The sequence below is a fragment of the Serratia sp. CY44782 genome, assembly GCF_052168715.1.
Lineage (GTDB): Bacteria > Pseudomonadota > Gammaproteobacteria > Enterobacterales > Enterobacteriaceae > Serratia > Serratia nevei.
The window spans coordinates 53,419-168,761 of record NZ_JBJNME010000003.1; the positions used below are offsets into that span (position 1 = coordinate 53,419).

Genomic DNA, 115,343 nt, shown 5'->3' on the forward strand with positions numbered 1-115,343 from the left:
TGCAGTTTCCGCTGTGGTGGTTCTCGATGCCGGCGATTCTGAAAGGCTGGTTCGAGCGTGTCTATGCTTACGGTTTTGCCTACGGCGTAGGTGAGCATTCCGACACCCATTGGGGCGACCGTTACGGCGAGGGGACGCTGGCGGGCAAACGGGCGATGCTGATCGTCACCGCCGGCGGCTGGGAGTCTCATTACGCCCCGCGCGGCATCAACGGGCCGATCGACGATATCCTGTTCCCGATCCAGCACGGCATGCTGCACTACCCAGGGTTCGAGGTGCTGCCGCCGTTCGTCACCTACCGCGCCGGCAAAACCGATGAGGCACGCTTTGCCGCCCTGTGCGAGCAGCTCGGGCAGCGGCTGGATAATCTGTGGAACGCCGAGCCAATCCGCTTTCGGCGGCAGAACGCCGGTGACTATCTGATCCCGCAGCTGACGCTGAAAGCGCATCTCGCGCCGGGGCAAGACGGTTTCGGCGTTCACATCGAGTAGCCGGATGCGCACGCCCTGGCGCATCCGGGGCGCGGCGTTAATTCAGGGCGGCGAGAAATGCCTGGTAGCCTTGCGCGCTGCGATCCAACTCTTGGGATTGCAGCGGCTCCACCGTGCCGTCCGAAGCGGCCTCCTTGCCGTAAAAGGCGAAGAACGAGGCATAGTCGGCCCGCACGTAACCGGCGGTGACTTCAAACGGCCGGAAGATTTCCTCCAGCGAGTAGCGATAGCGCCCGTCGCGCGCATAATCCTCTGCACGCACCCCCGCTGTGACCGCCAACGCCAGCTTTTTGTTTTGCATCTTGTAGCCGCTGCGGGAACCGTAAGCCCAGCCGTAGGTGAGCACGTCGTCCAGCCATTTTTTCAGCAACGGCGGGCTGCTGAACCAGAAAATCGGGAACTGCAGCACGATGTTGTCATGGGCTTCAATCAGCCGCTGCTCTTGGGCGACGTCGATCTGCCAATCCGGATAGACCTGATGCAGTTCGTGCACGGTATACCGCTCCGGGTAACGCCGCAGTTCCTCCAGCCAACGTTTATTGACCACCGAGTTCGCCATATCGGGATGGGTCACCACCACCAAGGTTTTCATATCGATTTCTCCAGTCAGGTGTCTATCGGCGCATCATAGGTTATGCTGGAACAATGTAAAATACGCACACTCACGACACATACTTACTCTGGAGAAAGTACCCAATGACCGCCGAATCCCACTGCAGCCCAACGGGCATCAGCCTCGAAGACACCGGCTATGGCTATACGCTGTCGGTGATCAACGGCAAATATAAAATGATTATTCTCTACTGGCTGGCGTTGTATAAGCCGGTATTGCGGTTCAACGAGCTGCAGCGCTGCATCGGCACCATTTCGTACAAAACGCTGAGTTCGACGCTCAAAGAGCTGGAAAAAGATCGTCTGGTGGTGAGAAAGGAGTATCCGCAGATCCCGCCCAAGGTGGAGTACAGCCTGTCCGAGCGCGGGCGTTCGCTGATCCCGGTGATCGACATGATGTGCAACTGGGGGGAGCAGCACCGGCCGGAACAGCCGGTGCCGTGAGGGGTTAGTTGTCTGCCGCCGCTGAGGTTGCCGCAGCGGGCTCATCGTGCTCGACCAACGCGTCCGCCGGCCGGCACTGGCGCAGCGTGCGCACGCTGAAGGCCACCAGCACGCCGAGCACGGCGGCGAATGCGCCAAACGACAGCACGCTCATCAACGGAGTAAACACCCTGCCCAGTACGCCGAGTCCCAGCGCGCCGATCGAATCGCCGGTTACGTCCTGCGCGGTGCCGAGGCTGTTCACCCGCCCCAGCAGATGATCCGGCGTGTTGCTCTGGATCAGCATGAATTGCAGGAGCGAGGCGATGGCGTTGGCGTAGCCGTAGCACACCAGCGCCAGCAGCGCCGGCGCCAGGTGGCTGAACAGCCCCAGCGAAGCGATAGCGGTAAACGCGACGATGGCGGCGACCAGGATCAGCACGCCGGGACGAGCGTATCGCCCCACCCAGCCGCTGGTCAGCGCGCCCAGCATCGCGCCGAGCGGCACCGCGGAATACATCAGTCCGATAGAGGAAGCCCCGACGTGGTAAGCGTCCTGCGCCAACGCCGGGAACAGCACCCTGACGGCGCCGACGATGCTCATCAGCATTCCCAGCAGCACCACCGACCCCACCACCTTATTGCGCCAGACAAACTGGAAGCCGCTGGCGAGCGCGCGCAACGGGTGTTCCGGCTCCTGCTGCTGCGGCAACAGCGTCGGCAGACGCACCAGCGGGATAAGGGTGCCCAGCGTCCCGGCGGCGGCCACGGCGAACGCCAGCCCCACACCGCCGAACACGATGATGATCCCGCCCAGCGCCGGCGCCAGGATCGCGCCGATGCGCACCGTCACCATACTCAAGGCCCCCGCCGCCGCCAGGTTTTCGCGCCCGACCAGCAGCGGGATCACCGCCATCAGCGCCGTCATGCCCAGCGCGCCGAAGAACCCGTCCCAGGCCGCCAGTAGGTAGAGCGCCCACAGCGACGGCGCCGGGGCGAAGGCGTTCAGACTCAGGGCGACAAAGCCCAGTCCGCAGGTGCCGCGCGCAAACAGGATCAGCTTGCGGCGATCGTAGCGATCGGCAAGCACGCCGCCCAGCATCAGGCCGATAAACATGCCCACCCCGTCCAGCGCCACCGCCACGCCCACCTGCAACGTGGAGCCGGTCATCGCCTGGATCTGGATCGGCACCCCCACCGCCAACATGCCGAGGGAAAACACCGACAGCATGCGGGCGCAGAAAATCGCGCGGAAATGCGCATTGCTTCTCAGCAAGCTGAAATCAAGAAAAAAAGAAGGTCTGGCCATAGTGTCCTGCATATCATGTTTTAGTACGGGCCGGGACGCACGCCCCCGGCCCGGTTGCGTTATACCAACCCGTATTGCCGCGTCAGCAGCTCGTGCAATAGCGGGCCGAGCGTCTCCAGCGAAGCCGGCGACAGAATGTCCGCGTGTTCGCAGCGCTGGTGATGGCAGATCAGCCCATCCAGATACGGCGCCCACACGGCGTCGATATCCATCTCCGGCGGCAGCGTCTGGTCGGCGACAAACAGCGTTGCCGTGCCGTGGAAACGCCGGCTGCGCGCCTGGGACAGAATGCGCACCGCGTCGCGATAGTTGGCGACGATGCTGTCGAACATCGCCGCCTTCTCCGCCATCAGCGCCGGATCGCCATGATCTTCCGCCATAAACTCGGCCTGCTCCTGCGCCACCTCTTTCTGCGCCTCCTCTTCGCTGGGGCCGGTCCAATCCTGGCCTTCCGGCGGATAGGTATCCAGCATCCCAAGGAACGCCACCTCTTCGCCCTGCTGCTGCAGGCGCGCGGCCATCGAATGCGCCAGCGTGCCGCCGAGCGAATAGCCCAGCAGGTAGTAAGGCCCCTGTGGCTGCAGGCGGCGCAGATTAGCGAGATGACGATCGACCATCTGCTCGATATCCTCGCAGGTGGCGATGGCGCCATCCGGTCTTGGCGACTGCAGCCCGATGATGGGGTAGCTCCCCGGCAGATAACGGCTCAGCCCCGAGTACTGCCAGGCGAAACCGGAAGCCGGATGCAGGCAGAACAGCGCCGGGCCTTGGCCGGCCCGCAGCTGCAGGCATTCGCCGACGCCGCGGCTCTCGGCCGAGTTGGCCGCCTGCGCGTCATCGAGCAGGTGCGCCATCTTCTCCAGGCTGCGGGCGAACATGATCTGCCCGACGCTCAATGGCCGCGGGACGCGCCGACGCAACTCAGCCGCCAGACGCATCGCCAGCAGCGAATGGCCGCCCAGCGCGAAGAAGTCGTCGTCGGCATACACCGTCTCGCGCCCCAGCAGTTCCCCGAACAGCGCCGCCAGCAGGCGTTCGCTGTCGCCCTGCGGCGCACGCCCGGCTTGCAGGGCCAGCTGCGGCCGTGGCAACGCCTTGCGATCCAGCTTGCCGCTGGCGCTGAGCGGGAAGCGGTCGGTCATGACATAGCTGACCGGCATCATGTGCGCCGGCAAACGCTGCTCCAGCGCCTGATGCAGCACGGCGGTGTCCAGCGTCACGCCCGGTTGGGCGATCAGCCAGGCGACCAGCTGGCGCATATCGGCGCCGCCCAGCCCCGTCGCGCCCTCGCCTAGCTCGATGGCGTGCACCGCCGCTTGTGCTACCCCCGGCTGCGCCAGCAGCGCCTGCTCGATTTCGCCCAGCTCGATGCGCTGGCCGCGGATCTTCAGCTGATCGTCGCTGCGCCCCAAATACTCGACGCTGCCGTCTTCCAGCCAGCGGGCGATATCGCCGGTGCGATACATGCGCGCGCCGTTGCCGGCGGGATCGGCGACAAACCGCTGCGCCGTCAGCCCCGGCCGATGCAGATAGCCATCGGCCAGCTGAATGCCGCGCAGGTAGAGATCGCCGGCGCAGCCGACGGGCACCGGCCGCAGCATGGCGTCGAGAATGCTCAGTTGGGTGTTCCAGACCGGTTTGCCGATCGGCACGCCGGCGCCGTTCACCGCCGCCAATGCCGCGCCGGACGCCGGTTGGTAGGTGACATCGACCGCCGCTTCCGTCGGGCCGTACAGGTTGTGCAGCGGCGCGGTAACCAACGCCTGGTAGCGGGAAGCCAGTTCACACGACAGCGCTTCGCCGCTGCAGAACACGCGTTTCAGGCTGGCGGCGGCGCGCTGTGGCGCCCGTTCGTTCAGCGCCTCCACCCAGATAGCCAACATGGACGGAACGAAATGCAGCGTGGTCACGCCATAGTCGTCGATCAACGTCGTCAGCGCCTGCGGATCGCGGTGCGCCTCCGGCGGCGCCATCACCAGGCGCGCGCCGACCATCAGCGGCCAGAAAAATTCCCAGACGGAAACGTCGAAGCTGCACGGCGTTTTCTGCAATACCACGTCCTGCGCATCGAGCGCATACTCGTGCTGCATCCAGAACAGGCGGTTGACGATCGCCCGGTGGTTCACCACCACGCCTTTCGGCCGCCCGGTAGAGCCGGAGGTATACAGCACGTAGGCGGGATAATCGCCGTTCCCCGCCGGTTGGCGCGGCGCCGGTTCGCGCACGCTCTCGTCCAGCGCATCGAACAGCAGCGTCGGCGCCAGCGCGGCGAAGCGGGTATCCAACGCGCTTTCGGTGATAATCAGCCGCGGCTTGGCGTCCTCCACCATGTAGGCCAGCCGCTCGTCCGGGTAGCCGGTGTCCAGCGGCAACCAGGCGGCGCCGGTCTGCACAATCGCCGTCAGCGCCAGGCTGAGGCGCACGGAGCGCGGCAACGCCACCGCGACGATATCCCCCGGCTGAATGCCGGCCGCCGTCAGCCGCTCGGCCAGCAGCGCGGCCTGGCGCTGCATGTCACGGTAGCTGAGGCTGTGCCCGGCATCCTGCAGCGCGATGCGTTCCGGCGTGCGCTGCGCTTGATCGGCGATCGCCTGATGCAAGGTGGTGTCCGCCACCGCCTGCCCGGTGCGGTTGACCGCCGCGATCAGCGTCTGCTCCTGTGGGGTTTGCAACTGCCAGCGCGGCAGCGGCAGATCCGGCTGGGCGATCCACTGTTGCAGCAGCGCCATCAGCCGCGCGGCGAAGCGCTCAGGCTGCGGCACCGAGGCGCGGTACTCCATCAGCAGGCGCAGACGTTCGCCCGGCAGCACCAGCAGCGTCAGCGGATAGTGGGTATAGCCTTTGTTGCGGATGGCGTCGCAGCGCAGCGATCCTGTGCCGCCCAGCAGAGCGTCGTTGTCCGGGTAGTTCTCCACCACCAACAGCGTATCGAACAGCGTGCCCGCCCCGGCCAGGTGCTGAATTTCCCCCAACCCCAAATCATCGTGCTCCAGCAGTTCAATCTGCCGGTGCTGCAGGTCGGTCAACTGCTCCGTCAACGAACGATCGTGCTGCAGACGAACCCGCACCGGCAGCGTGTTGCTGAACAGGCCGACGTGTTCCTCGATCCCTTCTATCTGGCCAAAACGGCCGGAAACCGGCGAGCCGAACACCACGTCCTGCTGGCCGCAACAGCTGGCCAGCTGCAATGCCCAAATGCCCTGCATCAGGGTATTGAGCGTCAACCCGCGTTCGCGGCACAGGGTCAGCAAGCGCCTTTCCTCGGCCGGCGGCAGCGTCATTTCCAGCTCATGCACGCGTTCGTCCTGCGTTTCACCGAACAGCAACGTCGGGCGCACGTCCTGCAGCGTCTCGCGCCACAGGCGGCGCGAGGCTTCGGCATCCCGCGCGGTCAGGCGGCGCACGATATCGGCATAGTTCGAACGCAGCGGCGGCAACGCCTGCTCGCCTTCACGCAGGGCCAGCATCAGATCGTTGAGCACCACCGGCGTCGACCAGCCGTCGACGATCAGGTGGTGCGCGTTAAGGAACAGCGTGTAGCGTTCGCTATCACCGTGTTTGACCCACAGCGCGTGCAGCATCGCGCCGGGCTGGTTGAACAGATCGCGCTGCAGTTCCTGCTGCTCCAGCCGGTGCAGTGCCTGCGCTTCTTGTTCTTCCGTCAGCGGCGGCAGCGCGTGGCTGTCCAGCGGCCAATGGCTTTCCTGTGGTATCAGCTGCAGCGGCTCGCCCTCGCGGTTGAATCGGGCGGCCAATTGCGGATGGCGGCGGATCACCGCATCCAGCGCCTGCTGAAGTTGATGCGCGTCCAGTTCGCCGCAGAGGCTCAGGCGCGTCAGCGAGTTATAGCTGCCGCCCTGCTGCGCCGTCTGCGCATGGAACAGCAGGCCGTGTTGCAGCGGCAACAGCGGCAGCGCCGCGGCTAACGGCCCGCACTCCCGCTCCCAGGCGCGCACCGCCTCATCATCGGCGCCCGGCTGGGCGATCTCGGCCGCCACCAACGTCGCCGCCGCGCGTTCGGGATGCCGTTCGGCAAATTCGCACAGTGAACGCACCGCTTGCTCGATGCCGCTGTGCAGCTGCGCAATGTCGCTCTCGCTGAAAATTCCCTCCAGCCAGCTCCAGTTGATCGCCAGGCAGGCGCCGTCGCGCCGTTCCTCGACAAAGATGTTCACTTCCAGCCCGTAAGACGGCGCCTGCTGCGCATCCTGCGCCACGGCGAAGGCGTCGCGGAAGCGGGTTTGGCTGCGCTGCGGCGTCCAGTGCCCCTCATCCTGGCTGAAACGCCCGAGGTAGTTGAATAAAATCTCCGGGGCGTTGCGCTGCGCCAGCGCCGCCAGATCGTCACGCTGCGGATGCAGATAACGCAGCTGGCCGTAACCGACGCCGCGATCGGCCACCGATCGCGTCGCCCGTTTTACCGCGCGCACGGCCTCATTGTGCTCGGCGTCATGCAGTTCGATGCGCAGCGGATACTCCGCCGTCAGCCAGCCGACGGTGCGAGCCAGATCGAGGCCGTCGTCCAGTTCGGCGCGGCCGTGCGACTCCAGAGAGAAACGCAGCGAAGCGGCCTGGAAACGGCGGCGGCAGGCCTGAGCCAACGCGCACAGCATGATCTCTTCAACCTGGGCGCGATAATCCTGCGGCAATGTGCCGAGCAGCGCGGCGGTCAACCGGCTGTCGAGCAGCGTGCGCCGCTCGCTCACCGAGGCGATGCGATCGGTCTGCGGTTCCAGCGCGCGCCGGCCCAAACGCGGCACGCCGTCCGCCAGCATTTGCCGCCAGAACGGCAGCTCGGCTTCCCGGCGTTCCACGTCGGCGCGTAAACGCGCGGACCACTCATAGAGCGAGGTTTCTTCCGGCGGCAGCGTGATCGGCCGCCCCTGCATGGCGCAGTCGGCCACTTGCCGCAGCTCCTCGAGCAGGATGCGCCAGGAAACGCCGTCGACCACCAGGTGGTGGATCGCCAGCACCAGCCCCAGGCTCTGCCCGTCGCGCTGCAACAGGATCGCCTGCATCATGGCGCCGGCCGCCGGATCGAGATGCTCGAGTGCGGCGTCGAAAGCCTGTTCCGCCGCCGGCTCCAGTTCGCCGGATACGGTCTGAACCTGCATGAACTCAGCGGTAGCGGCTTCTTCAACCACCAACTGGCCATCGCGGATCCTGGCGCCCAGCGCCGGGTGCGCCGCGCGCAGCTGGTCCAACGCATCACGCAGCTGTTCCGGTTGCAGCTCGGCAGGCACGCGCAGGAAAACGCCGTGCGCGAAGCGGCGATGCATATCGCCCGTCTCGGCGAACCAGTGCAGGATCGGCAGCCCGTCGATCGGGCCTTGCTGCACGCTGCGTGCGGCCTGAGAGTCTACGACCAGCGGCTGCATCGCCTGCGCCATGCGCGCGGGGGTGTGCAGCGCGAAGATCTCGCGCGGCCGCAGCAGATAACCGTTGCGCCGCAGGGCGGTGCCCAACCCCATCGCCGAGATGCTGTCGCCGCCGAGCGCAAAGAAATCGTCGTCGGCGCCGACGCGCTCCATCCCCAATAAGTTGGCCATCGCGCGGCAAATCAGCCTTTCCTGCTCGGTGGCCGGTTCGCGAATGCTTTGCGCCAGCGTCTCCTGCGGTTTGGGCAGCGCCTGGCGGTCAATCTTGCCGTTGACGTTGAGCGGCAGCTCCGGCATCACCACCAGGATCGCCGGCACCATATAATCCGGCAGACGCTGCGCCAATTGCCCCAGCAGCTCGCTTTGCAGCGTTGGCGAGGCGCGGCGCGCGTCATCCTGCACCGAGCAGTAACCGATCAGGCGATAGGTGGCGCCGATCGGCTCGGCGATCACCACCGCCCGCCCCACGTCCGGCAAGGCGGCCAAGGCGCTTTCCACCTCACCCAGCTCGACGCGGAAGCCGCGCACCTTGATTTGGTGATCGGTCCGGCCAATGAACACCAGCTGGCCCTCCGCGCTCCAGCGCATCAGATCGCCGCTGCGGTACATCACCTCGCCTTCGGCGAACGGGTTGGCGACAAAGCGCGCCGCCGTCAGATCCGGGCGCCGCAGGTAACCGCGTGCAATGCCTTTGCCGGAAATGTACAGCTCGCCCGCCGCGCCGATCGGCACCGGCTGCAGGCGGCTGTCGAGCAGCCAAACTGAGGTATTGGCGAGGGGACGGCCGATCACCGGCTGGTCTGCGGCCGTCACCGGCGCGCCGAGGGTATCGACGGTGTATTCGGATGGGCCGTAATAGTTGTGGATCTCCACCTCCGGATGCTGCTGCATCAGGTTCCACAGCGTCGGCGTCGCCGCCTCGCCGCCGATCATCACGAACGACGGCAGCGGAAACTGCCCCTTCAGCAGGCCGCAGTCCACCAGTTGCGAGAAGAACGACGGCGTGATGTCCAGCAGATCGATCGGCGTCTGTTGGGTTTGTTCCAGCAGCGCCCAGGGGTCGCGGCGCAGCTCCTCATCGAAGATAACCAGTTCGCTGCCCATCATCATGCAGAACAGCGGTTCCCAGGAGGAGTCGAAAGAAAACGAGGCGGTATGGCCGGCGCGCAAGCGGCGCGCGTGGCGAGCCTGGAATTTTTCGATCGCCGGGCCGAACAGAGAGGCCTGATGCGACAGGAACAGGTTCAGCAGCCCGCGGTGGGTGGACATGACGCCCTTGGGTTTGCCGGTCGAGCCGGAGGTGTAAATCATATAGGCGAGATGCGCCTCGCTCAGCGGCACGCGCCGCTCTGCATCCGTTATCGGCGTGTTCTCGGCGGCCGCGCAGCGCGCCAGGCACGGGGCGTCGTCCAGGCACAATACCTGCGGCAGATCCGGCATGTTGGCCCGCGTGGCGCGGTGGGTCAGCAACATCACCGGCCGCGCGTCGTCGCACATCAGCGCCAAACGTTCACGCGGATAGTCCAGATCGAGCGGCATATAGGCTGCGCCGCTGGCCAACACGCCGAACAGCGCGACCAGCGTGTCCACCGAGCGCGGAATGCCGATGGCAACCACGTCTTCGGCGCCGATGCCGCTTTCGATCAGCACTCGCCCCAGCTGCATCACCCGTTCGGAGAGCTGCCGGTAGCTGAGGCGCACGTCGCCGCAGGCCACCGCCAACGCCTCGGGCTGGCGCTCAACCTGGCGTTGGAACGCATCCATGATCGAGACCATGCCCGCCGGCGGCGCCAGCTCTGCGCCGCGCCCCCAGGCCGCGAGTTGTCTGAGTTCCCCTTCGCCGATCAACGCCAGTTGACCGTGCGGCTGATGCGGCTGCCGCGCCAGCTGCTGCAGCCAATGGCCGATGCGCTCCGCGTGATGATGCAAGGTGCGCGGCGAGTATTTGGCCGGGTTGGCGACCAAAGACAGCGTCAGCACGCCGCTTCGAAAACCGATCTCAAACTCCAGATCGTCGACCGGCCCCATCGCCAGCGTATGGGTGACGGCCGCCTGACCGTCGAACGACAAGGCGCCGTGGTAAACCTTGACGTTGACCACCGGGCCATACAGTTCCTGATGGCCGCCGACCAGGCCGAGATCGCGTTTGATCTGCTCCGCCTCATAGCGTTGATGGCGACGCGCCTGCTTGATCTCCGCCACGGTGGCCTGGCAGACGTCCGCCAGCGACAGATCCGGCGTCACGTTCAGCAGCAGCGGCAGCACGTTGACCACCGGGCCGACCGCCGCCAGCGCCTGCGACCCCATCCGGCGCATGAAAGGAAAACCGATTGAGAAGCGGGTTTCGCCGCTCATGCGCGCCAGATACATCGCCAGCGCCGCCGTGACGATATCGGCCGGTTGCAGCGACTGCAGCGCATCATCGCGCCGCGCTTCGTCAAACAGCGATTCAGGCAGCACCAGCGCCTGTTTGAGCGGCCGGGCGCCCGGTTCAACCTCCCGGTTTTCCGTCGATAACGACAGCGGCGACGGCAAATCGCGCAGATGCTGGCGCCAGAATTCGGCCGCCCGCTCACGTGCGGGCGACGTTTGCCATTGCTGAAACTCTTCCACCACCTTGCCGAACGGGGTAAACGGCGAGGCCGCCGGCGCCAGCCCGTGGCGCAGCGCGCGGTAGAGATCGGCGATCCGGCGGGTGATGGCTTCGAAGCTGAAGCCGTCCAGGGTCAGATGATGAAAGCGCTGGTACCAGAACCAGCGATCGGCGCTGACGCGGATCACCACATGGCGATAAAGCGGCCGCTCGCCGTCTGCCGGCAGATCCTGCGCCAGATCGTCGTTCATCAGCGCCAGCGCCGCCTGTTCGGCGTCCGGCCGTGCGCTGAAATCGAGCCACTCCGGCGCCTGCACGCGTGCGGGGTCGGCTATCAGCGGCAAACGCTGCACCGGCTGGCCGTCCTGCGCCTCAAAGAATCGCGCCTGAACCGTATCCGCTTCGGCCAGCCCTTGACGGATGGCGCGCTCCAGCGCCGAACGATCGATAGCGCCGTGCAGTTCGGTGTAGTGCGCCACGGCGAAGCCGTTGCGGCGCAGCGCGATTTGGTCGGCGATCCAGATCCCCGGTTGCGCTGCAACCAGCGGATACTCCCGATACTCGACCTGAGTATCCGGCAAAGAAAGCGTTTCTGACATGGTGTCTGTCCTTTTCCTCAAACGGAATGTATCGATGTGGCTGCCTGGCGCTTAACGCGCCGCATCCGCCGCTTTCAGCGCCGCCGGCCGCATGTCCTGCCAGTGCGTTTCGATGTAGTCGATGCATTCGCCGCGCGACGCCGGCCCCATCAGCACGCGCCACCCCTGCGGCGTCTCGGCAAACTGCGGCCACAGCGAATACTGCTGCTGCGCGTTGACCAAAACGGTGAAACGGAGGCTTTCGTCATCGAACGGGTTTTGTTGTTCCTGAGTCATTTGCATTACCTGTCTGTCAAAATGTGTGGGTTATTCCATCGCGGAAAGCAGCTGGCGCACGCCGTCCACCAGGCCGCCGCGCCAGCAGAGCGCATCGTGCCCGCCGGAAAATACGCGGTATTCGGCGCGGTGCCCCGCCGCCGTCAGCGCCTGATGCATCTGGCGATTAACGAATTCGATGTCCGCCTCCCGATCGCCGGCTTGCTGAATCACGGTGAGCGTGGGCGCCGCCGCGTTGCGTTGCCGAACCTGGCGTATCAGCCAGCCTTCCTCCAGCTCGTGGCGTTTTTCGAACTGGGTAACGAATTGCACCGTGGGCCACCAGAAGGAGCCGGACTGGCTCAGCACGTGGCCGAAACGTTCCGGCCAGTGCACACCGGCATATAACGCCGCCAGCCCGCCGTAGCTTTGGCCGGCGACGACGGTGCGCGCCCCTTCCTCGCTGAACGCTTCGCGCTTCTGCGCCTGCGGCAGCAGCTCTTCGATGATTGCCTGCCAGAAGGCGGCGTTGCAGGGCAGCTCGTTTTCCCGGTGTTCACCGTCGATCGCATCGATCAGCAGCCAGCACGCAGGCGGCAGCCGCCCTTTTGCGGTTTCATGCTCGATCACCGGCAACAGCGCGTGCCTTTCGATCCAGTTTTGGCCATCGAGCAATAGCACCAACGGGCGGTTCGCTTTCACCGCCGCGTCGCCGCTGGCATACAGCCAAACGCGCCGCTGGTTATCCAGACGTTCGCTGCGCCACTGAAAAAGCTGTAGCCGCGCCTCGTCCAATGGCCGATCGGCGGCCTGCCAAGCGCTTTGGTCGTCGGCATCCGGCCCTTGCGCCAGGGAAACCGGGCGCGGGCGATGCGAAGGCCCCAGCGAGAGGCGATTCAGCGGATCGGCGATCGCCAGCGGGAACAGCGATACCCACCAGGCGCGCTGCTGGCGATCGCGCAACGTTTCGTCGCCGCTGAAGACGGGGGGAAGATCTCGCTCTGTGATGGGGATCAGGCTGTAGCTGCCGCGCCAGCGGCGATCGATAACGGCCGCGCCGTACCAAACGTCGGTGCCGGGGAGCCTGGTCAGGCTGCTGGGGGACGTGCTGTGGTGATCGGTAATGCCGTTGATATCGGCGTAAACGCGGCATATCGGCGAGTGCCGTTCATCGCCGGCGGGATCGCGCCACAGCCAGGTCATTTTGACGTGGCGGTCATCGTGCGGCTCGACGATGGGCGTGCCGTGTGAGGCGACCTTCTGCCACCACGCGGGCTGCCCTGCCGCCTCTTCACGCAGCCACTGCGCCGCCAATCCCGCATGACCGTTTTCTGGCCTCTTTTCCGGCAAAAAATCCATAGCGCCCCTTACATAACATGAGTGATTTTTACAAAACCTGACAATCGTATTGATACTCATTATCGTTTTCAATACTATTTGTCGGATTTTTACCGTCGTGCACACACGGCGTTTCCGCGTCGACGGGTGAAGAGCGCTTGTCGGCATTTCGGGGTTTATCAGGGTGGCATGACACACAACGCAGGTATGCAGGAGAGATAATGAAGATTAAAAACAAAGGGATAGAAAACGCGAACGCAGAGGCGATGTCCGCCAAGCGTCTATTGCTGGGATCGGCGCTGGCCTTACTGCCCTTCGCGCCACACGCGTCCGCCGCCGCGGACGAGACGATTCTGGTGACCGCCGACGCGCAAAACAGCGTGACCGCCCCGGTCAAGGGGATCGTCGCCAAAGAGAGCGCCGCCGGCACCAAGACCGCCGCCTCTCTGCGTAAAACGCCGCAGTCCATCTCAGTGGTGACGCGCGAGCAAATGAACGACCAGGAGCCGGCGTCGGTCGCCGACGCGCTGAACTACACCAGCGGGGTAATCACCACCTACCGCGGCAACTCCAACCGCAATGACGAAGTGATCAGCCGCGGCTTCCGCTATGCGCCCAAGCTGCTCGACGGCCTGCACTTTGGCCTTTCGAGCCAAAACGGCGGCGCCGGGCAGATCGATCCCTGGCTGCTGGAGCGCGTGGAGATGGTGCACGGCCCGGCCGGCGTGCTGTACGGCCAGGTCAGCCCCGGCGGCGTAGTGGTGATGACCAGCAAGCGCCCTACCGCCCAGAGCATTCACGAAGTCAAATTCAGCACCGGCAACCGCCATCTGGCGGAAACGGCGTTCGATTTCGGCGGCAAGCTCAACGACGACAATACCCTGTTCTACCGCCTGAACGGCATCGCCAGAACCGAGCATGAGTTTGTCAAAGACAGCAAGCAGCAACGGGTGGCCATCGCGCCGGCCTTCACCTGGCTGCCGAATGAAGACACCAGCTTTACGCTGCTGACCAGCTACCAGAACGATCCGAAAGCCGGGTCGCGCAACTTCCTGCCGCGCGCCGGCACGCTGTTCCCGACCAGCGCGGGCTACGTGCCTTACGATTTCAACGTCAGCGAGCCCAGCTTCAACAAATCGCGGCGCGAGCAGGCGTCGATCGGTTACAGCCTCGAACATAATTTCAGCGATGCGCTGTCGTTTACCCAGAACCTGCGCTTCACCCACCGTGATGAAGACTATAAATATCTGGTCTATAACGTAAATTCTGACGTTAACGACCACACCGTGACGCGCAGGGCGCAGCATGAAACGCAGATGACCAACGAGTTTGGCGTGGATAACCAGCTGAAGGGCCTGTTCGATACCGGCGAGGTGAAGCACACGGTGCTGGGCGGGCTGGATTACCGCTACAGCCATAGCGATTATAAAATGTACCGCGATCGCGGCAACGACTACCCGATCGACTGGGCCAATCCGGTTCGCCCCAGCATTGATGGCAGTGCGCTGACGCTGGTTTCCAGCGACTTGAAGACGCTGAATCAGGTCGGGGTGTATCTGCAGGACCAGCTGGAGTGGAATAACTGGAATCTGCTGCTGTCCGGCCGTCAGGACTGGTCGCAGGTCAACACCCGCGATCGCACCAGCGGCGGTAAAGAGCAGACCTACAACGATGCCCAGTTCACCGGCCGCGCGGGCCTGCTTTACGCCTTTGACAACGGCATTTCACCGTATGTCAGCTACAGCACCTCGTTCGATCCTAACCTGTACCCGAGCGCGCCGGGCGCCGATCCGCTCAAGCCGACCACCGGCAAACAAACCGAGGTGGGCGTGAAGTACCAGATCCCGGGCGGCAACACCCTGCTGACCCTCTCCTGGTTCGACATTACCCAGCGCAATGTGGCGTCCTATAACCGCCTCACCTCCGCCTACGAGCAGATTGGTGAGGTGAAATCCAAAGGGATTGAGGCGGAAGTGCACGCTCAGCCGACGCCGGAGATCAAGCTGACCGCCGCCTATACCTACACCGACGTAGTGACCAAAGACTCCAACTCGGCGGACGAAATCGGCCACAGCCCGGCGGGCATCCCGCGCCACGCGGCGTCCGCTTGGGGCAGCTACAGCTTCCTGAGCGGCGCGCTGAACGGCCTGACCGTCGGCAGCGGCGTGCGTTACATCGGCGATGCGCCGGCCGACGCCATCGGCCAGTACGATGTGCCGCACTACACGCTGTACGACGCCATGGTGAAATATGACCTCGGCCAGGCTTCGTCGGCGCTGCGCGGTGCGGCGCTTCAGCTCAACGTACAGAACCTGACGGACAAGAAATACGTTTCATCCTGCAGCGGCGAGTACGCCTGCTTCTACGGCAGCGGCCGCAGCATCATCGCTTCGGTCAACTACCGCTGGTAACAAAAATGGGCGGCCAGCGCCGCCCATTTCTTTCGACTTCCGCCGCCTTTACTCCTGTTTCAGCTCTCGCAAATGCTTGTACACCGTGGCGCGCCCCATCGAGAGCACGTTGGCGATGTAGTCCGCGGCGCTTTTGGCCTTGAACGCCCCCTGATGATAGAGATCGCTGACCAGCCGCCGTTTCTGTTCGCGGCTCAATGCACCGAGCGCGGCGTTTTCGCGCCGCAGCCAATCGTGCAGGAAGGTATTGATCTTCTCCTGCCAGTCATCTTTGAACAGCGCTTGCGGCTGTGGCTGCAGCCGGGTGACCGACAGGAACATGTCCAGCGCGTTGCGGGCGTCCTCGAACATCGCGGTGCTCAGGTTGATGCACAGCAGATAGCTGGGCTTGCCCTGCTCGTCGCGCGCGGCGATGCTCACCGAGCGCATCTTTTTGCCGTCCCAGTTCAGCTTCTCATAGGGGCCGGTCACGCCGGCGCCGCCGGCGAGCTCGAAGTCGTCCAGCCCGGCGTCGTCACCCGGTTTGCGCTTCGACAGGTTGTTCGCCAGATAGGCAATCTTGTTGGTGGCCAGATCGTGGATCACCACTTCCGCATTCGGGAAAAACAGCGCCGCGACGCCGTCGGCGACCGAGCGCAAAAGTTCGAGTTGAGAAGAAGAGTTCGGCACGCTGGGGGGTCTCCGTATAGCCCGGTTTGGTTTGCTGTTCAGCCGCTTAGCATACCGCAGTTGCCGCCGCTTGCCGAGCGGAGCGGCGGCAAGCGGCGCAGGATGCACCGGTTATTCCGCCTCGGCGCCACGCTGATAAAACACGTAGCTCTCGCGCTTCACGCTGTCGCGGACCCGATAGCGCCAGATCAGGCCGAGCGTGGTAAACCACAGCGGCATGCTGCACAGCGCGATCAGCGTATCGCGATCGAACACCATCAGCACCAGCGTAAAGGCGAAGAATGCCAACGTCAGCCAGGCCATCGCGATCCCGCCCGGCATTTTGAAGTTGGAATCGGCGTGCAAATCCGGCCGCTTCTGGCGATACACCAGGTAGGCGACCAAAATCATGCCCCAGCTGTAAACCACCAGGATCGCCGCCACGGTAGAGACGATGGTGAACAGCGTCATCACGTTCGGCACCAGCACCAGCAGCAAGGTGCCGGCCACCATGCAGAAGCAGGAAAACAGCAGGCTGCGGATCGGAATGGCCGTGGTGCGGGACAGAATGCGGAACTGGCCGTGGGCGTGCTTTTCCATCGACAGACTGTACAGCATGCGGGTGCTGGAATAGACGCCGCTGTTGGCCGAAGACATCGCCGAGGTCAGCACCACGAAGTTGATCACCGCGGCGGCGGCCGGCAGCCCCGCCCGATCGAACAGCATCACGAACGGGCTGCTGTCCGGCGAGATGTGGCTCCACGAGGTGACGGCGATAATGGTCAGCATCGAACACACGTAGAAGACGATGATGCGCGCCGGGATCGCGTTGATCGCCTTCGGCAGCACCTTCTCGGGGTTTTTAGTCTCCGCCGACATCGTGCCCAGCAGTTCGATGCCGGTACAGGAGAAAATGGCGATCTGGAAACCGGCGAAGAAGCCGAAGATACCGTGCGGCATGAAAATGGCGGGATCGGTGACGTTATGCAGCGAAGCAGTCACGCCGTCCGGCGAAGTCCAGCCGCTGAACACCATCCAGGCGCCGGTGGCGATCAGCGCGACAATCGCCACCACCTTGATCATCGCGAACCAGAACTCGGCTTCGCCGAACATCTTGACCGACAGCATGTTGAACAGGCACAGAAAGCCCAACGTCAGCAGCGCCGGCAGCCAGGGCGAGACGTTCGGCAGCCAATACTGCACGTAGCCGCCGCACACCACCACGTCCGCAATGCAGGTAACGATCCAGCTCAGCCAATAGGACCAGCCAAGAAAAAAGCTGGCGCGTGGCCCCAGGTATTCGGAGACGAAATCGGCGAACGAGCGGTAATCGAGCCGCGTGAGCAGCAGTTCCCCCATCGCCCTCATGACCATGAACATGAAAAAGCCGACGATGGCGTAAGTCAGTACGATGGAGGTGCCCGACAGCGCAATGGTCTTGCCGGAGCCCATAAACAGCCCGGTGCCAATGGCGCCGCCGATCGAAATCAGTTGAATATGGCGCGCGCTCAGCCCACGTTGCAGGGTTTGGGCACAGTTTGGCCCCTCGGCTGAACCTGGGTTCAGCCGATCGCAGTGATTTTTTGTCATGGTGTTACCTGTCCGTCATTAAGGCGATTAAGCAACCGTTGTGCGGCTGCAGCAGGAGTGAAACGCCCGTGGGCGCTCTAACCGGCAAAAAAATTGAGACCAAAAGCTGCCCGCCCCGTTGTGACAGGGAGGTAATAATAATGGGTACCGAGAAAATGCTCTCGTGAGCCGTCGTATCGCCCACGTTTGGCGTACAAAGCCTGAGCGTGGTGGGTAAATGCTACAATATCAAATGGTTATACTTTCCCTTGTGCTACAAAAAAACGACGCCGGAGCCGTTTTAACATTAATTTAACTCTGGCGAGGGGAAATGCCATTGTCAACATGGCAGTTAAATAAAATGAAACTTTTTGATCACATTCAAGCTTCTGAAAAATAGATAAAAAGGGTTTTTATGCGATTTATATGCATAAATTATGCATGTACCCACTCGCCACCGACGAAAAGTAATTAACTATTCATTTACCGGCCAGCGGGCGGCGAAAAAGCGTCCGCTGGCCCGATGAGAGGGGGGCTAACAACCGGCATAATTAGTGGTAAATTTAGCGTCGCAAAGTGTTATGCGCTTGCTAATCCACGGTTAAACGAAATAAATACCTCTAATATATAAAGGTTGGTTATGGAAAAGCTATCCTACGCTTCAGACAGCAGCACCACCGCTTGGGCTACATATCTGCAACAAATCGATCGCGTCGCCCCTTACCTCGGCGAGCTGTCACGCTGGGTTGATACGCTGCGTCACCCTAAGCGCGCTTTGATTGTTGATATCCCGCTGCAGATGGACGATGGCACCATCCGTCACTTCGAAGGTTTCCGCGTACAGCACAACCTGTCGCGTGGGCCGGGCAAAGGCGGTATCCGCTTCCACCCTGACGTCGATCTGAACGAAGTGATGGCCCTGTCCGCCTGGATGACCATCAAGTGTGCCGCGGTCAACCTGCCGTACGGCGGCGCCAAGGGCGGCATCCGCGTCGACCCGTTCAAACTGTCTGAAGGTGAACTGGAGCGACTGACCCGCCGCTACACCAGCGAAATCGGCTTCATCATCGGGCCACAGAAAGACATTCCTGCGCCGGACGTCGGCACCAACGCCAAAGTAATGGCCTGGATGATGGACACCTACTCCATGAACCACGGCACCACCATCACCGGCGTGGTCACCGGCAAGCCAATCCACCTCGGCGGCTCCCTGGGCCGTGAGAAAGCGACCGGCCGCGGCGTGTTCGTCACCGGCAGCGAAGTGGCCAAGCGTCTGGGCGTGCAGATCGAAGGCGCCAAAGTGGCGGTACAAGGCTTCGGTAACGTGGGCAGCGAAGCGGCTCGCCTGTTCGTTGGCGTCGGCGCGCGCGTCGTCACCATCCAGGACCACTCCGCCACCCTGTTCAACGCCAACGGCATCGACCTGACCGCGCTGACCGAATACCAGGCCAAGCACAAGCAGATCGCCGGCTTCCCTGGCGCCAGCGAGATCGAAAGCGAAGCGTTCTGGTCGGTCGACATGGACATCCTGATCCCAGCGGCGCTGGAAGGCCAAATCACCCGTCAGCGCGCCGAAATCCTCAGCGCCAAGCTGGTGCTGGAAGGCGCTAACGGCCCTACCTTCCCAGAAGCGGACGACATTCTGCGTTCCCGTAACATCACCGTGGTACCGGACGTTATCTGTAACGCCGGCGGCGTAACGGTCAGTTACTTCGAGTGGGTGCAGGACATGGCGAGCTACTTCTGGAGCGAGTCCGAGATCAACGAGCGTATGGACAAGATCATGACCGACGCCATGGTCCACGTCTGGAACAAGGCGGCCGAGAAAGAGTGCAGCCTGCGCACCGCGGCTTACATCGTGGCCTGTGAGCGCATCCTGACCGCACGTAAAGAGCGCGGCATCTACCCAGGTTGATGCCCGTATCCCGGCCTGCCCCGGCAGGCCGGATTTTCCTCAGCGCAAACAGCGCTTCAACACCTTACCGGTACTGGTCATCGGCAAACGCTCGACGAACTCGACGATGCGCGGATACTTGTACGCCGCCAGCCGCTCCCGGCTCCAGGCAATCAGCGTTTCTTCCTCGATCGGCTCTTCCGTCTCTTTCAATACCACCACCGCTTTGATCTCTTCGCCCAGTGACGGATGCTCGACGCCGATCACCGCCACCAACGACACCGCCGGATGGCGAATCAGCGCCTCTTCAATCTCGCGCGGATAGACGTTGAACCCGCCGCGGATGATCATGTCCTTGGCCCGATCGACGATGAAATAGAAGCCGTCGGCGTCGCGACGCGCCAGGTCACCGGTGCGGAACCAGCCGTTTTCCAGCACCTCTGCCGTCGCCTCAGGGCGGTTCAGATAGCCTTTCATGATGTTGTAACCGCGCACCGCGATCTCCCCGACCCGATCGATGCCGTCGATCGGCTGCCCGGTGGCATCGACCAGGCGCACCTCCACGCCCCAGATCGGTTGGCCGATGGAGCCGGGTTTGGTCACCCGATGGGGATGGTTAAAGGTGGCGACCGGGCTGGTCTCAGACAGCCCGTATCCTTCGAGAATGTTGACGCCGAAGCGGCGCGAAAAATCCTCCAGGATCTGCACCGGCAGGCTGGCGCCGCCGGACACCGCCATACGCAGCGTGCTGCGCAAGCGTTCGATATCCGTGTGCTCATCCAGCGCATTCAACAGCGCCCAATACATGGTCGGCACCCCGGCGAAGAAGGTGATGCCGTGCCGTTGCATCAGCGCGATGGCCTGCGCGGCGTCGAAGCGTTCGACCAGCACCAGAGTGGCGGCGGAAGCGAACCCGGCGTTCATCTGCACCGTCGAACCAAAAGTGTGGAATAGCGGCAAGGTCACCAGGTGACGATCGGGGGCCGTTTCCGAACCGTCGAACAGCCGCACCGATCCCAAGGCGTTGAGCACCAGATTGGCGTGAGTCAACTCCGCCCCTTTGGCGCGGCCGGTGGTGCCGCTGGTATACAGCACCACCGCGGTGTCGCTTTCTAGCGTCGTCGCCGAAGCGAATTCGGTAGCCTGTTCGGCTATCGCCGCGCTGAAACGCTCTCCCTCGAGCGGCAACCGATCGCCGATGATAAACACCTCACGGCACAGCTCCGCCTTCGCCGCCGCCCGCAGCGCTTCCTCCCCCAGCGGCAGGCCGCTGCTGCCCTCGAAACAAAACAGCGCCACCGCCGCCGAATCCGCCAGGTAATAGTCGAACTCTGCGCTTTTAAGCAGAATATTCAGCGGCACCACCACCGCGCCGCTTTTGAGAATGCCGTAATAGATAGCCGGAAACTCCGGCCGGTTCGGGCTGGCCAGCGCCACCCGTTCACCGGGCCGCACGCCGCGCGCGGCCAACAAATTCGCCACCCGATTGGCCATTTCGTTAAGCGCCCGATAGCTGAGCGGGTTGTCGTCCTGTATCACCGCCGGCCGCTCCGGCCAGGTGCGCGCACTCTCTTCAAGCAAGGTAGCCAGATTCAGCATCGGGGATCCTCCCTGGGGTTGAGCGGCGAGAAAAGCGCCGCAGTATCACGAGTATAGATAGGCGCTTTGCGGTTCGCATTCCCAGGGGCGCTGGGCTATACCTTAGGCAATCCCCATCCCGCAGGAGTTGTGATCATGAGCAAGAAAAAGATCCTGATGCTGGTCGGCGACTACGCCGAAGATTACGAAACCATGGTGCCGTTTCAGGCATTGCAGATGATCGGCCATTGGGTGGACGCCGTGTGCCCCGGCAAAGCCGTCGGCGATTATATCCAGACCGCAATCCACGACTTTGACGGGGCGCAGACCTACAGCGAGAAACCCGGCCACCGTTTTACCTTAAATGCCGACTTCGCCGCCGCCAAGGAAGAGCACTACGATGCGCTCTTGATCCCCGGCGGCCGGGCGCCGGAATACCTGCGTCTGAACCCCGACGTGATCGCGCTGGTGCAGGCGTTTGACGCCGCGAAAAAACCGATCGCCGCCGTTTGCCACGGCCCGCAACTGCTGGCGGCGGCCGGGGTGTTGAAAGGCCGCACCTGCAGCGCCTACCCGGCCTGCGCGCCGGAAGTGCGGCTGGGCGGCGGCCATTATGCGGAGATCGGCATCGATCAGGCGCACGTCGACGGCAATCTGGTCACCGCCCCGGCCTGGCCGGCGCATCCGCAGTGGCTGGCGAAGTTCGCCGAGGTGTTGGAGCAGTAACGCAGCGCTAGCGGAGCTGTTCGATCAGGAAGTGGATGTCGTACAGCCAGCGCTTGGCGCGCGCGGAACGCACCAGCATCGACACGCACAGCGGCCGGGGATGCTCTTTGCACGCGGAGGGGGAAAACCAGCGCCCGGTGTTGGTCGGCGGCTGAAAATACAGTTCGTGGTTGTAGTTGCCGCTGTCGACGCCGAAGGTATCGAAGTAACGACGCATCAGCGTATTGGAATCGCTGAACGACAGGTTGAGCGCGGTGTTGATCTCGGTTTCCGGGGCGATGGCCACGCCCTTCTTCAGCCGCCCTGATGCGTTGAAGGCGGCGATAAGCGCGATGACCTGTTGCTGAATGTCTTCTGCCATGACAACCTCGAGCCGGTATGAATAAAAGATGAATGCGGTTCTCTGTCTGACTCTGCTCAACGCGGCGAGTTCTGGCCGCCCGCCGGGTTTTCTGTTTCTTTACACTTTCCATAAAAAAACCGCGCGCAGCCAAATGCCTGGCACGCGCGGTCGACGGTTAGCGGCGGAGCGTCGTCGGGTCGGCGATGACACCATCCCCCTGCCGCTCGGCGGTAACGCCGCCGCCCAACACTTTATACAGGGTGGCCTGATTGTCGTACGCGGTCTGCTGTGCGGCGATCAGCGCCTGTTGCGCCGTGTACAGCGTGCGCTGCGCGTCCAGCAGCGTCAGGTAGCTGTCCACGCCCTGGCGGTAACGCAGCTCGGCCAGGCGATAATATTGCTGCGCCGCCGCCACATAGCCGGTTTGCGCCGCCAGCTGTTCCTGCAGCGTGGCTTTGCGCGCCAGCGCGTCGGCGGTTTCCTGAAATGCCGTCTGCACCGCTTTCTCATAGGTGGCGACATACAGGTCTTTCTGCGCCTGGGTGTAGTTGAGCTGAGCCGTGTTATAGCCGCCGCTGAAGATCGGCAGGCTGATGCTCGGTGCGAACGACCAGACGCCGGCTCCGTGGCTGAACAACGAGGAGAGTTCACCGCTGCCCACGCCGCCGCTGGCGGTCAGGCTGATCGACGGGAAGAACGCCGCCCGCGCCGAGCCGATATTGGCGTTGGCGGATTTCAGGTTATGCTCGGCCTGCAGCACGTCCGGCCGCTTCAGCAACACTTGTGAGGAGACGCCGGCCGGCAGATCGCGCATGATCCCGCCCAGCGCCTCGATACCGCTCGGCAGCAGGTTTTCCGGCACGCTTTGCCCTACCGCCAAATCCAGCGCGTTTTTCGCCTGCGCGGCGCTGGTGGCGTAGCTGGCGGCGTCCGATCGCGCCTGCTGATAGACGGTTTCCGCCGACGCCACGTCAACCAGCGATGCAATCCCGTGCTGTTGATTGTTGCGCGTGACGTCCAGCGACCGTTTGGCGCTCGCCATCGTCTGCTGTGCCACCGCCAGATTACTGCGCTCGGCCGCCACCGCCACCCAGTCGGTGACGATATCGGCGATCAGCGTCAGACGGGTGCTTTTCGCCGCCTCCGAGTTCGCCAGATAGGTTTCGAACGCCGCGCGCGACAGGCTGGCGTTCTTGCCGAACAGATCCAACTCGAATGCGCTGACGCCGGCCGCGGCTTCGTAGCTTTGGCTCAGCGCGGTGGCGTTGCCGCTGCCGGTCAACGCCCGCCCGCGGCTGCCGTCGGCGGTGGCATTGATTGTCGGGAACAGCGCCGAGCGCTGCTCGCCGTACAGGGCGCGCGCCGACGCGATATTGGCGATCGCCTCGCGCAGATCGCGGCTGCTGTTCAGCCCCAGCGCCACCACCTGGCGCAGCCGGGCGTCCTGGACATAGTCGCGCCAGGCGACGTCCGGGTAGCTCAGCGCCTGGTTGCCGCCGGCCTCGCCCTGCGGCAGGTTGGCGGGCACCGGCGCCGCCGGGCGCTGGTAGTGCGGATCCAGCGACAGACAGCCGGTCAGCAGCAGCGGTAAAGTTAACATCATGACTCGTTGCAACACGTTATTCTCCTGCCTGTGACGGCGGGTTGGCGGGCCGACGGGTAAACATGCGGCGCACCAACACATAAAACAGCGGGACGAAAAAGATGGCCAATGCGGTGGCGGTGATGGTGCCACCGATGATGCCGGTACCGATGGCGATGCGGCTGTTGGCGCCGGCGCCGCTGGATACCGCCAGCGGCAGCACCCCGGCGGTAAATGCCAGCGAGGTCATCAGGATCGGCCGCAGGCGCATGCGCGCCGCGTGGACCGCCGCGCCAATCAGCGTTTCACCGCGCTGATGCATCTCCTCGGCGAACTCGACGATCAAAATGGCGTTCTTCGCCGACAGGCCGATGATGGTGAGCAGCGCCACCTGGAAGTAGATGTCGTTTTCCAGCCCACGCAGGGTGATCGCCAGCAGCGATCCCACCACGCCCATCGGCACCACCAACATCACCGCGAACGGAATCGACCAGCTCTCATACAGCGCCGCCAGGCACAGGAACACCACGATGAGCGAAATGGCGTACAGCGACGACGCCTGGCCGCTGGTCAGCCGCTCCTGATAGGACAGCCCGCTCCAGGAATAGCTGCTGCCGGCGGAGAATGTTGCCGCCAGTTTCTCCATCTCGCTCATCGCCGTACCGGAGCTGACGCCGGCGGCGCCCTGCCCGGTGATCTCGAACGACGACAGCCCGTTATAGCGCGACAGGTTTTCCGGCCCGTAGATCCAGTGCGAAGACGCAAAGGCGGAGAACGGCGTCATGCTGCTGGCGCCCGACGCGTTAGTACCGCGCACAAACCAGCGGTCGAGATCTTCCGGCTTGGCGCGGTACTGTACATCGCCCTGCATATAGACTTTTTTCACCCGGTTGCGATCGATAAAGTCGTTGATGTAGGTGCTGCCGAACGCGCTGCTGAGGGTGCTGTTGACGTCGGCGGCGCTCAGGCCGAGCGCCTGCAGCTTGCCGTTGTCGATCTCCACCTGCAGCTGCGGGGTGTCCGGCAAGGTGTTGGCGCGCACCGCCAGCAGCGCCGGGTTGTTGCCGGCGGCGGCAACGATCTGATCGCGCATCGCCTGCAGTTCGGCGCGGGTGGTCGCCCCTTTGGCCTGCAGCTCGAAGGTGAAGCCGTCGGACTGGCCGAAACCGTCGATCGCCGGTGGGCTCATGGAGAAGACCTGGGCGTCGCGCAGCGAGGCGAAGTGCGCCATGGCGCGTTTGGCGATGGCGTCGGCGGTGTTCGCGCTGCCGCTGCGCTGGCTCCAGTCTTTGAGGCTGACGAACGCCATGCCGGCGTTTTGCCCGCTGCCGCTGAAGCCGAATCCGTTGATGGTGAAAATGGTGCTGACGTTGGCCTTTTCCTGGTCGAGGAAATAGGCGGTCACCGCCTCGCTCACCGCCGAGGTGCGCGCGTTGGTGGCGCCTGCCGGCAAGGTGTATTGTACCATCACCGTGCCCTGATCCTCGTTGGGCAGAAAGCCGGTCGGCAAGCGCAGGTACATCACGGCCGCGGCGATCAACAGCAGGCCGTACAGCAGCAGATAGCGCGTCGGCCGGTGGATTACCCCACCGACCTTGTCGGCGTACTTCTCCTGCAGCCGGTCATAGCCGCGGTTGAATTTGCCCAGCAAGCCCTTGTCGGTCTGCGCGTAGTGCGCGGGCTTCAGCAACGTGGCGCACAATGCCGGCGCCAGCGTCAACGCCAGCACCACCGACAGCACCATCGAGGAGACGACGGTGATCGAAAATTGGCGATAGATCACCCCGGTGGAGCCGCCGAAGAACGCCATCGGCAGAAACACCGCCGACAGCACCAGCGCGATGCCGACCAATGCGCCGGTGATTTCGCGCATCGATTTCTCCGTCGCCTCGCGCGGCGGCAGCTTATCCTCCCGCATCACGCGTTCGACGTTTTCCACCACCACGATGGCGTCGTCCACCAACAGCCCGATCGCCAACACCATGCCGAACAGCGTCAGGGTATTGATTGAATAGCCGAACGCCGCCAGCACGCCGAAGGTGCCCAGCAATACCACCGGCACGGTGATGGTCGGGATCAGCGTGGTGCGCAGGTTTTGCAGGAACACGAACATCACCACTACCACTAACGCCACCGCTTCGAACAGCGTTTTCACCACCTCCTCGATCGAGATGTTGATAAAGTCGGTGCTGTCTTTCGGGTAGGCCACCTTGTAGCCCTGCGGCATCGCACTTTGGTATTCCGCCACCTTGGCCTTCACCAGCTTGGCGGTGTTGAGGGCGTTGGCACCCGCCGCCAGCTTGACCGCGATCCCCGCCGCCGGGTGGCCGTTGAGGTGTGCGCTGGCGGAGTAGTCCTCGTTGCCCAGCTCAATTCGCGCCACGTCGCCCAACCGCACCAGCGCGCCGCTGCTGTCGCTTTTCAGGATGATATTGCGAAACTGTTCCGGCGTTTGCAGCCGCGACTGCGCCTTTACCGTGGCGGTCAGCTGCTGATCGGCGGCGGCCGGCAAATCGCCGATCTTGCCGGCGGACACCTGGGTGTTTTGCGCTTCGATCGCCGTCTGCACGTCGGAAGGCATCAGCGCATAGCTCGCCAGCTTGGTCGGATCCAGCCAGATACGCATCGCGTATTCCGAGCCGAACACCTGCACGTCCCCCACGCCCTCGATGCGCGACAGCGGATCCTGCAGGTTGCTGACCAGATAGTCGGAGATATCGGCCATCGTCGCCTTATCGCTTTCGTCATACAGCCCGACGATCAGCAGGAAGCTGCTCTGGGATTTCTTGACCGTCACGCCCTGCGCGGTAACCGCGCTCGGCAAACGGCTTTCCGCCTGCTGCACCTTGTTTTGCACCTGCACCTGAGCGATATCCGGATCGGTGCCCTGATCAAAGGTGACGTTGATGCTGACCGAGCCGCTGGAGCTGCTGGTCGAAGAAAAATACAGCAGGCCGTCCAGGCCGGTGAGCTGTTGCTCAATCACCTGCGTGACGCTGTTTTCCAGCGTTTCCGCGTCTGCGCCCGGGTAGGTGGCGGAGATGGAAATCTGCGGCGGCGAGACGTCCGGGTACTGCGAAACGGGCAACGAATTGATCGACATCAGGCCGCACAGCATGATGATGATGGCGATCACCCAGGCGAATACCGGCCGCCGGATAAAGAACTGCGCCATATCACTGCTCCCCGCGTTGGGTTTTGTCGACCGAGACTTCAACCGGCTTCACCGCGGCGCCGATCGTGACCTTGCTGGTGCCTTCGACGATCAGGCGATCGCCTTCGTTCAGCCCGCTGCCGATCAGCCAATTGCTGCCCACCACCCGTTCGGCGCTGACGGTGCGCTGCGCCACTTTGTTCTGTTCGTCCACCACCAACGCGGTGGCTTCCCCTTTGGCGTTGCGGGTTATGCCCTGCTGCGGCGCCAGAATCGCTTTGGGATCGACGCCGTTATCCACCGTGGCGTGGACATACATGCCGGGCAGCAGCTCATGTTCGGGGTTGGGGAACACCGCGCGCAGCGTGACCGAACCGGTGGCTTCGTCCACCGCGACTTCGGTCAGCTCGAGCTTGCCGGCATGGGCATAAGGCGTACCGTCCTCCAGCTTGATGGCGACCGGCGTGACCGCGCCGCGCTGTAACGCCGCCTGCTGGCGCCGCAGTTTAAGCAGCTGGGCGCTGGACTGGGTCAGATCGACATAGATAGGGTCGAGCGCGCGGATGGTGGCCAACGCATCGGTTTGGCTGGCGGTGACCAGCGCGCCCGGCGTCACCGATGAGATACCGATACGCCCGCCGATCGGCGCCCGCACCTGGGTATAAGCGAGGTTGATGCGCGCCGTCTCCAGCGCCGCCTGATACTGGGCCACCGACGCCACGGCCGCCAGATAGGCGGCTTTGGCATCGTCCGCATCCTGCTGAGAAACGCCGTTCTCTTTCACCAGCGCCGCATAGCGCTGCGATTTGAGCCGGGTGGATTGCACCGTGGCCTGGGCGTTTTTCAGCTGGGCGGCGGCCTGATCGTAGCTGGCCTGATAGCTGGCGGGGTCAATTTGGTACAATACCTGCCCGGCTTTCACCTCGGCGCCTTCGGTAAATAACCGCTGCTTGATGATGCCGTCGACCTGTGGCCGCACGTCGGAGGTCATGGTGGCGTTGACCCGGCCGGTCAGCTCGCTGCTCAGGGTCACTGACTGGCCGCGCAGCGTGACCACGCCGACCTCCTGTTCTGCGCCCGCGCCGGCTGGCGCACCGGCGTTTTGCCCATCGCAGGCGGCCAGCAACAGCGACAGCCCAAGCACCAAAAGCGTTTTCCTCTGCATTGCAATACGATCCTGTTGAGAATGACTATTCTCAATATATCGAATGCCGGAATGCGCTTCTGAAAGGGTTGCGTAAGGATTCGGTAAAAGTTCGTCGGGCAGCGCCGGCCGGAGCGGCCGGCGTCGGGATTATTTGTGCCGCAGCGGCACGTCTTTCAAGAGCCAGGTCAGCGCAAAAGCCAACGCCATCACCCCGGCGGCAATTTGATACACCGAATGGATCGCCCCGCCGAAGGCCTGCAGGTAATCCTGCTGCAGCGCCGCCGGCAAATGGTGCACCGCTTCTGCACCGCGCGCGCGCGGCAGCTGCGCGCCTTCCGGCAACAGCGCCGCCAAACGGGTGTGCAGCACCTGCGTGAAAATCGCCCCGAACACCGCTACGCCTATCGAACCGCCGATAGAGCGGAACAGCGTGGCGCTCGAGGTCGCGACCCCCATATGTCGGGGCTCCACGCTGTTCTGCGCCGCCAGGATCATCACTTGCATCACCATGCCCAGGCCCAACCCCAGCAGGCAAATGTACAGGTACAGTTGCTGCACCGGCGTGTTATTGGTCAGGGTGCCGAGCAACGTCATCGCCCCCAATGCGCACAGGGTGCCGACGATCGGAAACAGCCGGTATTTACCGCGTTTGCTGATGAGCCGGCCGCTGATGATCGAGCTGACCATAATGCCGCCCATCAACGGCAGCAGCTGCATCCCGGCCTGCGATGGCGTCGAGCCTTTCACCACCTGCAGATACAGCGGCAGGAAAGTCACGGAGCCGAACAGCGACATGCCGACGATAAAGCCGATCAGGCCGCACAGCACGAAGGTACGGTTGCGAAACAGCCCGAGGGGAATGATCGGTTCACCGGCCAGCCGCTCCTCATAGATAAAGCCGCCCAGCGACACCAGGCCAAAGGCCAGAATGCACCACAGCTGGCCGTCCGACCAGGCCATGACCGTGCCGCCCTGGCTGGTGAACAGGATGATGCAGGTGAGCGCCATCGCCAGGTAACCGGCGCCGAGGAAGTCGATTTCATGCCGCACTCGATTGACCTGCGACTGAAACACCGCGCCAATCACCAGCAGGGCGAACAGACCCAGCGGCAGATTGATGTAGAAAATCCAGCGCCAGGAAAAATGCTGCACCAGCAGGCCGCCGATCAGCGGCCCCACCACCGTGGCCAAGCCGAATACCCCACCGAACAGCCCCTGATAGCGGCCGCGTTCCGCCGGCGGGATCACGTCGCCGACCACCGCCAGGGTGACCACCAACAGCCCGCCGCCGCCCAACCCTTGCAGCGCGCGCATCAGAATCAGCTGCGTCATGTTTTGCGCCAGCCCACACAGTACCGACCCAAGCAAAAACAGCACAATAGCGATTTGCAGCACAATCTTGCGGCCGAAAAGATCGCCGAATTTGCCGTACAGCGGCACTACGATGGTGGAAGACAGCAGATAGGCCGTCACCACCCACGACAGTTTCTCAAGCCCACCAAACTCGCCGACGATGGTCGGCAGCGCGGTGGAGACAATGGTTTGATCCAGCGCCGCCAGCAGCATCACCAGCAGCAACGCGGAAAACAGCAACGTGAGCGAAGGCGCCTTGGCTGGCACCCCGCCGCGATCGGGCCGGGTTGTCGGGTTTTCAATCTCCATCGGAGTCAGTTCACTTGTAATTAATTAATCGCATAATTAATATATGAGTCATCCTTTTCTCCGGTCAATGGATCTCACCGCGATGACAGCACGAAACGTTCAAACTCCCGCCAAGCCTCGCCGCCCCGGCCGGCCGAGCGGCGGCGCCAAAGGGGCGGACAAACGCGAGCATTTGCTTGATACCGCACTGAACCTGTTTGCCCGCCAGGGGATCGTAGACACCTCGTTGAACGCCATTGCGCGCGAGGCAAACGTCACCCCGGCCATGCTGCACTACTACTTTCATAACCGCGATCAGCTGCTGGACGTACTGATCGAGGAGCGCTTTCTGCCGGTGCGCAAAATGGCCGGCGAAGTGTTTGACGCCAACGCGGACGATCCCGTCACCGCCTTCACCCTGCTGGCGCAACGTTTTATCGACATCGCGTTGGAACACCCCTGGTTCGCCCCGCTGTGGCTGCGGGAGGTCATGAGTGAAAGCGGCGTGCTGAAACAGCGCATGGATGAACGGTTCGGCGATGAGCGCCGCCAAATCGCGCTGCAATCCATCGCGCGCTGGCAGGCGCAGGGTAAACTCAACCCCGATCTCGAGCCTTCCCTGCTGTTCTTCACGCTGTTCGGCATCACGCTGCTGCCGCTGGCCACCGCGCCGAAATGGCGGCGCGAACGGGATAAAGGCCAGCTGAACGCCGAAGATATCGCCCGCCACGCCGTCGCCCTGCTGCGTTACGGCATCGGCCCGGCGCGTTAACGCGTCGGCACTGAAGGTTTGACCAACCTGAATACCGTTTTGGTGTGCCAATAGTAATCGATCGACGCCGCGATATCCGGCATCCAGCCGTTTGGCTCATAGGGCACGAAGCCGGAAAAGCCCAGCCTGCGGGCAGAGACCTGGAACCCCGCGGCGGAGAAAATGCGCGCATAGTCGGCCAGCGAGCGATCCTGCACCACGGTATGCGTCTGCTCAGCTACCCTTTCACGCCACTGCGGCCACAGCGGGTTGCCGGTGTGGCAACCGGTCACCGCATAGTAAACGCCGCCCGGCTTCAGCGCCCGCAGCATATCGGCGGCATGTTGCGCAATGTCTTCGATCAGGTAGATGACTTCATGGCTGAAGGCGATATCAAAGTGGCTATCCCACCCGTGCAGCCGCGTGTCGGTTTGATAAACCACCGGCAGATTCCCTTTTAGCCGGTTGGCTTCATCGACGGATTGTCGCGCGATATCGACGCCAACCGCCTGCTGGAATGGGCGAATTTGATGCAGCAAACGCAGAAAGCCGCCCTGATTACAGCCAAAGTCCAGCACGCTGATACCGGAGAGTTCATTTTCCGGCACCAAACCGATCAGATGGCGCCAAATAGGCGCATGGCCATCGGCCATGGCCTGTTCTGCGTGCGGATCGCGATACCAGGTGGGAATGCTCAAGGGTGAGTCGTTCATTATGGCCTCCTTAGGTTTCCACTCAGCCAACCACACCCTATGGCGACAAACAACCGAGTACGCATTTTTTGAACACTCACCGATCCGGCTTGCCATGCGCCGGCAGTTGGTTGGTTGCGCAGTGAATGCCGCCGCCGCCGGCCGCGATGGCGTCGATCTCCAGCTGCACCACCTTGCGCTGCGGATAGAGCGCCGTCAGCAGCTCAAGCGCCGCCCGGTCCGCCTGTGGGTCGCCAAACTCCGGGGCGATCACCGCGCCGTTGATGACGAAATAGTTGATGTAGCCCGCTGCAAAATCCGGGTTGTTGCGGCTGAATCGGCTGTCGCGCGGCGCCAGCGGCGGCGAAAGCGTATGCACCTGCAGCCTGCGGCCGTCGGCGTCGGTCGCCGCCTTGAGGATCGCCAGATGTTGCTGGGTAACCGCATGGTCATAAGAGGCCGGATCGGTGTCCAGATTGGCCACCACCACGCCTGGTCGCACGAAGCGGGCGTAAAAATCGACGTGGGCGTCGGTGATGTCCCGGCCTTTAATGCCCGGCAGCCAGATAATTTTGCGCAGGCCGAGCATCGCTTTCAGCTCCTGCTCCACCCGGTCCCGGCTCCAGCCCGGATTACGGTTCGCATTCACCCAGCTGCTTTCGGTCATGATGCCGGTGCCGTGCCCGTCCACTTCGATACCGCCGCCTTCGCCTATCAGTGCGCTGCGGCGCAGTTGGGCGGCACCGTAGCGCTTGGCGGCAAACGCCGCCAACCGCGCATCCTTGGCATGCCGCTGCTTATTGCCCCAGCCGTTGAAGTTGAAATCCACCGCCCCGAGTTCGCCGGCGCCGTTGACAACGAAATTGGCGCCGAAGTCGCGCACCCAGATGTCATCCAGTTCGGTGACGACATAGCTGACGTTGTGACTGCCGCAGGTGGCCTCGGCCAATTGCCGTTCACGCTCGCGGCAAAATACCGTCACCGGCTGAAACTCGGCGATGGCGCGGGCGATACGGCCCTGCGCCGCCTGCACATCCGCCGTGAATTCGCCCCAGATCGCCCGCTGCGCGCCGAAGGCGAGAAATGCCCGCTGCTGCGGTTCTCCTTCGTCAGGCATCCGCCAGGCCGGATTAAGCGCAGCTTCTGCGTGACAGTGTAACGAAACACCCAGCGAGGCCGTCAGGCCGACCCCGGCGACGGCGGAAAGCTGTTTAATAAACACGCGGCGAGTTGACATTAAAGACCTCTTTTAATCATTTATAATTCAAAATGTTAACCGAACAATTCACGTTTATGCGGTTGAATCTTATGCTAGTCTTCCCCTGCCACCGCGACAAACGATATATTTAGTGGATATCTGATTAGACAGGCTTATCGATAATGTTAAAACACTGGCCCCCCTTGAGCGCGCTACGCGGCTTCGAAGCGGCGGCGCGCCTGGGCAGTTTTCATCAGGCTGCCGAAGAGCTGCACCTTACCCAGTCGGCCATCAGCCAGCAGATCCGCAGCCTCGAAGCGTTTCTGGAGCAGCCGCTGTTCTTCCGCACCGGCCGCAGCGTGGCGCTGACCGACGCCGGCCACGATCTGTTCAGCACCGCGCAGGTGATGCTGCAACAGCTGGCGGTCGGCATTCGCCGTTTGGATCAGTACCGCAAACCCAATCAGCTGATCGTCAACACCACTCCGGCTTTCGCCCGCCACTGGCTGATGCCGCGGCTGGGCGACTTCAATCGGCAGCATCCGCAGGTCGACCTGTGGCTGTTCACCAGTTTTGAACCGCCGAATATGGCGACGGACAGTATCGATCTGGCGATCCGCGACGATCTCAGCGCGCAGGCAGACTGCACCTTTAACGTGCTCTGCAGCGACCGGCTCTATCCCGCCTGCCACCCCAGCGTGCTGGCGCTGGCGACGGAGCAGCGCGTGACCCTGCACGGCGAACGGGAGATGGACTGGAGCCACTGGACGGTGGCGGGCGGCGCGCACGTCGGCCAGCGCGACAGCGGGCTGAACTTCTCCGATCCCGGTCTGCTGCTGGATGCCGCCTGCAATGGCCTCGGCATCGCGTTGGTCAGCCAACTGCTGGCGCAGCACGCGCGCGACGCCGGGCTGCTGCAACCGTTAACCGAGCAACGCGTGCGCGGCGCCAACTGGGCGTGGCTGCTGCACCGCGACAGCGAACACAATCCGCTCGCCCGGCACTTCTGCCAATGGCTGCAGTCGGCGTTGCCCGCCGGCACATAACGTGCCACGTCACGATTCGCTACTCTGGTCAGGCGGCCCCGCCTGACCACTGCTACCTTCAATAAAGCGCCGCAACAGCCCGAAGAAAACGCGCTAACCTGCTGTTTCAAAATAATTAGTTGAATTCACCTGATAACTGAAAATCGCTAAAAGGATCTTCTATGTCTGCCGGTTTATTGAAAACGATAGCTCTGAGCGTGGCCCTGGCCTGCACCGTTCCCACCGCCGTTGCCGCCGATCTGACCGCCGGCGCGGTCGCCGCCCCGGATCAGTATGGCGCAAAAGTCGCCGCACACATTCTGCAGGCCGGCGGCAACGCGGTTGACGCGGCGGTCGCCACCGCCTTTACCCTGGCGGTCACCTACCCTGAAGCCGGCAATATCGGCGGCGGCGGCTTTATGACGCTGTATATCGACGGCAAACCCTATTTCCTCGACTACCGCGAAGTGGCCCCCAAGGCCGCCAGCAAAACCCTATACCTGAACGAGAAAGGTGAAGTGATCGAAAATCTCAGCCTGGTGGGCAGCCGCGCCGCCGGCGTGCCGGGCACCGTGCTGGGGCTGTGGGAAGCCCACAAGCGCTTCGGCAAGCTGCCGTGGGCCGAACTGCTGACGCCGGCGATCGGCTACGCCCGGCAAGGTTTCACCGTGGCGGATCAGCAGTATCAGTACCGTGAAGACGCCAACAAGTTGTTCGCCGGTAAAACCAACTTTGGCGACTATTTCGGCGCCATGAAGCCTGGCACGGTGTTCAAACAGCCGGAGCTGGCCGCCACCCTCGAGCGCATCGCCAAGTCGGGCGCCGACGATTTTTATCACGGTGAAACCGCACGCCTGCTGGTGGCGCAAATGCAGCGCGACAACGGGCTGATCGGCGCGGCGGATTTGGCCGACTATCGGGTGAAATGGCGTGAACCGATGCGCATCAGCTGGCGCGGCAACACCGTGTATACCGCCCCGCTGCCCAGCTCCGGCGGCATCGCGCTGGCGCAGCTGCTAGGGATAAAAGAAGATCGCGCCGCCGATTTCAAAGGGGTGCCGCTGAACTCGGCGCGCTATATCCACCTGCTGGCGGAAATCGAAAAGCGCGTGTTCGCCGATCGCGCCGACTACCTCGGCGACCCGGATTTCACTAAGGTGCCGGAAGCACAGCTGATCGCCCCCGACTACCTGCAAAAACGCGCCGCCGAAATCAACCCGACGGCTATCTCGCCGACCGAACAGGTGCGGCCAGGGCTGGAAACCCACCAAACCACCCACTTCTCGATTGTCGATGCCGCCGGCAACGCAGTCAGCAACACCTATACGCTCAACTGGGACTTCGGCAGCGGCGTGGTGGTCAAAGGCGCCGGCTTCCTGCTCAACGACGAGATGGACGACTTCAGCGCCAAACCCGGCGTCGCCAACGCCTTCGGCGTGGTGGGCAGTGACGCCAACGCCATCGAGCCGGGCAAGCGCATGCTCTCCTCGATGAGCCCGACCATCATCACCCGCGACGGCGAGGTCAGCCTGGTGATCGGCACGCCGGGCGGATCGCGCATCTTCACGTCGATCTTCCAGGTGATCAACAACCTCTACGATTACCATCTGCCGCTGGCGCAGGCGGTGGCCGCCCAGCGCGTGCACCATCAGCTGTTGCCGAAGGACACCCTGTACTATGACAGCTTTGCGCCGCTGACCGGCAAACCGGCGGAAGAGCTGAAAGCCATGGGCTACACCCTCGAAGATCAGGGCTGGAACATGGGGGACATTCAGGCTATCCGCATCGATGGCCGCACGCCGGAAACCGCGTCCGATCCGCGCGGCCGCGGCGTGGGCCTGGTGGTGAAAAAGTAACGCGCACGGCGGCCCGCCTCCGGTTAAACGGGCCGCCGCTCTCCCCGCACAGACTGCCGCTGCCCCCTTTTTCACTCATCTATACTGAATCGACAGGCCCGCGCTTAACGGCGACGGCGCCTGCGTTCCGTCTTGAACGATAAAGATAATACTCATCGTAAATCAATCACCTGCATTTATCGTAAGCGGTGTCGGAGGCAAGCAACAATGGCGAAAAGACGAGCAGTACCCGGGGTACATCCCTACGATGGGCCCGCCGGCGGTTGGGGCGCGCTGAAAGCGACGGCCATCGCCGTGCGCACGCAGATGGATACCTTAGAAGCGCCGGTGACGCTGATGCGCACCAACCAGCCCGACGGGTTTGATTGCCCGGGATGCGCATGGCCGGATAAAGAACATCGATCCACCTTCCAGTTCTGTGAAAACGGCGCCAAAGCCGTGACCTGGGAAGCGACCAGCAAGCGCGTGACGCCCGAATTTCTGGCGCAAAATACCGTAACGTCGCTGCTGCAGAAAACCGATTATCAGTTGGAAGACTATGGCCGCCTGACAACCCCGCTGTTCTATGACGCCGGGACGGACACTCTGCGCCCGCTGGGCTGGGACGAGGCGTTTCAACGCATCGCTGCCGTCTTGCAGACGCTGCCGCCGGAACAGGTAGAGTTTTACACCTCCGGTCGGGCGTCCAATGAGGCGGCCTATCTGTTCCAGCTATTCGCGCGGGAGTTCGGCAGCAATAATTTCCCTGACTGTTCCAACATGTGTCATGAGCCGACCAGCGTTGGCCTGCCGCAGTCCATTGGCATCGGCAAAGGTACCGTCTCGCTGGACGACTTCGACAGCGCGGAGCTGGTTATCTCCATCGGGCACAATCCGGGCACCAATCATCCGCGCATGATGGGCACGCTGCATGAGCTGGCGCGCAAAAAGGTGCCGATCATCGTGTTCAACCCGCTGCGCGAGCGGGCGCTCGAACGTTTCACCGATCCGCAAAACGTCATCGAAATGGCGACCTACAGTTCGACCCCTATCGCTTCAACCTACTATCAGGTTAAAGCCGGCGGCGACGCCGCAGCGCTGAAAGGCATCGCCAAGGCGCTGCTGCAGCAGGATGAAACACAGGGCAATGCCGTGGATCACGCCTTTATTGCCGAGCACACGGAAGGATTTGCCGCTTTCGCCGCCGATTTGGCGGCTACCCGTTGGGAAGCTATCGAAGCGGAGAGCGGCCTGGCGCGCCAGGATCTGGAACAGGTCGCCGCCGCCTACGCAAAATCCAACGCCACCATCGTGACCTACGGCATGGGCATTACCCAGCACAATAAAGGCACCGCCAACGTGCGTCTGATCGCCGATCTGCTGCTGCTGCGCGGCAACATCGGCAAACCGGGCGCCGGCATCTGCCCGCTGCGCGGCCATTCCAACGTGCAGGGCAACCGTACCGTCGGCATCACCGAAAAACCCTCGGTCGATTTTCTGACGAAGCTGGAAACGGTGTTTGGCTTCACGCCGCCCAAAGCCCACGGCCATGATGCCGTGAAATGCATGCAGGCGATGATCGACGGCACCTCGAAGGCGTTGATCTGCCTGGGCGGTAACTTCGCCGTGGCGCTGCCGGACCCCGAGCAGAGTTTCCCGGCGATGAAAGCGCTGGAATTAAGCGTGCATATCGGCACCAAACTCAACCGCAGCCATCTGTTGGTGGCGAAACAAACCCTCATTCTGCCCTGCCTGGGGCGCACCGAGCTGGATCTGCAGGCCGGCGGACGGCAATCGGTGACGGTGGAGGATTCGATGTCGATGGTGCATGCCTCGTCCGGCAAACTCAAACCTGCGTCGGAACTGCTGCGTTCGGAACCCGCCATCGTGGCCGGCATGGCCAAAGCGGTGATGCCCAGCAGCAAGGTGCCCTGGGATGAACTGATCGAAGATTACGATGTGATCCGCGATCTGATCGAAAAAACCATTCCGGGCTTCGACGATTACAACGCGCGCATCCGCCAGCCGGGCGGTTTCCGCATGCCGTTGCCGCCAACCGAGCGCCGGTGGCCGACGCCGACGGGCAAAGCGATGTTTTCCGTGTTCAGCGGGCTGCATGAGGATGAGACTGTTGCAGACCAAGACACGCTGCGGCTGATTACGCTGCGCAGCCACGATCAGTACAACACCACCATCTATGCCCTGGATGATCGCTACCGCGGGGTTTTCGGCCGGCGCGACGTCTTGTTCATGAATGACAGCGATCTGCAACGTTTAGGGCTGGAGCATGGCGACGTGGTCGACCTGGAAACGGCGCTGCCCGGCTGCACTCAACGCCTGGAGGGCATCACGGTGATCGCCTACAACATTTCAGCCGGTTCGGTCGGCGCCTACTATCCGGAGGCCAACGTGCTGGTGCCGCTGCATTACATCGATGAGGAAAGCGGCACGCCTTCGTACAAATCGGTGCCGATCCGCGTGACGCTGAGATCCAAAGAGGTGCGCGAGGTCAACATCGCGTAGAGGGAACTCTACGGGCCCCCAAACTCTTGTCTGTTTGGGGGCCATTTTTTTATCCAGCTACGGGCATCGGCTTACTTGCCGTTGGCCAATTCGCCGTACACCACCTGGCCGCGGAAACCGCGCCGCACCTGCTGGAACAGCTCGCGGAACGCCGGGTAATCCTGCGCCTGGCACAGCGCTTCCTTACCGCGAATGGCGTTCACCTGCAGCTGATGATTGACGATCACCTGCTGCCCGTCACGCCGCCACGCCACGCGATAGTCGCCCGCCGCATTGCGGAACTGTCTGTCTTGCGGAATGGCGATGATCGGCACGTTGGCCGGCAGCTGCAGACGGTAGGTTTCGTCGTAGCGCTGCGCGCTGCAGTAGAACGGCGTTTCGTTGCCCGGCGCCGCCGTGGTGGTATACAGCGTGCGGAACGATTTGCCGCCGGGCGGATTCGGCAGCGTCATGCCGCCCACTACGCCGAAATCGACGTAGTCGTCCGCCTTGAAGCGGAAGCGATAACCGAACTGTTTTTTGAGATCCAGCGGATCGCTGTTCATCGCCACTTCGCCGCTGCCGTCGATGCCGGAGGCGGACATGATCGACGCTTCGGCCTGCGCCCGGTTCTGCCGGTTGATCTGCGAGAAGTAGCCCCGCAGGTCAATCTCTTCCACTTCGCTCAGCCGACGCTCGGTTTGCCCGTGCAGATTGCCCGCTTTGTCGAACACGAAATCGACGCTCAGCGCGCTCTTGACCGGCTGCTCGTCGCTGCCCGGCGTGCGCGCCAGCTTGGCGTCGCGCGTCAGCAGCACCGGTGCCCCCAGGTCGCCTTCCGGCAGTTGCCCGAACCGCGCCCACGGATTGGTGGAATCCAGGTACAGTTTGAATTCGGGCACGTAGGTGATGGCGTGGTTAAAACGGCTGAGCAGCGGCACCTTAGGCAGTATCGGGCCTTCGTCCATGCCGATCAGCACCGGCGAGCTTGCAATGCCCTTGGCGGCAAGCAGCGCCTCCAGGATCACCACGTGGTCCTTACAGTCGCCGTAGTGGTTGTCGAGAATGCTCTGCGCCGAATTCGGCTCCAGCCCGCCGTTGCCCAAATACACCGCCACGTAGCGAATGTTTTGCGCCACCCAGCGATAGAGGGCCTCCGCCTGCTCGCGCCGATCGCTGATGCCGGCGGTGATGTTGTCCGCCAGCGCCTGAATGCCCGGCGTCACCTTCGCCGCCGCGCCGGCCTTCAGCTGGTAGGCCTTGGCCAACTGCGGCCACTCGCGGTAGGTGCTGGCCATGATGGTCGGGCTGAAGGTCCAGCTGTCCGCCGCCCAGTTTTGTGATTTCATCGGCGCGCTGCGCGAATAATGCCAGCGCCAGTGCGCCTGCCCATCGCGGATCTGCGGCTGGTCCCCGCCTTCCACGCCGCGCGTGAAGATATGCATCGGCAGCTTGGCCGGCGCCTGCAGGGTCACTTCGGCGTCGTCGAACTGATCGAAAACGCTGAACGTTTCCCACAGGCCGAAATAGTCGGGGAAATACGGGGTGTTTTGCGTGCGGCGCAGCTCATACACCACGCGCGATCCCGGCGCCAGGTTGGAGAACACGATGACGCGCACTTTGCGGTCAGCATACAGCGGCGCCGTGGCGCTGGAGTAGCTTTCCTGGGTATAAATGCGATCGGGCGCCACGTCGTGGCGCTGGCCGTCGGCGGTCAACGTGTAGGCGGCGACCACCTCCAGCGTTTCCATTTTTTCGCTGTAGCTCAGGCGGATCTGGCTGAATTTCTCGACCGCCGCCTTGGTCTTCAGCAGCACTTCGTAGCTTTCCGTCTTCACGTTGGTGGCGTTGGCGTTGACGCGGTAATCCGCGCGATAGCGTACGAAGCTGAAATCGTTGTTGGCCGTGTCGTTCTGGCCCTGATCCGCCGCGGCGGGCGGAGCAACGGCCAACACGGTGGCCGGGTGCGTTGCCGTCAAACCGGCGAATAACAGCAGGGAAGGAATAGCGATTTTCATCTTCGGTCCTTGAAGGGCAATAAACGGCGACGCCGGGCTACGCGCCCGTCCCGGCGTCAAAACAGGCGGGCACACTAATATAATTGAGAATCATTTTCAATAAACGGACCTTCAACGCCCGACTAACCCTGTTCGATCAGCATCACGGCGGTGGTCTCCGGCTCCAGCGCCTCGAAAACGTGCTCGCGATCGGCGGAGTAGCTGATGTAATCGCCGGTGCTCAGCTCCAGCGGCTGGTCCGCCGGCCCGAGACGTGCCCGCCCGCTGCTGATAATCACATGCTCGACGGTGCCGGGGGGATGCGGCCGGGAAAGTTTGGCTTCGCCGGGCTGCACCCGCAGCCGGTAAATGTCGCGCTGCGCCCCCGGTGGGCAGGTGGCCAACAGCGTGGCGGCGTAGTTGCCCTGCTCCGACAGCGCCGGCGTGCCTTCATGCGCGCGGATCACTTGCACCTGCCTGCTCGGCTGTGAAATCAGCCGGCTGACCGGCACGTCCAGCGCCATCGCCAGCGCCCACAGCGTTTCCAGGCTGGGATTGCCGCTGCCGGCTTCCAGCTGCGACAGCGTGGATTTGGCGATGCCCGCACGCTTCGCCAGTTCGGTCACCGACAGGTTCAACCGCTCCCGCTCGCGGCGGATTGCCGCCGACAGCAGGCCGATAGGCGTGATGTTCTGCATCCGATCGTCACTCATTGTTCGTTATACCATCCATTTGTTCGGCTTGACGAACACTCGTGTTCGTGTTCATCATAATGTTCGATTGTTCATTTTAATGATTAAGCCGCTTCACCACAAGTACGGCCAGGCAACGAAGGAAACAACATGAAAACGAAAACGCGCGGTGCAGTGCAAATGATCCTCGCCATGACCATCTCCGGCACCGTGGGGTGGCCGGTGCTCGTTTTGGGGCAGCCGCCGGCGACGGTGGTGTTTTGGCGCTGCGCGTTCGGCGCGCTGGCCATGCTGGCGACCTGCGCCGCATTCGGTCAGTTGAAACAAGGCGCGATCAACCGCCGCCAGCTGGCCTTCGCCATTCTGGGGGGGATCGCCCTGGTGCTCAACTGGACGCTGCTGTTTGCCGCCTATCAGCATGCTTCGATCGCTGTCGCCACCGTCACCTACCACGTTCAGCCGTTCATGTTGGTGGCGCTGGGGGCGCTGCTGTTCGGCGAAAAACTGACGGCCGATCGGCTGGGCTGGCTTCTGCTGGCGTTCGCGGGGATGGTGTTGATCGTCGCCGGCCGGCAAAACGGCGGCAGCGGCGATGGCTACCTGCTTGGCGTGGCGCTGGCGCTGGGCGCAGCCCTGATGTACGCCATTGCGGCGGCGATCGTCAAACAGCTGGCCGCGCTGCCGCCGCAGCTGATCGTGTTGATTCAGCTGACCGTCGGCGCGTTGGCGCTGGCGCCGTTCGCCGGCCTGGCTACGCCGCCGGCGGCCCCCCTCGACTGGCTGCTGCTGGCGAGCCTCGGCCTGGTGCATACCGGTTTGATGTCCACGCTGCTGTATGGCGCCATTCAGAAGATCCCCACGACACTGGTCGGCGCCCTGTCGTTCATCTACCCGGCGGTGGCGATCGTGGTGGACTGGGCTGTGTTCGGCCACCGCCTCAGCCTGCTGCAGCTGCTGGGCACGCTGGCGATCCTGGGCGCTGCGGCGGGCATGAACTTCGGCTGGCGGATCCCGCCGGTCATCCGACGGGTTGATAAAACCGGTTAATCCCGTCCGGCGGGCAAGCTATGCACAATAAGGCATTCGTCTTGCGCCCGGCGCGGTGTTATTTATTTAAACCGTGTAGGGTAGAAGGAGTTGACTATGTGGCATCACCGCCTGCAACGGCGCATCCGTTTCAGCTACTGGAACGAACTGTGCGTCGCAAAAAAATAAGGGAAGGCGCAAGCCTTCCCTTTTGTCATTCACCGTTCAGATCAGAAACGGTCGGTTTTTACCACGTCGTCGAACGGCAGTTTGCCGATGCGCGGATAAGGTTGCCCCGCCGCCTTGCCGATGGCGACCATCAGCGCGATCTGATAGTGCGCCGGTTTGTTGATGATTTCGCCCACGGCGTCGAAATCAAACCCGTCCATCGGGCAAGAGTCGTAGCCCTGCGCCTTGGCCGCCAGCATCAGCGTCTGGGCGAAGATGCCGCTGCTGCGCATCACTTCGTCGCGCTGCACCTGCGGCTTACCGCGATAATACTGATCGACGGCCGGGATCATGAACTGCTGTACCGGCTCCGCCGCCTCGGCCCAAACGTTTTTTACCTGTGACTCCCAGCTCGACAGATCGCCGCAAAGCACGACCAGCATCGATGCGTCGGTCACCTGCGCCTGCCCCCACGCCGCCTCGCGAATTTTCTCGCGCTGGGCGCGATCTTCGATCAGCAGCGGGCGCCAGTGCTGCAGGTTAAAAGCGCTGGGCGCGCCCTGCAGCGCGATAGTCAGCAACGCTTTTTTCTCTTCGAGCGTCATCACGTGCTGCGTATCGAACTGCTTGGTGGCGCGGCGCTGGCGGATTGCGTCTAACGTATTCATTTTACTGCCTCTGTCCATGTGAAAGGCCCTATTGTCGCCAACGCAGCGCGCCTGTCCAGCCCTCGGCGGCTATTTCTGCGCGGTTTCGGCGCGCAGGCGGCCGACCTGCGCCGCCAACTCGGGCCACGGCGCCTGACCGGCGTAGTGCTGCCGCAGGTAGTTGAGCAGGATGGCGATCTGCGCGTCATCCAGGTTATGGCGGAAGCCCGGCATATAGCCCAGCTCGGCGTTCGCCGGCCGCTGTATGCCATCCAGCACCACGCGAATGGCATTGTCCGGCGCCTCGGCAAACAGGTTGGTGTTCAGCGCCAGAGACGGCCGTACTCCTGCCATCTGCGCGCCTTTTTCCTGCGCATGGCAAGCCATGCAGGCGCCGGAAAACAGCCGCGCGCCTTGCGAGCTCAGGGGCTCCACCTGCCGTTCCGCCTGAGCGTTCAACGCGGCCGCCGTCGCGCTCGCCGCCGTTTCAGGATGATAGCTGCGCAGATAGACGGCGATCGCCTGCAGATCGGCCTGCGGCAAGCGGGACAACCCTTCTTCGATCACCGGCGCCATCGGGCCGGCGGCCACGCCGTGGTTGGCCGAGTAGCCGGTACGCATAAAATCGACCAGATCCTGCTGCGTCCAATTGAGCGGCGCAGGCGAGCGGCCGGTCAACGCCGGCGCCGTCCAGCCTTCCGCCACGCCGCCGGCCAGGTGGTCGCTACCGGTTTTTTCGCCGAACAGCACGTTGCGCGGCGAGTGGCAGGCGCTGCAGTGCCCCAGCCCTTCGGCCAGATAAGCGCCGCGGTTCCAGGCGGCGCTTTGGGCCGGGTCTTCCTGCATCGCGCCCGGCGTCAGGAACAGCAGGTTCCAGGCGAAGATGCCCTGGCGGATATTGAACGGAAAGTGCAGATCGGTGGCCGGCGGCCGGGAGTTGACCGGCGGCTGCGACATCAGGTAGGCGTACAGCGCCTGCAGATCGTCGTCACTCGTGCGGGTAAAGGCGGTATAGGGAAACGCCGGGTAAAGGTAGTGGCCCTGGCGATCGACGCCGTGGCGCATGGCGCGTTCAAACGCCGCATAGCTCCAGCTGCCGATGCCGGTTTCCACGTCCGGCGTGATGTTGGTGGTGTAAATGGTGCCGAAGGGGATCTCCATCGCCAACCCGCCGGCGTTGCGCTCACCGCCCGAACGGGTGTGGCACACCGCGCAATCGCCGAGATCGGCCAGCGTTTTGCCGCGCGCGATCTGCGCCTCGCTGAAACTGTGCGTCGCATCGGCGGCGAGCGGCGCGATTTCCGGTTGCCAGCTGGCGACAACGCCGGCCACCACCACGGCGAGCACTGTGAAGCCACCCCACCCGACGATTTTTTTCATCTTACTCATCTTTGCTGTCCTTGTTCGTTACGGGGGGTTAATGGCCGGCCTGAGCGCGCAGTGCGGCGAGCACCCGCTCCGGCGTAAACGGCACCTCGCGCAGGCGCACGCCGAGCGCGTCAAACAGCGCGTTGCCGATCGCCGCCGCACTCGGCACCGAGGCGGACTCTCCGGCGCCCATCGGCGCTTCCTCCGGGCGGTCGATCAGCTGGATATCGATCTGCGGCAGTTCGTCGAAGCGCAGGATCGGATAGCCGCCCCAGTCTAATGACGTCACCCCCGTCTCGTTGAAGGTCACAAACTCTTTCAGCACCCGGCTGGCGGACTGGATAATGTTGCCGTGCACCTGATGGCGCACCCCGGCCGGGTTGATCATGCGGCCGCAGTCATGCGCCACGAAGATTTTATCGAGCGTGATCTGCCCGGAGCGGCGGTTGACGCTGAGATCGCACACCCAGGCCGCCCAGGCGGCGCCGAAGCCAGGGAACTTGCTGTGGAAATAGCGCGCGTAGGCGAAGCCCCGGCCGCTCACTACTTCGGCGCCGGCGGCGCGCGCCCGGTGCGCCGGGCCGTCTTGCCAGTTCGCCTGCCGTTTCAGGGATTCAATCAAGGCCACCGCACGCGGATCGTTCAGATAGCGCAAACGAAACGCGATCGGATCCTCACCGGCGCGCCAGGCCAGCTCGTCGATCCAGGACTCATGGGCGAACACGTTGGGCAGCGCCGAAACGCCGCGCATCCACGAAGCCCGCACGATCGGCGCGGCGTCCTGGCAGACGACCCGCATGTGCGGATACTCGTATTGCGGAATGGCGGTGCGATCGCCCATCTGCTGCACGTCGGCCCGGTTGGCCACTTTGCCGGTCAACACCAGCGGCAAGGTCACGGCATTGTTGGAGGGATAGCTGGTTTTCAATTCGTAGGCCGCCACCCGGTTTTGCGCATCGAGGCCGCCGCGCACCCGAATCAGCTGGCCGGTGCCCTTCGGCTCCCAACCGGATTCCTGTTCGCGCATCAGCTGCACGCGCACCGGTCGGCCGGTGGCCCGTGCCAGCAGCGCCGCGTCCGCCGAGACGTCGTCGGCGCAGTTGCGGCCATAGCAGCCGGAAGCCTCCATGCGGGTGATGTGCACCTGCCCAGGCGGCAGCTCGAGCAGCCTGGCGATATCTTTGCGCAGATCGTGTGGGTTTTGCGTGCCGGACCACACCTGCGCCCGCCCGTCTTTGACCTCCGCCACCGCGCAGGAAGGGCCGATCGAGGCGTGCTGATGGTAAGGCCAGACATAGTCGGCCTGCACTTCGGTATGCAGCAATGCCAACGCGGCGTCCGTGCCCGCGTCGTCGCGCAGCACGCGGTCGGTTTTCGGATTGGCCTCCAGCGCGGCGGGCAGCGCTTCCGGCGACAGATCCGGCAATCCGGCCCAGGGTTGCCAGGTGGTTTTCAGTTGGCGCATGGCGGCGATTGCCTGCTCCTCGCGCTCGGCCACGATGCCGATGAAATCGTTGATCACCACCAGTTTCACGATGCCCGGCAGGTGCGCGATCGAGCTTTTATCCACCGACAGCAGGCCACTGCCCAACGGCGCGCTGCTGTCGGCGCCTGCGTATGGCGGGCGCACCACGCGGCCATGCAGCATGCCGGGCAAGCGCAGGTCGTGTACGTAGGTCAGCCCACCGCTGACCTTGGCCGGAATATCGACCCGGGGCACGGCGCGGCCCACATACTGGTTCTGCCGTTCACTGTTCAGCTGCACGTTTTTATCCAGCATCACGTGCAGATTTTGCCCACTCGCCAGCTGCGCATAGCTCAGCGATCGCCCTGGGTTCCCGGTCACAAATACCTGCCCCGCCGCCGCCGTCAGCTGTTCGGCCGGCAGTTCGAAGGCTTTGGCCGCCAGCGCCGTCAGCAGGTGCCGCACCTGCGCCGCCGCCTGTCGCAGCGGCACCGACGTCACCTGAAGGGTGGCGCTGGCGATGGTCGGCCCCTGATCCGGCGTGCGTTGCGTATCGCCAAGGATCATCGTGACTTGCTCGAACGGCACGCAAATTTCATCGGCGACGATCTGCGCCAGCGCGGTGCGAATGCCGGTGCCCAGATCGACGTGGCCATTGAACGCCGTCACCCGGCCGTCGGCGGTGAGGCTGATAAAGCTGTCCACCCGATCCAGCGGCAGCTCGGCGGGCGATGCAACCGCCTCGGCGGCGAAGGCGTTAAACGGCGCGGGCAGCAGGCTGCTGACCATTACCACACCGCCGGCCTGCAGCAGCTGGCGGCGGGTCAGTTCGAGGCGGCTCATGCTTGCCTCCGCGCGGCCAGCAGATCGCGGGCGCGCTCGGCGGCATGCAGGATCTCGATATGCGTGCCGCAGCGGCACAGGTTGTAGGCCAGCTCTTTCTTGATGGTTTGTTCGTCCGCCTCCGGCTCGCGTTCGAACAGCGCGACCAGCGTCATGATCATGCCGTTGGTGCAGTAACCGCACTGCGCCGCCTGCTCCTCGATAAACCTCTGCTGCACCGGATGCAGCGCCTCCGGTGTACCCAGGCCTTCGAGCGTGGTGACGGATTTTTTTCCTACGGCGGACAGCGGCATTGAGCAGGAGCGTGCGGCGACGCCGTCGATCAGCACCGTGCAGGCGCCACACTCCCCCAGGCCGCAGCCGTATTTGGGGCCGTTCAATTGCAGATCGTTGCGTAAAACGTACAGCAGCGGGGTGTCGGGCGAGATATCGCCGAGTGGAACCACCCGGCCGTTAACATTGATTTCCATGGTGAAACTATCCCTTAAGCAAACGGATTTAATCCGTAACATCACTGCGATGAATAATTGTGCAGCGTGCTAATAATTATCATCAAAAGACTTGATAATGTTAAGGGAATGTAGCCGCCATGGCTTTAACGAAAAGTGGGTATTTTCTATAAATTTCCTATAGATAAGCCTGGTGTTATGATTGCGTGCCGTGATTATTGGCGTTCGTCAACGCGGCCTCGGCGCCGTCGACCAACAGCCGGAGGCCGGCTTCGAACAGCGCGTCTGCCCCCTTGTCCTGCAGCTTTTCCCAGCCTCCACACAGCAGCGGGTAGCGCCGGCGATCGGCTTCGTTCAGCGCATCATCGGGCTGCATTTGCTGCTCTTCCAGCACCCAACCCACCACAAAACGCCCGACGGCGAACAGCAGATTAACGGCGTGTTCCGGCGTAAAGCCCGCCCGGCACAGCAGCGCCACCTTGGCCTCGATGATGGCGAATTGCGGTTCCTGCGGCCGGGTGCCGGCGTGCAGGCGCGCCCCGTCGCGGTAAGCCAGCAACGCGCGGCGGAAATTGATCGCATTGGCGGTCACCCAGGCCTGCCAGGGCATGTCGACGGGCACCTCTTCGCGGTGGTCCAACATGATGGTTTCCGCCATCGCCTTCAGCAGCTCGGCCTTGTTTTTGAAGTGCCAATAGAGCGTGGGGGATTGCACGCCCAGATGTTGCGCCAGGCGGCGGGTGCTCAGGGCATCGATGCCGATGTCATCCAGTAACGCCAGCGCCCCGCGCAGGACGGTTTCACGCGTTAAACGCGCCGCAGTATTTTTTTCGCTCATCTCTCTATCACTGATAGGGTAACTGTGGAATACTCCATACTCTATCACTGTTAGAGTCACAATTTTGAAAAAACCCATGCTGGTTATTTTGTTGACGGTGTTGCTGGATGCGGTGGGTATCGGTCTGATCATGCCTATTCTGCCGGCGCTGCTGCGCTCGCTGGGCGGCCTCGATGCCGGCAGCGTGCATTACGGCGCTCTGCTGGCGGCCTATGCGTTGATGCAATTCCTGTTTTCGCCGATCCTCGGCGCGCTGAGCGATCGTTTCGGGCGGCGGCCGGTGCTGTTGATTTCGCTCGCCGGTGCGGCGGCCGACTACCTGCTGATGGCGTTCGCGCCGACGCTGGCCTGGCTCTATCTGGGGCGGTTGCTGGCGGGCATTACCGGTGCCAACATGGCGGTCGCCACCGCTTACGTCACAGATATTACCCCCGCCGGCCAGCGCGCGCGGCGTTTCGGCCTGGTGGGCGCGGTGTTCGGCGTCGGCTTTATCGTCGGCCCGCTGCTCGGCGGATCGCTGGGCGAATGGCATCTGCATGCGCCCTTCCTGGCGGCGGCGATGATGAATACCCTCAACTTGGTGATGGCGTTTTTCCTGCTGCCCGAATCGCGTAAATCCCGCCCCCGCGCCGCCGAGAAAATTCGCCTTAATTCCTTCTCGTCATTGCGCCGGCTGCACGGCAAGCCTGGCCTGCTGCCGCTGGCCGGCATTTATCTGGTTATGGCGCTGGTTTCGCAGGCGCCGGCCACGCTGTGGATTTTATACGGTCAGGATCGTTTCGGCTGGAGCATGATGGTGGCGGGCCTGTCGCTGGCCGGCTACGGCGCCTGCCACGCGCTGTCGCAGGCCTTTGCCATTGGCCCGCTGGTCGCGCGGCTTGGCGAGCGCAAGGCGCTGCTGATCGGCCTGGCCGCCGACGCCGTGGGCCTGGCGCTGTTGTCTGTCGCCACGCGCGGCTGGGCGCCGTTCGCCCTGCTGCCGTTCTTCGCCGCGGGCGGCATGGCGTTGCCCGCGCTGCAGGCGTTGATGGCGCACAAGGTGGACGACGATCATCAGGGCGAGCTGCAAGGGACGCTCGCCAGCATGGGCAGCCTGATCGGCGTCGCGGGGCCGCTGGTGGCGACGGCGCTGTATGCCACCACGCGCAATGTCTGGCCCGGCCTGGTGTGGGCGTTGGCCGCCGCCCTGTACCTGGTGGTGCCGCCGCTGCTGGCGCGCTCACGAGCCAGGGATGCGGCGCCATAACTTTGCCGTTCTTTAACTTTAGAAAGCAGAAACCGGCATTTTGCCGCCGGGATCCGCTGACCTATGCTAACCCGGTGTGATGAAACGCGTTTTCATGGCATGTCTTCCGGAACGTTTTGCTTTATTTGTTCGTCGTGAACCCTGGGCCGCGCCTGACTGGTGCGGCTTTTCTTTTTGCCCGGCAGTGCCAGCGGCGGTGAATTTTGCTATGTTAACCCGCAGATAAGCTTCCCGTTTTCAGCCGCCGGACCGACTCATGTTTACCCATAAAGCAATCGCCGAGCTCAACGCCCTGGAGCTGATGGTTTATAACTACGTCAGCAAACACAAGAATCAAGTGATGTACATGACCATCCGCGAGCTGGCCGAGGCCGCCGGGGTGTCCACCACCACCGTGCTGCGGTTTTGCAAGAAAATGGGCTGTGAGGGCTATTCGGAATTTCGCATCCGTTTCAAGCTGTACCTGGAACAAACCGATGCGCCGCCGGCCGATTCCGGCATCGGCGAAATCCTCAGCTTTTTTAAAAGCGTCAGCAACGAAGAGTTTAATCAGCTGATCGATCAGGCGGTGCACCATATCGCCGCCGCCGAGCGAATTATTTTCGTCGGTATCAGCACCTCAGGCGCGTTGGGGAAATATGGCGCGCGTTTCTTTTCCAACGTCGGGAAATTCAGCACCCACATCGACGATCCTTATTATCCGGTCAACAGCGACATGTATAAAAACGCGGTGGCGATCATGCTGTCGGTCACCGGCGAAACCGAAGAGATCCTGCGGCTGGCCAGCCAGTTCAGCCTGCACCACTGCAAGATCATCAGCATCACCAACAACGAAACCTCTTCACTGGCACGGCTGGCGGACTTCAACCTCTCCTACCACGTTCCGCAGCATTTGATCGGCGGGCATCACAATATCACCACGCAGATCCCCGTGCTTTACATTATTGAAACCATCGGTAAACGGCTCGGGCATATTAATTCGGCAAAATAAAACAGGTTGTTTTTTTATTGTGACAAATCACTTTCCACGGTGATTTGTTATATCGTGACATTTCTTTCGCTCTTGCTACTCTATTCTCAACGCAGCGTTATTACCCTTCATTAAATAAACCGATGAGACATTGACGATGAAACAGTTGCCGAAGGATTTTCTGTGGGGGGGCGCGGTTGCCGCGCACCAGGTTGAAGGCGGTTGGGATCGGGGCGGCAAAGGGCCAAGCATCGCCGATGTGCTGTCCGGCGGCTCGCACGGCGTGGATCGCGTGATGACCGACGGCGTGCTCGACGGCTATCGCTACCCCAACCACGAAGCGGTGGATTTCTACGGCCGCTATAAGCAGGACGTGGCGCTGTTCGCCGAGATGGGCTTCAAATGCTTCCGCACCTCGATCGCCTGGACGCGCATCTTCCCGAACGGCGATGAAGCGACGCCGAACGAGGCCGGCCTGCAGTTTTACGACGATCTGTTCGACGAACTGCTGAAATACGGCATCCAGCCGGTGATCACCCTGTCCCACTTCGAAATGCCTTACCATCTGGTGAAGGCCTACGGCGGCTGGAAAAATCGCCGGGTGGTGGAGTTCTTCGTGCGCTTCAGCGAGGTGGTGATGCGCCGCTACCGCGAAAAAGTGAAGTACTGGATGACCTTCAACGAGATCAATAACCAGAGCAACTACCGCTATCCGCTGTTCGGCTACTGCTGCTCCGGCGTGGACTACACCCAGGAAGACAACCCGGAACAGGCGCTGTACCAGGTGCTGCACCACCAGTTCGTCGCCAGCGCGCAGGTGGTCAAACTCGGCCATCAGATCAACCCGGAATTCAAGATCGGCTGCATGCTGGCCTGCGTACCGTTCTACCCGTATTCCTGCAAGCCGGACGACGTGATGTACGCCGTCGAGGCGATGCACCAACGCTATCTGTATACCGACGTGCAGATGCGCGGCTACTACCCAAGCTACCTGCTGCGCGATTGGGAACGCAAAGGGCTTAAAATCGAGATGCAGCCGCAGGACGCGCAGATCCTGCGCGAGGGCTGCACCGACTACATCGGCTTCAGCTATTACATGAGCAACGCCCTGCAGGCTAACGCGGTGGACGGCAGCGACGGTATGTTCGGCTTCCCGGGCAACGTACCGAACCCACACGTCAAAGCCTCCGACTGGGGCTGGCAGATCGATCCGGTCGGGCTGCGCTATTCGCTGAACGTGCTGTATGAACGCTATCAGAAGCCGCTGTTTATCGTGGAGAACGGCTTTGGTGCCTTCGACAAGGTAGAAGCGGACGGCCAGATCAACGATGACTATCGCATCGACTATCTGCGCGCCCATATCGAAGAGATGAAGAAAGCGGTGATTGAAGACGGCGTAGACCTGATCGGCTATACGCCGTGGGGCTGCATCGACTGCGTATCGTTCACCACCGGCGAGTACAGCAAACGTTACGGCTTCATCTACGTCGACAAGCATGACGACGGCACCGGCACGCTCGAGCGTTCGCGCAAGAAGAGCTTCGACTGGTACCGCCGGGTGATCGCCAGCAACGGCGAACAGCTGTAACCGCACGGCAGGCAATCAGGGGCGATTTTCGCCCCTTTTTACTGCGCCTTATTCCGCCGCCTGCCCGGCGGCGAGATACTTCGCCATTTCCGCCGGCGGCACCATGCCACCACCGGTCGCCCATACCAGGTGCGTCGCCTGCGCCAGACTCTCGGCACTGATGCCTTGCTCGCTGAGCGCCTTCGCATGGGCTGCAACGCGCCACGGCCCGGCCATGCCGGCCAGCGCAGACGGCTCCAGCTGAAGATGCTCGTGCTTGTCCAACAGCCCGAGCAGCGCAAACATCTCTTCGTCGCTCAGGGTGTAAAACGCGCTCAGCAGGCGCTCCATCGCCCGGCCGACAAAGCCGGAGGCGCGCCCCACCGCCAGCCCGTCCGCCGCGGTGCGGTTATCGATGCCGAGATCTTGCACCGCAATGCCGTCATGCAGCCCGCTGTAGACGCCGAGCAGCATGCAGGGCGAATGGGTCGGTTCGGCGAAAATACAGTGAACGTGATCGCCGAACGCCAGCTTGAGGCCAAACGCCACGCCGCCCGGCCCGCCGCCGACGCCGCACGGCAGATACACAAACAGCGGGTGCTGCGCGTCCACCACGATGCTCTGTTCGGCGAACTGCCGCTTCAGGCGGCCGCCGGCCACCGCGTAGCCGAGGAACAGGGTCTGCGAGTTTTCATCGTCGATAAAGAAACAGCGCGGATCGTTCGCCGCCTGCTTGCGCCCCTGCTCGACCGCCACGCCGTAATCTTCGGCGTACTCCACCACCGTGACGCCGTTATCGCGCAGCTTTTGCTTCTTCCACGCCCGCGCATCCGCCGACATGTGCACGCTGACGTCAAACCCCAGCCGGGCGCTGATGATGCCGATGGATAATCCCAGATTGCCGGTCGATCCGACGGCGATGCGGTACTGGCTGAAGAACTGACGAAATTCGTCGGAAAACAGCCGGGCGTAGTCGTCGCCGGTCTGCAGCAGCCCCGCCTCCAGCGCCAGCGTCTCCGCGTGCGTCAGCACCTCGTAGATGCCGCCGCGCGCCTTGATTGAGCCGGAGATCGGCAGATGGCTGTCCTTTTTCAGCAGCAGCTTCCCGCCAAGCCGCAGCCCATAGCGCCGATCCAACGCCTGCTGCATGGCGGGGATCGCCACCAGCTCGGATTCGATGATCCCCCCAGTGGGCTGCGTTTCGGGAAAGGCCTCGGCGAGATAAGGCGCGAAGCGCGCCAGGCGCTGCTCCGCTGCGGCGACGTCGGCGGCGGTCAGGCCGACATGGGGCAAGCCTGCGGCCAGCGTTGTCGCACGCGGATTGAACCAGGTGATAGGCTCGAGGGCGACCATTCGTTGCAACAGCGGATGCTGCGCAACCCACGGTTGAATCTGTGATTTTTGCATAAATGTCCCTGACTGATTTGGCGTTGCCGTCACCATGCCGCGAACGCCGGCGGCTGACAAATGATAAATACTGAATTTGAGGTGCAACAGATTGATGCAAGCACGGCGCTAGCCGGCCGCGACGCCAAACAGCATGCCAACGCCGGAGGAAACCGCCATCGCCAGGGCGCTCCAGATCAGGATACGCGCCACGCCCGGCAAGATCGGCGCACCCCCGGTTTTCGCGGCGATACCGCCGAGAATGCCGAGGGAAATCAGCGCCGATGTCACCAGCGCCGGCCGCGTCCAGGCAACCGGCACCCACAGCGCCACCAGCAGCGGCAACAGCGCGCCGAGAGAGAAACTGAGGGCCGATGCCAACGCGGCTTGCAGCGGCCGGGCGCGCGTGGCGGCGGAAATGCCCAGTTCGTCGCGCGCGTGGGCCTCCAGCGCATCATGCGCCATCAGCTTTTCCGCCACCTGCCGGGCCAGCGCCGGGTCCAGCCCGCGATGCACGTAGATAGACGTCAGTTCGCGGAACTCCCCCGGATAGTCTTCGAGCAGCTCCGCCTGTTCCTCGGCCAGCGCGGCCTTCTCGGTGTCCGCCTGCGACGACACCGACACGTACTCGCCGGTGGCCATCGACATCGCGCCCGCCACCCACCCGGCGACGCCGGCGATCATCAGTGCGGAATGCGAGGCGCTGGCCGCCGCTACGCCCAGCAGCAGGCTGGCCGTTGAGACGATGCCGTCGTTGGCGCCGAGCACCGCCGCCCGCAGCCAGCCGATGCGTTCAATACTGTGCCGCTCTCGATGCATCCTTTCTCTCCCACGTTCTCTTTCCGCTAGTCCCGCGCCGCCGCTTCCAGGCCGGTGATGTCGATTTTGCCCATCAGCAGCATCGCTTCCGTGACCCGCCGCACGCGCGCGGCGTCGGGGTCGTTCATCAGCTCGGTCAGGCGCCGCGGCACGATCTGCCAGCACAGCCCCCAGCGATCGCGCAGCCAGCCGCACTGCTCCGCCTCGCCGCCCTCGCTCAACGCATCCCACAGCCGGTCAACCTCCGCCTGATCGTCGCATTCCACCATCACGGAAAAGCTGTGATTGAACGGATCCAACGGCCCGGCCTCGATCGCCGCATAGCGCTGGTCGCCCAGGGTGAAGGAGGCCAGCTTCACGCTGCCGGCCGGGCCGCTCGGCGTATCCGCCGGCAGATCGGAAAACCAGTTCACGGACGAACCGGGGATCAGCGCGACGTAGCAATTCAGCGCCGCCTCCATGTCTTTTTCAAACCACAGATGTTGCGTAATTCTGGCCATCGGCGCCTCCTTCAGGCATCGAGGATCGGCGCGAACCCGCCAAAGATCATGCGTTTGCCGTCAAACGGCATCTCGCCCAGCGCCTTCATGCGCGGATCGTTCATCATTTTCTGGTTGGCGGCGTCGCGCACCGCCTTGGAGGGGTACTCTATCCAGCTGAACACCACCACTTCGCCCTCCTGCGCCTTTACCGCGCCGCGAAAGTCGGTGAGTTTGCCGTCGGGTACGTCATCGCCCCAACACTCCACGATGCGCGTGGCGCCAAACTCTTTGAACAGCGGCGCCGCAGCGGCCGCCAGCCGGTGATAAGCCTCCTTGTTGGCGGCCGGCACCGCCACCACAAACCCGTCTACGTATTTCATCCTGGTATCCTCTTGTCTGATTAAGGACAGTCGGTTCAGCACGGGCGACGTTGCCCGTGCCCCCTACCAGTTTAGACGGCGGGCGCGCGGCCCGGATCGGAAGTTCAGCGGCCCGGATCGTTCGGCGGGTAAGATTCCGGCGTGGCGACCCGATTACGGCCGGCATTTTTCGCTTTGTATACCGCCAGATCCGCCAGTTTGAGCAGATCGGCCAGGCTATGGCCGGAACCGCCCGGGCAGGTCACCATGCCGATGCTGACGGTGATCTGCAGCGGATGGCCGGCCGGCATGGTGATCGATTCCGCCTCAATGCGTTGCCGCAGCCGTTCGGCCAGCTGCAACCCCTGCTGCGGCTGGCCGAGCGTCGAGACGATGGCGAACTCTTCGCCGCCCATGCGGCCGAACAGATCGTTGACGTTCAGATCGGCGGCGATCGCACGGGTAAACGCCATCAGCGCCTGATCGCCACCGGCGTGGCCGAAACGGTCATTGATCGATTTGAAATAGTCGATGTCGAGCATCATGACGCACACCAGCTCGCCTTTCTGATCGATCACCCGCTCGCCGCGCTGCATAAACGCATTGCGCGTCAGCACGTGGGTCAACGCATCGTGATTCGCCACGTGCTCCAGCGTGCGTAACAACGCGTTGCGCGCATAGTTCATGCTGGCGACGGCGATCGGCCCCAACGCCAGCAGCGCGATACCAAGGCGCATGGATACCGCGTTCTGCAGCACCTTCATGTCGAGCGTAGTGCTAAGCAACCCGAAATCGATCGCCAGATGACACCACAGCACGTAAACCAGCACCGCGATCATGGTGCTGAACAACGAAAAGGACATCGCCAGCCACAGCAGCACCGGCATCGGGAAGATCACCGCGCCGGGGCCGCCGATCAGCACGCTGCAGACCGCCGCCAGCACCAGCAGCGCCAACACCGCCAGTTTCCCCCCCGCCTGCGGCCATTGGCTGCGCTGTATCAACATGGCGCAGGCCGCGCGCAGGCGATGTCGCCAATCGGCGGGAAACACCAGAATGAACGGCATCAGCGTGACGTAGTTGGTGAATTCAGATGAGAACCACAGCGCAAGCGAGGTCAAATAGGGCCTGCCGAACAGCCACTGCGAGGCAACGGCCCCCACCAAGCCGGTAGCGGCGGCGGCGGCCAGGCAGATACCGAACAGATACATGCTGGACGCGCCGCGTTGCAACATGCGCGCCGGCGGCGACAGCCGCATGAACAGCAGATAGCCCACCACCACGCCGGCCAGATTGGCGGCGTTCAGCAGCAGCGCTTTCTCCAACGCGCTGCCGGTCAACAGATCCGCCGCCAGGTAGCCCAGCACCGCCATCCCCCAGCCGGCGCGCGTCGCCCACTGCGGGCGGCGCACCAAAACGGCCAGCAGCACGGCGTTAGCCGGCCAGAATATCGCCAGAAAACTGCCGGGCCGGCTCACGATGCCCAGCAGACACAGCGCGAACACCAGCAAAAAAATGCTGAGCGCGGGCCAGATTTTCCGGGTATCGGACAACGAGGTGGTTTGCATCTTGGATCCAGAGACTTCCGCTAGCGTAAGGTGACAGTCTTTGCGTGTCACAACCGTCGACGATGAGGAGAAGATAAACGGCCGACCCGCCTATTATTGCCAGTTTTGCCGGTCCGGACACCTGTTTATTCATCAAGGAAAAATATATTTGTGTATCAATATATTGACGATACTCGCCTATCTGGCGCAGAAACTGCCAAGGCATCCCGGCCGTCTTGATCATTATGGTCAATTCGTCGGATTTTTACCGGTAAAACCGCCGTCTTTTTGCTTGATAACAAAATAAAATCGGGCAATGTGCGGATCTCTCCTTTGCCCTCTATCCAAACTCATTAAACGATAATTATAATGATAATCATTATTATTTATTATTTGCCATGGAATGATATGCACCTGTCAGTTCTTCGCCGCCCCAACAAAAACAAAAAAAATCACGTTTTCCGCTCGCTGCCCCTGGTCGCCGGCCTGTTCCCCGCCCTGGCGATCGCCGCCGCGCCCGACGCAAAAAAGGAAGACGCCATCACGGTGACCGCCACCGCCCTGCCTGCCGGCAGCTATAGCGCCGATACCGCCTCAACCGGCAGCAAAACCGCCACGCCAATCGGTGAACTGCCGCAATCGGTCAGCGTCGTCACCTCGCAGGTGATTGACGACTTCCAGGTCAAAAGCGTCAATGACGCGATGAAATTCGTCAGCGGCGTCACCCAGGGCAACACGCTCGGCGGCACCGAGGATGGCTTCGTCAAACGCGGTTTCGGGGTTAACTCCGACGGCTCGGTCTTCATCGACGGCGTGCGCAGCAACCAGGGGCTGAGCATGGACGCCACTACCGAGCGCGTCGAGGTGCTGAAAGGTTCCGCTTCGCTGCTGTATGGCATCCTCAGCCCCGGCGGCGTCATCAACCTGATCAGCAAAAAACCGCAGTATGACTGGAACACCCGCATTAGCGGCGCCACCAACAGCTTCGGCGGCGGCAGCGGCAGCGTCGATGTGACCGGCCCGCTGGGCGGCGGCTTCGCCTTCCGCCTGATCGCCGAGCGCCAGCACGAGGATTACTGGCGTAACTTCGGCAGCGACGAACATACGCTGATCGCTCCTTCACTCAGCTGGTTCGGCGACCAGGCTTCCTTTAACATCGCCTACAGCGAGTACAAATACGACATTCCTTACGATCGCGGCACCGCGTTTATCGACGGCAAACAGGTCGACGTGCCCTATAACCGCCGGCTGGATGACTACGCCAACCGCGCCTGGGGCAAGAACAAACGCCTGAACGCCCATTATGAATATGCGCTGGATCCGATCTGGACCACCCGCCTCAACTACGCCTGGCTGCAGCGCCGTTACGACAGCAACGAAGTGCGCGCCACCGCGACCGGCATCGTTTCGCGCCGCGCCGACGCCAACCGCGGCTTCAATCACCAGACCGATTATTATTCCTGGGATGTGACCGGTTCGCCGGAGGTGTTCGGCATGCAACACGACCTGCTGCTGGGCGTGGACTACGAGAAGAACCAGACTTACAAGGCCTACTCCTATCGCGGCAAGGTGTCGAAAACGTTCAACATGTACGATCCGGCGTATGGCGAAGCGCCCGTCACCGACAGCACCACCTACAACGACGCATTGAGCAACCTGCGCACGACGCTGTTCAGCCGTTCCCTGTATGCCAAGGACAGCATTCATCTCACCGACCGGTGGATTGCGGTGCTCGGCGCACGCTATCAGTCGTATTACCAGAACAACAGCAACGGTTTCCAGAAGCCGAAAAATACGCTCAATGACAAAGACAATCAGTTTTTGCCGCAGGCGGGGCTGGTGTATAAGCTGACGCCGAACCTGTCTCTGTACGGTAACTACAGCCGTTCCTTCACGCCGTCCACCGCCATCGACGATAACGGCAACGTCGCCACGCCGGAAACCGGCACCACCTATGAGGTGGGCGGCAAATGGCAGATCACCCCGGCGTTCGACGCCACGCTGGCGCTCTATCGTATTGATGAAAGCAATATGTCGATCTTTATCAACGGCGTGACCCGCAGCATTCCCAAGGCGCGATCCACCGGTGCTGAACTGGAGTTGAACGGCGAAGTGGCGCCCAACTGGGATCTCACCGCCAATTACAGCTACGACAAAACCGAGATCGTCGAAGACAACCTCAATCCGGCCAACGTCGGCAACCGGCTGGTCAACGCCCCGACCAACATGGGCGGTCTGTATCTCAGCCACCGCATGACGCTGCCGGTGGTGCCCGGCGAGGTGCGCGTGGGCGGCGGCGCACGCTATGTCGGCCGCCGCGCCGGCGATCCGGAGAACAGTTTCACCATGCCGGCCTACACCGTGGCGGATGCCTTTGTCGCCTGGGACAGCAAGCTGCTTGACAAACATACTCAGCTGAAACTGAATGTGAAAAACCTGTTTAACCGCGAATACTACGCCTCCAGCGCCGGTAACCTGCGCGTGATTGAAGGCGAACCGCGCAGCCTCAGCCTGCAGGCGACTGTCGATTTTTAAGCCGCTCTCTCCGGGCGCCGTTTGGCGCCCGTTTTCTTTTCGCCGCGCGTCAAAGCGCCTTGCGGTACATCACGAAACCGGGGCGCTCCGCCACCTTGTCATACAGCCGCATGGCGGTCTGGTTGGTTTCGTGGGTATTCCAGTAAACACGCGGCAACCCCAGCTGCTGCGCGCGTTCATAGACCGCCGCGATCAACGCCCTCGCCACCCCTTTGCCGCGCACCGTCTCCGCAGTGAACAGATCCTGCAGATAACAGTTAGGCTGCAGCTGAGAGGTACTGCGGTGCAGGAGATAGTGCGTCAACCCGACCACCTGACCCTGATGCTCCGCGACCAGCGCAAACATCGGTTCATAGGCGTCAAAAAAACGCCGCCAGGTGGTCTGCGTCACCTCGTCGGGCAGCGCCGTTGCCCCCTCACGGCCGTAAAATGCGTTATACCCTTGCCACAGCGCCAGCCAGGCGGCGTAGTCCCGCGCTTCCAGCGGCCTGACCATGATGCTTTCACTCATGATGTCCTCTTCGATGATGTCAAAATGCCCCGCCTCCAGCATAGAGCAGTAAGCGTCAGCGCGCAGGCGGCGCGCAGGCGGCGGCATCACATTGGCGAGAAAATCCAGCAGCGCGCGGTTGAACACCGCCGGCCGCTGCAGCGGCGCGAAGTGGCTGACGCCCGGCAGCGTCACCAGACGGGCGCCGGGAATGCTGCCGCTTAGGTAAGCGGCATGTTCGGCGCGGATAAACTCATCGTGTTCGCTGTGAACGACCGTCACCGGCACGCGAATGGCCGCCAATTCCTGCGCGGTGTAGTTCGGCTGGCTACTCATCATCAGGCTCACGGCGGCGACGAATTCATCGAACTCCTGCGGCGTCGGCGACAGCGCGGCATAGTCCTGTATGTGGCGGGCGAAGCAGCGCTCGACGATCGGGTTGGCGGCCGGCGGTTTAACGCCGCTGGGATCCATATTGCAGCCGAAGAAAAAGACGCCGTCCACCCGCTGCGGCGCCCGATGGGCGGCGATAAGCGCGACGCAGGCGCCGTCGCTCCAGCCCGCCAGCGCGGCGTGCGGGATCCGCAACGCATCCATCACCGCCACCAGATCATCAGCCATCCGGTCGTAACGGTAAAGCCGGGCATCGCGCGTGCTGCGCCCGTGCCCGCGGCTGTCGATGACCAGCACGCCATACCCGGCGGCCAGCAGCGCCGGCAGCTGATACCCCCAGTTGCCGCTGTGGCCCAGGCCGCCGTGCAGCAGGATCACCGTCGGCGCCGCGCCATAGGCGGCATACCAGATGCGCGCCCCGTCATGTTCGACAAACCCCTGCCTGGACGTGGGCGGCAACGGCGGCGCGCCCTGCGCGGCAAAGCGGGTCAACTCGTCGTCGGTTTGCATCTTTTCCTCCTCATTCGCCGACGTTGTGCGCCAACAAGGCATCAAAGGAGTATAGATCGCCCCGGCGAGCGGTGCCGTTCGCTTTCCCGACATATACTTAAGGGAGGAATCGCAAAGGAGGACGGTGAGATGAAGAAAATAATTCTCGTGTTTTTGATGCTGATGCTGAGCGGGTGTATCGGCGGCGGCGGCGGCCCGTCGAATGCGCCGTCGGCATCGCCAAATGAGCCTTATACCTGCACCAAATCCAGCGCCAACAGCGACTGCTCGCAATCGGTGGAACCGTCGATGTACTAGCCGCGTTCGGCGGGCCGTAGCGTAACGGCCCGCCGCCTCAGGGCTGGACTAGGAGGAGTGCTCCTCTTCGTTGGCCTGATATCGCGTCGCCTGCTGCTTCATAAACACCACTTCCTGCGGGCTGGACAGGCTCACTTCCTGCGCGCGCAGCAGCTTGAGGATATTGAACAGCAGTTCGCTCTTGGTGGCGCCGACCATGCGCGGGCTCGGCACGTAGCCGGTCACGCTCAGGATAATGCCGTCCGGCCCCAGCTGGCTGAAGCGCACGTAAGGCGCCGGCGTTTCCAGAATGGTTTCGTACTCGTTATAGGCGCTGAGCAAGATATTGCGCACCTGCTCCGGATCGATGGAGGTCGGGAACGTCAACGCGATGGTCACCACGCCCTGCGCGTTGCCCATGGTGGCGTTGCGCACGTTCTGCGAGATCAGCTGCGAGTTCGGTACGATCATGGTGGAACGGTCGCTGAGCTGGATTTCGGTGGCGCGCACGTTGATACGCCGCACGTCGCCTTCCACGCCGCCGATGCCGATCATATCCCCCACCTTCACCGGGCGCTCGGTCAGCAGGATCAGGCCGGAAATAAAGTTCTTCACGATCTCCTGCAAACCGAAACCGATACCGACCGACAGGGCGCTGACGATCCACGCCAGGTTGCTCCACTGGATGCCCAGCGCCGCCAGGGTGATCAGAATCACCAGCACATAGCCGATATTGCTGAACAACGTCACCAGCGAGGCGCGGATGCCGACGTCCGAGATGGTTTTCGGCAGCAGTTCAGAACCCAGCCAGCGCCGCACCGCGCGCAAAATATAGATGCCGATCGCCAGGCAGATCACGGCGTTGAGCAGGTTGCCGGGTACGATATTGAAACGCTGCAGCCCTTCACCGGTCAGGATGGAGACGATTTTCTCCATCAGCGAGCCCGGCGTGGTGCTGCCGAACGAGCCGTTGAACAGCGCGACGATCATCAACAGCAACAGGGAACATTTGGCCAGCGCGGTGGTGATGATCGACATCTGCTCCAGATGGCGATCCTTGAAGCTGAGCGTTTTCTTCAGCATCTTGCCGCTGACGGTCTGCGGCGAAAACAGCGCGGCGCACAAATCGGTGGCGAACAGCACCATAAAATAGAACGCCATCAGCACCAGCACCACCCAGATCAGCTGGTAGGTCAGGAAGCGGGCGAAGGCGATGTAGCCGATGAGCAGGGAAAACAGGATCACCATCGAACAGACCAGAGTGACGAGGTGCACCAGCCCGCCGACCAGCGTGCGTTTTTCCAGGTGCGCGCCCTGCTGTTCCAGACGGCGACGAATGCGCTGGCCGCGCAGCGGCGCCGCCAGCAGCACCATGCCGATCAGCCCCGCCACCAGGCCGTTGCCGAAGATGGTGGTGGCCAATGAAGCGCTGACGACGTTGTTGATCAGCTCCACGGTGCCGAACGCCAGCGCCAGGCCGGCCAGCAGCGGCGAGAAGTAACGCAGCCCGGCGGCCACGTCGTTATCCATGGACGCCAGACGCCACGACGGGCGATTCAGAGACAGCGCCGCACGCCCCAGCCCGGCGATCAGCGCGCAGAAAATCCCAAGACGGTTGAAGCCTTCCGCGAAATCCTCCAGCGTCACCGGCAGCGGCTGCACGCGCACAAAGACGTAATACAGCAGGTTCAGCGCGATGGAGGTGGTGACCACCGTCACCGCCACGGTGACGATCGCCATGAAGCTGCGGCGCAGGCGCCCGTCCGGCAGGAAACGGATGCTGACCCAGGCGAGAAAACGCTCGGAGAAATAGCGCCCCCAGGACCAAACAATCACCGCCAGCGCCAGCAACGCCAGCGTGCCGTACCGCCACTCCTCCTGCCAGCTGGCGTCCCAGGCCGCTTTCATCTCGGCGTTGAACTGATCCAGCCGCTGCACGTCATCCGCGGACGGCTGCACCACCGGCGCCCAGAATTTAATGCCCAAAATGCTGCCGGTATTCAGCGCCAGCTGGGTTTTAAACGCCACTCGGCGCAGATCGCCAATCTGCTGCCCCAGATCGAAGGCGCTGGTCTTGATGGCCTGCGCGCGTTTCACCGCGTCATCCAGCTGTTTTTTGCTATTGTTCAGCGCGTTGCGCTGCTGAGCCACCGCCGGGGTTTCCGGCAGCGCGCCGGCCGCCGGGGCCGGCCCCAGGACGTCCAGCTGCGCTTTCAGTTTGTCCTGCTCGGGCTGCAGATCGGTGGCAAGTTTTTCCATGCCGGCGACCAGGTCGTCGGTCGCCAACCGCAGTTTGCTGAGCTGGGTGTCGGTGGTCGCTTTGGAAACCAGCTGCTTCATGCTGTCCAACTGCTTTTGCGCGGCTTTCAGCTGCGTAGCGGGATCGGGCGCGCTTTCGGCGGCGGGATCATCCTCGGTGGCGGCGACGGCGGCGAGCGGCGTCAGCTGCAAACCAAACAGCAATAACAACAACAGCAGGAACGGGCGAGGCTTTAACATAAATTCAGTGCTCAGCATCATTATCTGATAGACAGACGAACAGGCGGCGGATGAACCGTCGCTTAACCATAAACGCTAATTATAATAGCTGCTTAATGTCGGCCGAAATACAGTAATTATTCCCATTGTGTGCCACGCGCTCCCACCGGACTTAGCCTGCTGATTATTCAGGCGCTTTTACACTGGCGGCGCGGCGTAAAGCGCTCTATACTCCTGCCACCGATTAACCTGCAACCAATAAAAGGAGACTTACTATGCTGACGTGTGAATTGTTTTTTCACTCACACTTCTTTGGTAATCGTCGCCGCTCAAGCATTACCGGTATCGTGCTGCGATAACCCAGCTTGAGCGAAGCTTACTAAAATCCAGGATCTTCCCTCCGGCTTACCGGGTTGTCGTCAGCGATGTTTGACGATAGGCATTGTCATGCCTGTAACTCTTGAGTAAGCAATGAGCACACTACTTTCTGCACAATCTGTCGGTTACGACAACGCGTTCGGCGTCTTGCTGAGCGAGATTTCCTTCAGCCTGAAAAAAGGCGATCGCATCGGTTTGATCGGCGACAACGGCTGCGGCAAAAGCACCCTGCTGCAACTGCTCAGCGGCGATCTGCCCACGCACGCCGGAACGGTGACATTGTCACACCAATGCCAGATGGCGCGCATCGAACAACACCTGCCGCCCGAGCTGCACGCCAGCACCCTGCTGGATGCGGTACTGGCGCAGTTGCCCGCGGGCCAACACCTCAGCGAACGCTGGCGCTGTGAAGCGCTGCTTGCCGAGCTGGGGTTTGAACCGGGGAGCTGGACGTTGACCGCCGGCACCCTCAGCGGCGGCCAGCACACCCGCCTGCTGCTGGCGCGCGCGCTGATCCGCCAGCCCGATCTGCTGCTGCTCGACGAACCCAGCAACCACCTGGATCTGCCCACGCTGCTGTGGCTGGAGCAGTTCTTGCGCAGCTGGAGCGGCAGCTTCGTGCTGGTATCGCACGATCGCTATCTGCTCGATCAGGTGACCAACTGCACCTGGATCCTGCGCGACAAAACGCTGCAGTTCTTCCGTTTGCCCTGCTCCGCTGCGCGCGCCGCACTGGCGGAACAGGACGCTGCGGACGAGCATCGGCGCCAGGCCGAGCAAAAAGAGATAGACCGGGTGGAAAAAAGCGCCAAACGCCTGGCGACCTGGGGCAAGGTCTATGACAACGAAGATCTGGCGCGCAAAGCCAAGCAAATGGAAAAGCGCGTCGATCGGTTGAAGGAAGAACAGACCACCCTGACCGCCGGCAGCCCGTGGCGGCTGCGATTACAGGGAGAGGCGCTGGACGCCGATCGCCTGCTGGCGCTGCCGCAATGGGACGTGCGCCCGGCGCCGGATGCGCCGGTGCTGTTCAGCCTGGAACATCTGCGCGTCAAAAGCGGCGATCGCATCGCCATCGTCGGGCGCAACGGCTGCGGGAAATCGTCGCTGCTGCGCTTGCTGTGGCAGGCGTATCAGCACCCCGCGGAACGCCCGGCGATCTTCCACCCGCGCGTGCGCATCGGCTATTACGATCAGAGCCTGCAACAGCTGCGCGATGAAGACACGTTGAGCGAAGCGCTGGCGCAGTTTGCGCCGCTGACCGAGGAACAGCGGAAAATGGCGCTGATCGGCGCCGGTTTCCCTTACCTGCGCCACCATCAGCAGATCCGTTCGCTGAGCGGCGGCGAGCGTTCGCGGCTGCTGTTCGTCGGCCTGACGCTGGCCAACCATTCGCTGCTGCTGCTGGACGAGCCCACCAACCACCTGGACATGGCAGGCAAAGAAGAGCTGGCGGAAACGCTGCGCCAGTTCGCCGGCGCCGTCATATTGGTCACCCATGACCGGATGCTGATCGAACAGAGCTGCAACCGCTTTTGGCTGATCGACCAGCAAAAACTAGAGGAGTGGCACGATCTGGCGCCGGTGTATCAGCGCCTGGCGGGCGAAGCGCCGGCGCTACCGACGGCGGGCAAGGCCAACGCAGGCGGCCCGACGCCAGATGAGCGACTGGAAGGCGAAGAAGCGCTGTTGACCGCCCTGTTTGCCCTCGAAAGCAAACTGGAGGATGACCTGGCGCGCAAGCCGAAGCACCAGAAACCGGCGCTTCAGGCGCGCTGGCGCCGCGAGATTGCCGACATCACCGCCCGGTTGAATCTGGGCTAACCTTGACAGGCCGCCCTCCGGCGGCCTGTTTTTTGACGGAGCGCGGCATGGCATTTTCCCTTGAGCAGGCTACGCACGCGCAGCGGCCGCTGCTGGCGGTCATGCTGTCCGATTGCCTTCGCGAGCTGGGCGCCGATGGCGATTACCCCTATCTTCCGCTCTACTGGCGCGAGGTCGGCCGCTACCCCTATTTGATTTTGAGCGATCGGCAAACGGCCGGTTTCGCGTTGGTCCGGCGCCTGGACAGCGCCACCGTCGAAATGGCGGAGTTCTACATCAAGCCCGAGTGGCGGCGCACCGGGCTGGGGCAACGGGCCGCCCACGCCTTGTTCACGCAGCACCCCGGCAGCTGGTCGCTGTCGATCAGCCCGGATAATCCGCGCGGGCTGGCATTTTGGCGCGCGGTAATACCGGCCGGGGCCACGACCGAACCGCTTTCGGCCCCCGATGCCATGATGCAGCTGCGTTTTTCATCCCCGCCGCGCTGAGCGACACATTACCTTCATCCTTTTATGGCAGGGTAACCCGATTCGTTCTTTGCTATCGAGCCTGCCATGACTTCACTTTCCCCACGGGACATCGAGGCGCGCTACCGCTTTGCGCGTGAGATCGCCCGCGCCGCCGCCGATCTCGCTTTCAGCTTTTATCAACGGCGGCAAACTCTGGCTGTCGACTTCAAACAGGGGCTGCAGGACGTGGTCAGCGAGGCCGATCGCCGCGTCGAAGCGCTGATCCGCCGCATGATCAGCCGGCGCTTTCCTCAGGACGGGTTTCTCGGCGAGGAAAGCGGCAGCACCGGCGAAAACGCCGCCTGCGTTTGGGTCGTCGATCCGATTGACGGCACCGCCTGCTTCCTGAACGGATTGCATACCTGGTGTATCGCGATAGGCGTGGTGATCGACGGCGAGCCGACGATAGGCGTGGTCTACGATCCCAACCACCGCGAGATGTTCCGCGCCTGTCGCGGCCACGGCGCCTTTCTCAACGGGGAACCGATCGGCGTGCATGCCGGGCGCAGCGTCGCGGATGGCGTGATGGGCGTCGGGATTTCACCGCGCGCTTCAGCGGCGGAATTCAGCGGCTTTCTCTGTCGCCTGCTGCAGGCGGGAGGGATGTTTGTGCGCAGCGGCTCCGGCGCGTTGATGACCGCCCAGGTGGCCGCCGGTCGGCTGCTGGGCTATTACGAACCGCACATGAATGCCTGGGACAGCCTGCCTGGCTGGGTGCTGACGCGCGAAGCCGGCGGCGTGGCGAATGACTTTATGCACAACGACGGGTTGCGGCGCGGCAACCCGCTGCTGCTGGCCAACGCGGCGCTCTACCCGCAGTTGGCCGAACTGATTCAAATGCCGGGCTTGATCGGCTCGACGTGCCCTATCGCGCGCGTGATGGCAGGATAAAGCGAGCGCAGCCGGCGCTCGACCCGATCGACCGCATCGTGCGCGGCGGCGATGGTGACCGCCGGCGACACCCGGCAGTGGAAGTTGACGATGATGCCGCCGTCGGTCTTGCGCGCGCGGACGTTGTGTACGTCTTGCACGCTCTCCCCCTGCTCCAGCGCCGACTGCAGGATGCGGCGAATATTGGCCAGCTCCGTCGCATCGACATCCTCGCTGGTCAGCCAATGCGGCGTTTGCGGCTCCAGGTGCGTCTCTATCTCGGTGTCTTCACCGATCGCCTGGCGCAGGATCCCCTCTATCTCCGTGGCAATGTCATGCGCCTGCGCCACGCTGGCGTTGGCCGGCACCGCCAAATCCATGCCAATCGCCATGCGCGTCGGCAGCTGCTGCAAGGTCACATTCTGCACCTGCGCGCCGTGGTTGGCGGCGATCGCCCGAATGCGCGTCGCCATGTCTTCATCGCTGCGGGTCTGCGGCACCGCGATGACGGTGAATTCCGCGCTGGCGTACTGCTCCCGCAGCCGCTCAATGATCTCTCGCTTCAGCGCGTCGATGCGTTCCAGCGGCAAGGTGCGGCACACCGCCACCGTGATTTCGACGAACAGCACCGCGCCGGCGTTGCGAATGCGCACGCTGTCGCAGGCCAGCACCGCCGGAAAACTTGCCAGCGTGGCGCGGATCGCCTCGGTAGCCCCGGCCGGCGCGGCATCCATCAACGAGTCGAAGGAGCGTTTGCCCAGTTTGATCGCGGCGACAAAGATAAAACCGGCGACGATCAGCGCGGCGATGGCGTCCGCGCGGCCAAAGCCCAACAGCACAAACACCATGCCCAGCAGCACCACGCCGGACGAAAGCATATCGGAGAAGAAATGCAGCGCATCCGCTTCCAGCGCCGCGCTGTCGGTCGCTTTGGCGACGCGGTTGAGCGCCCGCACGCGGAAGAAATCGACGCAGATGGAAATGAGCAGCACCGCAATCACCACCGGCGCGGCGACGATCTCATGCGGCTGCCCGAGCAGGCTGCTGCCGGCCTCATAAACGATCCAGCCGGCGGCGCCCAGCAACAGCAGCACCTCGAACAGCGCCGCCAGGTTTTCCACCTTGCCGTGGCCGAAGTGGTGATCGTCATCGGCGGGCTTATCGCTGATGCGCACCGCCAGCCAGGTGATGCTGGTGGCGATAAAATCGGTAAAAGAGTGGATCCCTTCAGATATCAGGCCAATACTGCCGGTAAAAATGCCGGCGACGAACTTGCCCGTAGCCAGTAACCCGCTGGCGATCATCGAGTTTCTGGCCACGGCCTGTTTTTCATTCTGCATTATGCTGCTCACATTCGGACGGTGATTTATTTTTTTACTTTAGAGGATAATTGCCAGACAAAGGCGATCAGCAGCATACTGCCAGAAAATGTCAGCATGAGGCTAGTAAGAAAATTGGATTTTCCGGTGGAATAAAAATAAATCTCATTAACGCCCACCGAGATCATTAAAATGGCGTAGAGCAATCCCAGAATAAGAATCGTCATTATTATCAACTCCCGTATCAGGCCGCGCGTTCGCGCGCCGCTAAAAATCCTCCCCATAATAAATAGCGGTTACGGGGAGGATGCATCTAGGCGGATCTTTTGCGTTCATCAATCATCCCATTTGGTGCTCATATAGGCCGCTAACAGGCCCAGTGAGCTGATCATTGCCAGGAATCCCATAAAAATAGTCATGTTTCCCATTATTTTGTCCTCAGGTTAAATGTTATCGATAAAAGCCCCTTGCGTTAAATATCGGGGTTGGTCGGTATCCATGTTTTTTAACGTCCTCCTCATTAAGGCTTTACATCTCCGCCCGCAACATCGGGCGGAGCGCGGTTAAATACCCAATACCTGCTGGGCAATTTTGAAATAAATAATCAGGCCGGTGCCGTCGATAAAGGTAGCGATAAACGGCGCCGATACCACCGCCGGATCGATGCCGAGACGTTTCAACAGCATCGGAATGATCGACGAGACAATCGCACTCCACACGGTGATTGCCACCAGCGACAGGCTGACCACCAACGTCACCTCCATGCCGACGCCCATGATCCAGGCGCGTACCCAGGCCGCCAGGCCAATGGTGACGGCGATCAGCAGCGAGGTCGTCACTTCCTTGCGGATCACCGCGCCCAGGTTGCGCAGGCTGACCTCACCCAACGCCATGGCGCGCACCAGCGTCGAGGTGATCTGGGTGCCGCTGTTGCCGCCGGTGCCGATCAACAGCGGGATGAAGAACGCCAACGCAATGGCCGCTTCGAGCTGATCTTCAAACGCCTTCAGCACGTTGCCGGTGTAAGCTTCGGCGACGAACAGCATCAGCAGCCACACCGAACGTTTACGCCACAGCGCCCACGGGCTGGTCTCCAGATAAGGCTTGTCCAGCGGCAGGCTCGCGCCCTGGCGCTGCGCGTCTTCGGTGTTTTCATCCTCGACCAGGCGGGCGATCTCGCGCTCCCCCAGCACGCCGACCAGCGTGTTGTTCGCCACGACAGGCACCACGTCCAGGCCGCCCTTGCCGAGCAGATGCGCCACGTCGTTGCGATCGTCGTCGGGCGAAACCTGAAAATAGCTGTGATCCATCATCACGCCGACCGCTTTATCCTGCTCGTCGCACTGCAGCAGTTTTTTCACCGACAGCGTGCCGCGCAGATGATAATCGTCCGCGGTAATAAATACCCGGGTGGGAATTTCGTCCGTTTTAAGCTGTGAAAGTAAATATTCCCGGGCATGATTGACCGTCATCGTCGCGGGAACAGTAATAAAATCGGCGTTCATATAGCCGACGACCGAGGTCTCGTCGAGAGTTTCAGTCGCGCTCAGCGCCGGAGAAGAATAATGTTGATGTGACTTGATCATTGTCAGTCCCTATTTCTGTTTTGAACTTCAACAGCGAATCGCATAGGGGCGTAACCACAGAGGGAGTGCAGACTGCCTATCTCCGCGTCCAGGTTTTAGCACTATACAACGTATCCGAACTGTTACTCGGAAGTTACTTTGGGCTGAACCTTAATCCGATAAAGCCTGTCTTAACCTTGGGCATCTCTCGATGTCGTCAGATCAGTAACCTGTGTTTGTATAGGAGCCTCGCCAAACGAGATACTGCATATAAACTACCGGCGCAGTATAGGCAGTGTTTTCTTCAGCGGGAAGAAAAGATTGCCCGTCGTTTATGGAGTATTTAGGATAATGTTATTAAACACGAATCTATAAAAACGGCTGATATAAATCAGCCGTTTTTATTTCTCAGTGCTCGAGAAGATAGACGTTTTTATCGTACAAGGCACCTTGAGGGGTAAAATCGATCCCCTTCACGTAGGGTTTAATGAGCGTGGCATTGGCTTCGTAGTACACCGGTGCCACCGGCGTATCGTCGGCCAGCACCGCCTCGGCCTGCTGGAAATATTGCTGCACCTGCTGCGGCGTCTGCGCCGCCGTCGCCTGATGCAGAATGCGGTCATAGTCCGGGTTATGGTATTTGGGGCTGTTCTCGCTGCTGTCGGAACGGAACACGTTCAGGAAGGTGGATGGATCGTTGTAATCCGCCAGCCAGCGGGTAAAGGCCACGCCGTACTGCCCGCGGTTGATATTATCCAGCGTCACTTTACGCTCCTGGCTTTGCAAGCTGGCCTCTACCCCAAGGTTCTTTTTCCACATGGCGGCGGCGGCGATGACGATCTTCTTGATGGTGGCGTCGTTGCTGTACAGCACGGTAAAGCGCAGCGGGTTCTCGGCGTTGAAACCGGCCTGCGCCAGCAGTTGCTTCGCCTGGGCGTGCCGTTGTTCCTGCGGCCAGCCGGCCGCAGCACCGGGCTGCAGGCTATAGCCGCCCGCCCCCGTTGGAGTAAAGGTCCAGGCCGGTTGTTGGCCGTATCCCAGTACCTTGCCGGCGATAATCTCTTTGTCCAGCGCCAGATTCAGCGCCTGGCGCACCCGCAGGTCGTTAAACGGCGCCTGGCGGTTGTTGAAGGCGAAATAACTGGTGGAGAGCAGCGGATAGGTCACCAGCTGTTGCTCGCCGAGCGTTTTTTTCAGCTGCTGATACAGCTCCGGCGGCGTGGTATACCCCAATTCAACCTCGCCGGCGCGAAAACGCGCCACTTCCGGGAAGCCCTGTATCGGCAAGAACGTCACCTTGTTGAGCACGGTGTTGGCATTGTCCCAATACTGCGGGTTACGTTCCACCACCACCTTTTCGTTCACCACCCACTGGCTGAGGCGGAACGCGCCGTTGCCGACAAAATGCGCTGGTTGAGTCCAGTTCTTGCCGTACTGCTCCACCACCTTGCGGTTAACCGGCAAGACCGGGAAATGCACCAGCTGCTTGAGCAGGTAGGAGTTGGGCTCCGACAGCGTCACCTGCAGGGTGTGCGCGTCCAGCGCCTTGACGCCCAGCTCGCTCGGCGGTTTGCTGCCGGCGTTGATCGCCGCGGCATTCAACACGTAGGCCGAAGCCAGATAGCTGCCGTACGGCGACGCGGTTTTCGGATCGGTGAGGCGCCGCCAGCTGTAGACGAAATCGTCGGCGGTCACCGGATCGCCGTTCGACCATTTGGCCTGCGGCCGCAGATGGAAGGTCCAGACGTTGCCCTGATGCTCCCATTTCTGCGCCAGCGCCGGGACCGCTTCGCCGTCTTTCCCGACGCGCAGCAAACCTTCGAACAGATCGTTGAAGATGTAGAACTCCACATTGCTCTCGGCCAGGTTCGGATCCAGCGTCGCCGGTTCATACCCATTGGCACGGACCAATTCCTGTACCGGCGCCAGTTTAGCGCCCGCCGGTACGTCGGCAGCCTGAGCTGTCGTCGCGTTAAAAGCCAGGAGGATTAAACCAGCCAAATTCTTGCCATTAAATGAATATTTCACGTCGATATCCCTGTTAAGTGTTTTATCTCGTTCAATATGCAATGTGGCAGTGGAATAAATTAAATCATTAATCGCTATGAGTCATAACCAAAAGCGGTGTTGAATTTCTTTCATTATCAAAGGAATATCCCTCACCGCGCTTCCCGCTTTCAACACAATGCGCGTTGCCGTCCCCTACTTGATGTTCACGGTCGTGATACCAAACAGCGGCAGGCCTTTAACCGGTTCTGGGCCGGGCTCCCCCCACACCATTAATGATTTACCGCTCGCTTGCGCCTGGATCGCCAGATTCACCAGCAATTTCGGATAGGGTTCATTAGCCGCTACCGACAGTGGGAACACGTTTTCGTATAGCCCTCCATCGATCGCCATTTCCACATGTACGCAGTCATTGACCACATCGATGACTACGATCGGATTGGTATAAAATGGTCCATTAGACATAGGCACCTCTCTCGATATTCTTACTGAGCATGAGTCTTAATTCGCGTCGGCGGTCATGGCCGTGAGCGCATGTTATTAACGCCTTAGCGAAATCCAGATGGAAAGAATGAAACGACGGAAGAAAAACATCGCCAGACGACAACAAAACGTCAACGTTGCAACGGACAAACCTCCATTACAGGTTTGCCAAAGAACCGGTACAAGTCAAATATAAAACCAATCTTAATTGTCACACTCATGAATACACTGACAATATCCAATAAAAAAAGAAAAGTAATGAACGGTGCCGAATGAAAAATACCAAACTCTCAACCACTTACAAAAACAAAAAACAATTTAATACATGTAAATCAATAAATTAACAAAACAAACAGAAGGTTAACAGCAAAATAATAGACTGGAGAAATCAATAGCATTTCAATTTAAAAATAACGTTAAAAAACCAGCTTGATATTTCTTTGTCGCCTAACTACCTTTAAATGGCTTCTGAGCCTGCATGAAGCCATTGCCGGTTAAAAAACCAATAACTGGCGAATGATTGAATAAACAATGATTATCAAAAGAGCAAAACGGAAATAAGATTCATTGGCGTGGAAATATGACGTTAATGTTCTGTTTGCCATAGCATTTCTCTGTCGATGGCAAATGACTATTTCCATTCAGATGCAATTACCTGTCTGGTGGCTAACCGGATTCAGCGTGATATGCACTTCAGACTGACTCAGCAAAAATCACAGGAGTTTACCTATGCCTTCATTGCAAGATATTACGCCTGAACAGGCTAACGCATTGAATAAACAATCACGTGACGCCTATAGCGCGGAAGTGCAGAGCCGACAGGCGCTGCTCAACCAACATCCGCAATTGAAACCGGCGTTCAACCAGCAAGTGCATCCGCAATCCTTGTGTGGATGCGGGTGCCAACAAAATATCTGCGGCTACTTCAGCTTCCAGGGCTGTGGATGCGGGTGTGGCTGCGCGCCACATGCGGAGACCGTGCAAATTTCCGCACAGCTCGCCAATATTGGTCCCAATGCCCCATCAAGCGGTACATCGGTGCATTTTATCGGCCAGGCCACCGGCACCGGCTCAGGCGGTAACATCAATATCTCGACGATCTATTTACAAGGCACCGTGCCCGATGCCGAAAATCTGATCGGCGTTCCGTTAACCCTGCAATTGGCCATCAACCCCGGTTCGATCGTCCTGACGCTGCTGGAGAATGGCCGGGTGCTGGCCTCTTTGGTTCATCCGTCGCAGTACGCAGGCAGCATCAACGGGCAATTCTTCGGTGTCGGCAACGGTGAGTTCGTGCTGGCGTGACAAGAAGCAAGCCTGACGGGCGGCCTCCTGCGATGGCAGGTTGGCCGCTCACTGTGAAATAACACGCCCCAATTCTATTCAGGCAATCAATACAGATTATTCCAGCCGAAACTTAACTTATCCTTAGGGCAATTCATTTTGTGAGCGATCGTCAAAAATAATTTAATACGAATCGTTTTCACTATCATTATTGATGTTCTTGGCTAAAATCGGGCTGCTTGCGCTTGCCAGGCGATATTCGTTTTCCTCATTCGAACGCTAAAAAGGATAACTGCATGAAGCTGCGTATTTCATCTCTCGGCCCCGTCGCCCTGCTCGCCTCCTCGATGATGCTGGCCTTCGGCGCTCAGGCGGCCTCCACCGATCAGGGCATCGTTATTTACAACGCCCAACATGAAAATCTGGTGAAGTCCTGGGTCGACGGGTTTACCAAAGACACCGGCATCAAGGTCACGCTGCGCAACGGCGGCGACAGCGAGCTGGGCAATCAGCTGGTGCAAGAAGGCAGCGCTTCGCCTGCCGACGTCTTCCTGACGGAAAACTCCCCGGCGATGGTGTTGGTGGATAACGCCAAGCTGTTCGCCCCGCTGGACGCCGCGACGCTGGCCCAGGTGGAACCGCAGTATCGCCCAAGCCACGGCCGCTGGACCGGCATCGCCGCCCGCTCTACCGTGTTCGTCTACAACCCGGCCAAACTGACCGAAGCGCAGCTGCCGAAGTCGCTGCTGGACCTGGCCAAGCCGGAATGGAAAGGCCGCTGGGCCGCCTCGCCGTCGGGCGCCGATTTCCAGGCGATCGTCAGCGCGCTGCTGGAGCTGAAAGGCGAGAAAGCGACGCTGGAGTGGCTGAAAGCGATGAAAACCAACTTCACCGCCTATAAGGGCAACAGCACGGTGATGAAAGCGGTCAATGCCGGCCAGGTCGACAGCGGCGTGATCTATCACTACTACCCGTTCGTGGATGGCGCTAAAACCGGCGAAAACAGCAACAACATCAAGCTGTACTACTTCAAACATCAGGATCCGGGCGCGTTCGTCAGCATCTCCGGCGGCGGCGTGCTGGCTTCCAGCAAGCATCAGCAGCAGGCGCAGGCGTTCATCAAGTGGATCACCGGCAAACAGGGCCAGGAGATCCTGCGCACCAACAACGCCTTCGAGTACGCCGTCGGCGTCGGCGCGGCCTCCAACCCGAAACTGGTGCCGTTGAAAGATCTGGACGCACCGAAAGTAGACGCCGCGCAGCTGAACAGTAAAAAAGTGGTCGAACTGATGACCGAAGCCGGCCTGCTGTAAGGCCCGCCGGCAAACCGAGAGTTTTTGATCGTTATGTCAAACCTGAGTACCCACGCCGCGCAGACCGCGCGGCGTTATTCTGTTGTCTCCCGTCACCAGCGGCCGGGGGCGATCGTGGTGGCCAGCGCCGTATTGCTGTCGCTGCTGGCGCTGTTGCCGCTGGGATTCGTTATCGGCGTGGCGTTTGAAACCGGCTGGCAAACGGTCAAAGCTCTGGTTTTCCGCCCGCGCGTGGCGGAACTGCTGTTGAACACCCTGCTGTTGGTGGTGCTGACACTGCCGATCTGCGCCGTGCTGGGCGTGGCCCTGGCCTGGTTGACCGAGCGCACCACGCTGCCGGGCCGCCGTCTCTGGGCAGTATTGGCCACCGCGCCGCTGGCGGTGCCGGCCTTTGTGCAAAGCTATGCCTGGATCAGCCTGGTGCCGTCGATGCACGGCCTGGGCGCCGGAGTCTTCATCTCGGTGCTCGCCTATTTCCCGTTTATTTACCTGCCGGCCTCCGCCGTGCTGCGCCGTTTGGATCCCGGTATCGAAGACGTCGCCACCTCGCTCGGTTCTCGGCCGCTGGCGGTCTTTTTCCGCGTAGTGCTGCCGCAGCTGAAGCTGGCGGTCTGGGGCGGCTCCCTGCTGATCGCATTGCACCTGCTGGCGGAATATGGCCTGTATGCCATGATCCGCTTCGATACCTTCACCACCGCTATCTTCGATCAGTTCCAGTCGACCTTCAACGGCCCGGCGGCCAACATGCTGGCCGGCGTATTGGTGCTGTGCTGCCTCGGGTTACTGTTGCTTGAGGCTCTCAGCCGCGGCCGCGCGCGCTATGCCCGCGTCGGTTCCGGCAGCGCCCGCAGCCAAACGCCGCGTCGCCTTTCGCTGACGCTCGCCGCGCTGGCGCTGCTGCTGCCGATTTCGCTGACCGCGCTGGCGCTGGGCGTGCCTTTCATTACCCTGGCCCGCTGGCTGTGGCTGGGGGGATTCGAGGTGTGGCGCAACGCCGAGCTGTGGCCCGCGCTGTGGCAAACGCTGTCGCTGTCCGCCGTCGGCGCGTTGCTGATCACGCTGTGCGCCATTCCGATGGCCTGGCTGTCGGTGCGCTATCCGGCCCGGCTGTACCGCGTGCTGGAAGGCTGCAACTACGTGACCAGCTCGCTGCCCGGCATCGTGGTGGCGCTGGCCCTGGTGACCATCACCATTCACAGCTTCCGGCCGATTTACCAAACCGAAATCACCCTGCTGCTGGCGTATTTGCTGATGTTTATGCCGCGGGCGCTGATCAATCTGCGCGCCGGCATCGCGCAGGCGCCGGTGGAATTGGAAAACGTGGCGCGCAGCCTCGGCAGATCGCCGGCGCAGGCACTGTGGAGCACTACGCTGCGGCTGGCGGCGCCGGGTGCCGCGGCGGGCGCAGCGCTGGTGTTCCTGGCGATCGCCAATGAACTGACCGCCACGCTGTTGCTGGCGCCGAACGGCACCCGCACGCTGGCCACCGGATTTTGGGCGCTGACCAGCGAGATAGACTACGTCGCCGCCGCGCCTTATGCGCTGATTATGGTGGCACTGTCATTGCCGCTCACCTGGCTTCTTTATTCTCAATCTAAACGCACGGCGGGACTATGAGCACGCTCGAACTGCACGGTATCGAAAAATCTTACAACGCCATCAGGGTGTTGGAACACATCGACCTGCAGGTTGCCGCCGGCAGCCGTACGGCGATCGTCGGCCCTTCCGGCTCCGGCAAAACCACCCTGCTGCGCATCATCGCCGGCTTTGAAATTCCTGACGGCGGCCAGATCCTGCTGCAGGGGCAAGCCATGGGCAACGGCGGCGGCTGGGTGCCGGCGCATCTGCGCGGCATCGGCTTCGTCCCGCAGGATGGCGCGCTGTTCCCGCACTTTACCGTCGCCGGCAACATCGGTTTTGGCCTTAAAGGCAGCAAGCGTGAGAAACAGCGGCGCATCGAGGCGCTGATGGAGATGGTGGCGCTGGATCGCCGTCTGGCCGCGCTGTGGCCGCACGAGTTGTCCGGCGGGCAGCAACAACGGGTCGCGCTGGCGCGTGCCCTGTCGCAGCAACCCCGGCTGATGCTGCTGGACGAACCGTTCTCGGCGCTGGATACCGGCCTGCGCGCCGCCACCCGCAAAGCGGTCGCCGAACTGCTGACGGAGGCCAAGGTGGCGTCGATTTTGGTCACCCACGATCAGAGCGAAGCGCTGTCGTTCGCCGATCAGGTGGCGGTGATGCGCAACGGCCGGCTGGCGCAGGTGGGCGCGCCGCAAGATCTCTATCTGCGGCCGGTCGATGAGCCGACCGCCAGCTTCCTTGGCGAAACGCTGGTGTTGACCGCCGAACTGGCGCACGGCTGGGCCGACTGCGCATTGGGGCGCATCGCCGTCAACGATCGGCAACGCAGCGGCCCGGCGCGCATCATGCTGCGTCCGGAGCAGATTCAAATCGGTTTGTCAGATCCGGCGCAGCGCGGCCAGGCGGTGATCACAGGCATCGATTTCGCCGGCTTCGTCTCTACGCTCAACCTGCAAATGGCCGCCGGCGGCGCGCAAATCGAGATCAAAACCGTCAGCCGCGAAGGCCTGCAGCCCGGTTCTCAGGTCACTCTCAACGTGATGGGCCAGGCGCATATTTTCGCCGGTTGACTCACTTAAGGCCGGGCTTCCGCCCGGCCTCCTCAACGGCAAGTCTTGTCGTGGCGCGGCTTTTTCGGCGCCAGCAGATAATCCACCACGCTTTCGTCAACGCAGCTGTCGATGCCGTTCAGCACCAGCGTATGCCCGTCGCGTTCGCGGGTGATCAGCGGGCTTTTAAAGGCGGCGGCCATCACCTGCGCGTTACGGTACGGCGTGGTCGGATCGTAGCGCTGCGCGACGAACAGCAGCGGCGGCAACGCGGCAGACGCCACGGGCATATGCGGCCGATCTTTGCCGCGGTACGGCCATAGATCGCACATTTCCAGTGGGTATTCGTGCAGCGGCAGATAGTGGGCATACATAGCGGCGGTATTGATCTCCTGCCGCTGCCGGCGCAACAGCTGCGGATCGGCCGTCGGGTTGGCGACGTCGGCGCAGGTGATGACGTTCAGCGCGTCATCGGCATCCGGCGAATAGCTTTCGTCGATCAGATCGGAAACCTGCTGCCCGGCGATCCCGGCATCGAGCTGGCGCAGCACGGTCGCCAGCTCGTGCCAGCGCTCCGGCCACAGCAGCAGCGAACGTGTGACCGTCAGCACGTCGTCGGCGGAGATTTCATACCCCGCCGCGGTGACGAACGGCTGCTCATGCAGCTTGCGCAGCAAGGCATGATAACGCTGCAGCGCCTGATTGGCGCCGCCGCCCAGCTGGCAACTGTCGGTTTTGCCGCAGTAGGCGGCGAAGCGCAGGAAGCTTTGCTGGAAGCCCCGCTCCTGGTTCAGCCGCTGGGTGAAATCGTCTTCCGCCAGATCCACCACCCCGTCGAGCACCAGCGCGCGCGTTTTCTTCGGAAAACGTTCGGCATACAGCGCCGCCACCTTGGTGCCGTAAGAGTACGCCACCGCCGTCAGCCCCGGTTCGCCCAGCGCGTGGCGGATCGCGTTCAGATCGTTGACCGCTTCGTCGGTGCCGATATGTTGCAGCACGTCCGCGCCGGTCTGTTTGATGCAGGCGGCAATCAGGGTGCGCGTCTGGTTCTCCGCACCGGCCACGTCGTTGTCGTCCGGTGACGGGGTTTCGTCGCCTTCGGCCACCTGACAGGAGATTTTCGGCGTCGATTGGCCGACGCCGCGCGGATCGTAACCGATGATGTCGTAGGATTTTCGCAATCTGGCGACGTGCGCGTCGTTGCCCAAATCAGGATTGATGCCCGGCAGCCCCGGCCCACCGCTGATCATCACCACGCTGCCCTTTTTCGGCCCGGTGGCGGGCAGCAGGGTCAGCGCCAAACGCACGGTCTGTTCGCCCGCCTGCGCCGCATGAGCGGGCGGCGTGGCATAGGCTAACGGCACCTCGAGGTAACCGCAGCGCAGGCCCGGCGGCGGCGCCTCATCGAACCAGCGCTGAAAACCGCTGTTGAGACAAGATTGCCAACGAACGCCGTTTTCGGCCGCGGCACCGTGGAGCACAGGCTTGGCCTGGGCGGGCAACACGGCGGCGGTCGTAGCGAGCAGCGCCAGAATACGCAGTACTGACATGGGGAGTCCTTTCAACTCAACGAATCGGTCAAAGGTTAACGATACCCGGTTAAACAGCTAGCCAATAGAACACAAAAAACCGCGCGGGTGAAGCCGTCACCGTACGCCCGGCAAGACATTTCTTTGCTCGGATTGCTCTTATAACGCACAGAATGCTGCAAAAAGTGCCGTTCACCTGCTAGGCTTAGGGTTCGTTAACCCACAAGGACCAGGAGAGTTGCATGTTTGGAAAAGCGGAAGACAAAGCCAATGAAGCCGCAGGCGCGGTACAAGAAGCGTTCGGCAAAGCCGTGGATTCACCGGAGCATCAGGTGCGCGGCGCGGCGCGCAAATACGCCTCCCAGGCCAGCTATGCCGCCCGAGACGCAGCGGACAGCGTAAGAACCCAGGTGGAAGCCAACCCGCTGGCCGGCGTGGCCGTTGCGGCGGCGGTCGGCATCGTTTTCGGCTTCTTGCTGGGACGCAAATAAGCGGCGAATGCGCCGTTCGACAACAGGCCCGTTACGGGCCTTTTTTTTCACCCTTTTCTCCCCCTGCGCGCAAACTTTCATCTATCACAGCCATCGCTTATAAAAACCAACGCCTTCAACTACGATTAGTTTGTGACCAGAGCGAGGCTCTGCGATCCGGCAGATAACCCTATGAGGATTATCACCATTATCCATGCTGTTTAAGCCGCTCTCCTTCACGCGGCTAAGAAAGGTTGATTATGGCTCGTACCACCCCTATCGAACGTTACCGCAACATCGGCATCTCCGCGCATATCGATGCCGGCAAGACCACCACCACCGAGCGGATTCTGTTTTACACTGGGGTCAGCCACAAGCTGGGTGAAGTGCATGACGGCGCGGCGACCATGGACTGGATGGCGCAGGAACAGGAGCGCGGCATCACCATCACCTCGGCGGCCACCACCTGCTTTTGGAACGGCATGCAGCATAATTATCCGCAGCACCGCATCAATATCATCGACACCCCCGGGCACGTCGATTTCACCATTGAAGTGGAACGCTCGATGCGCGTGCTGGACGGCGCCGTGATGGTCTATGACTCGGTGGGCGGCGTGCAGCCGCAGTCGGAAACCGTTTGGCGCCAGGCCAACAAATACAAGGTGCCGCGGCTGGCGTTCGTCAACAAGATGGACCGCATCGGCGCGGACTTTTTCCGCGTGCGCAAAATGATGATCGAGCGCTTGAAAGCCAACCCGGTGCCGATCGTCATTCCGATCGGCGCCGAAGACCACTTCAGCGGCGTGGTGGATCTGGTGCGGATGAAGGCCATTCTGTGGGACGAGGCCTCGCAGGGCATGAACTTCAGCTTCGAAGAGATCCCGGCTGAGCTGCGCGATTCGGCGCAGGAGTGGCGCGAAAACATGATTGAGGCCGCCGCCGAAGCCTCGGAAGAGCTGATGGAGAAATACCTCAACCAGGTACCGCTGAGCGAAGAGGAGATCGTCCACGGGCTGCGGGTGCGCACCGTCGCCGGCGAAATCCAGCCGATGCTGTGCGGATCGGCGTTCCGCAACAAAGGGGTGCAGCGCATGCTGGATGCGGTAATTGAACTGATGCCCTCGCCGCTCGACGTGCCGCCGATGGAAGGCCACGGCGAACACGATGAAATCATCACCCGCAAAGCCGACGACAACGAAAAATTCTCGGCGCTGGCGTTCAAGCTGATGACCGACCCGTTCGTCGGCCAGCTGACCTTCGTGCGCGTCTACTCCGGGGTGCTGGCCAAAGGCAGCAGCGTTTACAATCCGATCAAGGGCAAAAAGGAGCGCATCGGCCGCATCGTGCAGATGCACGCCAACGATCGTAAGGACATCGACGAGCTGCACGCCGGCGACATCGCCGCCTGCGTCGGCCTGAAGGACGTCACCACAGGCGATACGCTTTGCGACCCCGGCGCCATTATCACGCTGGAACGCATGACCTTCCCCGAGCCGGTGATCGCCCAGGCGATCGAGCCGAAGACCAAGGGCGACCAAGAGAAAATGGGCATCGCGCTGCAGCGCCTCTCTTCGGAAGATCCGTCGTTCCGCGTGCGCACCGATGAAGAATCCGGCCAGACCATTATCTACGGCATGGGCGAGCTGCACCTGGAGATCATCGTCGATCGCATGCGCCGCGAGTTCGGGGTGGAGACCACCACCGGCAAGCCGCAGGTGTCGTACCGCGAAACCATCCGCAAGCGGGTGGCCGACGTGGAAGGCAAGTTCGTGCGCCAGTCCGGCGGTAAAGGGCAATACGGCCACGTGGTGCTGACCGTCGAACCCAACGACCCCGGCAAAGGCTTCGAATTCTTCGATGAGATCAAGGGCGGCGTCATTCCGGGCGAATTTATCCCGGCGGTGAAAAAAGGCGTGCTCGAGGCGCTGAACAACGGCGTGCTGGCCGGTTATCAGGTGGTGGACGTCAAGGTGCACCTGACCTTCGGTTCTTACCATGACGTCGACTCGTCGGAGCAGGCGTTCCGCATGGCGGCGATTTTCGGCTTCAAGGAAGCCTGCCGCCTGGCGGATCCGGTGATCCTTGAGCCGATCATGTCGGTGGAGGTGGAAACGCCGGAAGATTACGCCGGCAACGTGATGGGCGACCTCTCCTCACGCCGCGGTCTGGTGCAGGGCATGGAAGAAATACCGGGCGGCGGCGGCAAGGAAATTCGTGCCAAGGTGCCGCTGTCCGAGATGTTCGGCTACTCGACGACCCTGCGTTCGATGTCGCAGGGCCGCGCCACCTACACCATGGAATTCAGCCACTACGCCGAAGCGCCGCGCAACGTGGCCGAAGAGATCATTCACCACAGCAAGCGTTAACCCTCGCGCCCGCCTTCGCGGCGGGCGTCACCCCTGCTTGTCCTCCAGCGCCACCACCACCGGCTGCGGCTTGATGCGCATGGCGTACACCACGCCGGCGATCAGGCAGACGATGCCGGCCAGCGTCAGCAGCGGCGGCCAGGCCTGACGCAGCAGAAAGGTATAGGCCAACCCCGCCAGAATTTCGAACACGATGAGCGGCCCCACCAATACCGTCGGCAGGCGCTGGCTGGCTTCGTTCCAGCATAGCGCCCCCAGCCAGGAGCAGAACACGCCGATGACCAGCATCAGCGGGATAAACACCTCAGGGCGCGGGCCGAACGGCAAGGCGAACGCCGGCTCGCTCAGCGCCAATTGGCCGCAGACCGCCAGATAGCCCAGCAGCGCCAGCGGCAGCGTCACCAGCCCTTGCGCCGTGGCCCAGGTAGCCGGCCGCTGCGTCGGGTTCTCCCGCAGCCAGCGCGAGTTGCGCAGCGGGAACCAGGTCCAGCACGCCACCGCCAACACGGCCAGCCCCAGGCCGCTGAGATAACGCCAGCCGTCGATCGGCAGCGCGTTGCCGCGCAGCTCGGCGACGTTCACGCACGCTAACCCGCAGACGATCAGCAGCAGTGCCGGCGCCAGCTTGCCCCAGGCCAGCCGCCCGTCGTGCCGGCCGTAAAACAGATTGGCGCAGATGGCGATCACCACCGGCAAGGTGCCGATGATCATGGTCGATACCGGTGCGCCAGTACGCTGAATGGCGCTGGCCAGGCACAGGTAGTACAGCAGGTTACCGATGGCCGTCAGCTTGAGCGCCTCCAGCCAATCCTGGCGCCGCAGCTTGCGCAGGCGGCGGCGATCGAACCACGCCAGCGGCAAGGTGATCAGCCCGAAGGCCAGATAGCGCCCGGTGGACTGCAGCGCGGCGGGATAATCCGGCACCAGCAGCGGGCCGACGAAGATCAATCCCCACATCAGCCCGGCGGCCAGGGCAAACACAACGCCAATGAACATAACGACTCCGACAAACGGCCGGTGCGGCCAACCCGCCCGACAAGACAGCGGCAGAGTAGCGAAAACGCGGGGAGGAATTATTGTAGCAGGTTGCTGTTTTAGCCCAATTTCACCTGTTTCTGGAAACGCACTGGCGTGACGCCGTAACGATTGGCGAAGGCACGCGTCAGGTGTGCCTGATCGGTCAGCCCCGCCGCCGCCGCCACCTGTGCGGCGGGCATGCCGCGCTCCAGCATGCGTTTGGCCTGCGACAGCCGGATCGCCATCAGCATCTGCTGCGGCGAAACATGGTATTCGGCCTTGAACTTGCGCAGGAAATGGTACGGGCTGAGCGACACCAGCTCGGCCAGCTGATTGAGGGTCACCGCCTCGGCAAAGTTGTCGTGCAGGTAGCTTTTCACCACTTCGAAACGGTGCGCCGCCTCGGCTTTTTCCCGCTGCCCGGTGCGGATGTGCGGGTGCAGCAACTCGACCGCCTCCAACAGCAGGCCGTCCAGCGTGAGCGGATCGTCGGTTTGCCACAGCGTGGCGAGAATGGCGGACAGGCGCTGCGCCGCCCGCGGATCGTGGCGCACCGCATCGGTGAACCACTGGCTCCGATCGCCGGACAGTTGCTCCAGCGCCTCGGGCGCCAGATAGAGCATGCGGTAACACCAGCCGCCCGGCGTTTCGGCTTCGCCGGTATGCAGCTCATCGGGGTTCATCAACACCAGCGCGCCCGGCGCCGCCAGATGCTGCGCGCCGCGATAGCGGAAACGCTCCGCCCCGGTGTCTACGGTGCCGATAGCGAAGGCGTCGTGGGTATGCGGCTCGAAGGCATAGCGTTCGATATGCGCCTGATAAAGTTCGACGCCCGGCAGATGCGACAAATGCCGGAACTGCGCGCAATCCTTCTCGAACGGAAACTGTTGTGGTACCCCTTGCACCCGACCTCCTCGTCCGTGCTGACAATCTGCTCAGCATAGCCAAAACATCGCCGGTTGAGTAGCCGCCCTGGCGCTTTCGTGCCCCTCGCCTGGACGATCGCCGCCATTCGGCGTAGGGTTAAGGTCCCTGTCCCTTTCAGGCGCGCCGCATCGCGAAGCTCATCGGCCCCTGACACTCCGCAAACAAGAGGCAACAATGTATCCGGATACTCAACTGTATATCGATGGACAATGGCGCAACGCGCTGGCCGGGAAAACCCTGCCGGTCACCAACCCCGCCACCGACGAGATAATCGGTCAAGTGGCGCACGCCGCCACAGAGGATCTCGATCTGGCGCTGGCCGCCACCGAGCGCGGATTTAACGTCTGGCGCGACACCGCCGCGCACCAGCGCGCCAACCTGATGCGCAAAGCGGCGGCGCTGCTGCGCGAACGCGCCAATGCCATCGCCGCCGTCATGACGCAGGAACAGGGCAAACCGGTGGCGCAGGCCAAAATCGAAATTCTCAACGCCGCCGACGTCATCGACTGGTTCGCCGGCGAAGCCACCCGCACCTACGGGCAGATCATTCCGTCCCGCGCCCGCGACGTGCAGCAGCAAACCCTCAAGCTGCCGGTCGGCCCGGTGGCCGCCTTCACGCCGTGGAACTTCCCGATCAACCAGATCGTGCGCAAGCTGTCCGCCGCGCTGGCCGCAGGGTGTTCCATCATCGTCAAAGGCCCGGAAGAAACGCCGGCCTCGCCGGCTGAGCTGATCAAAGCCTTCGCCGACGCCGGGATCCCGGCCGGGGTGATCGCGCTGGTGTACGGCACCCCGGCGGAAATCTCGGAATACCTGATCCCGCATCCGACCATTCGCAAGATCTCCTTCACCGGCTCCACCCGCGTGGGCAAGCATCTGGCGGCGCTGGCCGGCCAGCATATGAAAAAGGCCACCATGGAGCTGGGCGGCCACGCGCCGGTGTTGATCTTCGACGACGCCGATCTCGACGCGGCGGCCAAAGAGCTGGCGCAGTCCAAGTTCCGCAACGCCGGCCAGGTCTGTATCGCCCCGACCCGCTTCCTGATCCAGCAAGGCGTTTATGAAGCCTTCGTGGAGAAATTCACCGCCGCCGTGCGTGAGCTCAAGCTCGGCAACGGGCTGGAAGACGGCGTGACCATGGGGCCGATGGTGCTGGGCCGCAGCGTCGATAATATCGAGGCGCTGGTGCAAGATGCCGTCGCCCACGGGGCAAAAGCCTGCACCGGCGGCAAGCGCGTGGCGGGTAAAGGCAACTTCTTCGAGCCGACGGTGCTGCGCGACGTGCCGCTGAGCGCGCGCGCCATGTCGGAAGAGCCGTTTGGCCCGGTCGCCCTGCTGCGCCCGTTCGCCACCTATAACGAGGCGATCGCCGAAGCCAACCGCCTGCCGTACGGGCTGGCCGCCTACGCTTACAGCCGCAACATCGCCACCGTCAATGCGCTGGGGCGCGACGTGGAGAGCGGCATGCTGAGCATCAACCACATCGGTTTCGGCCTGCCGGAAACGCCGTTTGGCGGCGTGAAAGACTCCGGTCACGGCACCGAAGGCGGCAGCGAAGCGATCGAGTCCTACCTGGAAACCCGCTTCGTCACCGTCGCCGGCCGTTAATCGCGTGTCGGATGAATAGCCAAAAGCCCCGCAGTGCGGGGCTTTTTTTTACTCGCGAGCCAGCTCGAACAGCCGCCGCGCCGCCGGGGTCAGCCCCAGCATGTGAATGCAGGCATGCACCATGCCCGGCAACCGTTCGCAGCGCACCGGCACGCCCGCCTCGCGCAGCCGCTGCGCATACTGCTCGGCCTCATCGCGCAGCGGATCATATTCGCAGCTCAGGATGGTGGCCGGCGGTAACCCGCGCAGCGTGGCGGCGTGCAGCGGCTCGGCGCCAGGTTGCCCCCGGCGCTGTCGCCGCCCACCGCCAGGCGCTGCGCGTCGATCCCCAACTGCGGCGCCTGTTGCGCCACCCAGCAGAGCGTCTGGTAGACATCTTCCAGCGGCTGCGGAAACGGGTATTCCGGCGCCAGACGGTAGTCGACCGACAGGATCACCCGGCCGGTGGCGTTGGCCAGCGCCTGACAAGGCCGATCGTACAGCGCCAGCGAACCGAGGCACCAGCCGCCGCCGTGGGCGAACAGCATCGCCGGCTGCGCGTTTGCGCGGTTTTCCCCTGCCGGTAAATAAGTACGCAGCGCAATCCTGTGTCCATCGGCGGCGACCACCGTATAGTCCCTGACGCCGCCGCTCGGTTCCGCCTCGCCCTGCAGCCGGCGTAAACCGGTTTCCGTGGCCGCGCGCATTTCCGCCAGCGACGCGGGGGGCGGCGCATCGGCCGACGCCGTCAAAAAGGCGGCGATGCGTTCATCGAGCGGCATAGGGCTCTCCTGCCAGGAACGGCGTAATCAGGGCAATAAATTCCTCATGGCACTCCTCAGTAATGAAATGCCCGCAGTCGGCGACCGTTTCGCCCCGCAGATCGTGCGCATTGCCCCGCAGCGTCGTCAGCGGCGCATTACCGGTCGCGTGCTCCGCCCCTACCGTCAACACCGGCATCGTCAGGGGCGTGGCGGCGCGCAGCCGGTTCTGCCGCACGGTCTCCGGGATCGCCCGGTAATAGTCGAATCCGGCGCGCAGGCCGCCCGGCGCCGAATAGGCGGTGATATACACCTGCGCCGCCACCCGATCGCGCCGATAGGACCAGCGATTGAAGATATAGCCAAGATACTCCTGCTCACGCCCCTGGGTCAGGGTCTCCGGTAAATCCGCCAGTTGGTTGAACATGAAATGCCACAGGAAGATGTTCTCCTCCGGCGCGACGAAGATCGGCGGCGGCGGCGCCAGCCCGGGGATCACCGCCTCCGTCAGCACCAGGCGTTCCACCGCCTGCGGGAAATCGCTCGCCATGGCGTAACCGATCCACATGCCGATGTCGTGGCCAACCAGTTGGTAACGTTCATGGCCCAGCAGCGCCATCATCGCGTGCAACGCTGCACCAATGCTGCCGGTGTCGTAGCCGCCAGCGGGCTTGTCAGAATCGCCGATGCCCGGCGGATCGACGGCGATCGCCTGAAAACCGGCCGCCGCCAGCGCTTGCATCACATGGCGCCAGGTGTACCAGGTTTGCGGCCAGCCGGGGATCAGCAGCACCGGCCGCCCTTCACCGGCCACCACGCAGTGAAGGCGCCGGCCGTTGACCTGGAGATAGACGTGTTCCGCCGCGAGATCCGCCAACGGGACCTCGTTCTGTAGGTGTTGCATGGGGTGACTCCCTGAAGGATTAGGCTCAGCGAATGCCGAGCAAGGCATTGATCTGCTGTGGGTTGACCGGCGCGCCGGCGAAGTCATCGAACACTTTGTCGGTGACGTGGATAATGCGATCGCGAATGAACGCTGCGCCTTCGCGTGCGCCATCCTGCGGGTTTTTCAGGCAACATTCCCACTCCAGCGCCGCCCAGCCCGAATAACCGTACTGCGTCAGGCGTGAAAAGATGCCGTTGAAATCGACCTGGCCGTCGCCCAGCGAGCGGAAGCGGCCGGCGCGATCGATCCAGGATTGATAGCCGCCGTAAATCCCCTGCCGACCGGTCGGATTGAACTCGGCGTCCTTGACGTGGAACATGCCGATAACCTCTTTATAGATATCGATAAACTCCAAATAGTTGAGCTGCTGCAGCACCATATGGCTCGGGTCGAACAGCACCCGGCAGCGCGGATGATGGCCGACGCGCTCATGAAACATTTCGAATGTCACGCCGTCGTGCAGATCCTCGCTCGGGTGAATTTCGTAACACAGGTTGATCCCCTGCTCATCGCAGGCGTTAAGCACCGGCAGCCAGCGCCTGGCAAGCTCGTCGAACGCGGTATCGATCAGTCCTTCCGGACGCTGTGGGAACGGAAACAGATAGGGCCAGGCCAGCGAACCGGAAAAGGTACCCAGTTCGCTGAGCCCGAGCCGCGCCGACGCCTTCACCGCCAACAGCATTTGCTGCCGCGCCCACTCGCCGCGCGCCTGCGGATTGCCCTGCAGCGCCGGCGGCGCGAAGCTGTCAAACAGCGCATCGTAAGCCGGGTGTACCGCCATCAGTTGGCCGAAGATATGGCTGGTCAATTCGCTGACCACCAACCCCTGTTCCGCCAACATGCCGGTCAGATCGTCGCAGTAAGTTTGGCTTTCCGCGGCGGTGGCCACGTCGAATAAACGCCGATCCCAGGCCGGGATCTGCAGCGCGCTAAAGCCGGTCTGCGCCGCCCATTCGGCGATGGCGGGCAGGCTATTGAACGGCGCTGTCTCATCGCTGAACTGCGCGAGATGCAGGCTTGGACCTTTGAGGGTTTTCATCGTAAACTCCAATTAGTTGTCGATTGACAAACAATAGGAGCAAAGCGCGATGACCGCAAGCGAAATTTATAAAGACATTGGTATTCCCGCCGATTTAAGCGATCCTATGTCGCTGAATGGCAGGTAAATTGGAGCAGTGAATGGCAGGCAGACCGCGCGAGTTCGACCGCGAACAGGCGCTCTTGAAGGCGCGAAACTTATTCTGGCGACAGGGTTACGAAGGCACCTCGATGTCGGATCTGGTGGCAGAATTGGGCATTGCTTCCGCACGCATCTACAAGGCGTTCGGCTCCAAAGAGCAGCTGTTCCGCGAGGCGATCGTCAGTTATGAAACCGAGGAAGGCGGCTTCGCCGATCGCGCCTTCGCGCAGGAAAGCGGCGTTCGCCCGGCGATCCAACGTATGCTGGAAGATGCCGTGCGGCTCTACAGCCGGCCGGATTTGCCGCAGGGTTGCATGGTGGTCTCCTCCGCCGCCAGCGTCAGTGCGGAGAACGACGGGCTCAAAACCTGGCTGGCTGAGCATCGGTTGCAGCGCACCCAGCAGATCGTCGAACGGCTGCGGCAGGCGGTGCAAGCCGGCGAACTGCCGACCGGCACCGACGCCGACAGCCTGGGGGACTTTTTCGCCGTCTTCCTGCACGGCCTGTCGATTCAGGCGCGTGACGGCGTCACTGAAGCGCGACTGTTGGCGGCGGTCAAGGTGGCGCTCACCGCCCTGGGCGACGCTTAATCTTCCGGCAGATCGAAAATCACCAGCGTGCCTTCGCTGCCCGGCAACACGCGGTGCGGCACGCCGGCCGCGGCCTGATACAGCTGGCCGGCCTGCACCACAATCGTTTCCCCCGCCACCTGCAGCCGCAGCTGCCCGCGGATCACCAGCAGCCCTTCGCTGTAATCATGCACTTCATCCGCAATGCTGCGCTCATCCATGCGCAGCACTTTGATATTGGCCGCACCGACGCGGCCCAGCACGGTAGAACGCCAGGCCTCAGGCAGTTCGGCCGCCTGCAGGTTTAAATCGAACAGCATCGGTATCCCCTGTGGTTATCGAACGTAGCGGCACTCTACGCCGACTGCGGCCGGCGTGGAAAGAATCCCGGGTTGTAGCTTATGCCCGCCAGGCCTATACCGGCACCCGGCGGCTGATCTCCACCACCTGATCGCTGGGCAGGTAATAATAATCCGTGACGTGCATGCCGTTGCGCACCATCAGCGCGAACAGGTTGCGCTGCCAGGACGGCAACCGGTCGCTCGCCTCGCGGCGCACCACGGTTTCATGGCCGAGATAGTAAGTCGCCTCGTCGAAGTTCAGGCCGCATTTTTGCGCCTCAACGTGCTGCAGCAGCTGCGGGATGTTCGGCCGCTCCATAAAGCCGTAGCTGGCCACGCCGCACCAAAACCCCGGCGCCAGTTCGCGCATCACCAGGCGTTCGGCATTCGATACCCGCGGTTCATTGACGATGGCAATGGTCAGCGCCAGCACGTTGGCGTGCAGCGAGCCGTTGCGTTTGACGTGCCATTTCATTACCGGCGGCGTGCCCTGCAGGCTGCGGGTGAGAAAGACCGCGGTGCCCGGCACCCGCGGCACGGATTCACGCTGGATTTTCGCCAGGAAATCCGCGATCGGCACCGTCGTCTCGCCGAGGGTGCGCACGGCCGCCAGCACCCCGCGATGCCAGATCAGCATCACGGTATAGACCGCGGCGGCCAGCAGCAGCGGGATGTAACCGCCCTGCAACACCTTGGTCAGGTTGGCCGTCAGGAAGCTCAGATCGACCACGAAGAAACACCCTGCCACCAACAGGCTGGCGGCCAGCCCCCAGCGCCACACCTCGCGCATCGCCACGAACAGCAAGCCGGTGGTCATGATCATGGTCAACGAGACGGCGATGCCGTAGGCGGCGGCCAGATTGTCCGAGGATTTGAAGAACACCGTCAGGAACAGCGTCACCACCATCAGCAGCCAGTTGATGGCGCCGATGTAGATCTGCCCATAGCTTTCCTCGGTGGTTTGTTTAACCCGCAGCCGCGGCAGCCACCCCAGCTGGATTGCCTGGCGGGTCATCGAAAACGCGCCGCTGATGATCGCCTGGCTGGCGATGATCGTCGCCAGCGTGGCCAGGATCACCAACGGGATCAGCAGCGCCGGCGGGCACAGGCGGAAGAAGATGTTCTGCGTGACGTCGGCGCCGGCCAAAATCAGCGCGGCCTGGCCGGCGTAGTTGAGCAACAGGCTGGGAAAAACGATGCCGAACCAGGCCAGCCAAATCGGCCGTTTGCCGAAGTGCCCCATGTCGGCGTACAGCGCTTCGGCGCCGGTGACGCACAGAAACACGCCGCCCAGCACCAGGAAACTGGTCAGCCCGTTCGAGAACAGGAAATGAATGCCGTACATCGGGTTCAGCGCCAGCAGCACCGCCGGGTGCTGGGTGATGCCCCACACGCCCAGCGCGGCGATCGACAGAAACCACAGCGCCATGATCGGCCCGAACACGCGGCCGATACGTGCGGTACCCAGCGGCTGAATGGCGAACAGGCTGAGCAAAATCACCACCGCCGCCGGCAGAATGTAGGGCTGCGACGCCGGCAGCACGATATTCAGCCCCTCGAGGGCGGAGAGCACCGAGATGGCCGGCGTGATGGCGCCGTCGCCGTAGATCAACGCCGCGCCGAACAGGCCGGCGAACAGCACCAGCGGCCGGGATTTCCGCCTGCTGACCAGCAGCGACATCAGCGCCATGATGCCGCCCTCGCCGCGGTTGCCGATGCGCATGGCGAACATGGCGTATTTGAGCGAGGTGACGATCACCAGCGTCCAGAAAATCAGCGACAGCAGGCCAAGGATCACCGGCGCCGACGGCGCATCGCCGGAGAGAAACAGCACGGTTTTCAGGGTGTACAACGGGCTGGTGCCGATATCGCCGAACACCACGCCCAAAGCGCCCAGCGCCAACGGCGCCAGGCCGGTCTTGTTCGAGGTTTCCGTATCATTGCCGACAGACATCTGCTTGCTCCTTAGCCTTGCACAGTGAGTTGGAATTATTGTCACTTTATTGCCGCCGCGCCACTCGCTCGGCAGCGATAAGCATAACTTAACCGTCATCTTCGCCAGTGACAGTATCGCCCGTTTGCGGCACAGAAACCGCCGCCGGTGAGCAACGGTTTAGAATCGGCCGAGCCGGATGGTCTATAGTCCTTATGCGATTGTCACTTTCTTGTTTGCGCCCGCCGTGGGAGAAGTGAAATGAACGTCCGGCTCAACACCCATGTTTCCGCCCGGCGCCTGCTGCCCAATGGCTGGGACGTCATCGCCTTTCCGCTGATCATCGGCCTGATCGCCATGATGGCCATCGGCCTGCATCAAACCCTGCAACCGATCGTCACGCTGAAAACGCAGGCGATATCGCTCGATCCCGCCAACCTGCCGGAATACGCCCTGCGCACCACGCTGCGCATGCTGGTGGCGATGGTGGCCGCGCTGGCGTTCTCGCTGGTCTACGGGACCCTGGCGGCCAAGAGCCGGCGCGCCGAAAAGGTGCTGGTGCCGATCCTCGATATCCTGCAGTCGGTGCCGGTACTCGGCTACATCTCTTTCACCGTCACCTTTTTCATCGCGCTGTTCCCCGGCCGGGTGCTGGGGGTCGAGCTGGCGGCGATGTTCGCCATCTTCACCAGCCAGGCGTGGAATATGACCTTCAGCTTCTATCAGTCGCTGCGCACCGTGCCGCGCGATCTGCAAGAAGTGGCGCGCGGCTTCCATCTCAGTCCGTGGCAACGTTTCTGGAAGCTGGACGCGCCGTTCGCCATGCCGGGGCTGATCTGGAACATGATGATGTCGATGTCCGGCGGCTGGTTCTTTATCGTGGCGTCGGAAGCGATCACCGTCGGCAACAATACCTTTACGCTGCCGGGCATCGGCGCGTATCTCGCGCAGGCGATCCTCAGCCAGGATCTGCCCGCGATAGGTTGGGTGCTGCTCACCATGACGGTGGTTATCCTGGCCTACGATCAGCTGCTGTTCCGGCCATTGGTGGCATGGGCGGACAAATTCCGCATGGAAACCACCCGCTCGGCGAGCGCCCCCACTTCCTGGCTGTTGAACCTGATGCGCCGCACGCGCCTGATCCACCTGCTGCTGACGCCGCTGGGCGCGCTGCTGGCCAAAACCGCGCGCCTGAAACTGAGCCTGCCCGCCCGGCCGTTACGCCGCGGCAATAGCGCCCAACGGCAGCGGCGTTCGCGCATGATCGATCGGGGTTGGAGCGCCATCGTCATCCTGCTGACGCTGGCGATCGCCTGGCGCGTCATTCTCTATGTACAAACCGGCGTGACGCTCAATGACGTGGGCCATGTGATGGTGCTAGGGCTGATCACGCTGCTGCGCGTGACGGTGCTGATCGCCCTGTCGTCGCTGATCTGGGTGCCGCTCGGCGTGTTGATCGGCCTGCGCCCGACGCTGGCCGGGAAAATCCAACCCATCGCCCAGTTTCTGGCCGCGTTTCCGGCCAACCTGCTGTTCCCGGTGTTCGTCATCACCATCGTCCACTTCCGGCTGAACCCCGATATCTGGCTGTCGCCGCTGATCGTGTTGGGCACCCAGTGGTACATTCTGTTCAACGTGGTGGCCGGCGCCACCGCGTTGCCCAACGACTACCGCGAGGCCGCCGCCAATTTTCACATTCGCGGTTGGCAATGGTGGCGCCAGGTGATGCTGCCGGGCATCTTCCCCTATTACATCACCGGCGCCATCACCGCGTCGGGCGGCGCCTGGAACGCCAGCATCGTGGCGGAGTTCGTGCAATGGGGAAGCACCCAGGTGAAGGCGCACGGGCTGGGTGCCTACATCGCCGAAACCACCGCCGCCGGCGATTTCCCCAAGATCATTTTAGGCATCGCCGTGATGTCGCTGTTCGTCACGCTATTCAACCGTCTGCTGTGGCGCCCGCTTTACGCCTACGCCGAATCCCGCTTCCGCATCGATTAAGGAACCGTTCAGATGTCAGACCTTCACCCAACGCAGGCGACGCACTCGCCCGGCGAGGAAATTTTAGCGGTCAACGCGGTCAGCCATGGCTATGACAAGGCACATGGCGAGCTGCTGATCCTCGACGGGGTCAATCTGTCGCTGCGGGCGGGCGAGATCGTCGGGTTGCTGGGCCGCTCCGGCTCGGGCAAATCGACGCTGCTGCGCATCATCGCCGGCCTGGTTACCCCCACCGCCGGGACGGTGAACTACCTGGGGCAGCCGCTGAACGGCCCCGCCAAAGGCGTCGCCATGGTGTTTCAAACCTTCGCGCTGTTCCCCTGGCTGACGGTGCTGCAAAACGTTGAGGCCGGCCTCGAGGCGCTGGGCGTCGCCCCTGCCGAACGGCGCGAGCGGGCATTGGCGGCCATCGATCTTATCGGCCTGGACGGCTTCGAAAACGCCTACCCGCGCGAACTTTCCGGCGGTATGCGCCAGCGCGTAGGCTTCGCGCGCGCGTTGGTGGTGGATCCGACGCTGCTGCTGATGGATGAGCCGTTCTCGGCGCTGGATGTGTTGACCGCCGAAACGCTGCGTACCGACCTGCTGGATCTGTGGACCGAGGGGCGAATGCCGATCAAATCGGTGCTGATCGTCACGCACAACATCGAGGAAGCGGTCTTCATGTGCGATCGCATTCTGCTGCTCTCTTCCAACCCCGGCCGGGTGATCGCCGAAATCAAGGTGCCGTTCAGCCACCCGCGCAACCGGCTGGATCCGCAGTTCCGCCGCCTGGTGGACGACGTGTACGCCAAGATGACCGCCCGCCCGACCGACGGCAACGTCAAAAAGGGGCTGAAGTTCGGCACCCGACTGCCGCACGTGTCCACCAACCTGATCGCCGGCCTGATCGAAACCCTGGCCGCCGCGCCCTATTTCGGCCGCGCCGACATGCCGGAGATCGCCCTCTCGCTGCATCTGGAGGTCGATGAGCTGTTCCCCATCGCCGAAGTGCTGCAGTCGCTGGGCTTCGCCGACGTGCGCGAAGGCGACATCTTCCTGACGCCGCCGGCACGCGCCTTCGCCGACGGCGACGTTCAGGCGCGCAAAGTGCTGTTCGCGGAGCATCTGCTGCGCTATGTGCCGCTGGCCGCGCTGATCAAAAACGTGTTGGACGAACGGCCGGGACACCGCGCACCACGCGTGCGTTTCGAGCAGGAGCTGGAGGATTCGCTGTCGGACAGCGCCGCCAAAGAGACGCTGGATACGGTGATCAACTGGGGCCGTTACGGCGAAATCTTCTCCTACAACGATCAAACGGCGTTCTTCAGCCTGGAGGACGTCGAGTTTTAACCCGCCCCGACGGGCGTGTGTGCCGTGGAGCAAAAATATTCAACAAAACGGTTGAATATTAGCCCGCCTGTTCTATATTCAACCATATGGTTGAATTATCTTCCTCACAGCTGGACGCCATTTTTCATGCGCTGGCCGATCCGACCCGCCGCTCGATGCTGCGCGCGCTGGCCGGCGGTGAACGCAGCATCGGCGAACTGGCCGCGCCGTTGCAGATGTCGTTCGCCGGCGCCTCCAAGCACGTGAAAGCACTGGAACATGCGGGCCTGGTGCAACGCACCGTGCAAGGAAGAAACCATATCTGCCGGCTCGAACCCGAGCCTATGGCGCAGGCCATGCAATGGCTGCAAACCTATGAACATTTCTGGACTGAACGGCTGGCTATGCTCGAACAGGCGCTGCTGCAGCCCGAACAGCTTCCTCCCAAGGAGTGAACCATGAATGATTACGGCATGATTATCGAACCCGGCACGCTGCGCATCCAGCGGCTGCTGCCCGGCCCCATCGAGCGAGTGTGGGCTTACCTGACCGAATCCGACAAGCGCGCCACCTGGCTGGCGGCCGGGGCCATGACGTTGGAAAACGGTGCGCCGCTGGAGCTGGAGTTTCGCAACTCCGATCTGGCGGGCGAACACGAACAACCGCCGGCCAAGTACAAACAGCATGGCGGCTGCGTCAGCAACCGCGGCCATATCACCTGCCTGTTCCCGCCGCGCCTGTTGAGCTTTACCTGGGCCGAGCAGGATCAGGGCCGCCCTTCCGAGGTGACCTTCGAGCTGACGGAACAGGGAGATGCCGTGCTGCTGACGGTGACCCACCGTCGCTTGGCCAACCGCGACGAGATGCTCAGCGTCGCCGGCGGCTGGCACACCCATCTGGATATTTTGCTGGATCGCCTGCACGATCGGGCGCCACAGCCGTTCTGGAGCACCCATGCCCGGCTGGAAGAAGAGTACCGCGCCCGCCTGTAATTACGTCTCATCCCTGCGTCTGAACGCCAGATAACCGGCGATCAGCGTAAAACTGCCGACCAGCAACACCAGTAGGATAAAACCGTGGTGATTGCTGGCCAGCGGGATCCCCCCCACGTTCATACCGAAGAAACCGGCGACGATATTGATCGGCAATGCCAGCACGGTAATCACCGTCAGCGTGTAGAGCGTGCGGTTGTTCTGCTCCATCAACTTGGCGCCCAACTCCTCCTGCAGCAGCCGGATCCGTTCGGTCAGGCTGGCGAGATCGTTCAACACCACGGTGAACTCTTCGGTAAACTGTCGCAGATCCTGCACCACTTCGCGGCTCAGCCAGGTCGGCGGCCGGTTCAAGAGGCGAAACAGCGCGGCCGGCTCGGGCGCCAACAGGCGCTGAAAGCGTAATAACATGCGGCGCATACGTCCCAGCTCGGCACGGTTGCGTTTGACGCGGCTGGTCAGCAGGCGATCCTCAATGGTATCGACATACTGGTTGGCCTGCCGCACCACCTGTTCCAGCACGTCCTCCTGCTCTTCCAGCAGATGTGCCAGCAGTTCGGTGGATGAGGCCAGCTGCAGCGCCGTCAGGCGGCCGAGCAGCCGTTCAATGAGCCGCACCGGTTTGTGCCGCACGGTGACCACCAGCCCTCGGCAGCAATAGAGCCACAGCGTCGCCGTCTCCGGGTTGCTCTCCTCGGGGTGGAAGATCACGTCGTTGAGCACCGCGAACAGATCGTCGCCCTGGCGCTCGATGCGCGTGGTGTGGGAGCCGTGGCGAATTTCGTGAAAGAAAAAATCGGAAATGGCGAAATGGTTTTTCAGCCACTTCTCCGCCGCCGCGTGGTTGAGATTAAGGTGCAGCCAGATAAAACCATCGCCGGGCGGCAATGCCTGGTAGGCCTGGCAAACCTGCTGCGAGTTCAGGCGCGCCGGCGGCTCACCGGAACGAAACACATGGCCGTAGATCAGCCCGGTCACTTCATCATCAAAATCCAGTTTGTGCATCTTTTCCGCTAACCGTTGCACCATAACGCCTTATCCCGCCTATTGCCGTTAACTCAAGACCGTTCCCGCTGTTATAGCAATCTTTATTTATCGGCGTTAATGATTTTCACCGTTCGCGATGATTAATATTTTCGTCATAAAAAAGCCACATTAATTCAGAATACTTTTCAGGCGACAGCTACCGCATTCAACCCTCTCAGGAAGGTCATTATGAGCGATAACAGCGCCGTTCAAACGGGCGTACCGGCCGCATCCAGCCTGCCCAAACTGCATCAAAAGAACAGTCGACTCACTGTTCTTTTTTTTGTGTTTTTATTAATTCTGGGGATCGCCTTCGCCGGAGTGAATTTATTTAACGACGTCAACGACGCCGGTGCCGTTTACACCAGCTACATTCCATTTTTATTATTGGGGCTGGCGCTGCTGATAGCGCTGGGCTTTGAATTCGTCAACGGTTTCCACGACACCGCCAATGCGGTGGCGACGGTGATTTACACCCACTCACTGTCGCCGATGGTCGCCGTGGTCTGGTCAGGTTTCTTCAACTTTCTCGGCGTGTTGCTTTCCAGCGGCGTGGTGGCCTTCGGCATCATTTCACTGCTGCCGGTCGAGCTGATCCTGCAGGCCGGCACCGGCAACGGCTTCGCCATGGTGTACGCCCTGCTGTTCTCCGCCATCATCTGGAACCTCGGCACCTGGTGGCTCGGGCTGCCCGCCTCATCATCGCATACGCTGATCGGCTCGATTATCGGCGTCGGCGTAGCTAACGCGCTGATCCACGGCCGCACCGGCACCAGCGGTGTGGACTGGGGCCAGGCGATCAAGGTGGGCTATGCTCTGCTGCTGTCGCCGGTGATCGGTTTCGTTTTCGCCGGCCTGCTGCTGCTGGCGCTGAAACTGTTCGTCAAGAACCGCCAGCTGTACAGCGCTCCCCAAGGCAATACTCCGCCGCCGCTGTGGATCCGCGGCCTGCTGATCCTCACCTGTACCGGCGTTTCCTTCGCCCACGGCTCCAACGACGGTCAGAAAGGCATGGGTCTTATCATGCTGATCCTGGTGGGCACCATGCCGATCGCTTACGCCCTGAACCGCTCGATGCCGCCGGAGCAAATTCCCCGGGTGGCGGCATTGGCGGAGGTGACCAAAAACCAGCTGCTGCGCCAGTTCCCGGCCAGCGGCCAAACGCCGCCACGCGAGGTACTGACCGGCTATGTGCGCACCAGCGAACTGACGCCGGAAGTCGTACCCGCGTTGGCGCAACTGACCGGCGCGATCGGCGATCAAATCCGGCAATACGGCTCGGTCGATAAGATCCCGGCGCAGGCGGTGTCCAACACCCGCAACGACATGTACCTGGCGTCCGAGACCATCAAGCACCTGAAGGCGGAGCATCAGCTGCAGATCAATCCCGACGCGCAGCGCAACCTCGACGCGCTGAAGGGAGAACTCGACAGCGCCACCCGCTTCATTCCCTTCTGGGTGAAAGTGGTGGTGGCGATTGCGCTGGGGCTCGGCACCATGGTCGGCTGGCGCCGCATCGTGGTGACGGTGGGCGAAAAGATCGGTAAATCACACCTGACCTACGCCCAGGGCGCCAGTGCCGAACTGGTAGCGATGACCACCATCGGCGCGGCCGATGCCTTCGGCCTGCCGGTTTCGACCACCCACGTACTGTCGTCCGGCATCGCCGGCACCATGGCGGCCAACCGCTCTGGCCTGCAGATGACCACCCTGCGCAATCTGCTGATGGCCTGGGTGCTGACGCTGCCGGCCTCGGTGCTGCTGTCGGCGGTGCTGTACTGGATCTTCAACCATTTCTAATACCGGGCTGACACGGAGAACATCTGATGACCATGCATGAAGTCAACCGCGACGACGGTTTCAATCAGCGCCTGCTGCAAGAGTTTTACGACAGCTACGACGAAGAGCTGGAAATGGAGCTGGACGACCTGCGCTTCGACGCGGCGGAAGTGGACAGCGACCAGAAAAAGGCCTGGCGCAAGCAATACTTCCGCGAGCTGCTGCGCCTGCAGGGCGAACTGGTGAAGCTGCAGGACTGGGTGCTGCGCACCGGCCACCGGCTGGTGATCATCTTCGAAGGCCGCGACGCCGCCGGCAAGGGCGGCGTGATCAAACGCATCACCCAGCGCCTCAACCCGCGTACCTGCCGCGTGGCGGCGCTGCCGGCGCCGAACGATCGCGAACGCACCCAGTGGTATTTTCAGCGCTATATCGCGCATTTGCCCGCCGCCGGCGAAATGGTGCTGTTCGACCGCAGCTGGTATAACCGCGCCGGTGTGGAACGCGTGATGGGGTTTTGCAACGACGACGAGTACGAAGAGTTTTTCCGCAGCGTGCCGGAATTCGAAAAAATGCTGACGCGCAGCGGCATTCAAATCGTCAAATATTGGTTCTCGATCACCGATGAGGAGCAGGAGCTGCGTTTCCTCAGCCGCATTCACGATCCGCTCAAACAGTGGAAGCTCAGCCCGATGGATCTGGAAAGCCGCCGCCGCTGGGAAGACTACACCGAGGCCAAAGAGATCATGTTAGCGCGCACTAACATTCCCGAGGCCCCCTGGTGGGTAGTTCAGGGCGTCGACAAGAAAAAGGCCCGTTTGAACTGCATCACCCATCTGCTGCAACAGGTGCCTTATGAGGAAGCCGAAGGCAACGTCATCACACTACCGCAGCGCAAACGCAGCCCGGAATATCACCGTAGCCCGGTGCCGGACAATATGGTGGTGCCGGAAATCTACTGACGCCGACGCAGAGGCGCAGCGCGCCTCTGTTTTCATGTTTTCACCATGCCAACAAACGATCCAGCGCCGCCATCGTCCCTTTACGGCCGTTAAACGTCGCCCGATACCAGACCGTGTCATGTGCGGTGACCAGCCGCTCGCTGACCCAGCTTTGCCGGGCCACTTCGCGCAAGGCGCGCGTACCGTCGACGGATCGGTACACCAGCCAGGCGCCAAACATTGCGCCGGCCGAGGCGATCCACGGATTAGCCACCGCCGCCAGCTGCGCGATCAACAGCAGCAACAGCGCCATCTGCAGCACCGCTTTCCCGGCAAAAGCGCGCAGAAAAAAGGTGCGCATCTGATTTTCCAAGGCAAAACAGGGATTGGTTAACACCTGGCGGGTTTCCTGTACCGGAATGCCCTGCACATAGACCATCCACTGCGAAGCCTGCCGGGGATTCATTGCCACGCCCTTTTCCACCCACTGATGCAACCGCATCGAAACGGCGACCGGCCAGGCAATCCCGAACAGCAGGCAGTAAAAAATCGCCGCGTTGACGCCACACAGCCCCAATCCGATCGCGGCCACTACCGCCAGCAGAACCTTGCCGGAGTAAAACCAAAACGGCACCACCTGGTAATTCATAAAGTTCCCTCTTAAGTGAATTCGCAACCCCGCCAGATTACTCCTTTATCAAGACGTTAAGCGCTGCGGAACAAAAAAATTTTGCTGTCGCGCAGAACGCGATCCGGCTGCCTGTTCTGCGCCGCCAAACCTGATACCCTGCGGGTTTGTTTTTTGACAGGAGTCTTCCATGCGCCAACGCATTATTGTCTGCCCGCTGATTGAAAACGATAACGCCTTCCTGCTGTGCAAGATGGCCGCGCACAAGGGCGTATTCCCCGGCCAGTGGGCGCTGTCCGGCGGCGGCGTCGAGCCGGGTGAGCAAATAGAACAGGCGCTGCGACGCGAAGTGCGCGAAGAGCTGGGCGCCGCGCTGATCCTCGACAGCATCACGCCCTGGACCTTCCGCGACGACATACGCATCAAAACCTTCGCCGACGGCAGCCGCGAGCAAATCTATATGATTTACCTGATTTTCGACTGCCATGCCGCCAACCGCGACGTGACGATAAACGACGAGTTTGACGACTACGCCTGGGTGCCGCGCGAGCGCCTGGCGGAGTACGATCTGAACGAGGCCACCCGCTTCACCCTGCGGCAACGCGGGCTGCTGTAACAGTTTGAGCGAATATCACCCTATTTTCTTCACATTTGCCGGGCAGACTCTTTTGATATTTTTTAATCACTTAGGGTCATTATTGCCGTCGTTATGCTTTTATCTCTCGCTTTTCTCCGTCTGCCCGTCCGGCGCTTCGGCGCCGCCCTCCTGTTCAGCCTGCTGTTCGTTTTAGCGCCCGTGCATGCCGCCACGCCGCCGCTGGTACTGAATGCCAAGTCGGTGCTGGTCGTCAATCAACGCACCGGAAAGACGCTCTATCAAAAGCAGCCGAACCGCGTGCTGCCGATCGCCTCGCTCACCAAACTGATGACCGCCATGGTCGCCCTGGACAGCAAACGCCCGATGAGCAGCCCGCTCAAGGTCACCGCCGCCGATCGCGATCTGCTGAAGAAAACCCACTCGCGCCTGACCATCGGCTCGGTGCTCAGCCGCCGCGACATGCTGCACATCGCCCTGATGTCTTCGGAGAACCGCGCCGCTGCGGCGCTGAGCCGCAGCTATCCCGGCGGGCGCAAAGCCTTCGTGGCGAAAATGAACCAGAAAGCGCGCGCCATCGGCATGAAACGCGCCCGCTTCTACGATCCGACCGGGCTGACGCCGCGCAATGTAGCGACCGCCAACGATCTGCTGAAGATGGTCAATCACGCCTATCGCTATCAGTCGATTCGCCGCTTCAGCACCGACAAGCAGCAGATCGTGCGCCCTGGCCGCGGCCAGCTGGTCTACCGCAGCTCCAACGGCCTGATCAATAACCCGGCCTGGCAGATTCAGCTGCAGAAAACCGGCTTTACCGACGAGGCCGGCCACTGCCTGGTGATGCGCACCACCATCAAAGGACAACCGGTGGTGATGATCCTGCTCGGCGCGCAGCCGCGCTACGGCCACTACCGTGACGCCATTCGTCTGAAGGCCTGGCTCGAGGGATAACAACGCGGCGCTTTACCGTTCTGCGCATATCCAAATCCGTTTTGGATCAATGGAATATCCTATCGCCAATCAGTATTAAGGCGCGCGCCGCCCGCATGGTATTTGTCAGGCATATCTGATGAGGAAAGGAGCGGGAAAATGGCTTATGCCTTGAGCATATTGGAAAAGAGTCCGATCGCCGACGGGGAAAGCGCCGCTCAGGCGCTGGTGCGCACGCTGCATCTGGCGCAACAGGCGGAACGCTGGGGCTATCGGCGCTTCTGGCTGGCGGAGCACCACAACACGCCGCAGCTCGCCTGCCCATCGCCGGAAGTGCTGATCGGCTACCTGCTCGGCCAGACGTCGCGCATTCGCATCGGCTCCGGCGGCGTGATGCTGCAACACTACAGCGCCTACAAGGTGGCCGAAAACTTTAACCTGCTGGCGGCGCTGGCGCCGGGGCGCGTCGATCTCGGGGTGGGCAAAGCGCCCGGCGGGCTGCCGCTCGCCACCCAGGCGCTGCAGGCCGCCCATGACCGACAAAATAAACCGGCTTTCCCGCAGCAGCTGTCGCAGCTGACCGCCTATCTGAACGACGACGCCGAACCGGGACTGAGCGCCACACCGCTGCCGCCGCACGCCGCCCAGCGCTTTCTGCTCGGTGCCAGCAAAGAGAGCGCGACGCTGGCGGCCGAATCCGGCTGGGCCTTCGTGTTCGCCGCGCATCTGAACGGCAATCCGCAGGATATCCGCGAGGCGCTGGCGCACTACACCGCACTGAGCGGTGGCCGCAAGGGGCTGCTGGCGGTGGCGGCTATCGCGGCGCCGAGCGCGGAACAGGCCGCGGCGCTGGCGGCGGATATTCAGCAATACCGCGTGCACGTCGCCGGTGAGCAGAGCGTGACCGTCGGCAGCCTGGCCCAGGCGGAGAGTTTCGTGCAGCAGGCCGGCGCCACCGACTACCGCATCGAACCGCGAGAAAGCCATATCCTGCTCGGCACTGCGCCGCAGGTGCATCAGCAACTGGCGCAGCTGCAGCAGCGCTACGGCGTGGACGAGTTCATCATCGACACGCCGATCGGCGAACCAAGCGCCCGGCTCACCTCACTGCAGCTGCTGGCGGAGGAGAGCCTGACGCCGGCCTAGTTGATCGCCGCGCTGGCCCGCATGGCGTCGGCCAGATCCTGCGCCAGCGGCGCCAGCTGTGCCGGCACGACGTTGGCCAGGCTGACGCGGATCGCAGCATCGCCCTTCAGGCGGAAAGGTTCGCCGCCCTGCACCAGCCACCCCCGCTGCGCCATCAGCTGCGCGGCGGCGGTTTCCGACCGCACCGGCAACCACAGATGCAGCCCTTCCCCCACCGCCAGCGCCGTGTGATTCAGCGCGTTGAGCCGCCGCACCAGTTCATCCCTTCTGGCTTGATACGCCTGTTGCGCCCGCTGCAGCTGCCCCTCCTGCAAGGCCTGCCCCCACAGTCTGGCGGCAATCTGCTGCAAGATATGGCTGACCCAGCGTTCGCTGATGTACTGATCGGCGCGCATCGCCTGCAGCAACGTCGGGTTGCCGCAGGCCAGCGCGATGCGCAGATCCGGGCTGAGAAACTTGCTCAGCGACAGCACGTACAGGCCGCGATCGCCGTCGAACGGCAGATGCAGCGGCTGCTGCGACAGCGGCCCCCAGAAGTCGTCGACGATCGCCAGACACTGCGGATTTTCGCTGAGAAAACGCCGCCACTGCTGCGCGCGTTGCGCAGAGAGCGAGGCACCGGTCGGATTGTGGGCGCGCGACGTCAGGATCACCGCGCCCGCCGCTCCGCTTTCCGGCAACCGGCACCCCTGTTCATCCATCGCCAGCGGCAGCGGCCGCAAACGCAGGTGGCGCAGCAGCGTCAATAGCGGCGGCCAGCAGGGATCTTCCACCCACACCGCCGCGCCCGGCTGCATATGGCAGCGCAGCGCCTTTTCCATCGCGTCCAGCGCGCCAGAGAATACCGCAGGCTCCCCCAGGCTAACGCCCTGGTGGCCGAGCCACTCGCGCCCCAGGCCGGTCAGCACCGGCAGATCGCCGCTGATGTCATAGCCGTTTTGTTGCGGGAATCCCTCCGCCGCGCCCAGCGCCAACGCCGGCAACAGGGCGGCATCCAGATTGCCGCTGGCCAGATCGCACATTCCCGCCGGCACCTGGCGCGGCGTATAGGCCGCACTCACCGCCGCCAGCGGCGGTTCCAGCACCACCGTTCCCGCCCGCCCACGCGTCGCCACCAGACCGGCATCGCGCAATCGGGCGTATGCGCTGGCGACGGTATTCGCATTGACCTCCAGCTCCGCCGCCAGCTGGCGTACCGGTGGCAGCAGCTCACCCGGCCGCAGCGTGCCGCCTTTGATGCGTGCGGTGATCTGCTCGGCAATCTGGACAGCGCCGCCGCCTTTTGCATACAATGAAGTCATACATAAATCCTTTTGTACTAGTTCAATCAAGATTAGCAGCTTCCGCGGCCAAAAGTAAGGGGTTCCATGAATAAACATTACGTGCTCGACATTCAGTATGCAGGAAAAGCCTTTGCCCGCCTGGAGATGTTCACCCCCTGGGCCGCCGATCAGCTGGAGCAGGCCTGCGCGCTGTTCCCGGCTGCGCAGGGTTATCAGGTGCAGCTCAGCCAGGTCAGCGAACGCCGTATCGTCTACCAGAGCGGCGCGCAAGGCATCACCGTGCTGGGCGAATCGCTGGCGCTGACGCCGTTCACTCACGCTCACGAGGTTAAACAATGAAAAAAGCCGTCGCCATTCGACACGTCAATTTTGAAAACTTGGGCATCCTCGGTTCCCTGCTCTCGCTGCGTGGCTATCAGATCGACTATTACGATGCCGGCCGCGATGATATTCGTGCTATCAATAATGAAGAGACCGATCTGTTGGTGGTGCTCGGCGGGCCGATCAGCGCTGCCCAGCACTTTTCCGGCGCGCTGCGCTATGATTTTCTCGACCATGAATTGGCGCTGGTCAAACAGCGCCTGGCGCAGCGGCGGCCGACCCTCGGGGTGTGTCTCGGCGCTCAGGTGATCGCCCAGGCGCTGGGTGCCGACGTGATCTCGCTCGGCGTCAAAGAGATCGGCTTCGCCCCGCTGACCACGCTAGCGGCGGAAGACGACTCGCCGCTGGCGCCGCTGGCCGATACGCCGGTGCTGCATTGGCACGGCGATATGTTCACGATCCCGGAGGGCGCCCGCTGCCTGGCCGGCACGGCGGTTTGCCCGCATCAGGCCTTTGACTATCAGGGTTTTGCGCTCGGCCTGCAGTTCCATCTGGAGGCAGATCATCGCGATATCGAACGCTGGCTGATTGGCCATGCCTGCGAGCTGGAACTGGCCGGCGTCGCGCCCCAGACCCTGCGCGAACAGGCGGCGCGCCACGGCACACAGCTGGAACAGCGTGCGCGACAGGTGTTCGCCCGCTGGCTGGATAATAACGAACCAAGGATGTAACTCATGCAACAGACTTCACCCTTACGGTCACCGTCCATCGACGTGATCAGCATTCAATCTCAGGTGGTCTACGGCAGCGTCGGCAACGGTATCGCCTACCGCGCCCTGCTGAAAAAGGGGCTGGAAGCGCTGCAGGTGCCCAGCGTGCTGTTCGGCTGCCCACCCTATTATGGCAAACCGCACGGTGGCGTCATCTCCGGTGAGTGGTTCGGCGGCTTTCTCGACGATCTGATCGCCCGCGGCGTGATGAAACGCACCCGGGCGGTGATCGTCGGTTACCTGGGCGACGTGATGCAGTGCCATATTCTGGCCAATTGGCTGCAGCGGGTGCGCGCCCTCAATCCGCAGATAAAGATCTATATCGATCCGGTGATGGGCGATTACGGCGAAGGGATCTACGTGGATGAACGCATCGTCAACTGCTATCGCTCGCCGTTCCTGCGACTGGCCAACGGCCTGACGCCGAACGGTTTCGAACTGGAGCAGCTGTGCGGCCGCTCTCTGAGCAGCCGGGAACAGACGCAACACGCCGCGCAGGCGCTGTTGAACGACACTACCGAATGGGTGCTGGTCACCAGCGCGCCGGGCGTGGCGCAGCACGAAGACGAGGTGGGATTGATGTTGGTCACCCGGCAGGAAACCCAGTGCTTTACCCATCCGAAGGTCAAATCGGCGGTCAAAGGTACCGGCGATCTGTTCACCGCACTGCTGGTGAGCCATCTGCTACACGGCGCCGCGCTCGACGTAGCCGTGGCCGCAGCCGGCGGTGAGGTGTGCGACGTACTGGCCGAAGCGGCGCATTTGGGATGGGAAGAGATCGGCAGCCTGCGGGCATTAAAACCGTAAGGTCTGTAGAGCGTCAGGGGGCAGCGCACTGCCCCTGATAAATATCAGCGTTTTTTCTTTTTGTTGAAATCCAGCTCGAAGGCAAACACCGCACTTTGAATTTTGCGTTCCATCGCCAGCCCCAGCTTGAGAAAACGGCATGACAGGCGCGAGAAGTGTACCACCTGGTCGTTGTCGTCGGTTTCCTGATCGTCGTTGACCACCACCAGCTCCATGTTGACCTTGAAGCTGCCGTAGCTGCCCAGATCCAGCAGCGCTTTCTTGAACTGCAAGCCCGGCTGGAAGAATTCCGGCAGCGGGCCATCGAAGCGCAAACCGACGCCGCCGGCAGAGAGATCGTGGATCCGCAGCTCATAAGGCGTACCGTCCGGGTATTCGCCGGTGCAGAAGAATTGACGCCAGTGCGGCGTGGTGATGCGGAACTGGCGACGGCGCTGAATGTAAACCAGCTCCTGCGGCAGACGGGTCGAGCAGGCCTGGACGCCCTGATGTTCGGTCAGCTCCGCCTGGCCGACGGAAAACTCGATTTTGGCGTCGTTGCTTTCAATCACGATGGTGCAGGCGCCGTCGATGGCGCTCGCGGCTTCCTCGCCGCTAAACACGATATTGTCCGGCCCGACGCTCAATAACAGACTTTGAAACCGGTGCTGCTGATTTTCTACGCGCAGCGGCGTGCGTTGTTTGCAAATTTCACGCAGAATCGCCAGAACTTCAAAACGCTCCCGTTTGATAAACAGTCCGTTATCGCTGTGCTCCACACGTCTCTCCTGACTTTTTTTCTAATTGACGTCTTACGTATTCCTTACGGTTATCATCTCTGGGAATATTCCTAAAGTCAAATTTGCCAGCGTTGCCAGGCCTGCGGCAACAGGCGCGCGAAACGTTTCGCCCACGCCTGCTGCCCGCGTTCGTCGGCGATCAGATCCTGGCGAATTTCGATGCCGACATAAGGTAAACCGCGGCGTTCCGCATGAACCGGCAGCGTATAGTCGGTGGCGTCCGTCATCGCATAAGGTTCGTTGATGCCCACCTGCAAATCCCCCTCTTCGCGCAGCAGCTCGGCCAGCAGATGGGCAAACTCCGGATAGCGGTTAAACAGCAGCCCCACCTGCCAGGGGCGCGATTCCCCCTTGAACACCGGCGTAAAGCTGTGCATGGCGATCACCGCCGTCGGCAGTTCACGCAGTTGGCGCTGCCCCAGATGATCGTCGATGGCGTGGTGATACGGCAAAAACACCTCGCGCTCGCGCGCCAGCGCGTGTTCGGCGTCGATACCGATATTGCCGGGGATCGGCGTCAGCTCGGACAAGTGCGGGATCGAGCTGGCGATGCCGGGCGCCCGGTTGCAGTCGATCACCAGCCGCGAATAGCGCTGATGGATCAGCGTCGCGTCCAGCTGGCGGCTCAGATGGCGCGACACGCTCAGCGCGCCGATATCCCAGCCGATGTGGCGTTCGATCTCCCCCGGCGGCAAGCCGAGATCGCCGAGGGATTGCGGTATCGCCTTGCCGGCGTGATCGCACAGCAGCAAAAATGGCGCTTTGCCATGCGGGATTTCAACGGCGGCGGCAGAGGGTTCATCGGCGGACAATAACGGCGGGATAAACGAGTGAGGCATGCAAGGCTCCGGCGGTGGAAAGCGAAACGTTTATCGTAGCGCTATCCCGTCGCCGGCCCCAAGGTCGTGCTTAGATCAAAAAGGCATGAGTCAGACTACAATCATGCCGTCTCGGCTGGCTGCGGCTGATGCACCGCAATATAACGCTGATACCGTGACGGCTTGAGCCGCGTGGTGTCCACCAGCACCAGCCCGTCGATGCAGTTGTTGAACGCCGGATCGGTGCCGAAGTCGATAAACTGCACCCCGCCCGGCTCGCACAGCTCGGTGTACTGTTTGTACAGCGTCGGAATCGAACAGCCGATGTTGCTGAGCAGGCTCTTCAGCCGCACCAGATCTTCCTGGTAGTTATCCCCGGCAAACTGCGCCAGCACCTGCGGCAGCGACGCCGGATAAGGCCGGCGCGACTGCGCGAAGGCATGATCCGGCGAGAAGTAGAGCCGATAGAAGGCGATCAGCAGATCGCGCGCCGCCAGCGGCATGCCGCCGGAGATCGACACCGGGCCGAACAGATAACGGTACTGCGGGTATTTCGACAGGTAGGCGCCGATGCCCAGCCACAAATAGTCCAGCCCGCGTTTGCCCCAATAGGCGGGCTGAATGAAGCTGCGCCCCAGCTCGATGCCCTGCGCCAGGATCGGTTCCATATCGCGGTCGTAGTGGAACAGGCTGTTGCTGTAGATGCTTTCCAGCCCTTTGCGTTCGATTTGTTCGGCGGTAGGGATAAAGCGATAGGCGCCGACGATCTCCAACTCCTCCTCATCCCACAGCACCAGGTGATAATAGTCCTCGTCGTAGCTGTCCAGATCTCGGCGGCGGCCGGAGCCTTCCCCTACCGCACGGAAGGCGATCTCGCGCAGGCGACCCAGTTCGCGCAGGATCGGCGTGCGCGCTTCGTCGTGGCGGCGGTAGAGGTAGATGGTTTTACCGTCCGGCGTCACCCCCAAGCGTTCGCAGTTCGCCAGCGCTTTTTTCAGCTCCAAACGCTCTTCCGGCAGCGCGATCGGCGATTCGCTGGCGAACAGCCCCGGCTTGCCCTGGCCCAGGCGATACACATGACGGCGAAAACGCTCCGCCAGATCCTTGGCGCTGGTGTGACCGTCATGCCAGTTGGCGAACGGCACGCGGCCGCCGATGCGGATCTTGATACGCCCGCCCCGCTGCTGGAACATTTCGCGCACCAGCAACAGCGTCGACAGCGGCCGGTAGACCAGCGAGGTAAAGTAGAACAGGTTGCTGTTGCGCGCGCTGATATGAATAGGCACGATCGGCGCGCGCGCCTTGGCGGCCAGACGCAGAAAGCCGGTATGCCAGTGGCCGTCGCGGATACCCTTCGGACTCATGCGCGACACTTCGCCGGCCGGGAACAGGATCAGCGCGCCCTGATTGTCCAGCTGCTGCTGCATGCCTTCAATCTGCTTGCGGCTGGTTTTATAAGCGACGTTATCCACCGGCACGAACAGGTTGCGCAGCGGTTCGATGTAGGTCAGCAGCTGGCTGGCCACCACTTTCACATCCGGGCGCACCGCCGCGACGGCGCGCAGCAGCACCAGGCCGTCGAGCGAGCCGATCGGGTGATTGGCCACGAGCACCACCGGCCCCTGGCTCGGAATGTTTTCCAGATCGCCGTCCACCAGCTCGCAGCTGAGGTTGAAGTAGTCCACCACCTGCTCGATCAGATCGAGCCCTTTCAGGTGGGGATAGTCGGCGGCGAACTGTTTGAATTCTTTTTCGAAGAGAAGGGTTCTTAGCAGGCTGCGCTGCCAGGCAGGGGTATTGCGGTGTGGAAATGCATCTTGCAACAGAGAATCCAGGCTGAACATCGCGTTATCTCCTGACGTAGTCGCTGCAAACTTAAGCCAGAGCCGTGACTCTGACGTGTCAGTTACATGACAATAAAATGAATCCATCGACTATCAGGTATAGCAAAGTAATGGCGATTTGGGAGCGAAAGACGCATTTTCGCCCCCATTGCCCCTCACATCGGCGCCAGCAACGCTTCGATTCGGCGGTTCACTGCTTCTCGCAGGCGCAGCAGCGGCCCGGCCTGGTGCGGATAACGCTTGAAGGTGATGCGCATGCCCAGCTCGCGTTCGATCAGCGCCTCCACCGTCGCCCGGTCGGTCAGACTCTCCAGCAGCTGCAGCGCGCGCATGTCCTGCAGCCCCTGGTGCAGCACCCGCAGGCGCAGCGACTCCACCGGCTGCAGATCCTCGCCCGGATAGACCACGAACGGATCGCCGGAGGGAAACGCATGGCCGCTGTCGGTCACTGCGTACGGATTGATGCGCTCGCGCGAATGGGCGCTGTTATAGAAGTTGAATCCCCAATGCAGGAAGCCGGCGATGCGGTACAGATACAGCTGCACGCCCAATATGCGGTTGCGCGCCGAAGGCTGGGCGAAGAACCGGTTGGCGACCTCGGTCTTCTGCACGCAGCAGTAATAGGCCCACAGGCCGGGCACCCGGTGCTCGATAAAGGGATCGATATGATCGGTCGCGGCGACCGGGGTTTCCACCAGGCCTTGCTGATAGAAAGCGAAATCCGACAGCGCGTCGAAGGTGCGGAAGCCGTCCAGCAGCGGCCGCAGCGCGGCGGCGGCGCGCCGGTAGGCCGCCAGGTTGTCCAGCGTCGGCTCATCGGAAACATGGAACCACACCTGCCGTTCCAGCCCCCGTTCGCGGAACCAGGCGGTCAATTCGGGCAGCAGCGCCTGCAGGAAACGCTGATACGGTTCGCCCTGCGCATCGGTGTGCCAGCCGAAAAGCGCTCGCGCCTCGCCCTGCTCCTCCACCACGATCTTCGGCGCATGCGCCGCGCCCCATTGGGTAAACAGCGGCGCGATTTCGAAGTGCTCGATGCCCTCTTCCTGCGCCAGCGCCACCCACTGCGCCAGGCGGCTGAAATCGAAGCCATATCCCTGCGCCGAACGCGTCACCCTCACCAGCTGCACCGTGGTGCGCTCGCCGCCGACGGCGGTATCCAGCGGCGGCGTAAACAGCGGCGTCAGCAGCATATTGACCCCGGCACGCACCGCACAGCGCACAAAGTGGCGCACTGCGCGCCAGTAATCCGGGCTGAACACCGCCAGACGGTAGTAATCCGCCAGGCAGTCGGTGTGCAACCACTCGGTGTGCAACAGCGTTTGCGGCGGCAACGCCGCCGGCACCAGATGCAGCGTCAGCGTGGCCTCGGCCAGCGCCTCGCCGCTCTGGGCATCCAGCAGCCGCAGGGTCAATGGAAAGTCGCCGGCCAGTTGCACATCGGCCGGCGGCGTCAGGGTCAGCCACAGGCTGCCATAATAGCGGCAGGCGGCGAAAAAACGCCGTTGCGGCAGCGGCATCAGCGGATCGGGAAATAACCCCGGCTCGGTCGTCAGGTAATTCTCGTCGGTCTCGCGATAACAGGGAAAACCGCTCGGCACCGATTGCACCTGGCGCACGCTGATATACTCCGCCAGCGGCCCGTCGAGTTGATAACACAGCTCATGGCGGGTTTCGTTGCCGGGCGTTTGCAAACAGTACACCGCCTGCCAGGAAAGCACCTCGTTATTTAACCCGCTCAGCCGTTCCTCCACGGAAATAGGTGGCACGCTGTGGCGATGAAATACTTTCTCCAGGCAATGAGTAAATACCAGAGACAGGCGCATGATGTTCGGCCCTCTTTATTTTAATGAATAAACACGGTGAAATTCAGGCTAACGCCTTTTATCGCCACAGACAATAGCCGGTAATAAAAATCGTTCCCATGCCCTTCGTTGACTGCCGCAATCCGATTTTTTTGTTTATTTGCATCACAAAAATGAAAGAAGCTGATGCTTGCACAATAAAAATGTTTTTAATCCCCATTATGGTGCAAGGGTTATCAGTTATTCCTATGCCTGCGAGGGCCGCTAAATGCCGCGACAGCAGGGAAAAAACCCACCAACAGGTTAACGAAATGTGAACAAAAACACCTTTCACTTGACCGTGAAAGCCTTTCAGTTTTAACAACAGTGAAACATTCACGCCCCATTTTTGGGCATTCGGGGGTGTATTGACACATTGAAAGTTAAGGGATAGAAAGAATTTACGTTGCGAAAAACGTTATTCGTCGCTCACCGAGGGGAAAGCAATGTCACCGATAAAAAATACCGGACGCCTGCTAGCGCACTCTATTCTCGCCAGCGCATTATTATTACCCACCCTGCTCCACGCCGCAGATAAAATAACATTACGCTATGCCGTTTGGGACAGAAACCAATTACCTGCCGAACAGGAGATCGCCAAACGTTTTGAACAGGCCAATCCGGATATAAAAATAGAAATAGAATTAACGCCCTCTGCGCAATATTTCGTTAAATTGGATTCCGCTGCCGCCGGCGGCGTGGCGCCGGATATATTCTGGATCAATATGCCTTATTTTGTGCAATACGCCAAAAACGGCATTATGGAGCCGCTGGCGCCCTATATTAAGGACAGCGGCCTTAAGCTGGACGACGTGGTCGCCAGTTCGGTGAAAGCCTACCAGTACGATGGCCAACAGATGGCCATTCCGCGCGACGTCGACTCCATCGCCGTGTGGTACAACAAAAAACTGTTCGATCAGGCCGGCGTCAGCTACCCCACCAGCGACTGGAGCTGGGACGATCTGAAAAACAAAGCCACCGCCCTGAAAAACGGGCTGAAAGGCGCCGCCTTCCCGCTGGTGATGGATCTCAGCATCGACGGCCAGGACAGCTATATGAACCTGCTGTTCCAAAACGGCAATCACATCGTGCCGAAAGACGGCCAACCCACCGACATCGCCAACGACAAATCCATCTGGGTCTACCAGCAGCTGCAGGGCATGATGAAAGACGGCCTGATGCCGAGCGCCCAGCAAATGAGCGAAGTCAAAACCGAGAACATCTTCCAGTCCAACCGCGCCGCGATGGTCTATGCCGGTTCCTGGCTGGCGGCGCCGTTCGCCAACAACCCGCTGATCAACGATCACATCGGCGTGGTGATGATGCCGAAAATTGAACGCCAGTCCGGCGTAGCGCACAGCCTGGCCTTCGCCATGTCGGCCAAAAGCGCCCACAAACAGGCCGCCTGGAAATATATCGCCTTCATGAGCAGCGAAGCCTCGCAGGCGGAGCTGGCCAAGGTGGTGATCCCGGCCAACAAGACGGCGGCCAAGGTCTGGGCGCAGCAGATCCAGAAAGTCGACGTCTCGCCTTACATCCAGACCCTTGAAGTGACCCAGGCTTACCCCACCGCCGGCACCAATACGCCGAAATGGCAGAACATGTGGATCGCCAGCCTGAAGAAAATCTTTATGGGCGCGGACGCCAAGCAGGAAATGGACAAGTCGGTCAAGAAGATCGCGCGCGTCATGGAGCAGTAATCGCCCCGCCGCGGCGCGCTACCCCGAGTGTGCGCCGCGGTGGACCCACGCTGAAAGTGATAGGTGAGGAATGGCAACATGTCGCTGGCAGAAACGGCTACGGTCACCCTGAAATCATCCCGGCGCACCGCCCGCCCCGCGCTCAATCGGCTCGAACGCGCCGAACGCTTCTGGGGCTGGGTGATGATCCTGCCGCTGCTGTTAGGGGTCACGGTGTTTTACCTGATCCCCTTTTTGCAGAACATTTTTTACAGCTTTACCGATCTGAACCAGTTCATGCGCTGGAGCAGCATCAGCGTCGATAACTATCTCAACCTGTTCGAAGACGACGACTTCTACACCGCCGCCGCCAACACCCTGTTCTACGTAGTGGTGTGCGTACCGATCAGCCTGAGCCTGTCGCTGCTGCTGGCGATCGGCCTCAACCAGAACATCCGCGGCAAAGGCCTGCTGCGCACCCTGCTGTTCCTGCCGGCGGTCACCATGCCCGCGGCGGTGGCCATGGTGTGGCAATGGCTGTTCAACAAGGATTTCGGCCTGATCAACCAGGCGCTGGGCCTGCTGCACATTGCGCCGGTCGCCTGGCTGTCCGATCCGGACGTGGTGCGCATCAGCGTGTCCATCATCATCATCTGGTCGTCGCTGGCGCTGAAGATCATCATTTTGCTGGCCGGGCTGCAGAGCATTCCGCGCCAGCTGTACGAGGCGGCGGATATCGACGGCATCGGCACCCTGCGGCGCTTCTTCTGCATCACGCTGCCGATGATGGTGCCGACGCTGTTCTTCGTGTCGGTGATGAGCTTTATCGAGATCCTGCAAATCTTCGACGTGGTGTTCCTGATGTTCGACCGCGCGCTGGTGGAAAACGACGTGATGACCGTCACCAACCTGTTCTACAAGTACGCGTTTTACCTGCAGGAAAAAGGCTACGCCTCCGCCATCACCGTGGTGCTGTTCGCCGTCACGCTGGTGATCACCCTGATTCAAATGGCGATCGGCAAGCGCCTGAAAGTCAGCTGAGGAGCTGCACATGAACGCAAGCAAGAAAACGCTGGTGTACCTGTTTATGGGGCTGGCGGCGCTGGCCTCGGTCGTGCCCTTTATCTGGATGCTGGTGACCTCGCTGAAAACCCAGGCCGAGAGCATCCAGATCCCGCTGACGCTGCTGCCGGCGCACCCCAGCCTGCAGGCCTACGGCCGGGTGATGCACGAAATCCCGTTCGCCGGTTTTTATCTCAACTCGCTGCTGGCGACCTTCTTCACCGTCACCCTGCAGATGGCGATCGCCACCCTGGCTGCCTATGGCTTCTCGCGCCTGCATTTTCGCGGCCGCGACGCGGTGTTCCTGGTGTGCGTGTCGATCCTGATGGTGCCCGGCCAGGCGTTTCTGATCCCGCAATTTCTGGTGGTACAGAAGCTGGGGCTGGTCAACAGCATCACCGGGCTGGTGCTGCCGGGCATTTTCAGCGTCTACGCCACCTTCCTGCTGCGCCAGTTCTTTCTGGCGGTGCCGAAGGAGATGGAAGAAGCGGCCTTGATCGACGGCTACAGCTACTTCGCCATCTTCTGGCGCATCATGCTGCCGCTGATCCGGCCGGGCATTATCGCCTGCGTCATCATCAACGGCCTGTGGAGCTGGAACAACCTGATGTGGCCGCTGATCGTCAATACCACCACCGAGAAGCTGACGCTGCCGGTTGGCCTCGCCTCGCTCTCCAGCCGCGCCGGGGTGGAATACCCGTTGCTGATGGCCGGGGCGCTGATGGCGGTGATCCCGATGCTGATGCTGTTCATTATTTTCCAACGCTATTTCATCCAGGGCATCGCCAGCGCCGGGGTGAAAGGCTAACGCGCAGACAAGGTAAATGACATGGCCGGAATTCAGTTAAACAGCGTTAAAAAAGTCTACCCCAACGGTTTCCACGCGCTGCACGGCGTCAATCTGGACATTGAGGACGGGGAATTTATGGTGTTCGTCGGCCCGTCCGGCTGCGCCAAATCCACCCTGCTGCGGATGATCGCCGGGCTGGAGAGCGTCAGCGAGGGGCAGATCCTGATCCACGATCGCTGCGTCAACGACAGCATGCCGAAGGATCGCGGCGTCGCCATGGTGTTCCAGAACTATGCGCTGTACCCGCACATGACGGTGTACAAGAACATGGCGTTCGGCCTGATCGGCAAAGAGAGCAAGGCCGAAATCGACCGCCGGGTGCGCGACGCGGCGGAAAAGCTGGAGATCACCAACCTGCTGCAGCGCAAGCCGGGCCAGCTCTCCGGCGGCCAGTGCCAGCGGGTGGCGGTCGGCCGCGCCATCGTGCGCAAGCCCAAGGTGTTCCTGTTCGATGAGCCGCTGTCCAACCTCGACGCCAAGCTGCGGGTGTCGATGCGCGTGCAGCTGATCGAACTGCACAATCAGCTGAAGCAGGAAGGTGCCGCCGCCACCATGGTGTACGTTACCCACGATCAGGTCGAAGCGATGACCATGGGCGATCGCATTTGCGTGATGAACCGCGGCGCCATCATGCAGGTGGATAAACCGATCAACCTGTACCACCACCCCGCCAACCGTTTCGTCGCCGAGTTTATCGGCAGCCCGTCGATGAACCTGCACGATCTGGCGATCGTGCGCGACGGCCAAACGGTGCGGCTGCGCATCGGCCTGCAGCACCCGCTCGAGCTGCCGCCGGCGCTGCAACGGCAGTTGGCGGACTATCCGCATGCGCGGGTGTGCCTCGGTATCCGGCCGGAGTCCCTGCGGCTGTGCGCGCCCGGCAGCGCCAACTGCTTCCCGGCGCAGATCGTCACCATCGAGCGCATGGGCAACGAAGAGCTGCTGCACTGCGAGCTGGCCGACCTGCGCTTCGTGCTGCGCATGGCGTCGCTGCCGGACTGGGAGCCGCGCCTCGGCGAAAGCGTTCATCTGGCATTCGATCTGACGCGCGCACATTTGTTCGACGAGCTCAGCGGCCAAAACCTCAAATAACAACAGCGGAGTATCAGCAATGTCGTCAACACAACCCAACAACGTTGCCCAGCGTCCGGTGCAGGTGCTGGTGGTCGGCGCCGGCGCGCGCGGTGAAATCTACTCGCGCTATGCGCTGGCGCACCCCGATTTGATGCAGGTGGTGGCGGTGGCGGAACCGCGTGACGCCTACCGCGAGCAGTTCGTGGCGCAGCACGCCATCGCGCCGGAAAACGTCTTCACCGACTGGCGCCAGGCCGCCGATGCCGGCAAGCTGGCCGACGCGGTGCTGATCTGCACTCAGGATCAGATGCACCTGGAACCGGCGCTGGCCTTCGCCCGCCAGGGCTACGCCATGCTGCTGGAAAAGCCGCTGTCGCCGGACGCCGACGAGTGCCGCGCCATCGTCGCCGAGGTGGTGCGCCAAAAGCTGATCTTCTCGGTCGGCCACGTGCTGCGCTACACCCGCTATACCCAAAAGCTCAAGCAGCTGCTGCGCGACGGCGCGATCGGCGACATCGTCAGCCTGCAACACCTGGAGCCGGTCGGCTACTGGCATCAGGCGCACTCCTTCGTGCGCGGCAACTGGCGCAACGATCGGCAGGCCGCCTTTATGCTGCTGCAGAAATCCTGCCACGACATCGACTGGATCCGCTACGTGATGGAGCAGCCCTGCGAACAGGTCAGCTCCTTCGGCAACCTGCGCCACTTCCGCCAGGAAAACCAACCGGCCGGCGCGGCGGACAACTGCCTGGATTGCGCGGTGGAGGCGTCCTGCCCCTATTCCGCCAAACGCATCTATCTGGGCGACGA

Annotated in this window: 93 protein-coding genes, 1 pseudogene and 1 riboswitch (2 of these 95 only partly in view); of the genes and pseudogenes, 43 read left to right on the forward strand and 51 right to left on the reverse strand. The window is 62.1% G+C overall.

The genetic code is table 11. From position 1 onward, the window contains the following. Positions 1-491, forward strand: the 3' portion of a protein-coding gene (locus ACJ8HT_RS06285) for an NAD(P)H-dependent oxidoreductase (protein ID WP_197652853.1). 286 nt of this gene lie to the left of the window's left edge; 491 of the gene's 777 nt are visible here — the last part of the coding sequence; its start codon lies beyond the left edge, outside the window; its stop codon occupies positions 489-491. A gap of 37 nt (positions 492-528) precedes the next feature. Here ACJ8HT_RS06285 and ACJ8HT_RS06290 read toward each other — a convergent pair whose 3' ends face one another. Beyond that, a complete protein-coding gene (locus ACJ8HT_RS06290; RefSeq protein ID WP_197652854.1) occupies positions 529-1,083 on the reverse strand; it encodes an NAD(P)H-dependent oxidoreductase in 555 nt (184 codons plus the stop codon). 104 nt (positions 1,084-1,187) lie between these two features. Here ACJ8HT_RS06290 and ACJ8HT_RS06295 point away from each other — a divergent pair, with 104 nt between their 5' ends. Further along, the gene (locus tag ACJ8HT_RS06295; RefSeq protein ID WP_025302868.1) at positions 1,188-1,547 is read left to right on the forward strand and encodes a winged helix-turn-helix transcriptional regulator; all 360 of its coding nucleotides are present in this window, start codon (positions 1,188-1,190) and stop codon (positions 1,545-1,547) included. Positions 1,548-1,551: 4 nt separating this feature from the next. Here ACJ8HT_RS06295 and entS read toward each other — a convergent pair whose 3' ends face one another. Genes entS through fes form a run of 4 tightly spaced genes read right to left on the reverse strand, consistent with a single transcriptional unit; the run spans position 1,552 to position 13,019 of the window. Beyond that, positions 1,552-2,835: an enterobactin transporter EntS gene (entS, locus tag ACJ8HT_RS06300; RefSeq protein WP_060439923.1), complete on the reverse strand. Its 1,284-nt coding sequence runs from the start codon at positions 2,833-2,835 to the stop codon at positions 1,552-1,554. A gap of 59 nt (positions 2,836-2,894) precedes the next feature. After that, positions 2,895-11,405: a non-ribosomal peptide synthetase gene (locus ACJ8HT_RS06305; RefSeq protein ID WP_197652855.1), complete on the reverse strand. Its 8,511-nt coding sequence runs from the start codon at positions 11,403-11,405 to the stop codon at positions 2,895-2,897. Between the two features lie 51 nt (positions 11,406-11,456). Next, positions 11,457-11,681, reverse strand: a complete 225-nt coding sequence (locus ACJ8HT_RS06310) for an MbtH family protein (RefSeq protein ID WP_060419694.1) — start codon at positions 11,679-11,681, stop codon at positions 11,457-11,459. Positions 11,682-11,711: 30 nt separating this feature from the next. Beyond that, entirely contained in the window at positions 11,712-13,019 is a 1,308-nt protein-coding gene (gene fes / locus ACJ8HT_RS06315) for an enterochelin esterase (RefSeq protein WP_244664494.1), read from the reverse strand. 200 nt (positions 13,020-13,219) lie between these two features. Between fes and ACJ8HT_RS06320 the strand changes: the two genes are divergently transcribed. After that, positions 13,220-15,409: a TonB-dependent siderophore receptor gene (locus ACJ8HT_RS06320; protein ID WP_126179507.1), complete on the forward strand. Its 2,190-nt coding sequence runs from the start codon at positions 13,220-13,222 to the stop codon at positions 15,407-15,409. 48 nt (positions 15,410-15,457) lie between these two features. On the opposite strand, the gene ACJ8HT_RS06325 is transcribed toward ACJ8HT_RS06320, so the two are convergent. Both ACJ8HT_RS06325 and ACJ8HT_RS06330 read right to left on the reverse strand, forming a co-directional pair. Beyond that, entirely contained in the window at positions 15,458-16,078 is a 621-nt protein-coding gene (locus tag ACJ8HT_RS06325; RefSeq protein ID WP_047730687.1) for a helix-turn-helix transcriptional regulator, read from the reverse strand. Positions 16,079-16,189: 111 nt separating this feature from the next. Further along, positions 16,190-17,647: an amino acid permease gene (locus ACJ8HT_RS06330; RefSeq protein ID WP_197652856.1), complete on the reverse strand. Its 1,458-nt coding sequence runs from the start codon at positions 17,645-17,647 to the stop codon at positions 16,190-16,192. 619 nt (positions 17,648-18,266) lie between these two features. Here ACJ8HT_RS06330 and ACJ8HT_RS06335 point away from each other — a divergent pair. Then, entirely contained in the window at positions 18,267-19,541 is a 1,275-nt protein-coding gene (locus tag ACJ8HT_RS06335) for a Glu/Leu/Phe/Val family dehydrogenase (RefSeq protein ID WP_060418845.1), read from the forward strand. A gap of 39 nt (positions 19,542-19,580) precedes the next feature. On the opposite strand, the gene ACJ8HT_RS06340 is transcribed toward ACJ8HT_RS06335, so the two are convergent. After that, on the reverse strand, positions 19,581-21,119 hold the full coding sequence (locus ACJ8HT_RS06340; protein ID WP_197652857.1) for a long-chain-fatty-acid--CoA ligase: 1,539 nt from the start codon (positions 21,117-21,119) through the stop codon (positions 19,581-19,583). A 135-nt stretch (positions 21,120-21,254) separates the two neighbouring features. Here ACJ8HT_RS06340 and ACJ8HT_RS06345 point away from each other — a divergent pair, with 135 nt between their 5' ends. Beyond that, the gene (locus tag ACJ8HT_RS06345) at positions 21,255-21,824 is read left to right on the forward strand and encodes a DJ-1/PfpI family protein (RefSeq protein ID WP_004937978.1); all 570 of its coding nucleotides are present in this window, start codon (positions 21,255-21,257) and stop codon (positions 21,822-21,824) included. A 7-nt stretch (positions 21,825-21,831) separates the two neighbouring features. Here ACJ8HT_RS06345 and ACJ8HT_RS06350 read toward each other — a convergent pair whose 3' ends face one another. From ACJ8HT_RS06350 to ACJ8HT_RS06370, 5 genes are all read right to left on the reverse strand, one after another. Then, complete coding sequence (locus ACJ8HT_RS06350) at positions 21,832-22,185, reverse strand: DUF1493 family protein (protein WP_194571189.1); 354 nt, start codon at positions 22,183-22,185, stop codon at positions 21,832-21,834. Positions 22,186-22,342: 157 nt separating this feature from the next. Beyond that, positions 22,343-23,785: an efflux transporter outer membrane subunit gene (locus tag ACJ8HT_RS06355; protein ID WP_341534878.1), complete on the reverse strand. Its 1,443-nt coding sequence runs from the start codon at positions 23,783-23,785 to the stop codon at positions 22,343-22,345. A 1-nt stretch (position 23,786) separates the two neighbouring features. Beyond that, on the reverse strand, positions 23,787-26,924 hold the full coding sequence (locus ACJ8HT_RS06360; protein WP_197652858.1) for an efflux RND transporter permease subunit: 3,138 nt from the start codon (positions 26,922-26,924) through the stop codon (positions 23,787-23,789). Position 26,925: 1 nt separating this feature from the next. Further along, complete coding sequence (locus ACJ8HT_RS06365; protein WP_197652859.1) at positions 26,926-28,068, reverse strand: efflux RND transporter periplasmic adaptor subunit; 1,143 nt, start codon at positions 28,066-28,068, stop codon at positions 26,926-26,928. 129 nt (positions 28,069-28,197) lie between these two features. After that, the gene (locus ACJ8HT_RS06370) at positions 28,198-29,712 is read right to left on the reverse strand and encodes an MDR family MFS transporter (protein ID WP_197652860.1); all 1,515 of its coding nucleotides are present in this window, start codon (positions 29,710-29,712) and stop codon (positions 28,198-28,200) included. A gap of 82 nt (positions 29,713-29,794) precedes the next feature. Here ACJ8HT_RS06370 and ACJ8HT_RS06375 point away from each other — a divergent pair, with 82 nt between their 5' ends. Next, the gene (locus ACJ8HT_RS06375; protein ID WP_204275783.1) at positions 29,795-30,463 is read left to right on the forward strand and encodes a TetR/AcrR family transcriptional regulator; all 669 of its coding nucleotides are present in this window, start codon (positions 29,795-29,797) and stop codon (positions 30,461-30,463) included. Here ACJ8HT_RS06375 and ACJ8HT_RS06380 read toward each other — a convergent pair. Continuing rightward, positions 30,460-31,155 (reverse strand): class I SAM-dependent methyltransferase, encoded by a 696-nt coding sequence (locus ACJ8HT_RS06380; RefSeq protein ID WP_195873448.1) that lies wholly within the window; start codon positions 31,153-31,155, stop codon positions 30,460-30,462. The two genes, ACJ8HT_RS06375 and ACJ8HT_RS06380, sit on opposite strands and share 4 nt — an antisense overlap. A gap of 76 nt (positions 31,156-31,231) precedes the next feature. Beyond that, positions 31,232-32,371 (reverse strand): agmatine deiminase family protein, encoded by a 1,140-nt coding sequence (locus ACJ8HT_RS06385; protein ID WP_197652861.1) that lies wholly within the window; start codon positions 32,369-32,371, stop codon positions 31,232-31,234. A 143-nt stretch (positions 32,372-32,514) separates the two neighbouring features. Between ACJ8HT_RS06385 and ACJ8HT_RS06390 the strand changes: the two genes are divergently transcribed. The 3 genes from ACJ8HT_RS06390 (at position 32,515) to ACJ8HT_RS06400 (ending at position 37,715) form a co-directional block, all read left to right on the forward strand. Next, positions 32,515-33,378, forward strand: a complete 864-nt coding sequence (locus tag ACJ8HT_RS06390; RefSeq protein WP_197652862.1) for a LysR substrate-binding domain-containing protein — start codon at positions 32,515-32,517, stop codon at positions 33,376-33,378. Between the two features lie 161 nt (positions 33,379-33,539). Continuing rightward, a complete protein-coding gene (gene ggt / locus ACJ8HT_RS06395; protein ID WP_197652863.1) occupies positions 33,540-35,213 on the forward strand; it encodes a gamma-glutamyltransferase in 1,674 nt (557 codons plus the stop codon). Between the two features lie 207 nt (positions 35,214-35,420). Further along, positions 35,421-37,715 (forward strand): FdhF/YdeP family oxidoreductase, encoded by a 2,295-nt coding sequence (locus tag ACJ8HT_RS06400; RefSeq protein WP_194571502.1) that lies wholly within the window; start codon positions 35,421-35,423, stop codon positions 37,713-37,715. A gap of 71 nt (positions 37,716-37,786) precedes the next feature. On the opposite strand, the gene ACJ8HT_RS06405 is transcribed toward ACJ8HT_RS06400, so the two are convergent. Beyond that, positions 37,787-39,712, reverse strand: a complete 1,926-nt coding sequence (locus ACJ8HT_RS06405; RefSeq protein ID WP_197652864.1) for a DUF3857 domain-containing protein — start codon at positions 39,710-39,712, stop codon at positions 37,787-37,789. A gap of 122 nt (positions 39,713-39,834) precedes the next feature. After that, positions 39,835-40,404 (reverse strand): helix-turn-helix domain-containing protein, encoded by a 570-nt coding sequence (locus ACJ8HT_RS06410; RefSeq protein WP_342143783.1) that lies wholly within the window; start codon positions 40,402-40,404, stop codon positions 39,835-39,837. Positions 40,405-40,533: 129 nt separating this feature from the next. Between ACJ8HT_RS06410 and ACJ8HT_RS06415 the strand changes: the two genes are divergently transcribed. Further along, the gene (locus tag ACJ8HT_RS06415) at positions 40,534-41,430 is read left to right on the forward strand and encodes a DMT family transporter (protein WP_197652865.1); all 897 of its coding nucleotides are present in this window, start codon (positions 40,534-40,536) and stop codon (positions 41,428-41,430) included. A 209-nt stretch (positions 41,431-41,639) separates the two neighbouring features. Here the strand turns inward: ACJ8HT_RS06415 and ACJ8HT_RS06420 are convergent, their stop codons facing one another. The 5 genes from ACJ8HT_RS06420 to tetR form a co-directional block, all read right to left on the reverse strand. After that, the gene (locus ACJ8HT_RS06420; RefSeq protein ID WP_038871554.1) at positions 41,640-42,245 is read right to left on the reverse strand and encodes a nitroreductase family protein; all 606 of its coding nucleotides are present in this window, start codon (positions 42,243-42,245) and stop codon (positions 41,640-41,642) included. A 69-nt stretch (positions 42,246-42,314) separates the two neighbouring features. Continuing rightward, the gene (locus ACJ8HT_RS06425) at positions 42,315-43,613 is read right to left on the reverse strand and encodes a c-type cytochrome (protein ID WP_195873451.1); all 1,299 of its coding nucleotides are present in this window, start codon (positions 43,611-43,613) and stop codon (positions 42,315-42,317) included. A 28-nt stretch (positions 43,614-43,641) separates the two neighbouring features. Further along, positions 43,642-45,900 carry a xanthine dehydrogenase family protein molybdopterin-binding subunit gene (locus ACJ8HT_RS06430; protein WP_197652866.1) on the reverse strand — a complete coding sequence of 753 codons (2,259 nt, stop codon included), beginning with the start codon at positions 45,898-45,900 and terminating at the stop codon, positions 43,642-43,644. Further along, positions 45,897-46,370, reverse strand: coding sequence for a (2Fe-2S)-binding protein (locus ACJ8HT_RS06435; protein ID WP_197652867.1), 474 nt, complete (start codon positions 46,368-46,370; stop codon positions 45,897-45,899). Before ACJ8HT_RS06435 ends, ACJ8HT_RS06430 begins: the two co-directional genes overlap by 4 nt. A 175-nt stretch (positions 46,371-46,545) precedes the next feature. Then, the gene (gene tetR, locus ACJ8HT_RS06440; RefSeq protein WP_197652868.1) at positions 46,546-47,187 is read right to left on the reverse strand and encodes a tetracycline resistance transcriptional repressor TetR; all 642 of its coding nucleotides are present in this window, start codon (positions 47,185-47,187) and stop codon (positions 46,546-46,548) included. 64 nt (positions 47,188-47,251) lie between these two features. Between tetR and tet(41) the strand changes: the two genes are divergently transcribed. From tet(41) to ACJ8HT_RS06455, 3 genes are all read left to right on the forward strand, one after another. Then, positions 47,252-48,433, forward strand: coding sequence for a tetracycline efflux MFS transporter Tet(41) (tet(41), locus tag ACJ8HT_RS06445; protein WP_197652869.1), 1,182 nt, complete (start codon positions 47,252-47,254; stop codon positions 48,431-48,433). Positions 48,434-48,689: 256 nt separating this feature from the next. Then, positions 48,690-49,424 carry a MurR/RpiR family transcriptional regulator gene (locus tag ACJ8HT_RS06450; RefSeq protein WP_194572255.1) on the forward strand — a complete coding sequence of 245 codons (735 nt, stop codon included), beginning with the start codon at positions 48,690-48,692 and terminating at the stop codon, positions 49,422-49,424. A 130-nt stretch (positions 49,425-49,554) separates the two neighbouring features. Then, positions 49,555-50,991: a 6-phospho-beta-glucosidase gene (locus ACJ8HT_RS06455; RefSeq protein WP_110147025.1), complete on the forward strand. Its 1,437-nt coding sequence runs from the start codon at positions 49,555-49,557 to the stop codon at positions 50,989-50,991. 48 nt (positions 50,992-51,039) lie between these two features. Here the strand turns inward: ACJ8HT_RS06455 and ACJ8HT_RS06460 are convergent, their stop codons facing one another. The 5 genes from ACJ8HT_RS06460 to ACJ8HT_RS06480 form a co-directional block, all read right to left on the reverse strand. After that, positions 51,040-52,377, reverse strand: coding sequence for a D-serine ammonia-lyase (locus ACJ8HT_RS06460; protein ID WP_197652871.1), 1,338 nt, complete (start codon positions 52,375-52,377; stop codon positions 51,040-51,042). Between the two features lie 108 nt (positions 52,378-52,485). Beyond that, on the reverse strand, positions 52,486-53,175 hold the full coding sequence (locus ACJ8HT_RS06465; protein WP_194572252.1) for a VIT1/CCC1 transporter family protein: 690 nt from the start codon (positions 53,173-53,175) through the stop codon (positions 52,486-52,488). A gap of 26 nt (positions 53,176-53,201) precedes the next feature. Continuing rightward, positions 53,202-53,675: a VOC family protein gene (locus tag ACJ8HT_RS06470; RefSeq protein WP_197652872.1), complete on the reverse strand. Its 474-nt coding sequence runs from the start codon at positions 53,673-53,675 to the stop codon at positions 53,202-53,204. A gap of 11 nt (positions 53,676-53,686) precedes the next feature. Further along, complete coding sequence (locus ACJ8HT_RS06475) at positions 53,687-54,037, reverse strand: DUF1428 domain-containing protein (protein WP_038871540.1); 351 nt, start codon at positions 54,035-54,037, stop codon at positions 53,687-53,689. Between the two features lie 104 nt (positions 54,038-54,141). Further along, complete coding sequence (locus ACJ8HT_RS06480; RefSeq protein ID WP_197652873.1) at positions 54,142-55,584, reverse strand: GGDEF domain-containing protein; 1,443 nt, start codon at positions 55,582-55,584, stop codon at positions 54,142-54,144. A 387-nt stretch (positions 55,585-55,971) separates the two neighbouring features. On the opposite strand from ACJ8HT_RS06480, the gene ACJ8HT_RS06485 reads away from it, so the two are divergent. Beyond that, positions 55,972-58,098, forward strand: a complete 2,127-nt coding sequence (locus ACJ8HT_RS06485) for a TonB-dependent siderophore receptor (RefSeq protein WP_376787971.1) — start codon at positions 55,972-55,974, stop codon at positions 58,096-58,098. Between the two features lie 49 nt (positions 58,099-58,147). Here ACJ8HT_RS06485 and ACJ8HT_RS06490 read toward each other — a convergent pair whose 3' ends face one another. Continuing rightward, positions 58,148-59,491 (reverse strand): alpha/beta fold hydrolase, encoded by a 1,344-nt coding sequence (locus ACJ8HT_RS06490; RefSeq protein ID WP_350429797.1) that lies wholly within the window; start codon positions 59,489-59,491, stop codon positions 58,148-58,150. Between the two features lie 129 nt (positions 59,492-59,620). On the opposite strand from ACJ8HT_RS06490, the gene ACJ8HT_RS06495 reads away from it, so the two are divergent. Next, positions 59,621-59,788, forward strand: coding sequence for a hypothetical protein (locus ACJ8HT_RS06495; protein WP_164550866.1), 168 nt, complete (start codon positions 59,621-59,623; stop codon positions 59,786-59,788). 48 nt (positions 59,789-59,836) lie between these two features. Here the strand turns inward: ACJ8HT_RS06495 and ACJ8HT_RS06500 are convergent, their stop codons facing one another. Continuing rightward, positions 59,837-62,266 (reverse strand): DUF3772 domain-containing protein, encoded by a 2,430-nt coding sequence (locus ACJ8HT_RS06500; protein WP_197652874.1) that lies wholly within the window; start codon positions 62,264-62,266, stop codon positions 59,837-59,839. 450 nt (positions 62,267-62,716) lie between these two features. Here ACJ8HT_RS06500 and ACJ8HT_RS06505 point away from each other — a divergent pair, with 450 nt between their 5' ends. The 3 genes from ACJ8HT_RS06505 (at position 62,717) to ACJ8HT_RS06515 (ending at position 65,847) form a co-directional block, all read left to right on the forward strand. Next, entirely contained in the window at positions 62,717-64,447 is a 1,731-nt protein-coding gene (locus ACJ8HT_RS06505) for an ABC-F family ATP-binding cassette domain-containing protein (RefSeq protein WP_197652875.1), read from the forward strand. Positions 64,448-64,494: 47 nt separating this feature from the next. Further along, the gene (locus ACJ8HT_RS06510) at positions 64,495-64,935 is read left to right on the forward strand and encodes a GNAT family N-acetyltransferase (RefSeq protein WP_194572249.1); all 441 of its coding nucleotides are present in this window, start codon (positions 64,495-64,497) and stop codon (positions 64,933-64,935) included. Between the two features lie 66 nt (positions 64,936-65,001). Beyond that, positions 65,002-65,847: an inositol monophosphatase family protein gene (locus tag ACJ8HT_RS06515; protein WP_187322435.1), complete on the forward strand. Its 846-nt coding sequence runs from the start codon at positions 65,002-65,004 to the stop codon at positions 65,845-65,847. Here ACJ8HT_RS06515 and ACJ8HT_RS06520 read toward each other — a convergent pair. The 6 genes from ACJ8HT_RS06520 to ACJ8HT_RS06545 form a co-directional block, all read right to left on the reverse strand. Continuing rightward, a complete protein-coding gene (locus tag ACJ8HT_RS06520; protein ID WP_197652876.1) occupies positions 65,790-67,166 on the reverse strand; it encodes a cation diffusion facilitator family transporter in 1,377 nt (458 codons plus the stop codon). The genes ACJ8HT_RS06515 and ACJ8HT_RS06520 overlap by 58 nt on opposite strands. Positions 67,167-67,192: 26 nt before the next feature. Then, on the reverse strand, positions 67,193-67,372 hold the full coding sequence (locus tag ACJ8HT_RS06525; RefSeq protein WP_004938106.1) for a hypothetical protein: 180 nt from the start codon (positions 67,370-67,372) through the stop codon (positions 67,193-67,195). A 108-nt stretch (positions 67,373-67,480) separates the two neighbouring features. Continuing rightward, the gene (gene mgtS / locus ACJ8HT_RS06530; protein ID WP_004938109.1) at positions 67,481-67,573 is read right to left on the reverse strand and encodes a protein MgtS; all 93 of its coding nucleotides are present in this window, start codon (positions 67,571-67,573) and stop codon (positions 67,481-67,483) included. A 135-nt stretch (positions 67,574-67,708) separates the two neighbouring features. Then, positions 67,709-68,731, reverse strand: coding sequence for a magnesium transporter (locus ACJ8HT_RS06535; RefSeq protein WP_197652877.1), 1,023 nt, complete (start codon positions 68,729-68,731; stop codon positions 67,709-67,711). Positions 68,732-68,804: 73 nt separating this feature from the next. Beyond that, positions 68,805-68,978, reverse strand: a riboswitch (M-box (ykoK) riboswitch). A 140-nt stretch (positions 68,979-69,118) separates the two neighbouring features. Further along, the gene (locus ACJ8HT_RS06540) at positions 69,119-70,738 is read right to left on the reverse strand and encodes an ABC transporter substrate-binding protein (protein ID WP_194572247.1); all 1,620 of its coding nucleotides are present in this window, start codon (positions 70,736-70,738) and stop codon (positions 69,119-69,121) included. A gap of 174 nt (positions 70,739-70,912) precedes the next feature. Then, positions 70,913-71,182 (reverse strand): hypothetical protein, encoded by a 270-nt coding sequence (locus tag ACJ8HT_RS06545; RefSeq protein WP_194572246.1) that lies wholly within the window; start codon positions 71,180-71,182, stop codon positions 70,913-70,915. 747 nt (positions 71,183-71,929) lie between these two features. Here ACJ8HT_RS06545 and ACJ8HT_RS06550 point away from each other — a divergent pair. The 4 genes from ACJ8HT_RS06550 (at position 71,930) to ACJ8HT_RS06565 (ending at position 76,448) form a co-directional block, all read left to right on the forward strand. Beyond that, positions 71,930-72,505, forward strand: a complete 576-nt coding sequence (locus ACJ8HT_RS06550; protein ID WP_194572245.1) for a hypothetical protein — start codon at positions 71,930-71,932, stop codon at positions 72,503-72,505. A 275-nt stretch (positions 72,506-72,780) separates the two neighbouring features. Then, a complete protein-coding gene (locus ACJ8HT_RS06555; RefSeq protein ID WP_197652878.1) occupies positions 72,781-73,797 on the forward strand; it encodes an iron ABC transporter substrate-binding protein in 1,017 nt (338 codons plus the stop codon). A gap of 33 nt (positions 73,798-73,830) precedes the next feature. Next, on the forward strand, positions 73,831-75,414 hold the full coding sequence (locus tag ACJ8HT_RS06560) for an ABC transporter permease (protein WP_197652879.1): 1,584 nt from the start codon (positions 73,831-73,833) through the stop codon (positions 75,412-75,414). Then, positions 75,411-76,448, forward strand: a complete 1,038-nt coding sequence (locus ACJ8HT_RS06565; protein WP_197652880.1) for an ABC transporter ATP-binding protein — start codon at positions 75,411-75,413, stop codon at positions 76,446-76,448. Before ACJ8HT_RS06560 ends, ACJ8HT_RS06565 begins: the two co-directional genes overlap by 4 nt. Before the next feature lie 32 nt (positions 76,449-76,480). Here the strand turns inward: ACJ8HT_RS06565 and ACJ8HT_RS06570 are convergent, their stop codons facing one another. Then, positions 76,481-77,977 (reverse strand): alpha/beta hydrolase, encoded by a 1,497-nt coding sequence (locus tag ACJ8HT_RS06570; protein ID WP_197652881.1) that lies wholly within the window; start codon positions 77,975-77,977, stop codon positions 76,481-76,483. A gap of 221 nt (positions 77,978-78,198) precedes the next feature. On the opposite strand from ACJ8HT_RS06570, the gene ACJ8HT_RS06575 reads away from it, so the two are divergent. Together ACJ8HT_RS06575 and fusA are read left to right on the forward strand one after the other, a co-directional pair. Beyond that, positions 78,199-78,447 carry a CsbD family protein gene (locus ACJ8HT_RS06575; RefSeq protein ID WP_016927634.1) on the forward strand — a complete coding sequence of 83 codons (249 nt, stop codon included), beginning with the start codon at positions 78,199-78,201 and terminating at the stop codon, positions 78,445-78,447. Between the two features lie 239 nt (positions 78,448-78,686). After that, complete coding sequence (fusA, locus tag ACJ8HT_RS06580) at positions 78,687-80,792, forward strand: elongation factor G (protein WP_151428550.1); 2,106 nt, start codon at positions 78,687-78,689, stop codon at positions 80,790-80,792. A 27-nt stretch (positions 80,793-80,819) separates the two neighbouring features. On the opposite strand, the gene ACJ8HT_RS06585 is transcribed toward fusA, so the two are convergent. Together ACJ8HT_RS06585 and ACJ8HT_RS06590 are read right to left on the reverse strand one after the other, a co-directional pair. Then, the gene (locus tag ACJ8HT_RS06585; protein ID WP_060418765.1) at positions 80,820-81,788 is read right to left on the reverse strand and encodes a DMT family transporter; all 969 of its coding nucleotides are present in this window, start codon (positions 81,786-81,788) and stop codon (positions 80,820-80,822) included. Between the two features lie 98 nt (positions 81,789-81,886). Continuing rightward, the gene (locus tag ACJ8HT_RS06590; RefSeq protein WP_060387784.1) at positions 81,887-82,714 is read right to left on the reverse strand and encodes an AraC family transcriptional regulator; all 828 of its coding nucleotides are present in this window, start codon (positions 82,712-82,714) and stop codon (positions 81,887-81,889) included. A gap of 196 nt (positions 82,715-82,910) precedes the next feature. Here ACJ8HT_RS06590 and ACJ8HT_RS06595 point away from each other — a divergent pair, with 196 nt between their 5' ends. Beyond that, complete coding sequence (locus ACJ8HT_RS06595; protein ID WP_197652882.1) at positions 82,911-84,344, forward strand: NAD-dependent succinate-semialdehyde dehydrogenase; 1,434 nt, start codon at positions 82,911-82,913, stop codon at positions 84,342-84,344. Between the two features lie 48 nt (positions 84,345-84,392). On the opposite strand, the pseudogene ACJ8HT_RS06600 reads toward ACJ8HT_RS06595, so the two are convergent. From ACJ8HT_RS06600 to ACJ8HT_RS06610, 3 genes and pseudogenes are all read right to left on the reverse strand, one after another. Continuing rightward, a pseudogene (locus tag ACJ8HT_RS06600) lies at positions 84,393-85,105 on the reverse strand (alpha/beta hydrolase). After that, entirely contained in the window at positions 85,092-85,988 is an 897-nt protein-coding gene (locus tag ACJ8HT_RS06605) for an alpha/beta fold hydrolase (protein ID WP_197652883.1), read from the reverse strand. Before ACJ8HT_RS06605 ends, ACJ8HT_RS06600 begins: the two are co-directional and overlap by 14 nt. 25 nt (positions 85,989-86,013) lie before the next feature. After that, on the reverse strand, positions 86,014-87,069 hold the full coding sequence (locus ACJ8HT_RS06610; RefSeq protein ID WP_159318060.1) for a sugar phosphate isomerase/epimerase family protein: 1,056 nt from the start codon (positions 87,067-87,069) through the stop codon (positions 86,014-86,016). Positions 87,070-87,209: 140 nt separating this feature from the next. On the opposite strand from ACJ8HT_RS06610, the gene ACJ8HT_RS06615 reads away from it, so the two are divergent. Next, a complete protein-coding gene (locus tag ACJ8HT_RS06615) occupies positions 87,210-87,800 on the forward strand; it encodes a TetR/AcrR family transcriptional regulator (RefSeq protein ID WP_195873460.1) in 591 nt (196 codons plus the stop codon). Here the strand turns inward: ACJ8HT_RS06615 and ACJ8HT_RS06620 are convergent. Beyond that, a complete protein-coding gene (locus ACJ8HT_RS06620) occupies positions 87,797-88,099 on the reverse strand; it encodes a cupin domain-containing protein (protein ID WP_047730662.1) in 303 nt (100 codons plus the stop codon). The two genes, ACJ8HT_RS06615 and ACJ8HT_RS06620, sit on opposite strands and share 4 nt — an antisense overlap. A gap of 94 nt (positions 88,100-88,193) precedes the next feature. Next, positions 88,194-90,074, reverse strand: a complete 1,881-nt coding sequence (locus tag ACJ8HT_RS06625; RefSeq protein ID WP_197652884.1) for a potassium transporter Kup — start codon at positions 90,072-90,074, stop codon at positions 88,194-88,196. Positions 90,075-90,314: 240 nt separating this feature from the next. Here ACJ8HT_RS06625 and ACJ8HT_RS06630 point away from each other — a divergent pair, with 240 nt between their 5' ends. The 4 genes from ACJ8HT_RS06630 to ACJ8HT_RS06645 all read left to right on the forward strand — a co-directional run bounded on the left by ACJ8HT_RS06630 (position 90,315) and on the right by ACJ8HT_RS06645 (position 94,357). After that, entirely contained in the window at positions 90,315-92,054 is a 1,740-nt protein-coding gene (locus ACJ8HT_RS06630) for an ABC transporter permease (protein ID WP_197652885.1), read from the forward strand. 12 nt (positions 92,055-92,066) lie between these two features. Next, on the forward strand, positions 92,067-93,386 hold the full coding sequence (locus ACJ8HT_RS06635; protein ID WP_197652886.1) for an ABC transporter ATP-binding protein: 1,320 nt from the start codon (positions 92,067-92,069) through the stop codon (positions 93,384-93,386). An 86-nt stretch (positions 93,387-93,472) separates the two neighbouring features. Then, the gene (locus tag ACJ8HT_RS06640) at positions 93,473-93,820 is read left to right on the forward strand and encodes an ArsR/SmtB family transcription factor (protein WP_194572014.1); all 348 of its coding nucleotides are present in this window, start codon (positions 93,473-93,475) and stop codon (positions 93,818-93,820) included. A 3-nt stretch (positions 93,821-93,823) separates the two neighbouring features. Beyond that, positions 93,824-94,357: an SRPBCC family protein gene (locus ACJ8HT_RS06645; protein ID WP_049199710.1), complete on the forward strand. Its 534-nt coding sequence runs from the start codon at positions 93,824-93,826 to the stop codon at positions 94,355-94,357. Here ACJ8HT_RS06645 and ACJ8HT_RS06650 read toward each other — a convergent pair whose 3' ends face one another. Continuing rightward, positions 94,358-95,386, reverse strand: coding sequence for a transporter (locus tag ACJ8HT_RS06650; protein WP_126179794.1), 1,029 nt, complete (start codon positions 95,384-95,386; stop codon positions 94,358-94,360). A 186-nt stretch (positions 95,387-95,572) separates the two neighbouring features. Between ACJ8HT_RS06650 and ACJ8HT_RS06655 the strand changes: the two genes are divergently transcribed. Together ACJ8HT_RS06655 and ppk2 are read left to right on the forward strand one after the other, a co-directional pair. Continuing rightward, positions 95,573-97,183 carry an inorganic phosphate transporter gene (locus ACJ8HT_RS06655; RefSeq protein ID WP_197652887.1) on the forward strand — a complete coding sequence of 537 codons (1,611 nt, stop codon included), beginning with the start codon at positions 95,573-95,575 and terminating at the stop codon, positions 97,181-97,183. A 26-nt stretch (positions 97,184-97,209) separates the two neighbouring features. After that, positions 97,210-98,124, forward strand: coding sequence for a polyphosphate kinase 2 (gene ppk2 / locus ACJ8HT_RS06660; protein WP_197652888.1), 915 nt, complete (start codon positions 97,210-97,212; stop codon positions 98,122-98,124). 40 nt (positions 98,125-98,164) lie between these two features. Here the strand turns inward: ppk2 and ACJ8HT_RS06665 are convergent, their stop codons facing one another. After that, positions 98,165-98,752 (reverse strand): hypothetical protein, encoded by a 588-nt coding sequence (locus tag ACJ8HT_RS06665; RefSeq protein ID WP_126179792.1) that lies wholly within the window; start codon positions 98,750-98,752, stop codon positions 98,165-98,167. Between the two features lie 169 nt (positions 98,753-98,921). Here ACJ8HT_RS06665 and nudI point away from each other — a divergent pair, with 169 nt between their 5' ends. The 3 genes from nudI (at position 98,922) to ACJ8HT_RS06680 (ending at position 101,402) form a co-directional block, all read left to right on the forward strand. After that, on the forward strand, positions 98,922-99,347 hold the full coding sequence (gene nudI, locus ACJ8HT_RS06670) for a nucleoside triphosphatase NudI (protein WP_197652889.1): 426 nt from the start codon (positions 98,922-98,924) through the stop codon (positions 99,345-99,347). Positions 99,348-99,440: 93 nt separating this feature from the next. After that, on the forward strand, positions 99,441-100,277 hold the full coding sequence (pbpG, locus tag ACJ8HT_RS06675; RefSeq protein WP_100395739.1) for a D-alanyl-D-alanine endopeptidase: 837 nt from the start codon (positions 99,441-99,443) through the stop codon (positions 100,275-100,277). Positions 100,278-100,415: 138 nt separating this feature from the next. Then, positions 100,416-101,402: an MsnO8 family LLM class oxidoreductase gene (locus tag ACJ8HT_RS06680; RefSeq protein WP_197652890.1), complete on the forward strand. Its 987-nt coding sequence runs from the start codon at positions 100,416-100,418 to the stop codon at positions 101,400-101,402. Here ACJ8HT_RS06680 and ACJ8HT_RS06685 read toward each other — a convergent pair. Beyond that, positions 101,399-102,703: an aminotransferase class I/II-fold pyridoxal phosphate-dependent enzyme gene (locus ACJ8HT_RS06685; protein ID WP_197652891.1), complete on the reverse strand. Its 1,305-nt coding sequence runs from the start codon at positions 102,701-102,703 to the stop codon at positions 101,399-101,401. The two genes, ACJ8HT_RS06680 and ACJ8HT_RS06685, sit on opposite strands and share 4 nt — an antisense overlap. Before the next feature lie 66 nt (positions 102,704-102,769). Here ACJ8HT_RS06685 and ACJ8HT_RS06690 point away from each other — a divergent pair, with 66 nt between their 5' ends. The 3 genes from ACJ8HT_RS06690 to pdxY are packed head-to-tail and all read left to right on the forward strand — an operon-like array spanning position 102,770 to position 104,583. Next, a complete protein-coding gene (locus ACJ8HT_RS06690; RefSeq protein ID WP_194572019.1) occupies positions 102,770-103,024 on the forward strand; it encodes a hypothetical protein in 255 nt (84 codons plus the stop codon). Then, complete coding sequence (locus ACJ8HT_RS06695; protein ID WP_197652892.1) at positions 103,021-103,737, forward strand: glutamine amidotransferase; 717 nt, start codon at positions 103,021-103,023, stop codon at positions 103,735-103,737. The genes ACJ8HT_RS06690 and ACJ8HT_RS06695 overlap by 4 nt, the downstream gene beginning before the upstream one ends. A 3-nt stretch (positions 103,738-103,740) precedes the next feature. Then, positions 103,741-104,583 (forward strand): pyridoxal kinase, encoded by an 843-nt coding sequence (pdxY, locus tag ACJ8HT_RS06700; RefSeq protein WP_126178945.1) that lies wholly within the window; start codon positions 103,741-103,743, stop codon positions 104,581-104,583. A gap of 44 nt (positions 104,584-104,627) precedes the next feature. Here the strand turns inward: pdxY and ACJ8HT_RS06705 are convergent, their stop codons facing one another. The 5 genes from ACJ8HT_RS06705 to ACJ8HT_RS06725 all read right to left on the reverse strand — a co-directional run bounded on the left by ACJ8HT_RS06705 (position 104,628) and on the right by ACJ8HT_RS06725 (position 110,208). Continuing rightward, on the reverse strand, positions 104,628-105,341 hold the full coding sequence (locus ACJ8HT_RS06705; RefSeq protein ID WP_049199733.1) for a flagellar brake protein: 714 nt from the start codon (positions 105,339-105,341) through the stop codon (positions 104,628-104,630). Between the two features lie 77 nt (positions 105,342-105,418). Beyond that, the gene (locus tag ACJ8HT_RS06710) at positions 105,419-106,201 is read right to left on the reverse strand and encodes an N-formylglutamate amidohydrolase (RefSeq protein WP_123895030.1); all 783 of its coding nucleotides are present in this window, start codon (positions 106,199-106,201) and stop codon (positions 105,419-105,421) included. A 101-nt stretch (positions 106,202-106,302) separates the two neighbouring features. After that, positions 106,303-108,024: an ornithine lipid synthase OlsF gene (gene olsF, locus ACJ8HT_RS06715; protein WP_197652893.1), complete on the reverse strand. Its 1,722-nt coding sequence runs from the start codon at positions 108,022-108,024 to the stop codon at positions 106,303-106,305. 155 nt (positions 108,025-108,179) lie between these two features. Further along, positions 108,180-109,850, reverse strand: a complete 1,671-nt coding sequence (locus tag ACJ8HT_RS06720; RefSeq protein WP_197652894.1) for a DUF4091 domain-containing protein — start codon at positions 109,848-109,850, stop codon at positions 108,180-108,182. A gap of 58 nt (positions 109,851-109,908) precedes the next feature. Further along, positions 109,909-110,208 (reverse strand): hypothetical protein, encoded by a 300-nt coding sequence (locus tag ACJ8HT_RS06725; RefSeq protein ID WP_197652895.1) that lies wholly within the window; start codon positions 110,206-110,208, stop codon positions 109,909-109,911. 106 nt (positions 110,209-110,314) lie between these two features. Here ACJ8HT_RS06725 and ACJ8HT_RS06730 point away from each other — a divergent pair, with 106 nt between their 5' ends. The 5 genes from ACJ8HT_RS06730 to ACJ8HT_RS06750 form a co-directional block, all read left to right on the forward strand. Next, positions 110,315-111,568 (forward strand): ABC transporter substrate-binding protein, encoded by a 1,254-nt coding sequence (locus tag ACJ8HT_RS06730; RefSeq protein ID WP_174171935.1) that lies wholly within the window; start codon positions 110,315-110,317, stop codon positions 111,566-111,568. Positions 111,569-111,646: 78 nt separating this feature from the next. Beyond that, positions 111,647-112,588, forward strand: coding sequence for a carbohydrate ABC transporter permease (locus tag ACJ8HT_RS06735; protein WP_047730640.1), 942 nt, complete (start codon positions 111,647-111,649; stop codon positions 112,586-112,588). Between the two features lie 10 nt (positions 112,589-112,598). Beyond that, positions 112,599-113,417: a carbohydrate ABC transporter permease gene (locus ACJ8HT_RS06740; RefSeq protein WP_004938251.1), complete on the forward strand. Its 819-nt coding sequence runs from the start codon at positions 112,599-112,601 to the stop codon at positions 113,415-113,417. A 21-nt stretch (positions 113,418-113,438) separates the two neighbouring features. Beyond that, a complete protein-coding gene (locus ACJ8HT_RS06745) occupies positions 113,439-114,551 on the forward strand; it encodes an ABC transporter ATP-binding protein (protein ID WP_060439858.1) in 1,113 nt (370 codons plus the stop codon). A gap of 19 nt (positions 114,552-114,570) precedes the next feature. Continuing rightward, positions 114,571-115,343, forward strand: the 5' portion of a protein-coding gene (locus ACJ8HT_RS06750) for a Gfo/Idh/MocA family protein (protein ID WP_197652896.1). The gene runs 511 nt beyond the window's last position; only the first 773 of its 1,284 coding nucleotides appear in the window; it begins with the start codon at positions 114,571-114,573; its stop codon lies off the right edge, out of view.

Bases quoted from the DNA above. Each gene is read 5' to 3' on its own strand.
- ACJ8HT_RS06290 (WP_197652854.1), bottom strand. From the start codon at position 1,083: ATGAAAACCTTGGTGGTGGTGACCCATCCCGATATGGCGAACTCGGTG.
- ACJ8HT_RS06295 (WP_025302868.1), top strand. From the start codon at position 1,188: ATGACCGCCGAATCCCACTGCAGCCCAACGGGCATCAGCCTCGAAGAC.
- entS (WP_060439923.1), bottom strand. From the start codon at position 2,835: ATGGCCAGACCTTCTTTTTTTCTTGATTTCAGCTTGCTGAGAAGCAAT.
- ACJ8HT_RS06305 (WP_197652855.1), bottom strand. From the start codon at position 11,405: ATGTCAGAAACGCTTTCTTTGCCGGATACTCAGGTCGAGTATCGGGAG.
- ACJ8HT_RS06310 (WP_060419694.1), bottom strand. From the start codon at position 11,681: ATGACTCAGGAACAACAAAACCCGTTCGATGACGAAAGCCTCCGTTTC.
- fes (WP_244664494.1), bottom strand. From the start codon at position 13,019: ATGGATTTTTTGCCGGAAAAGAGGCCAGAAAACGGTCATGCGGGATTG.
- ACJ8HT_RS06320 (WP_126179507.1), top strand. From the start codon at position 13,220: ATGAAGATTAAAAACAAAGGGATAGAAAACGCGAACGCAGAGGCGATG.
- ACJ8HT_RS06330 (WP_197652856.1), bottom strand. From the start codon at position 17,647: ATGACAAAAAATCACTGCGATCGGCTGAACCCAGGTTCAGCCGAGGGG.
- ACJ8HT_RS06335 (WP_060418845.1), top strand. From the start codon at position 18,267: ATGGAAAAGCTATCCTACGCTTCAGACAGCAGCACCACCGCTTGGGCT.
- ACJ8HT_RS06340 (WP_197652857.1), bottom strand. From the start codon at position 21,119: ATGCTGAATCTGGCTACCTTGCTTGAAGAGAGTGCGCGCACCTGGCCG.
- ACJ8HT_RS06345 (WP_004937978.1), top strand. From the start codon at position 21,255: ATGAGCAAGAAAAAGATCCTGATGCTGGTCGGCGACTACGCCGAAGAT.
- ACJ8HT_RS06350 (WP_194571189.1), bottom strand. From the start codon at position 22,185: ATGGCAGAAGACATTCAGCAACAGGTCATCGCGCTTATCGCCGCCTTC.
- ACJ8HT_RS06360 (WP_197652858.1), bottom strand. From the start codon at position 26,924: ATGGCGCAGTTCTTTATCCGGCGGCCGGTATTCGCCTGGGTGATCGCC.
- ACJ8HT_RS06365 (WP_197652859.1), bottom strand. From the start codon at position 28,068: ATGCAGAGGAAAACGCTTTTGGTGCTTGGGCTGTCGCTGTTGCTGGCC.
- ACJ8HT_RS06370 (WP_197652860.1), bottom strand. From the start codon at position 29,712: ATGGAGATTGAAAACCCGACAACCCGGCCCGATCGCGGCGGGGTGCCA.
- ACJ8HT_RS06375 (WP_204275783.1), top strand. From the start codon at position 29,795: ATGACAGCACGAAACGTTCAAACTCCCGCCAAGCCTCGCCGCCCCGGC.
- ACJ8HT_RS06380 (WP_195873448.1), bottom strand. From the start codon at position 31,155: ATGAACGACTCACCCTTGAGCATTCCCACCTGGTATCGCGATCCGCAC.
- ACJ8HT_RS06385 (WP_197652861.1), bottom strand. From the start codon at position 32,371: ATGTCAACTCGCCGCGTGTTTATTAAACAGCTTTCCGCCGTCGCCGGG.
- ACJ8HT_RS06390 (WP_197652862.1), top strand. From the start codon at position 32,515: ATGTTAAAACACTGGCCCCCCTTGAGCGCGCTACGCGGCTTCGAAGCG.
- ggt (WP_197652863.1), top strand. From the start codon at position 33,540: ATGTCTGCCGGTTTATTGAAAACGATAGCTCTGAGCGTGGCCCTGGCC.
- ACJ8HT_RS06400 (WP_194571502.1), top strand. From the start codon at position 35,421: ATGGCGAAAAGACGAGCAGTACCCGGGGTACATCCCTACGATGGGCCC.
- ACJ8HT_RS06405 (WP_197652864.1), bottom strand. From the start codon at position 39,712: ATGAAAATCGCTATTCCTTCCCTGCTGTTATTCGCCGGTTTGACGGCA.
- ACJ8HT_RS06410 (WP_342143783.1), bottom strand. From the start codon at position 40,404: ATGAGTGACGATCGGATGCAGAACATCACGCCTATCGGCCTGCTGTCG.
- ACJ8HT_RS06415 (WP_197652865.1), top strand. From the start codon at position 40,534: ATGAAAACGAAAACGCGCGGTGCAGTGCAAATGATCCTCGCCATGACC.
- ACJ8HT_RS06420 (WP_038871554.1), bottom strand. From the start codon at position 42,245: ATGAATACGTTAGACGCAATCCGCCAGCGCCGCGCCACCAAGCAGTTC.
- ACJ8HT_RS06425 (WP_195873451.1), bottom strand. From the start codon at position 43,613: ATGAGTAAGATGAAAAAAATCGTCGGGTGGGGTGGCTTCACAGTGCTC.
- ACJ8HT_RS06430 (WP_197652866.1), bottom strand. From the start codon at position 45,900: ATGAGCCGCCTCGAACTGACCCGCCGCCAGCTGCTGCAGGCCGGCGGT.
- ACJ8HT_RS06435 (WP_197652867.1), bottom strand. From the start codon at position 46,370: ATGGAAATCAATGTTAACGGCCGGGTGGTTCCACTCGGCGATATCTCG.
- tetR (WP_197652868.1), bottom strand. From the start codon at position 47,187: ATGAGCGAAAAAAATACTGCGGCGCGTTTAACGCGTGAAACCGTCCTG.
- ACJ8HT_RS06450 (WP_194572255.1), top strand. From the start codon at position 48,690: ATGTTTACCCATAAAGCAATCGCCGAGCTCAACGCCCTGGAGCTGATG.
- ACJ8HT_RS06460 (WP_197652871.1), bottom strand. From the start codon at position 52,377: ATGCAAAAATCACAGATTCAACCGTGGGTTGCGCAGCATCCGCTGTTG.
- ACJ8HT_RS06465 (WP_194572252.1), bottom strand. From the start codon at position 53,175: ATGCATCGAGAGCGGCACAGTATTGAACGCATCGGCTGGCTGCGGGCG.
- ACJ8HT_RS06470 (WP_197652872.1), bottom strand. From the start codon at position 53,675: ATGGCCAGAATTACGCAACATCTGTGGTTTGAAAAAGACATGGAGGCG.
- ACJ8HT_RS06475 (WP_038871540.1), bottom strand. From the start codon at position 54,037: ATGAAATACGTAGACGGGTTTGTGGTGGCGGTGCCGGCCGCCAACAAG.
- ACJ8HT_RS06480 (WP_197652873.1), bottom strand. From the start codon at position 55,584: ATGCAAACCACCTCGTTGTCCGATACCCGGAAAATCTGGCCCGCGCTC.
- ACJ8HT_RS06485 (WP_376787971.1), top strand. From the start codon at position 55,972: ATGCACCTGTCAGTTCTTCGCCGCCCCAACAAAAACAAAAAAAATCAC.
- ACJ8HT_RS06490 (WP_350429797.1), bottom strand. From the start codon at position 59,491: ATGCAAACCGACGACGAGTTGACCCGCTTTGCCGCGCAGGGCGCGCCG.
- ACJ8HT_RS06495 (WP_164550866.1), top strand. From the start codon at position 59,621: ATGAAGAAAATAATTCTCGTGTTTTTGATGCTGATGCTGAGCGGGTGT.
- ACJ8HT_RS06500 (WP_197652874.1), bottom strand. From the start codon at position 62,266: ATGTTAAAGCCTCGCCCGTTCCTGCTGTTGTTGTTATTGCTGTTTGGT.
- ACJ8HT_RS06505 (WP_197652875.1), top strand. From the start codon at position 62,717: ATGAGCACACTACTTTCTGCACAATCTGTCGGTTACGACAACGCGTTC.
- ACJ8HT_RS06510 (WP_194572249.1), top strand. From the start codon at position 64,495: ATGGCATTTTCCCTTGAGCAGGCTACGCACGCGCAGCGGCCGCTGCTG.
- ACJ8HT_RS06515 (WP_187322435.1), top strand. From the start codon at position 65,002: ATGACTTCACTTTCCCCACGGGACATCGAGGCGCGCTACCGCTTTGCG.
- ACJ8HT_RS06520 (WP_197652876.1), bottom strand. From the start codon at position 67,166: ATGCAGAATGAAAAACAGGCCGTGGCCAGAAACTCGATGATCGCCAGC.
- ACJ8HT_RS06525 (WP_004938106.1), bottom strand. From the start codon at position 67,372: ATGACGATTCTTATTCTGGGATTGCTCTACGCCATTTTAATGATCTCG.
- mgtS (WP_004938109.1), bottom strand. From the start codon at position 67,573: ATGGGAAACATGACTATTTTTATGGGATTCCTGGCAATGATCAGCTCA.
- ACJ8HT_RS06535 (WP_197652877.1), bottom strand. From the start codon at position 68,731: ATGATCAAGTCACATCAACATTATTCTTCTCCGGCGCTGAGCGCGACT.
- ACJ8HT_RS06545 (WP_194572246.1), bottom strand. From the start codon at position 71,182: ATGTCTAATGGACCATTTTATACCAATCCGATCGTAGTCATCGATGTG.
- ACJ8HT_RS06550 (WP_194572245.1), top strand. From the start codon at position 71,930: ATGCCTTCATTGCAAGATATTACGCCTGAACAGGCTAACGCATTGAAT.
- ACJ8HT_RS06555 (WP_197652878.1), top strand. From the start codon at position 72,781: ATGAAGCTGCGTATTTCATCTCTCGGCCCCGTCGCCCTGCTCGCCTCC.
- ACJ8HT_RS06560 (WP_197652879.1), top strand. From the start codon at position 73,831: ATGTCAAACCTGAGTACCCACGCCGCGCAGACCGCGCGGCGTTATTCT.
- ACJ8HT_RS06565 (WP_197652880.1), top strand. From the start codon at position 75,411: ATGAGCACGCTCGAACTGCACGGTATCGAAAAATCTTACAACGCCATC.
- ACJ8HT_RS06570 (WP_197652881.1), bottom strand. From the start codon at position 77,977: ATGTCAGTACTGCGTATTCTGGCGCTGCTCGCTACGACCGCCGCCGTG.
- ACJ8HT_RS06575 (WP_016927634.1), top strand. From the start codon at position 78,199: ATGTTTGGAAAAGCGGAAGACAAAGCCAATGAAGCCGCAGGCGCGGTA.
- fusA (WP_151428550.1), top strand. From the start codon at position 78,687: ATGGCTCGTACCACCCCTATCGAACGTTACCGCAACATCGGCATCTCC.
- ACJ8HT_RS06585 (WP_060418765.1), bottom strand. From the start codon at position 81,788: ATGTTCATTGGCGTTGTGTTTGCCCTGGCCGCCGGGCTGATGTGGGGA.
- ACJ8HT_RS06595 (WP_197652882.1), top strand. From the start codon at position 82,911: ATGTATCCGGATACTCAACTGTATATCGATGGACAATGGCGCAACGCG.
- ACJ8HT_RS06605 (WP_197652883.1), bottom strand. From the start codon at position 85,988: ATGCAACACCTACAGAACGAGGTCCCGTTGGCGGATCTCGCGGCGGAA.
- ACJ8HT_RS06610 (WP_159318060.1), bottom strand. From the start codon at position 87,069: ATGAAAACCCTCAAAGGTCCAAGCCTGCATCTCGCGCAGTTCAGCGAT.
- ACJ8HT_RS06615 (WP_195873460.1), top strand. From the start codon at position 87,210: ATGGCAGGCAGACCGCGCGAGTTCGACCGCGAACAGGCGCTCTTGAAG.
- ACJ8HT_RS06620 (WP_047730662.1), bottom strand. From the start codon at position 88,099: ATGCTGTTCGATTTAAACCTGCAGGCGGCCGAACTGCCTGAGGCCTGG.
- ACJ8HT_RS06625 (WP_197652884.1), bottom strand. From the start codon at position 90,074: ATGTCTGTCGGCAATGATACGGAAACCTCGAACAAGACCGGCCTGGCG.
- ACJ8HT_RS06630 (WP_197652885.1), top strand. From the start codon at position 90,315: ATGAACGTCCGGCTCAACACCCATGTTTCCGCCCGGCGCCTGCTGCCC.
- ACJ8HT_RS06635 (WP_197652886.1), top strand. From the start codon at position 92,067: ATGTCAGACCTTCACCCAACGCAGGCGACGCACTCGCCCGGCGAGGAA.
- ACJ8HT_RS06640 (WP_194572014.1), top strand. From the start codon at position 93,473: ATGGTTGAATTATCTTCCTCACAGCTGGACGCCATTTTTCATGCGCTG.
- ACJ8HT_RS06645 (WP_049199710.1), top strand. From the start codon at position 93,824: ATGAATGATTACGGCATGATTATCGAACCCGGCACGCTGCGCATCCAG.
- ACJ8HT_RS06650 (WP_126179794.1), bottom strand. From the start codon at position 95,386: ATGGTGCAACGGTTAGCGGAAAAGATGCACAAACTGGATTTTGATGAT.
- ACJ8HT_RS06655 (WP_197652887.1), top strand. From the start codon at position 95,573: ATGAGCGATAACAGCGCCGTTCAAACGGGCGTACCGGCCGCATCCAGC.
- ppk2 (WP_197652888.1), top strand. From the start codon at position 97,210: ATGACCATGCATGAAGTCAACCGCGACGACGGTTTCAATCAGCGCCTG.
- ACJ8HT_RS06665 (WP_126179792.1), bottom strand. From the start codon at position 98,752: ATGAATTACCAGGTGGTGCCGTTTTGGTTTTACTCCGGCAAGGTTCTG.
- nudI (WP_197652889.1), top strand. From the start codon at position 98,922: ATGCGCCAACGCATTATTGTCTGCCCGCTGATTGAAAACGATAACGCC.
- pbpG (WP_100395739.1), top strand. From the start codon at position 99,441: ATGCTTTTATCTCTCGCTTTTCTCCGTCTGCCCGTCCGGCGCTTCGGC.
- ACJ8HT_RS06680 (WP_197652890.1), top strand. From the start codon at position 100,416: ATGGCTTATGCCTTGAGCATATTGGAAAAGAGTCCGATCGCCGACGGG.
- ACJ8HT_RS06685 (WP_197652891.1), bottom strand. From the start codon at position 102,703: ATGACTTCATTGTATGCAAAAGGCGGCGGCGCTGTCCAGATTGCCGAG.
- ACJ8HT_RS06690 (WP_194572019.1), top strand. From the start codon at position 102,770: ATGAATAAACATTACGTGCTCGACATTCAGTATGCAGGAAAAGCCTTT.
- ACJ8HT_RS06695 (WP_197652892.1), top strand. From the start codon at position 103,021: ATGAAAAAAGCCGTCGCCATTCGACACGTCAATTTTGAAAACTTGGGC.
- pdxY (WP_126178945.1), top strand. From the start codon at position 103,741: ATGCAACAGACTTCACCCTTACGGTCACCGTCCATCGACGTGATCAGC.
- ACJ8HT_RS06710 (WP_123895030.1), bottom strand. From the start codon at position 106,201: ATGCCTCACTCGTTTATCCCGCCGTTATTGTCCGCCGATGAACCCTCT.
- olsF (WP_197652893.1), bottom strand. From the start codon at position 108,024: ATGTTCAGCCTGGATTCTCTGTTGCAAGATGCATTTCCACACCGCAAT.
- ACJ8HT_RS06720 (WP_197652894.1), bottom strand. From the start codon at position 109,850: ATGCGCCTGTCTCTGGTATTTACTCATTGCCTGGAGAAAGTATTTCAT.
- ACJ8HT_RS06730 (WP_174171935.1), top strand. From the start codon at position 110,315: ATGTCACCGATAAAAAATACCGGACGCCTGCTAGCGCACTCTATTCTC.
- ACJ8HT_RS06735 (WP_047730640.1), top strand. From the start codon at position 111,647: ATGTCGCTGGCAGAAACGGCTACGGTCACCCTGAAATCATCCCGGCGC.
- ACJ8HT_RS06740 (WP_004938251.1), top strand. From the start codon at position 112,599: ATGAACGCAAGCAAGAAAACGCTGGTGTACCTGTTTATGGGGCTGGCG.
- ACJ8HT_RS06745 (WP_060439858.1), top strand. From the start codon at position 113,439: ATGGCCGGAATTCAGTTAAACAGCGTTAAAAAAGTCTACCCCAACGGT.